Genomic DNA, 115,343 nt, shown 5'->3' with positions numbered 1-115,343 from the left:
ATCTTTCTGCGACTGGAAAACGTCGTCCAGCCTCCCAATCATTGTGTTAAAAGATTTTGCCAGAACATCAATTTCGTCATTAGAATTACGAACCGGAATCTGTGTTGTTAATTTATGTGCCGTAACTTCAGAAATTTCCTGATTAAGATCTTCCAGAGGTTTTAGAAACTGCCCCATGAAATAATAACTGAAAAAACCGATGAGAAGCGCACTCATCACATAAGCTGTTATTAAAAGATATTTAAGATACGCCAGTTTTGATTTTCCGTTGGTGTCGAAAGCACTTGTTAAAATATAATAGTTTTCTCCGTTGATGGTTCTTAATGCCGCATAAATTTCAGGAACCGTCTTTTCGGAATAGATTACTTTTTTTTCGTCGAGTTCTTTCAGAAGTTCATTATCCCAGGTTACATTGCGGTCTTTAATGGTGCTGTAGATCAATTCTTTTTGTCCGTTGAAAATTAATATGGTTTCATTTAAAAGAATGTTATCTGAATTTTCATTAAAAAAGACAGGTGCTTCTTCTTCAAAATCTTTAGACTTGGCAATGAAATGGGAAGTGAACTCCAGTCTCTGTCTGAATCTTTCTTTGAATTCTTCTCTGCGGAAATCATTAAAAGACATATAAATAACTACCATTACAATAGCAAAAAGCAATGAAAAAGCAATACTGAGATTGAGCGCGATCTTCCTTTTTAAAGACATTCTATAACGGGCTTAGATAATATCCGAAACCGGAACGGGTGTGGATAAGTTTTACTTTAAAATCTTTATCGATCTTCTTTCGTAAAAAATTGATGTAGACTTCAACGGTATTGGTGTTCGTATTAAAATTATGTTCCCAAACGTGTTCCGTGATCTGCTGCTTGGAAACCGTTCTTCCCTGCGCTTCGGCAAGATAAACCAACAACTGAAATTCTTTCAGGGTAAGATTGATTTCATTTCCGCCACGATAGACTTTCTGTTCGGTTTTATTTACTATCAGATCATCGATTCTTATAATTTCCTGATCCATATTCTCAGAAGGCGCTTTTCTTCTCAGCAAAGAATTGATGCGTAATAATAATTCTTCAAACTGAAATGGTTTTACCAGATAATCATCCGCCAAACGTGTAAAGGCATCTTTCTTATCGGAAAGATCTCCATAAGCCGAAATAATGATGATGGGCGTATTTTTATCGAAAGAACGGATGGTCTGACAAACGTCTAGTCCGTTAATTTTCGGAACATTGATGTCCAGAAGATATAAATCGTAGGAACTGTTCCTAATCTGGCGAAGAAATGTTTCCCCATCATAAATCTTGTCGCATGTAAAGTTATTTGACTCCAGAAATTTGCAAAGTTCCGCTGAAAGAATTAAATCGTCTTCCAATAAAAGAATGTTCATCGAAAATTATTTTATACGAATGTAACGAAATTTTTGATGATGGTAAAGGAATTCAAAAGTGCAGGAATTACTTTTAATTGAATTTTAAGATTTGTACTGAATGCTTCTGAAAATTTTAATCCTGAAAAATCCAATGAATTCAAATTGTTTTTATGGAGAGTGTTTAACAGAATCGGTAAGGTAGGCCTCGCTATTTTTAGGTTTTATGAAAGTTTTTAAATATTTCAGACAAAATTCATACATAAAAATAAAGGCAAAAAAATATCCCGAAAAAATCGGGATATGATGAGAGCCAACTACGGGACTTGAACCCGTGACCTCTTCCTTACCAAGGAAGCAAACTTTTTAACAAAAATAGATTAACGTTGAAAATCAATCATTTACGTTTTATTAATTTTAATTATCTATTATCTTATTTAGCTTAATGTTACCGTTGATGTTACCCTTCTTTTTTAATTTTCTAAAGGGTTGATCGGCTAAACCAAAGAAAAAATTTGAATCTGCATTAAAAACCTCACATATCAACCTTATATGCTCAGCTGTGAAATGCCAGGATTGTCTATCAGGATATTTATCTTGATTCTTAATATTAGAAAATACAAATTTGGTCATACCAATCGGAGTATAGAAATCCCGATCAAATCTTATCTCATTTAGATTTTTAAGGATTTGTACAAATTCTAATATTTTTTGATCTGAAGTAGTCATTTTAATTATAGTCTTTTAAAACATTACCCTCATTATCAATTTCAGCCATCGAACTTGAATCCTTTTTAGCTCCATAATCATTCTCCCCAGAAAAGAAAACATTTGTATACCAATAATCTTTATTGATAGGTCTTATCACTATTGAATACGGTCTAAAAGTTGAGGGACTTTTAAGTTTATATTTTGCGTTTTCAGCAGCTGATAAAATAATTTTATCTACTTTTTTTAAATCAAAATTTAAAACTGTTTCATCACCAAAAAAATCAAGTTTCACAGGGATGCTTTCATTCTTTCCATTTTCCAAAAAAATCTTTTTTTCTATATGTAGTTTACCATCTTTAAAAATCAATTCTTTTTTCTCGATAAAATTAGAATTTGGAATTACCTCAGTTGTTTGCGCAAAACCTAAAGTTGAGATAAGTAAAAAGATGAACAATATTTTTCTCATGATCTTTTATTTTTTACATTGATATTCTTTCAAATTGAGCCCAAGCTATTAGTTGATAAAATCTTGATACAAATTCTATCGGAACCTCTTCAGGCTCATATTGGGTTTGATTAAATTCAGGAAGCGGATCCGGAATTAAAGTTAAATACCCTTCCTTTTCCTTACTTCTTTTCACAATTTTCACTGTTCGAAGTTCATTTTTCATAACTATTCCATATAATTCATTTGTTGGAAAATATGTTTGCCAATCTTCAATTAATCTTAATCCTATGATTGAACGATGAGGGATTCTACGTGAAATGGAATGACCAATCAAATTACAAGCAAACTCGGCTTTATCGAATTCTGGATTATTAATATAAAAATCCGGCCTTACTTCTGAAAAAAGAACTTCACTACTCCATCCTCCGGCAAAATCAACGTTATAAAATGGAATGCCTAGTTTAACTCCGTCTTTAGGAAGTAACAAATTTTCCCTTTTAGTTACATTATCAAGACCATTCTCATTTCTTAACTCAAAAAAATTTCTGATAAGTAACCTTACGCTATCAGGAATATTACCCGATTTCTCATAATTATTTATGGTTTTTCGAGAAAGTTTTAATTCATCAGCTAATTCTTGCTGAGTTAATCCTAATTTCTTTCTTTGTTCAGATAAATTAAATTCGCTCATTATCAATAAGTTATACAATTAAAGAGAAAATTTGTTACATTTTATTTTTTTATATGTAACTTTTTGTTACTTTTGCTATATCAAATTGATATTACAAAAAGAAATTTCAAAATGAAAGAGCAAACAAATATAGTGAATAACAGAAAAATCAAAACTACGGTTTCCCGTAAAATTCAAGATGATTATGATTTAAGAGTAACTATTGCATCAGAAATAGGGATGAGAGAATCAGCGCTATATCTGGCTGCATACAGAAATTCAAAGACGCTTGAAAATTATTTTTTCATTGAGTCATTTAAAAAACACACTGAATGGAAAGATGAACAAATATTTGAATCAGAAATAATTACATGATATGATAGGAGAAATTAGCCCAGAAAGAGCGGTAGTCATTCTCTCCGCACTTGATAAAATAGAAACATTATCTGCCTTTGTTAAAGCTGAAATGAATACTTCTCGGGGTAGCGTAGGAACTACCCCAGGGAAGTTGAAAAAAACTAAAGCAGAACAAATAAAAGAGGAAGCCAGAAAAGCTTTCCACAAAAGAAAATAAAAAAGCCATCTGCGGTAACAGACGGCGAAAGTTTAACCTAAAAAAGTCAAACAGTAATGGACACAAAAGTACAAAACAAAAAACAATTTACAAACTCTCCAACTGAAAAAGATTTCAGAAAAGCAGTTCAATTAGCAAACAACTTAGAATTCATCGATTTTGAAGTAGACGAAAATGTTAAAATAAATAATTGGTTCGGATTATTCTTGGATGATAGCAATGCATTTTGGACGATTAAAATGACAAATGTTGGTACATACTGCCTTTATCGTGAGGATGAAAAGATTTGTTCAGTTGGAAAGGATTTAGAGAGAGAACTTGACGCTTTCAGAGAAGATCAGCTCGGCGCTGAAGAGAGAAGTATTCAATCTCATAGAGAATACTTGGCAGAACAGAGTGAATTATGGGCTAATTACGGATATGGTAGAATTTAAAATTATGAGTTACAAAGTAGAACAAACAGTTTATGATGTAGGAATTAATTTCTCTACTCAGGAAGCACAGGTTACTGAACAAAAAGTTTTATGTGTCGGCGAAAAAGCACTCTTTGTAAGTGGTATTGATGCAGTATGGGGAACTAAAACAGAAGGCACTTTATATCTAATAAATAAAGATCAGTTTATTCCTGAAAAGGTATTTTCCTCAAATACACATTCAGTCTGGACTGATGATAAAGATAAAGCTAAATACTACGCTAAACAGATGAATGACATTCTAAAATTAAGATCTCAATTTTCCAAAACAGCTTAATAATTATGAAAAGAATGATCGCAATGATATTCGGGGAAAAAGTAACATTTCTCAATGTCAACTCTCGAAGATATTTCAAACAATACTGGTATAAAGGAAAATTCTATTAAAATGAGCTACAATAAAAAATCTTTCATAGCACCAGACAGCATCGATTCCATGAGTGCTATTCATTGTAAAATTTACGAAGATGGAAAAGCCATCGCGAGACTTTCAGATTGTCACGGATCAATTAGATGGCATAATCAGATAAATAATCCTGAAGGCAAAAAGGAAATGATTGAAAAGCTTGGAAATGCTATCACAGAATTACAAAACTTCAAAACACACCTTGAAAATGTCAATCTATAAAAAACTCCATCAAATTCAATGTAAAATCAATGGATTTGGTAAAGATAAAAGATCAGGCTCCGACTCTTTTGGTTATGAATATGTATCTGGTGCCAAAGTTTTAGAATTTATCCGTCCCTTAATGAACGAATTGGGCTTAATTCTTAAACAAGAAATATTATCCATCGAAAATGATCGACAGGATTACACTACAAAGGCCACTAAATGGGAAAATATAAATGGTCAAAATACTAAAGTAGAATATCAAAAACCTAAAGCTGAAATTCTTTCTAAAGTAATGATGCGCTTCACGTGGGTTGATGTAGAAACTGGCGAGAAAGACGAAAATTTATTCGGCGCAAATGGCCAGAATGAATGGGAGAAAGGTCTTGGTTCCGCTCTTACCTACGCTGAAAGATATTTCTTCTTAAAGTTCTTCCATATTCCAACAGACGAAGATGATATTGATAATGAGTTGAGAAAAAAAGTTGATGATGAAAAACCTCAAAATACTTCTCCAGCTCAAACTCCAGAAAATAAACCTGCCAATACTCCTGCTCAACAAAATAAAACTCTGCCATATCTAAATGAGAATGATGAGAACTGGAAAAATATGGAAGCAGCCATAAAAGCCGGAGAGAAAAAACCATCATTGGCAGCAATTCAGAAAAAATACAGGTTAGCAAACAAAACCGTAGAACTTCTTAAAACCAAATTTCAAATTCAATAGTTATGGGAGCAATGAAAAATTCAGCAATAGAAGCTCAAGAACAGGAAGCAGTAAATATCGCTCCTATTGAGCAACCGGATAATAGATCTGAGCGAGAGATTTTAATAGAAAGATTAATTACGAGAGACATTTCAATGTCTTACTCCAAATTAAAAAATCTTGATAGTCCTATAAATTTTATGAGTGCTTTACTTAAACCGAAAAGTAAAAATGCAGGAATGAATTTCGGAAGCTTGGTTGACTGCCTTGTTTTGGAAGATCACAAATTCCATGAAAAATTTGCAATCCTTTCAAAGGGACCATCAAAAGGAAATCAGGAAGAAATGGTAAATGATATTATGAACGCTCACCCATTAGATCTTGCAACTGATTTTGATAAAGTTTTTGAGCAGGCATTTAAAGACAATTATAAATCCGGAAAGATTGAAAATGTTTTACATCTGAAGGCATACTGCAGAGCGCTTCTAAGTGGAAAGGATTGCGTTACTCAGGAGGAATATGATAAAGCTGTAAAAATTTCTGATCATCTAAAAAATGCTCCAGACGTTGCAGATGAGTTATGTGTTTGCGAAGAATTTCAAAAGAAGATCAGGTTTGAATATATGGGTTGGAAATTCGTTGCGATTCTTGACACTTGGTCGCCTACTCTTTTTCATGATTTCAAATTCGTATCGCAACTAAACCCTGATAAATTCAAATGGGAGATTGAAAAATACGACTATGAAATGCAGATCGGAGTTTACGCAACAGGTTTGGAAATTCTGGGACTTTCCACAAATCCAAAATTTAAGTATGTACTGTACGATGATAAATTCAACTATTCGGTTCCGGAGGTTGAGGTAGGTTATATAGATTACTGTAAACGAAAATTCGAGTACTATATGATGCGTCTGAATAAAATGGTAAATGAAAGAGCCTTTGACAGATCGTACGATTATTTCAAGAGCAAAAACATCCTTTATAAACCACAATGGGCTGCAGGATTTGATATGACAATTTTTCAAGACGAATAATTATGAAATCTATTGAAATCGAAACTCTCATTCGTGATGGAAAGTTCCGGCAGAATAATGATTTCATAAAGAAGGCGGTACAACAATTCGAAGGCAAAGAAATCACTCTCATATTTAAAAGGAAATATAAAAAACGTTCCAACGGACAAAATAGTTTTTACTGGAAAGTATGGATTCCTATTCTGCAGAGAGGTGTACTTGATACATGGGGAGAGATAATGTCAGCTGAAGATGTCCATGATCTTATTAAGATGAACTGCAACTACGAAGAAAAGATAAATGAAGATACTGGACTTTTTGTGAGAGTTCCTCAATCATCTACAAAGCTCAATACTTACGAATGGGAGTTCGAATTCAAACAAAAAATTAGACAATTCGCAAAGGACTTTTTCAACATCGTCCTTCCTGAACCAAACGAACAATTAAAAATTGAAATGTGAAAGAAGGTGACATAAAAACTCTCAACAAAGATGCAAAATTCGCCAAGAGCTTCTGGGCCAAAAAAGGTGAAAAAATAAAGATCATCGGGATTAGCGGAAATGCGGTGATCTGTGAGAGAGAAAATGGTTACCGATTTCCATGCAATATTAAAGACCTTGATTAGATGGATTTAGATATACAAAAATTCAGAAAATGGTTAGAGCAAGGTGGTTGCGACATTCTACCAACTACCAACGAATATGAAGCCCTAAAATTTAAAGGCAGAATCATAGGAATAGTTTACAAAAGTGGTAAAACATCAAATAAATATACAGCGAGAGCAATCCGGTTTTTTAAAGAAAATAAAAAATGGGATGGCTATCCTCCAAATGTCGGAAGAAAGTCGAGCTACAAAAAGGAAAAAGCCCAGATTTTAGAACGTGACGGTGATCTGTGTTTCTTCTGTAATAAAAAACTTGGCGACGACATTACGCTGGAACATTTATTAGCTCTTTCCAGAGGTGGAAGAAATGCTCTTCCGAATATGGTTCTCATGCATGAAAAATGCAATAATGAACTTTCAAACCTACCATTAATAGATAAAATAATAAAAATTAAAGAACAGTATGGCAAGACATGAAATTTATTTAAAAGCTATCGAAAAGTGGGGCGTAAGAGCTCAATATGAGATGGCACAGGAAGAAGCCACAGAATTGGCTTTAGCAGTTCGCAAACATATCAGAAATAATAATGAGGAAAGTTTCAAAAACCTTGTGGAAGAAGTAGCTGATGTGAAGATCATGATTGAACAAATGGAAATGATTAATCCCCTTTTGGGATTAAAAGTTGAGGAAATGATCGCTAAAAAAGTTAACCGCTTAGAAAAGCGTGTTGAATTAAATGATTTTGAAGCAAAATAAATATTTATGAAAGTAATTGAAGTTAACTCTGATCAGCTTGAAAAATTAGTTGATTTCGCAAACCAAGAAGAAAAGCAGATTGAAATCAAATCTGCATCGCTAAAAGATCACTTCCTAACGTACTCTTATGAGTTATTAGTCGGCCTTATGAAAGGTGATGAATTGTCCCGAAAAGGAGTTCATATCGTACACGATGATATGTTAGAAGCTTTTAAAAAGTTAGATGTTTTTCTGGCTCATATTGATGGACTCTTCCACTGGTCCAATAATCAAACTCCTCTTTCAGAACTTGAAGCTCATGAGAGTTTAGAAAATTATGGTGTTACAGCTTTTAAAATTACTGGAAGTGATGAAAACAGATCTGTAATTCTTACCGGATCCAAAACTGTTACCTACGGAGTAATTGGATTTACTACTCCAAAAATAAAGCTTGACAATAGTAATTATCTCTACATAGAAGAACTTAATAATTACTTGAAAATTGTGATAGAGCAAGTCGAAGCTTACATGAACGGAAAAACGGCTCCGCAATACGAGCAGCTGTCAATGGAATTTCCTTCAGAAGATGATGGTGATGAAGATTTTGAAAATGCAAAAATAGATTAGTATGTCTAAAGAAACTTTAATACAATACGAATATGGAGCAATGTCTTCAAAATATTCATTACAGGCAAAAAACAAACTTACAGCTTATGCTGCAATGTGTGTCCATTTTCAATCTTCTGCACATTTGATTGCAATTTATTCACCTATTGAATGTAAAGAAGATAGTTGGTTAAATCCATCAGGTCAAATTTCAGAAAGATTAGATGAGATTTTCGGGGGCAAAGATTCCTTTGATAAATATTTCGAAGAAAACATTCAAGAAATCAAAAAATCTTACAACTCAATAAAACAAATAGTTTAAAATGTCAATAGCTGAAATCGTTAAAGAAAACGCGCCAAATTTATTTACAATCGCTGAAAAGCCAAAGTTCACATTGAGGCCATATCAAAAAGAAGCGGTTGAAGCTGGCATAAAATATTTTCAGGGAAACTCAAAAAAGAATGTTCTTCTTATCCTTACAACCGGAGCAGGTAAATCTGTGGTCATAGCAAATATGCTTGCTCCTTTGACCGGAAAGACGGTGATCCTACAGCCTTCTAAGGAAATCCTGGAACAGAATTTCGCAAAGTATATCAGTCAAGGTTTTAAGGCTTCCATTTATTCTGCTTCTGCAGGACAAAAAAAAGTAGATAATATTACTTTCTGTACAATCGGCAGCATCATTAATAAAAAGCATCTTTTTGAGGGACTGGAACACATTATCATTGATGAATGCCACTTAGTAAATCCAAAGGGAGGAATGTATGAGGAATTTATTTCAGCTTTTCCGAAGGCAAAAGTATTAGGACTTACAGCAACTCCTTACAGGTTGCATAACACAATGGAAGGTGCTCAATTGAAGTTCCTGACCAGAACAAAGCCAAAAGTATTTGATGAGGTTCTTTATTATATCCAAAATAGTGAGCTTTTCGATAATGGTTACCTGGCCAAACTTGAATATTTCTCCTTTGATGTTGTCGACAGAAAAATGCTTCAGCTAAACAGTACAGGAACAGACTTTACAGAACAATCTTTGAGAAGATATTACAAGGTTATTGATATGCCTTCTAAGATTGTGCAATACGCACATAGACTGTTAGCAAAAAGACCAAATCTGTTAATATTCTGCTCTCTTATTGAAGAGGCTGAGAATGTAACCAGAAGAATTCCCGGAGCCGTACTTCTTACCGGATCAACAAAAAAAGATGAGCGGGAAAAAATTCTTACTCAATTCAAATCAGGAAAAATAAGATGTGTTGTAAATGTGGGAGTTCTTACCACAGGTTTCGATTATCCGGAACTGGAGTGTGTACTGATTGCCCGAAGTACCATGTCATTAGCTCTTTATTATCAGATTGTAGGGCGAGTAATGAGAATAGCTCCAACAAAAAAAAGCGCATGGGTTGTGGATCTGGGAGGAAATGTAAAATTCTTCGGAAAGATTGAAACCATGAAAATAGAGCAAACCCCAACAGGATTATTTTTTATATCCAATAACGGAAGACAGCTCACGAATGTACCATTTCAAAAATAACTGAAATTAAAAAATGAACTACTTAAAGCTAATAAACAATTTCTGGACTATGAATGAAGTGTATTCATTCCGATCAACCGAGATTGCTCTTTACTTCTACCTATTGAAAGTAAACAATCTGTGTTCTTGGAGAGAATCCTTCGATCATAACAATCAGAAGGTTTTATCAAGTATCGGCTTGACAGATGTTCGTACTCTTAATTCAGCGAGAAATAGATTGAAGCAAGCAGGCTTAATAGACTTTAAAACGAAATCCGGAAGTGCTTCCGCTCAATATTCTTTAAAAACCTATGCAAAAAATGTAGAGGATTATGCAGAGGTTAGTGCTGAGGTTCATGTCGAGGATGTGTCGAGCTTAGTGTCTACTAAAGATAAACTAAACAAAACTAAAAATAATAAAGAAAGTAAAAAAGAAAATCCACCCACTAAAGTTCCTCCAAAAGAAAAACAGGAAGTTGGTAATTCCGAATCTGAAAAATCATTTAAGCAATTAACACAAATAGAATTTTATAATTCCTTAAAACCTTTTGTAAAAGAATTCGGTAAACAAACCGTAAGAGATTTTTACGATTACTGGATTGAGCCAAGCGCTTCCGGAGTAATGAAATTTCAACTGGAAAAAACTTGGAGTACAAAAGGCAGGTTGGGTACTTGGAAAAGAAATGAAGGAAAATTCGGAGTAAAAACTCAAACAGTGACAAAAGCCGATAATTTACAACCAGAAATTCTTGGACCATGGGCTTCGTAGATTTATTAGGCAGAACTCAGCAAAGAATGAGATTCATCCGTGAAAACGGAGAGCTTGATCCGATACACTTTGGATTTACAACCTGGAATAAATTCGATGAGGGTAAGTATTTGATGGGATCCAGAAAAACTACAATTCTGATCGGAGGTGAACCCAATCATGGTAAATCTCAATTTACAAATGAATTGGTTATGCAGCTTATCGAGAAATACAATTTCAAGGTTGCAATTTTTACCACAGAGAGCGGAGATGTCGAGAAAGTTTTTTCTCATTTCTGTGGACTATACCAAGGTAAGCCATATTCTAAAATTAAACCTGATGGATCAAAGAATCCTTATGCAATGACAGATGCAGAAGCCGATGAGGCGGAGCACTTTCTTCTGGATAAGCTTTATGTTTTCAAACAGGATCGAAAAAATTCCGCTTATCAATCCCTTGAAAATATTTACAAGGAATTGGCTAAAGCTGAGCAGCATTACGGAATTAAATTCGATAGTCTGGTGATTGATCCGATCTACGATATTGAAGACTTTGAACCAAAAGCTAATGAGGTTTTAAGATGTCTTAACCGCATTAATCTGGAAGCTGAAGAAAACAATCGATATGACATTATAGTCAATCATGTGGCGGAAACTCAGAAAACTTTAGATCATAAAACAGGTAAGAGAAAAAAATTATTAGCACTGGCGGATGAATTCTATGGGGGAAAGAACAATAACAGGAAGGCTATGCTGCAGGTTTTAGTTCATCGTCCGGAACCGAATAATGATCCTGAAAAAGGACCAATCATCAAAGAGAATCAGACGAATGTTCACATTCTCAAAGTTAAGCCAGAAGGAATTGCAAAATGGGGCATTTATGACATTTACTTCGACTGGAAAAGCCGGAGATATTACGAGTATTATGTAGAAAATGAAACGACAAAGTTCGCATTCGCCAACTGTACAAAGTTTTATGACCGTAGTCCAGTAAGTAATTTGAATATACACAATTTAAGATTTACACCAGAACAGGCATTTGGAAATGGACCAGTACAACCAACACAAACAGAAGACGACGATGAAGACGATTTCCCATTCTGAAGCAGTTGAAGCTTTTCGACAGTTTTGTCAGGGATGGGACGATAGAGTTCACACTCAGGATGATAGAGAAACTCAATTAATGGTCAGAAATAAGCTGATGAAAGCAATAGGCAGGATCGAATATTTTCTCGGTAAAAGTGACGAAAAAGCAATGTTGAAAGCCAGAGGAAATTTAATTCCTGGATCTAATGAAGCCAACGAAAAAGAAGTATTGGCCATGTTTGAAAATCAGAAAAAAGACTGGTACAAAGACTTTAAAGAGATAAGTCATGACATTAACTACATCATGTGTATTATGGAGAATGTGTATGAGTTAAAAAACAGACGGAGCTATGAATCCTTCCAGTTAAGAGCAGAAAATCACAAACTCAGAGCAGAAATAGAAAGATTAAGAAATGAAAAACAATAAACCACACTGGCTAAAGCCTTTCCAAGAGCTTTACGTCCAAAACAGACGAGAAAAAAGTAATTACAATAACTACAAAATTGAAGTAAATGAATCTGAAATTAAAAATCTTAGGAACTCCACAGCCAAAACAGTCGGTAAGATCAAGAGTAGCGAGAACAAAAAACAATAAGGTCTACGTTCAGCATTACCAAACTGCTGAGGTTAAGCGAAATGAAAAAAATATTGCTTACGATGTAAAATCACAACTTCCAGCAGGTTTTGCACCTTATTCCGGAGCAATCCATGTGAAAAAACTTCTTTATGTTTTTGCTCCACAAAAAAACTGGCCGAAATATAAGCTGAAGGAACTGGAGCAAGGCAAAGTTTTCTACAAAGATGTAAAGCCTGATCTGACAGACAACCTAAATAAGCCATTATTTGATGCGCTGCAGGGAATTGTTTTTCTGAATGATTCTCAGATATGTAAAATTTCCAATGTTGAAAAAATCTACGGATTAGTCCCAAGAATAGAGATAGAGTTTGAAACTCTCAATTAAAAAAAAACGATGTTTGAAGGTAAGTACACACAATTATCATTTGATTTTGAGGCGACACAAAATGTTTCTTCAATAATTCTGGGTGATCCTGGAAATATTAAAAACATGATGCCTTTTCTTTTCGATACACAGGCAGAAGATATAAGTTTCGCAGAAAACAGGTTTAAAATTGGTAAAGGATATTTATTCACCAACGGAACCGGAACAGGAAAAACTTTTGTTGGCCTTGGTATTGCGAAACGATTCTTTGCTCAGGACAAAAGAAATATTTTAATAATTGTTCCTACCGAAAAAAAATGTACTGACTGGAAAAAAGAAGCTGAGGTCTTTGATTTAAACGTTCATCATCTTTCCGGAGTTCACGATCCCGGATTTGAAATAAGTGTGACAACCTATGCAAATTTCTACCAGAATCAGGCGCTGTTAACTAGAGAATTTGATTTGGTTATTTATGATGAAAGCCATTATTTGAACCAAAACGCACAGGGGATTTCCACTTCGTACTATATGCAGCATCAGGAAATTGTAAAAGTTCCATCTGTTGTAAAAACCAAAATCAGAAAATCATCTGCTCTCTACTCTACAGATGAATATGGTAGAGAAGTTTTCAACAAAGAGCTTTTCAAGAAAATTGTTACTGAAATAGTTGATAGAACAAAAGTTGTTTTTCTTTCAGCAACTCCTTTCGCCTACCATAAATCAATAAAATATGCAGACGGTTGTTTGTTTGAGATCAATGAAACGATAGAAGATCCAAGCTATGAAGATGGATATAATGTGCCGACAGGCTGGAGCAAATTCATGGTTGAGAATTTCGGATATCGGATGAGGTACAACAAATGCACCATTCCGGAAAGTGGTGTCGATCAAAACCTGATGGAGAGAAATTTTTTCGAGAGACAGAGAGAGCTCGGTGTAATGTCTACCCGACAGATTAATTTAGATTATGATTATTCGCGTGAATTTATTACGCTGGATTCTGAGATCGGAAAAGAAATTGAATCGGGATTTGAGCTGTTCTGGGATCAGACGTTCTGTGATAAATATCCGATCCTTAGTGACAGAATTCATAAAAAACATAATCACCTGTACATTACCCAGCTGTTGGAATGTATAAAAGCCAGAGAGATCCCGAAAAGAATTTATCAGCATTTGAAAATGGGAAGAAAGGTAGTTGTTTTTCACAATTACAATAATTCTCTACCCTCTCACCCTTTTCAGTTTCACAGTGACGAGTTCCTGGATAAAGATGAAGATTACAACCCTGAACTTGATATTGAAATTTCAAACTTCAGAGACGAATACTCTCACTTTTGGAATTTAAACCTTAATGATCTGATCAATGTTAGGGAAACTTTAAAAAGATATTTTCCGGAGGCGAAAGAGTTCAACGGAACTATTAATAAAAAACTCCGCAGCAGATACATAGATGAGTTTAACGAGGACGATTCGGACACCAATTTAATTATTGTTCAAATCAAGGCAGGACAGGAAGGGATTTCACTTCACGATAGGTCAGGAAAACACCAAAGAGTATTAATCAACTTAGGACTTCCTACAGCTCCTACTCAGGCGATCCAAACCGAAGGCAGGATATACAGAGAAGGTTTAAGAAGTAATGCGATTTACGAGTATGCTACGATCCAAACCACTACGGAAAGATATGCATTTGCGACTAAGATTGCGCAGAGATCAAAAACGGCTGAAAATCTTGCGATGGGAAATCTCGCCCGTGATCTGGAAACGGCATTCAAAGAAGGATATAAAAACGCCCACACCGACGAGCCAAATACAAATCAGGGAACAGGAGGAAAAGAAGCTGACAGATTTTTATTCACGATATCGGAATTTGATAAGGCTAAAACATTCTATTTCGCACGTGGTAAGAAAACCTCATCCAATAAAGCCAGAGAAGGTGTCGATTATTTTGCTACTCCGGAACCGCTGGGAATGAAGATGGTTGAGTGGTTGAATCCAGAAGCAAATGAAAATTTACTGGAGCCGTCTGCCGGACATGGAGCGATCGGAAGATTTTTCCCGGGAAATACAAATAATCATTTTATTGAGCCGAGCCATTATCTGGCTTCTGAGTTATCAATAAATGCTACAGGGAAGGTTCACAATATTGCATTTGAAAATTATCACATCAGTAATAAGTTCAATAAGATCGCAATGAATCCTCCTTTTGGAGCTTCCGGAAAAACAGCAATGGAACACATCATAAAAGCCTGTAAGCATTTAGAATATTGGGGCGGTGAAATTTTAGCAATTGTACCGAATGGTCCAGCAATGCAGAAAAGACTTGACGATTTCTTTTACAACAGAAATAGTAAATACAAATTGACTGGAGAGATCATTTTACCTGGATGCACATTTGAGAGAGCCGGCACAAAAGTCTGGTGTAAGATCATAAGAATTCAGGACGGTTATCATCGTGGAAACTATAAAGATTTCCGAAGAATTGATCTCAGCTATATAAACGATATCACTGAATTTTTTGATTCAATAGAACACTTAGAATTTTAACATAAAACCACTATATGAAAGCAAGTAATCCATTTGAAACAGCTATTAAAACGTATTTAGATGCTGAAATCAATAACGATCCAGAATTGGCCACAGCAGTTCAGAATAAAGATAAAAATCTTACAGACTGCTGCGCATACATCATGGGAGAGGTAAAAAAATTAGGAGTTCATGCCATGACAAATGATGAGGTATTTACATTGGCTAAAACATATTATTTGACCAAAGATTTGAAAAAAATTGCCAAGGTATCTGGACATGTCGTTGTTGGTGGAACCGCAGAGCAAGTTGCTGAGATTAACAAAAATAATCCGCCACGAAAAACTCCAGAGCGTGCAAATGTTGCAGCAAATCCCAAACAGGAAGCTAAACCTAAAAAACCTAAAAAGGAAGAAAAACCTGCCGATGGAACTCAGTTATCACTTTTTGAATTAATGTCTTAGTTATGAAACCAAAAACCAAAATAGAAATAGCCGTAAAGGAGTTAGAAAATAAACTACCAAGATTAACAGCAGAACAGATTTCTTATGCCGTTGATCGACTATATCCTAAATTATGCTATGCAACAAAACATAAAGCATTTTGTCTGGAATGTGGTTCAAATGTAGATATGAAACTTATTTCCAATGAAAAAGTAACCTGCCCTACCTGTCAATCAAAACTAAAAGTAAAAAATACAAGGCAAATAAAAGATCATACAGAGTTAAGAATATTTGCATTGGCTTCTGTAATAAAAGAAGGAATTTACGATTTTCAAGTGACCAGATGTTTTTACACCAGAGTGAGATACAGAAAAGGAGAGCCAAAAGATATTGTTTGCTGGGAAATTAATCAACGTTGGTATGATGGAAATAGTAAGAAGGTTGTTATCAATTCTATGATAGAAAGCGGATATACTGGGGGATATTGTGGCTCATTAGAAATTCGTAAAGTTGGATTTAGTATTACTTACTATACGAATAAAAATTATGATCCTTTTCCTTGGTTTTTTCTGCCAGAATCAAAATTCCGTTCTGATCTTCTAAAGAGAGGAATTACTGCAAAACGATTAGAAGATATCCAATTTTCAACTTTAATAAATAAGCTGGAGAAATGCCCTAAAACAGAAACATTGTTGAAATTAGGCTATATCAATATCATTGAGCAATGGACGAATGAAGACATTGAAGAGTACTGGCCAGCGCTCAGAATATGTTTTAGAAATAAGTACAAAATAAAAAAAGAGCATACGGAATCATATAGGGATTACATTGAAGCCTTAGCTTTTTTAGATAAAGATCTTCATAACAAATATTACGTTTGTCCGGAAGATTTTGTAAAAGCTCATGATTATTATATCAATCTGAAAATTAAGAAAGAACTGGAAGTTACCGGAATTAGTGATAAAAAAAGAATTGATACTGCACAACCGCAATACCAAAGAGAAAAAGGAAAATTTTTAGGACTTGAATTTACTTCAGGAAAATTAAGCGTTCGACCATTACAGAATGTACAGGAGTTTTACGAAGAGGGAAAATTGTTTCACCATTGCGTTTATGCCAATAGCTATTATAATAAAAAAAACAGTCTCATATTTTCAGCAAGATATGAGGGTGTAAAAATAGAAACTATTGAATTTGATTTAAGAACATTTATAATTCGTCAAAGTCATGGCTTAAAGCATAAAAAAAGCAAACACAGTAAAAAGATCGAAGACTTAATACTTAAAAATGTTCCAAAAATTAAGCAGATAATAAATAAAAGAAATCCTAAAAGAAAACAATTAATCAGCGCATAATGAAGAAAAAAGGACTTATATCATTTTCTGGTGGTGAATCCTCAGCTTTCATGCTTTGGTGGTTGCTGCAGAATAAAAGTGACGAATATGATTTCACTGTTATTTTCGCCAATACTGGTAGAGAGAATGATGAAACCCTTGAATTTGTCAGAAAAATTGGAGAGCACTTCGGTTGTGAAATTATTTGGGTTGAAGCCGAAATTCATTTAAATCAAAGAAAAGGAACAACTCACAGGATCGTTACTTTTGAAACTGCTACACGCAATCAGGACTGGAAACTAAGAGACAATACTCCTTACGAAATGATGGTGAAAAAATATGGTTTACCGAACATTTCTTCAAAGTTTTCAACCAGAGAATTGAAAGAGAGACCGATTCATTCTTACATGAAAAGTATCGGATTTAAAAAGAAAGATTACGACACTTTCATCGGGATCCGAGTTGATGAGTTTGATCGTATGAGTTCAGGAAAAAGCGAGTATAATTTAAAATATCCGCTTGTATCTTGGAAACCATTTACAAAAAAGCATGTTAATTTTTGGTTTGCTCAGCAACCGTTCAGATTAAATCTAAAAGGATGGGAAGGCAATTGCTGTGATTGCTACAAACGAAACTTAGATAAACAAGCTCAAATAATGATCGATGATCCTTGGAAGTTTGAATTTGCCGAATACCTTCAGAATAAATATGGCTACTACATTCCGGAAAGTAAAAAAAGAAAACTGAAAAAAGAAGGAAAGCCACTACCGGAATTACCAATCAAAATTTTCAGAGAAAATTCCACAGTTGAAGATATCAGAAAAAGGGCAGAACAATTAAAAAAGAAAATCAAAGATGACAGTTCCTCAGAGGATTTACAATTATCATTCTTTGATGATGAGGAAAGCTGTGAAGTATTTTCCCAGTGTGGGATCGATAATTAAAACAATTTTAAATTAAAATAATATGGAAGAATTAACCATCGAATTGTCTCAATATGGAGACGTACTGGCAATCAAAAACGATTATGTTTTCACATTGTTAATGAAAATTACCGATTGTCAAGCTAAAAAAGTTTACAAAATCATAGATATAGCTGCTTCAAAAGTTCCGGATAAGGAAAAAATTGAACTCATGAAAAACGACGATGAATTTTTACTGTTAATACTAAAACCTTAAAATATGAAAGCCTTATCAATTAAACAGCCTTGGGCATCACTCATAGCTAATGGAATTAAGGATATCGAAAACAGAACTTGGAAAACAAATTTCCGTGGCCGGATATATATTCATGCATCATCTAAACCTGCAAGCTGGAATGATCTTAATTCGCAGCAAAGAAAATTAGTTGGAATCAGTGATTGTCGTCAATGGGATTTATACTCCGCAATCATCGGCGAGGTTGATGTTATCGATTGCGTAATCAATCATGAGAGTATTTGGGCGGAGAAAATAAGCGAATCTGATTTTCAATTATCTGTAATTTTAAATGTAAAACCGAAACCAATTTATAACTGGGTTTTGGCAAACGCAGTGTTTTACGATAAGCCAATTTTTAATGTAAAAGGAAAATTATCTTTTTGGGAATTTGAAAAATAAAAATATATGAAAACAAAATTTATCAAAGTAAAATACAAAGATTTAATACCTGGTAAAGAATATATTCAAATGCATCCTATAATGCTTAAAAATAAGCATGTAGCACGAACAGATTTTCCAGAACCCGAATGGGTCGAAGAAGTTCCCGATCGTGAGGATGAAATGACAGAGCTATTAACCGATGCGATAGATTTGATTCAAAATCTACCATATGATGAGAAATTACAAGAGACCAGAGGTAATTTAATTATGAATTGCGAAAGTATAATTTATGAAATTAAAAATAATGCTCCAAATATTTTGGATTAACAAACTAAAACAAACAACATGACAGAATCAGACTTGATAAAACAATTTTACGGAGAAGATTTTGAAAGAATCAACCGTAGCGATTATGGTATAGATAGTGATGGATTTTCTAATTTCTATGATCACGGAAATGAAACTTTCCTGCATGGTTATGAAATATTCTCATTTAGAACTACGAGAAATGATTTAGTTCCTGTTAGACCATTAGGTTTAGGAAAAGCTCTTGAGGACTTAAAAAATAATAATGGGTGGTATTTAATTACCGAAAAAAATAGGATGCCTGAAAATGATGTTTGGGTTTGCGATTTCAAAGGTAAAAAGATAGCGTTCCTGCATGAAGCTTTTAAACCAATTCCTAAAAAGTATACACATTATAAAACTGTAGAAAAACCTAAACTTCCACTGTTCTAAACAATAATAAAAGCAAAATTTCAAAATCCTAAAGTATTCTAATAGAATACTTTTTTTGTATATTTGTGTAATAATTGTTGATAAAATGGGAATTAAGAAAGACAAACGAAATTACCGTAAGCACTCAGAAGAAAATCAGGAGCTGATAAAAAAATCTCTCATGGAATTGGGTGCAGGTCGTTCTATCCTTCTCGATAATGAAGATGAGATTATTGCCGGAAATGAGACATTTACTCAGGCAGAAAAGCTCGGAATTCCGATAAAAGTTATTGAGACAGACGGAAAGACTTTGATAGCTGTTAAAAGGACGGATTTAGCCACTGAGGACGATGCAAGAAAACAATTAGCCATTGTAGATAATCTTGCTACGGATAAGTCCGAATTTGACTTTGAACTTCTTTCAGATGATTTTGAGATTGACTTCCTTGAGGATATCGGATTTGATAAGGTTGATCTTATACCAAAAGGAATTGGAGAAAATGATCCTACAGCTGAGTGGACTGATATGCCGGAGTTTGAACAGGAGGATTTATTGGCAAAAAACAGAGTGATTGTTTCTTTTGAGAATGACGAAGACAGATTCGCATTTGCAAAGCTGATAGGCATTAAAATGACGAGAGATACAAAATCGATTTGGTTCCCAGAAAAGAAACCGGAAATCGTAAAAGATTTGAGATACAAAGATGAAGAATAAATTTCCTATTTACATTGTTTCAAAAGGTCGTTACGAGATACGATTAACAAGTGAATCACTTTCCCGAATGAAGGTAGATCATTATATCGTTGTAGAGGAACAGGAATACGAGCTGTATAGAAAACATACAAAAGGAAATCCGTACGTTACAATTCTTATCTTAGATAAAACCTTTCAGGACAATTACCAAACCCTCGACGATCTTGGAAGTACAAAAAGTAAAGGTCCGGGACCAGCAAGAAACTTTGTTTGGGATCACTCAATCAAAAACGGTTTTGCCTGGCATTGGGTAATGGATGATAATATTCAGAGCTTCTACCGTTGGAACCGAAACAAACAGATCAGAGTTGAAACCGGAGCGATCTTCGCAGCAATGGAAGATTTTTGCATGAGATACGAAAACGTTGTGATGGCTGGTCCGAATTATTTCATGTTTGCATGTTCCAAGCAAAAGACACCTCCCTTCATAGCCAATACAAGAATTTATAGTTGTAACCTGATCAGAAACGATATCCCCTTCAGGTGGAGAGGGCGTTATAATGAAGACACAATTTTATCACTTGATATTCTCACTGCCGGACTTTGTACTGTGCAATTTTATGCTTTCTTACAAGAGAAGCTGAGAACACAAGTTTTGAAAGGTGGAAACACAGGTGAATTCTATGCGAAAGAGGGAACATATCCGAAATCTAAAATGCTCGTTGATGTCTACCCTCAATACGCTAAAATAGTCTATAAATTCAAGCGTGTACATCATCATGTTGATTATACACCTTTTAAGCGAAATAAATTCATTAAAAAGCCCATAGAGATTCCCACAGGTATCAATAACTATGGAATGGAGATTAAAAATATTACTACCTTAGATAAAAAATCTTAGGTATGAAACCCGAAAATAAAAAACTCATGGACTTACAAAAAGTTTTAAAAAGCAAGGTGAAAAGAGCCAAAGAAAAAAAGAAAGATCTGGAAGTTCTTATCGATGGTGGAACAGCAACTTCAAGACACAAACAGGAATATGTTGAGGTGAAAGCCCAGATCGAAGCGTGGGAAGACATTATTGATTTAATCGAAGGAATGACCGATGAATAATTTATACCGATGGAAAAACAACGGAATAACAACGGACAATTTGTCAAAGGGAATACTGAAGGGAATAGATTCTCTAAAGAAAACCAACCCGAAAATAATGGCAGAAAGCCTAAGAATGTTTCAGACTTCCTAAAGGAGTACGGAGATAGCAATGAGGTTGAATTTGAGATCACACTCGTTAAAGATGGAAAGAAGAAAGTACAGAAAGGCTCAATCAAAAGTAAAGCGTCAATAAATCAGCTTATAGCCATTACGATCACTAAAAATGCAATTCAGGGGGATAACAAGGCAATAACCACGTTCCTCGACAGAACAGAGGGAAAAGTACCTCAGAAACATAATCACGGTGGTCAGGAAGATAACCCAATTGAAATAAAGAATCAGGTTACAGTTTTTGAGTTACCGAATAACAACAGAGATTAAATTTGTCAACTATAAATGTCATAAAACCACAGGAGGGCTATCAAATGAAAGCCCTTTCTTCATCTGCGGACATCGTTATCGGTGGAGGTGCTGCGGGTGCTGGTAAGACATTCTCTCTCCTACTCGAACCGTTAAGACACATTCATGTTAAGGGATTCGGGGCGGTTTGTTTCCGTAGAACCTCTCCAATGATCCGTGCGGAGGGAGGTTTGTGGGATGCTTCGGAAAAACTTTACAGAAAGGTAAGCGGTGCGGAATCTCGAAACTCTATTTTAGAATGGAAGTTTGAAGCCGGAACAAAACTGAAATTCTCACACATGCAGTACGAAGAAAATAAATTCGACTGGCAGGGTGCGGAGATTCCTTTGATTATGTTTGATGAGCTTACTCACTTTAGTAAATCGATGTTCCTGTATATGCTTTCTCGTAACCGTTCTACGTGTGGGATCAAACCATACATAAGAGCTACCTGCAATCCGGATCCGGACAGTTGGGTTGCAGATTTCATTGAATGGTATATCGACCAAGATCCAAACTCACCAAATTACGGTTATCCTATTCCAGAACGTCAAGGAGTTGTAAGATACTTCACAAATGAAAATGATAACATTGTTTGGGGTGATTCCTTTGATGAGGTTTACCATAAGTGCAAGGAATTTCTTGATAGCGAGATTGAGAAGTCCGGAGGCTTGGTTTCTCCAGCTGACTTCATCAAGTCTTTTACATTTATCGGCGGTTCCATTTATGAGAACAAAGAACTTTTAAAAATCAATCCTGGATATTTAGGAAACCTCAACGCACAAAGTCAGGAAGAAAAACTCCGTTTACTTGGTGGTAACTGGAAAATTTCTCTTAAAGGAAATGATATTTATGACTTCCATAAATTCAACGATATATTTACAAACTCTTTTGTTCCGGAAGGTGAAAAATATTTAACAACCGATATAGCCATGAAAGGCTCTGATAAATTCATTATTTATGTTTGGTCGGGTAAAATTATGATTGACTTTCATGTAATGGAAAAATCAAAAGGAAATCAGGTCATTGATTTATTAAAGTCGAATCTATTCGCCTACTCTGTCCCAAATTCAAATATGGTTTTCGATAATGACGGTGTCGGTCAGTTCGTTGATGGATTTATTGAAGGAGCTAAAGAATTTAATAATGGAGCAAGACCTCTCCCAAATAATGAAACTGGAATCATTGAAAACTACAATCACTTAAAATCTCAGTGTTTCTATAAATCTGGAGAAGCTGTTAATCGAGGCGAATATTACATCCCTCCGCACGTAGCAAATAAAAAGTATGATGAGAAAATGACTTTAAAGGAACGAATGCTCTACGAAAGAAAAGCTATCAAAAGAGATAAGGTCGATAAGGATGGAAAGCTATGCGTGATTAAGAAAGAGGAAATGAAAAACTATCTGAGTGGTCAATCTCCCGATGTTTTGGATGCATTTATGATGAGGGAGTTTTTTGAATATGAAGTGAACAAAACCTCCACAGGCGGTCTTTCAGTTTCAAACGGTGGAAATTACGATGATTACTCTGATGATAATGATTATTATTCATCGTATCTAAATTTCTAATCAAAATGTTTTCTAATAGAATACTTTTTTCACTAACTTTACGCTTTAGAAATATTTAAAACAAACTAAATCAATTTATTATGTCACAAGAGGATAAAATTTTAGCTGCAATTCATATCCTTACCCAAGCTAAGGAAGAAACTGCGGAATTATTGAAAGACACGCCAATGCTTTCTATCAGAGTAGAGAACACAATGGGATTACTTATCAGAGGAATAAACCACGCCAACGGTTTTAATGTTGCTGCATCGGAAGAAAAGAAGGAATCAAAACAACTTTCTAATTTCTTCGGCTTAGATGTTCAGGATATTGAAAAGCAAGATCTCCCAGCTGTGGTTGAGGTTTCCAAATCTGAAAAAGATTTATTCATGGAAAGAATTCAGATTTTATATGATGGATTTTTAGATAGAGAGGATAAGGAGATTGTAGAATCAGTTCCAAAATTAGACGTTTTAGGCGTGGCAAAATTAGCTGGAATTACTGTTGAGAATCCTGCATCACAGAATATCACCCAAACGTTTGTAAAATCCATTAAAAAAGCTATCAAGGATAAAAACGAGGTTGAAGCAAACAGACAAAAAGAATTGACTAACCTCAACAAATTGCAAAATGCATTAAATCCTGAGACTGATAAAAGCATAGATCTTCAAAAAGAAATAAATGAAGATGTTAATACTGAAGATCAACAATAATGGATTTCTTTCACGACGGTAAAAAATGTTGGATTCCTGAATCTCTGTCTCAAATCACATTAAAGCAGAGACAGGATTTTGAATTGACTTTCGGAAAAGAATTGAATGAATCATTTAAAGATGTTTTGAATCCCGATCCAGATGCTGAGAACGACGAAATGAGAATATTGGAATACAGGATTGATTTAGCTTGTAAATCCGTGAGTTTCTTCTCCGGAATTCCTTTGGATCAAATAAGAAATACAAGGCTTGATAAGGTTCTTTCAATCTATGAAGCATGTTTAGCTCCTATTTTTTTAAAAGAGGACGAAATAGAACTCCAGGAAAAATATTATTTCGAGGATGATCTTTGGGTAATTCAAGCGCCTGATTTAACATACGACAGCAGTATTACATTTAACGAGGTTATTCTCGGCAAACAGATCGTTACTGAGATCAAAAACTTTGCTTCTGGTTATTGGGATGCACTACAAAGGTTAGCTGTAATTTATTTTAGAAAGATCGATGCGGATGGTAATGTTGAGAAGTTCGACGAGAAATGGATGAGTGAAGGCTCTGAAAGATTAGAGCTTATGAGTAAACTTCCAATGGACTGCGCTTTGCACGTCGCTTTTTTTTTGACCAGTTCGATGAATTCCTTTCTAAAACTTTCTCCGTATTTGGAAAGTCTCGAAAGAGTAAGGGACCGAATCTCGCAGGACACTTTGAAAAATGGGGATGGATGAGTTTCTTAATCTATGTTGCTGAGAATGGAACTCCTTTCCATATCCAAAACGGAAAAAGCAACCTGGATAATATCAAAGAAACAAGCGCTTATAATATTCTGGTCTGGGCGAGTGAGAAAAAAGATTTTGATGAAACTCTAATGCAGTACTACGAATCATTAACATAAAAATACTGAAACAATGATCTTAGAATTTTTATTTGGAATTGTGTCTGTGATCCTCACTCATAATTTCATCAAGCATAACAAAGCAACTTAGTTTTTATATAGTGTTAATTTCCCGACTGGCGTTTTGTCGGTCGGGTTTTTTCAAAAAAATAATTTAAAAATAAATATATGAGCCAGTATGGAAATTACCCACCACCACCTCCAAAGCCACAGAAACCAAAAAAAGTTAAGCAAGGTGAATCACAACCACGACAGGTGAATGAAACACAAATCGGCATCGGGTGTATAGCAATCATCCTTTTTGGGATTGTCTGTATAGGAGTAGGAATTTTAATAGATAAATTTTTGTTATGAGTTGCAAAGAAATATACGGTTTATCTGAGGTTGAATGTTCATTCACCAACGAAGAAAAAGAAAAGATTAATGAAGCAATTTACATCCTTCAATTAGAATGTAATATAAGCTTCGAATATGCCAAATCCATGATTGAAAGTATTGCTAAAGAGATGAAGAATAGTGCTGAAGACATTAAAAAACTTGGAGAGCACTTACGTGGATTAGAACAAATTCCATCATATAAGAATTTCAGAATTATTCCTTCAAAAAACTCTGTAAATCCTTATGATAGAAGATATAAAGCAAAAAGAAAATGGTAAATCCTTTACACATAGCAACTGGTTGGTTCCGCTCTCAGGTATATGCTCCGGAGAGGATTAAAAAATTATCTGAAGAAAGATTGAAAGTGTGCATTGTTTGTCCGTATGCCGTTGAAAAATCCTTTTTAAAGATTAGAGAAGATGGAGAACATCAGGAAAAGACAAAAGCATGTGATTTGTGTGGCTGTCCGATACAGGAAAAAACTCTCGTTGAATCTGAAAAATGTCCGGAAAACTTATGGGAGAAGTAAAATGTAATGGAAAGACCGGCTACAAGTCTCAAAAACTTGCAAATACAGCTAAAAATCAGATTAAAAGGCTTAGCCATAGAAATAATATTCCAAAGCGATCATATTACTGTAAAAAGTGTGGTCATTGGCATTTAACAAGTATGAAAAACGAATTAAGATCAGAAGACTATGAATGAATTAAATATTTACATGACCTTTCAAAATATTTTGAGTAAATCATCAATTATTGATGGCAATTTTTCCATTGTTCCAGGCTATGGTGCTGATCTTAATTTTGAACAGGCAGGAGAAACAATCATAAACGTTGTAAAGCCTAAAAAATACCCTTTAGTTGCTTTATTTCCTCCGGTAGAAGTTCTGCGAGATAACATCATTCAGTATAAATTAAAGTTCATTTTCTGTGTACAGACAGGCAATGGCAGCTTAGGAATAAAAGACATCAAAAGTAATAATACAAGCGGTCACCCTATCATTTATGATTGGAAAGATATGAGAGAATGTGCCGTGAACTTCTTTCAAGTTGTTTCTGATCTGGGGAAAACAAATCCAAAACCATTTAACCTTACTAAAGATGGAAATTATATTGAGCGTTTTAGCGAGATGGGGACTGCCAAATTATCTGGAGTAGTTCTCTCTTTTGATTTTACGATTCTAAACAACACAAAATGCGAAAATTCAGAGTACAGCATTTCAGATTTAAAGGATCTGCTAAGCCTGAATAATATTCACCCTCAACACAAACATTAAAAACATGAGTTTTAGTTCAGCATCAAAAATACCTGATAAAATTAGAAGTGAAAGGCTTTTAATCGAAGCCGATCCGATTGCGAATGCACAGGCGAATCAGTTTGATAAACACATGCAGGTTTTATCTAAAATTTGGTACGCTTACGTTGAGCCAGACAAAGAATATACAAACTGTCCGATCTGTCTCAACAATATTTTACAAAGTTTCAGAGCCTTAAAGCCTAAACTTATTGAATTAGAAAGAGACTATCAAACATTGAAATCTTTAAATGAGAACCCCGACAATCCTTAGACGTGCGAGTAAAGCCATAGACGATGCTGTTATTGATGAATTTAAAAGTCAAGGCCACTCATTAACTGGAGCGACAGAAAAGTCAATCCAAGGAAAAGTCTTGGGAGATCGTGTCGAGGGAGAAATGGCCGATCATGGATTTATTTTGAATGCTGGAACTAAAGCAAGTAGAATCCCATACAAAAGAGGTAGTGGCGGTGGAACCAGTAAATATATCGAAGGGCTTAAAACTTTCTTCAGATTGAGGGGATTATCAGAACAGGAAGCCGAGAGAGCTGCATTTGCAACTGCCAATGTTCAAAAGAAAGAAGGAATGAGCACCGGAGGATCAAAACAATATTCAAAAACAGGAGAAAGACAAAAGTTTGTCGAAATAGCTTCAGGCAAAGTAGAAAAAGAAGTGGATAGTATCTTGTTTTCAGGGATGGATGAAATCTTCAATACCGAATTTGAGAAACAAAAATCAGAAAGAATATAATGCCAATTACAGAAATTACATATCAGCCACAATTTAATTCTTTAAATGCTGCATTTAGACCGATTGTGTTTAGATGTAAGGCTAAAATTCCGAATCCTACTCCAGATAACTACGCTCCGACGGTAGTTTATTGTGATATTTATTTGAATGGAACTTATTATAAAACTCTTAACAGAACTGCATTTATAAGCGATGATGGAATTGCTCCGGAATATGAGTTCGACATTCAGGATGCTGTTCAGGAGGTTATGAGCTATTCTTTACCAACAATGGATGGAAACCAGATTGAAGATCATACAGACAACCTGAAAACTGTCTTTGTGAAATTCCGTAATGCCTACTTAGATGCAAATGGTTTTAATGTCTCTGAACAAACCGCTCCGGTTCAGGGAACCTCATCGAGTGCTCCAGTTCCAGGAGCTGGTACTCAATCAAACTCGCTTTTTGTTCTTTATGCAGTTATACAGCATGAGGAAAATCAAGATTTTAAAACACTTCTCAATAGCTACAAAACCGGTTCATGGGATGAGAATACTTTCCCACTTACCAAAAGACCGGAAGATTTTAAAATGTGTAAAAAAGATAGCTCGCACTTCCCTATTCTAACAGATAAGACAGCGAACAAACTCTGTATAAAATTAAAAACTTTCTTTGGTGAGGAAATCGAACTATGTTCTGTTTTAAATCATATATGTCCTTTAATTACTAACATTTCTTACTCAGTTGTAGATAACAGTAACGGAACTCAAACCTTTACATTTAACTGGCTAAATCCTGCCGATATGTCGATGATATCATCACTTGATATATATTATCAGGAAGTTGGGCAATCAATCTGGCAGACAGATTCCGGAAGCTACACACCTACAAGATCTGTAACCGTTCCATTAGGAAAGTACAATTTTAGATTTGGATTTGTCGGCAGCTGTGATATGGGTGATATTTTGAACCTTCCAGGTATTAGTGATATTGGTATTGTGAGCAATCAAGGCGGAGATAAGCATATTTTCTGGAAGAATGCAACTATCGGAGACAATCACCTATATACAACTCAGGTAAAATTTAAAATAGTAATTAACGGCGTTACAATTATTGATACAACAGCTAATGATCCTTCAGGATTTACTTATATAGATCCAATAGAAAACTGGGATAAAATTCCAATCAATGCCGGAGACAATGTTGAATTCACTACGGTTATCCAAAACGGAACAAACCTAACAATTGGTGTTATGCAGACATATAGTACTACTGGAGATACAGGAATTATAAATGCTACGCCGCCAACTGCTCAAAATATTGTGATGCTTAACAGTCAGCAGATCGGACCTAACAATGGAACAATGAGAACATTCAATTTCACCGTCGCTCAAGGATTAAACTACGCTTTAGTAACGAATTGGTTTCAATAAAATTTAGAAAGATGGCTAATACAAACAAAATATTATATATCCCTGAAGGAATTCCGAACATTAAAGATTATTTTCCTCTGGTAGATTTCTCCGAAGTTGTGGAATGGAGTGTTTATGTAAAGGATGCTAACGATAACATCATTGCTACCACCAGAAACAATAAAGTTGGATGTTGCTGCGGTGATGATAAGATCAGAATTCATTTTCTTAACAGCTGTGGAAATATTGATTCAATAAATTTTCTTCTCAATACTGAAGAAAGCGAAACAAAATCTGATACATGGGAAAAGTCTCAGAAGTTCCCGCTTGACAGAACTAAAGGCGGTATTTACAGGAAAAATATTGAATCCAATGAGACATACGAAGTTGAGACCAAGTGTTATGGTGAAAAGGATCAGTACTGGATCAAAGAATTAACCGATACTCCTTTAGCCTGGATTGAAACGTATTTGCCAAATGGATTCCAAGATCCGGTGCAAAAAGAATTTATCCCGATCACAATTTTAGATACAAAATTGCCAACAAAGGATGTCGATGCTTTTGAATATTTAGTGAAAATAAAATTCTCAATGGCAAACAGTAACACAAATTTAAGATAATGTCTCAGAACAATTTAAAAATATTGCTGGATAATGTAGAATTGGATATCGATGCTAATTCCGATTTCCCTATTTCCTTTGATTATTCTCTGGAAGACGTGGAGAATTTTCAGAGTAAAAAAGGAAGCGAAGCAATCGGGATCAAAATTCCTGCTACTTTACACAATCAAAAGCAACTAAATACTTTAAATAATACCTCAGTTGAAGACACTACACAAAGTCAATTTTTCAGAGGGATCAGAAAATTTGTAGCTCAGACTAACGGAGAAGAAATTTTCATAGGAAAAGCAATTCCTAAAAAAGCATATCGTAAATCTGGAGTGCCTACATCTTTTGAGTTGAATGCGTTCGGTAATAATGGCGACTGGATCATTGAAATGAAAGAGCTTACACTGTTTGAGGTTTTAAAAAGAATTGAGTTAACCTTTGATAAAAATACGATCATTAATTCTTGGGGCTTTGACGGAACCAACGAGAATATGCCTTTTGTATTTGCTCCAGTAAAATATGCTGATCCTCTTGATCTGGATGCTGGTGATGATAAAAATTATCATATTAAGAATTTCAGACCTGCGATATCTAAATTCTTTACACTTTACTGGGCATTTCAGATGTTCGGGTATAAAGTACAAAGTAGTTTTCTGGATTCTCAATTTTATAGAAGACAAGTTATGCCATGGACTTTTGGAAACTTTCTATCATCCGAAGGAACAAAATACGATATTCACCGATTTCTGGCAAAAAGTGATGTTGATAGAAGATTTGAGGATATTGATGATTTTGTAGACCTGAATGTTCTTGATACTCCGACACCTCCTTGTTTTGATAATAATAACACTGTTCCAAACGGTGACTATACCTATCAAAATAAAGAAATGAAGTGGAAATACAACACTCCACATTATGGACCGTTGGAAGTAACATTTTCTCACATGCTCTATTATGATTATAAAATTGATCTTTCCTCGATTGTAGAGCTGAATGTATTTTGGTATAAAAACGGTATTCAGATGCAACAAAACCAAATATTCGACCACCAAGCTCCGACATTTGGCTCAACCGAAGGAAGTGATATGGTAACCATTTTCTTTTCTACTTTGGTTAATCCAAATGATGAAATAAGCTGTAAAGTTAAGTTAAGAGTTTATGAAAGTAAAACAGCAACTGTAGCAAGATGTTATTTGAGAGTAGAACAACATCAAATTGATTATTTTAAAATACCAATCGGAGGTCAAGTATCTTTCGATTCCTATTTGCCACTTCAGAAATTCAAATTTTTGGATTTTCTGAGAGGCGAAGTTGATTTATTCAATCTTTCTTTTCAGACCGATCCAGTTAATAAAGTAGTTTTGATTGAGCCAACTCACGAATATGCTACCGGTCACAATTTATCATTGAAAAACAAAGGATATTTTAACGGAAATGTTTTAGACTGGACGTTGAAAGAAGATATTTCCAAAGAAAGTTATATTGAAATGTATGATGGAAATGCCAGAGAATTTGTTTTTAAATTTAAGGATGATTCAAATGATGGAGCGTTAAAAATCGTTCAGGATAGATATAAAATCACCTTGGCCAGTGGAAAATATATCTTCTCAGAAAGATTCAAGGCAGAAAAAAAAGAGTTTGAAAATCGGTTCTACTCTCCTACGATGCATTATAACGTAGACGAATTTGCAGATGTCACCGGAGAAGCTCCGCAAATGATCTGTTTAGTTCCGGAGAATATCTCAAACACCTCCAGCTCAGAATCTCAAAACACTTTCTCTCCAAAGTCTGCATATTACAAAGGTAGAGTTTCAGGTGTAGGTGGTTGGAGAATGAAAGATCAAAACGGGCAAATAACATCATACAATGATTTTCCCTATTTGTTTGCAGTCAATTACAAAGAAGGGGGCCAGAATGATCCAATTCTTTCTTATAGTGATGAAAAAATCGGAAACTCAGGAAACTATGTAGTGGGTAGAGGTCTAATAAAAAGATTTTTCTGGCAAAGATTAGCAATCATGAATGACGGACGTTGGCTGAATACAAATTTTATGCTCAATAATAAGGATATTTCAAATTGGTTTCACCAGGAAAGAATCGTCATAAATGGTGAAAAATTCGAGTTAATTAAAATCGATGGGTATAAATCCTTAAAAGGCGAATCAACGCCCTGTATTTTGAGAAAATGGGTTCCTATTACCGAAAGAGAGAGTTTAAACACATATCCAAGTGAGCAAAGCATTCTTACCAATGCTGTAATTGTATTAACTGAGCCTATCAGTAATGCAGATAATACAGTAATCGATAAAGTTTTTGATACACAGTATAATCGCTTAATGTGTCTTTATACTGATATACCGCGTTAAGTTTTTAAATATAAAGTTTTCTAATAGAATACCAATGGCACAGAAAATTAATAAAATATATGATATCCAGCTTCAGGGTGAAAAAGATCTCCTGAAAAAAATGCAGGTTGTTAATGCAGCATTTGATACTGCAAAAGCAAAATTTCAATCATTAAAAAGTATTGCCGGAAATACTAAAATTGTCAATGATGCGGAATTACAAAAGGAAAAACAGGCATTATTAGAGGTCGAGAAAGCTCTAATAAAAGAAACTATCGCGAAAAAAGAAGCTCAGGCAGCATCCGTCGCCTTACAGACCGCTCGAATCAATGAGAGAAATGAAACTGCAAAACTTAGTAGCGAACTTCATTCATCTGTGGGTGCATATAAAGAGCTAAACAATGAATATAAGGTTGCTAAACAAAGAGCAATGGACATTGGAGCTGCTAAAGGTATAGAAAGTGAGCAATTTAAAAGAGCATCGGCAGAAGCCTTGACTTATTATAACAGACTAAAAGCAATTGATGCCGGGGTTGGTGTATTCAGTCGAAATGTGGGTAATTATCCTAAAACGACCAATCTCTCAAACCTTGATTCAGCAGCTATACAAAATCTAAAAAATTCGGGATTTGGGCAAGTGATTGCCGGACAGATTAATCAGGCTAAAAATTCAGCAAAACAGTTGGATGCAGAACTTATTGTTCTAAAAAGTAGATTAGATCAGTTGAGAGAAGCAGGAGTAACTGATTTAGATACTGTTGAAAGACAAATAATTGAAAACCGTCAAGCAGCTGAGAAATTTAGACAGGAAATACAACGTGTTCAAAATGAATTACGAGGTTTAGGAAATACCGGAGGTAAATCTATCACTAACCTAAACAATCATTTTAATAGTCTTAAAAATCAGATTTCTTCGGTTGCTGTAACCTATCTATCTTTTCAGGCTGCATTTGCAAAGACACAAGAACTTGTAACCAATACTGCCGAATTATCAGATCAGGTTACGAATTTAGAGATAGAACTCGGTAAAGCTGCCGGAGGTGCACAGAAATTGGTGGATCAGTTGGCCCAGATCAATACAAGAACACCTCTCGTAGAGCTTGTAAACATGGCGAATATCGCTGTGAAAGCTGGTGTCGAAGAATCAGACCTTGTAGGAGTTGTTAAAGCCGTTGATCAGATTAAAACAGCATTCGGAAAAGATTTCGGAGACGTTGAAGAGGGCACAGAAAGCCTTGTAAAATTAATTAACGTATTCGAGGGAGAAGGTAATGTCACCGAAGAGAAATTATTGAAAATGGGTAATGCTATCAGGGTTCTGGCAAATGAATCGGTAGCTTCCGTTCCATTCTTGAATGATTTCTCAAAAAGAATGGCCGGTTTGAAGGGTATTTCCGAAATTTCTCTTCCTGCCGTTTTAGGTTTAGCTTCCGGATTTGAGCAATTCGGACAAAGCGCGGAAACCTCATCTACGGCATTGGTTCGTATCATTCCTAAATTAGCGAGCGATACTGAAAAATTTGCAAAGATTGCAGGAATGAGCAGAAAAGAATTTTCAGCACTTATCAACAATAATCCTGCTGAAGCACTTATCAAAGTTGCAGAAGGAATTGCAAAAAATAAAGGAAGCATTGAAGAGCTTATCCAATCTTTAGGTGATTCGGAATTGGCTAAAAAAGGCGGAGCTGGTATTGTTAGCGCTCTTGGAGTTTTAGGTAAAAATGCAGAAACTTTCAGAGCTACCATAAAAAGTGCGGGAGAAGCATACGAAGATACAAGCGATATCACAGAAGCATTTGAGAAAAAAAATCAAAATTTTGCAGCTTCTATGGATATGATTAAAAAGCGTTTCGCAGATCTTGCCAATAATCAGAGATTATTAAAAGCGTTTAGCGCGTTTGCAACAGCCATATTATTTATAGGTCAGGCAGTGGCGAAAATTCCTTTCGGCTGGTGGATTGCAATGCTTACATTTTTAACTTTGGCATACTGGGAAAATATCAAAGCTCTGGCGGTAAATATTTATCAGCAAACGATTTTTATTGCGAGACAGGCTATTGGTAACGCTTTAATCGCAGTTGGAAACATTATTTTGAGAGCACAGGCTATTGCATTAGGAATTGCCAATGCTGCATGGACAATTCTTAATGCTACAATGTTATTTTTCGGAAGTATTATTCCCGGAATTAGAGCTGCTTGGATCTCGCTTAATATTACTTTAGCCTTAACACCAGTAGGATTTATTTTGGCAGGAATAGTTGCAATTGGAGCAGGTCTTGTTTTATTGTCAGAGAGAAGCGAAACTGCTGCAAACAGTATTAAGAAACAAGGTGCTGCTGTAAAACAAACAGCCACTGAAATGAAACTTAATGCAGAGATCACGAAACGAGCTTCCGAAGCAACGTCTGATACAATTGCAAAAGTTGATACACTTACCAAGGTAGTAAAAGACAACAGTATTTCCTTAGATACCCGTAAAAAAGCCCTTCAGGAATTAATTAATATTAACCCTAAATATCTTAGTGCCCTTACTTTAGAAAATATTAAAACAGCTGAAGGTGTTAAGATTCTCGAAGCATATAAAAATAAAATTATTGAGGTCGCCAAAGCAAAAGCTGCTCAACAATTATTAGAGGAAAAATCTAAAAGATTATTCGAACTTGAAATGCAAGCTGCCGATGATGCAGGAAAAGCTCTTGAAAGAAAACGTACCAAAGGAGAGATATTTAATGCTCAAGCTTGGAAACAAGATTTGAAAGAGGTTGGCGGATTGCTTGGTATGGGTGAAGGAGACGACGAGACTAAATTTAACAATCGTCTGAAAGAAAGAATTGAACTTCAGAAAGAAATTAATGTTCTTACTGGAAAAGTTGTAGATAACCTGAAAAAAGGAAATATTAAAAATGTTTTTGGGGGTACAACTGATGATGATGAAGAAAAGAAAGAGAAAAAATATACCGGATCCAAACTTAACGGATATCAGAAAGATTATCTCAAAGATTTAGAAGCTACAAGAAATCAACAGCTGGCGATCCTGGAGAAAAGTTTCCTTAAAGGTCTAATTTCGGAAGAGGAATATATCAAAGGTAGTCTCAAGATCAATTCAAACTATTACGACAAAAAAATTGCTTATCTGAAAGGTGGTAATGCTGAGGAAAGAAAACAGGTTGCACAGGCTACGTTAGATAAAGTAAAAGCCGAAAGAGACTCTAATGATAAATTATTCAATATTTTCAAGAAAAGGAATGATGATGAGCTAAAAGTTGCAGAACAAACTGCCAAGGACAAACTTGAGCAAGTACAGAAAAATCCATACTCCACTGAAATGGAAAAACTGGATGCTGAGAAAACCTATTATCAGGAAAGTACAGACGCTCAGATTGCTTATAATCAGAAAATGCTTGATCTTAATGAGGAATATTCTAAAATGTCACTTTCTGAGCTTGATGAAATGTATCGTCAGTTAAATAAGAAGGTTCAGGAAGAAAATCAGAATAATCTGCAGACGAGAATTCGTTCTGTACAAATTACTTTTACTGTTATTGATCAAACCAGTCAGAATCTAAACAATCAAAATTCAATTAATGCTGCAATTCAAAGGAAAAATATTTTAAATGACAAATCAATTTCTCTGGAGAAGAAAAAAATTGAACTTCAAAAAATTTCTGAACAACTTGAATTACAAAACATCAATACAGAACTCGGAAATACAAATGCAAGAATAGCAACCTATGAATTAGAGCTTAATACACGAAAACTAACAAATGATGAAATGCGAGAGTATAATAAATTACTTTTGCAAAGATCACAATTAGAGGCTGATAAAGCTCAAGCTGAGCAAAATTTGAGGATAACAAATGCTACTCTTCCAAATAGTGGCCTTCCAGGTTCTGGAGCTTCAGGACTTGCTTCGAGCATTACTAATTCATTGAAAAATAAGAGTACCGGACAAATTGTACTTGGAAAGGATGGTGATGGTTTATTTGGTGGTAAGGATTACTCTGAACAACTGGGTTTTGTCATAGCACAGGCTTTTGATACTGCTACTTTAGCAATGAATAGTTATTTCGATGCAGAAAGAGCAAGAATTGAGCAAAGTAAACAGTTAGCTTATGATAGGATTGATCTTGAAAAACAGCAGTTATTAAGATTTGCACAATCATCCGCCGAACGTGAAAGTATCGAAAAACAAGCAGCTGAGAAAAAGAAAAAAGCCGATAAAGAAGCTGGAGAAAAACTTAAAAAATCTAAAAAAGCCGAAGCAAAAATTGCTTTTCTTATGCAACTCGCAAATATTTGGTCAACTGTTTGGCAGTTAGGACCGATTGCAGGAGCTATTATGGGAGGGGTACTAACGATTTTGGCAGGTGTGCAGTATGCATCTACAATTAAAGGGATTGACAGCGCACAATATAAAAGAGGTGGTCAATTTTTAGGAAAAGGCGGAAATTTAAGAGGTCCGTCTCATTCAAACGGAGGAATGCCTGTATATAATCCGGTAACTGGTGAAAAAGTTGCAGAAATGGAAGGAAACGAAGGTATTATTAATGCTAATTCTATGAAGGATAAAAATACTTACACCGTGACAGGAAATCCTTCACAGATAGCCAGTAAAATAAACGCTCTCGGAGGCGGTGTTGACTGGTATGGAGGTGCTACAATTAAAAAGTATGAATCCGGAGGTGTATTTAACTGGAATAGAACTCAACCTCCAGTATTTAGCAGTTATACTGATCAGATTGTTTCATCATCTGTAAATATGACAGAAGTTAATGAGAGAATGGATCGGGTTGAGAAAATGCTCAGCAGTACTGCTGAATCTTTAAACAAAGAGGTTAATCGAAAAACGGTGTTGAATCCTAACGACGTGACCAATTACCAAAATGAAAAAAGAAAACAATCAGAAATAGCAACATTATGACACTGACATTCGAAGAATTAAAATTTTTAATATTAGACAAACAGAGAAAGGCTGAGATCAATCAGCTTTTCCATCTGTATGTTAAAGCCGAAAGTTATGGGGATATTCTAAGGATTGTAAAGTCTGAAGGTAATTTTAAATGGATTTTTAAAAATGGCTTTCGTGAAATGCTTCAATATTTTCCGGTTGAAGAATTAGAAAATGAGGGCTTTTACGACAGAGAAGTTACTATCAGAGATTCATCAACTGATATAATAATTTTATCAAACGGTACACTTAATTTAACTCAAACCGGAAACAAAAGATGCAAAGTAATTTGTGATGCTGCAAGACTAAATATTGAACTTAATGACAATTCAATGGCAGAGATAGAATCTTTTGAAAGATCAGTTGTATTACTCACAACAAATTCGTATTCTTACGGATATATTACCGCCAGAGATCAGTCTCAGATTACAATTACAGGGAACGAAAGATCAACAATATTTTTAAACGGTTTGGGTTATTCAGTAACAAATGCTGATTTGCAACCTGAATCTTTTATAAATTCTGTTCTTAGCGGTGATGCAGTTTTAAATATAAATTCTGAGAACTATTTTGCTAAACAAAATGACAAATCAAAAATCAATGCTTAATCCTGAAGACAAAAATACAGCTTTGGAAATGGCCATAGCTGATTTTCAACAGTTTTGTATGTATGCTGGAGTAAATGAAACCCAGCTTAAAGTATGTATCGAAAGAAATAAAGGGCTTTCTTTAGGACAAATTTCTCAAAAACTCAATATTTCCAGAAATACCGTGAAGGGAATTACTGATCGTTGTTTCTCAAAATCCGATAAAGAATCCACAGAGGAAAAAACAAAATCATAAAAATCAGATTGGTTCCGGAGCTGAACGCTCCCCGAAATCTCGGATAATATATACTCAATATAAAGTCCTCAAACAAATTCCATAATTTCTTTTTCATAATCAAATATATAAAATAGTGTTTGTATTTCACAAACACTATTTAGTTTTCTATTAGAATACTATTTTATTATTGAAATACCTTTGCTACGTAATAACAGAGGTATGAAAAAACTTCCAATTTTTAATTATCACATAACCAATCAAGGCGGAGATAGACTTGATGTTTTTATCGATGGGACTATTGTCGATGCTGAAACTCAGGAAATCTTAAAAAACTGGTGGGGAGATGAAAGTTCAGTTTCTTTTAAATCCTTTAGAACAGAAGTTCTTGATTCTGGTTTAAAGAATATTCGTATTACCATCAACTCTTTTGGAGGTCAGATTGGCGATGCAATGGCAATGCATGATTTTATTCAGCAATTAGAAAATGATGGATATGATATTGAAACAATAGGTATCGGAATGGTATGTTCTGCTGCAACCTATATTCTTTCTGCATCCAAAAATTCAAAGATTTCTAAGAATGCCTACTACATGATTCATAATGTTTCTGGCGGTGTTTGGGGAGATGTTAATGAGATCGAGAATTATGCAAAGCAAATGCGAAATTTCAACAATAATATTCGTGATTTCTATGCAAATCTTACCGGAAAAACTTCTACCCAAGTTGAAAAATGGATGAACGAAACCACATGGTTTTATGGTGAAGATGTTCAAAAAAATGGCTTTGTTAAAGAAGTAATTAATACTCAAAATCCAACCTCAGCAATTAATAAAGCTGACTGGCCGTTCAAGAATTTCGAACCTATGAATGTTTATAATTCTTTAGTAAACAAGCCTTCTACAGAAGAGAAACCAGACGAAAATTTAATTCAAAACAATTTAGATATGAATTTAGCAACACTTATCGGAAATGCTATTAACTCTGCTTTAGCAAATTTTAATATCATTCCAAAAGAAGGTGAAGGAGAGCAAAACAAATTCACTCCCGAAACCATTACAAATGCTGTGGCTACAGCTCTTGAGGGATACGAACCTCCTGCTCCAACTAATGAGCAGATTCAGAACGCTATTTCCAATTTCTTTACAAACGGACTGCCTGAGAATATGATCACGCAGATTGCCGAAGCCGTGAAACCTGTTGACTTTAAGGAATCAGAAGATTGGAAAAAATTAGGTGAATGGAAAACAGAAATTGAAAATAAAATTTCAAACAAACAAACTCCTGCTCCTACACCTGAAAACAATGAAGCTAAAAAATTTGAAGGTGTATCATTCGAATAATTAACGACTATGAATCCATTTGAAAATAAAGCATTAAGAACATTCTGCGGTTGTGAAACAACAGATTTCAACGCAGCATTTGAATATACTTTCAATCCTAGTACTAAGGTTTTGTCAGTATTAGACACTTCAACTTTTCCCGCTGGTCAGACATTCCAAGCAATGAATATCTGGGTGATTGACAGTGACGGAAATGAGCAATCAAAAAAGATTGCAACAAGTGACGGAAATACAACTTTCGATTTGTCGGAGAACTTCAATACAAACGAAGGTTTTACGATTACGGCAAATGTAGTATCATCTACAAGAAAGACAATAACTCTGACTGTAAGAAGAGTTGGTTTGGCGTTAAACTCTGGTGAAGGATCAATAAATCAAGAAAATTAAACGATGAAAAAATTTACATTAACCCCACAGGCATTATTTTTACTACTTATCCACACACATTTTCAGGATGTTTTACCTGAGTTTAACGGTGCTTATGCCGGCACTTTGCAAGAGTTTACCCTTGTAGATAATGTGTCAATGATGAAAGGAACTCCTATCCTGGATATTTTCAAAAAAGCGAATATTTTAAGGAGAGCAGATCAGAATTGCGAAGTTGACTGGAGTAAAATTGCACGTTCCGGAAATAGAAAGATTACTGTTGACGAAATGTACGGAGCAACCAAAATCTGTGAAAGAGAATTCTATCAGGGATGTTTAAAAGATTTTACCGACGGAAATCCAAAATTCAGAGATTTTATTCTTACTTTCTTTAAAGGTGCTTTCGGTCAGGACATTGCAACAAACGCTTATTTTGGTGATGTTACAAGAGCTTCGGACTCTGAAATCTCTTGGAATATTGTTGATGGTATTTTCATTAAGTTGAGAAACTATATCGCTTTAAACAATCCTGATTATAAGCCAACTTTAGGGCCGGCAATTCCTTCAGGAGATCTAACTCCAGCACAATGCTATGGTGTTTTCAAAGACATGATTGATGCTCAGACTACAAATCTTGAAAACGCTACCGGAATGCAAAAGTATTTTACATGTGACTATGATATGGCCAAAGGACTTTGGAGATACTATCAGTCGATCGGTGAAAATGCAGGTAACCTGAACCTTTACCAGCAAGGACAGCCTTCATTAAAAATTGATGATGTTCCTGTTATGGTAGAGCCAACATTCAAACCATTACTAAAAAAATTAAATGGTGGTGAACAGGCTCACTCATGTGTACTTACACTAAGAAAAAATTTCATCTGGGGAACCAACAAGGACTACAATCACGGATTGCTTGAAGGGAAGGCTATGAAGGTTTGGTATGACGAAGATGAATTCTCTTGGAAGTATCTGGCAGAAGCTGTCGGAGGTACTGAGATCGTTTCACCTAAAGATGTCGTAATCGCTCAGACAAACGGTGTAGGATAATCAATTTATAACTTTAAAAATCATAAACATGTTAAGTTTTCAAGGACAATCTTATAAAACCCCATGTGGACCTATTTCGGGAGGTATTTCTGAATTATTCTGGTTTGATCCGGAAGATTACGGTTTCACACAAGCTGCTCCAACTGCAGCATTAATTTTACCTCCATACACAGCAATTGAATTGAGAGACGGAGCCGTTGTAGCTGATGGAGCGAAACTCTTCCCAATTGATTTGGAGGATGAGACAGGAAAGTTTACTGCAAAGCAAACTTTGAATGGTAGATCCGAAAAATGGGATTATGAAATTACCGGAGAATTAGGAAAAATGGGCAATAGCTTAACCAATTTCTTCGCAAGACTTTCAGCAGCTTCTATATGTTCAAATATTGGTTTGGTGATTGTCGATAATACAGGAAGTATTCACGTTCTCGCAGAAAAATGGGTAAATGACAAAGTGATTCCGAAATTCAAAATGAAGAATGACGGTTCTGAAATCCATTTGGAAGAGAAATTCGACGGTAAAAACGGAGGTACACTTTCATTAAAAGGAGTTTACTCTCGTGGACCATTGGAGTACACAGGCGGAAGAGATTCCTTAGAAGCATTTATTGATAAACCATAATCAAAATTATTATGGAACTTAAAATAAAGGATGAGTTTTTAAATACCGTGGTAGGGTTTAATAACTCATCCCTTCCATTAGGACAGAGAAAAGACCTACATGTATTGTTTGATTTAGCTAATAAAAGCAATAATAAAAGGCTCTTAAATTATTTCGAAGAAATCCCATCACAAAAGGAATTTGAAAAAATCAAAGAAGATCAAATTTTAGAAGATACAAAACCTGAAGGGTATGAACTCACCAAAGAAGCCGACAGCAAGACACCTCCAAAAAAACAACGAAAAGCAAACTCCAACACTGACAGCCAGTAATGAAGTAAAATTGGATGTGGTTAATCCTATTCCTTTCGAACCTTCTGGCAGTTCAGCTGCTTTTCTTTTGCCTGAAAAATCAAAACCATATATTCCCTTTCTAAATCCGAAAGACAACTTTTTTCAGGTACTATTTGAAGCAAGTTTAGGCAGTCCCACTACAAATGCTTGTATTAACTCCAAGGTGTTTTTTTGTGCCGGTAATGGCTTAACCATTAAAGATGCTACAGAATCTGAATTGAAAGAATTTAAACAGTTACAAAAGCGTATAAACAATAAGCGCCAAAGTATGGGAAAAGTTCTTGATGGTCTATTCAATAAATATTTCAGAGTTGGAAATGACTTCATTGAGATCATCAGATCAAAAGTCGGAGAAACAAAAAAGGTAATGGCTTTCCCTCGAAAATTTCTTGAATGCAGATTATCTGAAGCTGACGAAAATGATGTTCCGCAAAGTGTTTATATCTCAAAAAAATTCAGAAATATTAAAGATGATTGGTCTATTGACGTCGAGAAGGATGCTGTTGAGCTTCCAATTTATGATGGTGAAAACACTCAGTGGTGGACACATCCAACACAAGGCACTCAACATTGTCTCATTCATGTAAAAAATGAAATGCCAGGCTATGACTATTATGGGATGCCTGAGAATGTTGCTTCATTACCTCAGCAAATTCTGGAATACAAAGCTGCAAGATATAATATTGACAATTTTGAGAATAATCTTGTAATCGGAGGTTTGGTAGTTCTTGAAGGAAATCATACAGATGCAGAATTAGATAAGGTAGCTAAGAAAATTGCAGCACAGCATACCGGAGACGGAAAAAGAGGGCGATATGCATTCATTTCTAATAAGCAGGGAACCGGAGCCGTTCACGATATGAAAAAGCAGACAGATGGAGATTATCTGAAGCTCAGTGAAAATGTTGAACAAAAGATCATCGATGCGAACAACTGGGATTCTGCTCTATTTGGGCAAAATATGAGTAAGGGGATTGGAAATGGTGGAAACTCTTATGTAAGAACAATTTTCGATATAAAAAACAAAACTGTTATTGAGCCTACCCGTCAGGTAATCATCGAAGATTTTATCACTCCCTTCTTTGAAATTTATGACGAATGGATGGGTACAAACTGGAGTGAAAAGGAATTCGAATTTATTCCTGTGGTTCCGGAAAGTTTCGCGGGAGATATTGATGCCAATGCAATTCTTACCGTGGATGAGGGACGTCAAATTTTTGGAAAAGAACCTCTCCCAAATAATGAAGGTTCAGTAATTATTTCAACAAACCAAAAAAAGCAAAAAGATGTATCGGCTAAATAACACAGGTAGAAATACGCTGATAACTCCGGACGAAGTCAAGTTCCACTCTCCTACCGATGGAACTGAAGGAGAAAGAATGATCCTCCAAAATATTATCGTAGCTGAAGAAAGGTGGATTAAATCTGAGTTAGGTTACGAATTCTACGAGGATTTCATAGAAAAGAAAAACATTGAGGTAACAGCATCAAATAAATCTGATCTTCTTCAAAAAGTCAAAACTGATTATGCTAAAGATCAGATCGAGTTTACAGATAATTTACTTCAGGAAGGTAAAATTGTAAATGCAATCGAATTTGTTACCAATGATTGGTATAAAAAACTTTGGAAGCAGTATCTGTGGAAAATTACTGCCGAATGTGTTGAAGCAATGACCATTGTACCGAGCTGGCTTGAAACGACAGAATCAGGCCAACAGTTGAAAAACCCGAATACAATTGGAAGCACCGCAAGTACAGCAAGTGGAAGTGCGAAAGATGTAAAATTCAAAATGGATAATGCTGTATTGGAAAGAATTAATCCCCTTTTAATTTCAATGCATGAATGGCTTTGCAGACACAAAAGTCATTTCCCATTATACAAAAGAGAATGCTTCGAATGTGGAAATACAGAAGTAAAAACCTCAACTGTAAATGTTGGATGGGGTTTGAACGTTTACGACGATTAATTATGGCTTTTTTTGATTTTTTTAAACTGGTATGTAGATGCGTCATTGAAAACGTTTTACGTGGCGGATTTTCAGATGATTTTTCAGACGACTTTGATATTTAATTATTATGACAATTGCAGAAATTTTAGCGTTAATCGGAATTAAGATTCCTGATAACAACCAAAAAAAAATAAAAGCGAAAGATGTTCGCGATTCTTTTCAGCTTATGGGAGAAGAGGTTGATACAAAGGCTGATGCTGATGCCGAAAATATTACTCCTCAACTTGCTCAGAATTGGAAAGCAAAGATTGAAACCTTAACTTCCATTCAACAACCTCAGCTGAATGGAAATATTCTTTCAGTTTATTATACTGGAGAAAATGGAGTACAGCAAACCCAGAATGTTGATCTGAGCGGATTAGCAACAAATGATATCAGTATTGAAAATGCTGAGTATGATGCTGCACAAAATATTATTACTATCACACAAAACGACGGATCCTCTTTCCAGATAAATTTATCTGAGTTCAGCATTATTCCAACTACAAATCCTGATGGAAGTGTTTCATTGGTACAGGAAGCCGTTGAAAAAGTAAAAATACATAAGGTTGGTATCTCTGGCAATTATAATGATTTGATTAATAAACCAACTTTTGCCGAAACCGACACTTTACAATCGGTCATTGATCGGGGAAATGGAACAACAAAGCCAATTATATTTCAACCGAGTCAAGGAAGAGCTGGAGAACTATATTTTAATCCAACAACTTATTCATGTTATTTTGGAAACTTAAACGCTTCGCATACCGGTACATATAATCATGGATGGGGATTTAATTCTTTAGCAAAAGTTACAACCGGTACAGCGAATGTGGCTTTCGGTGCATACTCTGGTTCTGAATTAACAACTGGTAATTATTGTGTATTTTTTGGGATCAACGCAGGAAGTAAGTCGACTACCGGAGCAGCAAACACTTATGTTGGAAATGAGAGCGGTTCCAGCGGAACAACATCATATAAAAATACCTTTGTCGGAGCTTATTCTGGATTTACCAATACAACAGGAATTGGTAATACATTGATAGGCTACAAGGCAATGAATACTTCAAATCTTGGAGATTTCAATACCGCAATAGGTTGGGCTGCAGGGCAAGGTGTTACGGGGCGTAATAATATGATGATTGGCGTTGGTGCAGGATACAATGATGGAGCAATAAGTAATAAATTAATTATTCATTCAAACAACACTCTTTCTGGGGTAACAAATACTTCAGAAGGCGTATATGGGAGTCCACAGCAAGGGCAGTTAAGCAGAGCGTTAATAACTGGAGATTTTCTTGATCGATGGGTGAGAATGAATGCATCTTATTTACAGGTAGGAAATCCAGGTACAAACGCAAATGATATTACAATAAATCCATCAACCGGAATTACGGCTGCTCAATTATACACACCTTCAAGTAACAATGATTATGTTCAAAGAGGTTGGATTTTTGCAAATTACTATAACCAATCTCAAATTAACTCTTTATTGAGTAGAACATATCGTGTAATGGGTTCGGTTGCTAATTTTGGAGCTTTACCTACTTCTGGTCAAACCGTTGGGGATGTATGGAATTTACTTGACACAGGAGAAAACTATGTTTGGGTTGATAATTTGAATAATACCGGTATTCCAGGCTGGGATAAGCTCTCCGGAATAGTTGATGTTTCTGGATATATTCCGATTACTGGAACCGAAATTAATAATCCTGTTTCTGGAAATATCCAATTTGAAAACGGTGATGGTCCCGAATATGAAAGTTATCTTTATAAAGTAAATAATGTTGATGGATTACAAAACTCATTAGTATTTTTCCCTTCATCGGTACAATTAAAATCTTCTGCTTTAGACGATTCTGTTGCTTCAACATTTGATGTTTCAACAGATGGAATCTTAGCATATTCCTATACTTCCAGATTAAGTGTCAATCAAACTGGACTCTCATTAAGAAATATTGATGGCAATGATAAAGTAAAAGGAATTCTTATAAGCAGTTCTACTGATGAACCTATTTTAATTGAGCATCAAGCGGTCAATCCAAGAGGATTAAGCTCAGGAACTTATTTTGGAGATAATGCTCAAGATAATGACTACATCCAAAAGAAAAAGGCACAGGAAATGATTACGGCATCAAGACCATATAAAGTATATACCTGTTTACTGGCTGCCAGCGGTTCTCCCGCGCTTCCAAATCCAATTGTCCTTGAAAATACTATTGGTAATATCGTTTGGAGCAGAAATAATGTAGGTGAGTTTTTCGGAACCCTTAACGGTGCTTTTCCTATCAATAAGGTTTGGACGGTTTGCTCTCTAAGTCAATCAAATGGTGGAGTTGGTTCTGATAAACATATTATTTCTGCAAGACTTGACAATGATAGAATTTTCTTTAAACTAACCAATGCAAATGATGGTTCGGCTATTGACCTCATCGGTCAGTTTGGTTCATTAGAAATCAGAGTATATAATTAAAACTCAAGAAATGAAACTAATAAACTATATACTTGAATTAGCAGGATTTAATAGTGTTAATGATTTTTTAGGCACTTATCATGTTTTGTTTCCATCAATATTGGGAATATCATTATCATTTGGAGCTGGAGTAGGTTTTTTAGAAACTTACTCTGGGGTATCGTTTCTGCTTTGGGTTTTTATGATCGTCGGTACTATTGCAGATTTAGTTTTCGGAGTTGTCGCTAACCTGTATTACCTCAACCATGAATTTGAAACAAAAAAATTTATGAGAGGTGTTTTTAAAGCGTTCGTATTATTTGCTGTGATCTTCATTACAAATATTTTCAAAATGGGTATTGAAAACTCAGCTATAAAACCAGAATTCCTTAAAGATCCATTCATATACCTGACAGCCACGATACACTATTCTTTCGTGCTTTTGATTGGTATATACATTTTACTGAGTATTGCTGAAAATCTGGCTAAAATGGAAATCCCAGTGGCGATATCGCTCACTAAGATTTTAAAAGTAAAAATTAAAAAAATTGAAAATTTAGAAAAAGATGAAGAAAATAATACTTCTGACAATTAGTTTTCTGACTTTCTCATGCGCTTCGGTTGAAAAAAACAAAATTGATGAGCTTCAGAAAATTACTACTCAGTCAAAGCAAAAAGGTAAAGATTTAACAGAATCAAGGTCAGGATCAGAAGTAAATTCTGAAGTAATTTCAAAAAATGAAAATGTAAATTTTTCTATTGTTCCGGAGCCTGGAAAATTTGCTGAGTTTTCATTCAATTATGGCGGTAAGTTAATCACCGGCAGCACAACCGGAGCAATTAATTTTTCAAATCATAAAACGGAAACAAAAACAAAAACCATTACTAAAACATACACAATTGAAAAACGGTTCCGGTACTGGTTAAACATTACAAAAACACAGATCATTTACAGGATAAAAACCAAAACTAAAATTATTACAGTTGACTATCCTTGGTATTTCTGGGCGATCCTCATTCCTTTTATAATTATTGCCTGGGAAATTTTAAAAAGATACCTGCCAATAAATTTATTAAAATTTTTAAAACCTAAAACCGATGATTAATAGAAAAAAATTCTTTGATGAATACAGACAGAATCTTGATCCAAATAGAAAATTAGATCAACCTGAAGTAAATGCTTTAAATATATTCTTAGATTTTGCAGATGCAGCTTGGAAAATGTTTACAGTTCAACAATGGTCTTACATTTTTGCAACCACCTTTCATGAAACTAATGCAACGTTTCTACCAATAAAAGAAGCATATTGGTTATCTGAAGACTGGCGAAAAAAAAATCTTCGTTATTTTCCATACTATGGGCGTGGTTACGTTCAAATCACATGGAAAGATAACTACAATAAATTCTCTCAGGAGATTGGAGAAGACTTTGTAAAAAATCCGGATCTGGTTATGCTTCCCAAATATGCTTTTAAAATCTTAATTGACGGATTTAAAACAGGTGCTTTTACTGGAAAGAAAATCTCGGATTATATCAATGATAAATCTAAAGATTACATCGGAGCAAGACGTTGTATTAACGGAACAGATAAGAGTGATCTTATTGCAACTTATGCTGCAACATTTGAGCGAATACTAACTAAATAAAATGAGATGTTATTTATCTACTCCCGGACGTGTTCCGGGAGTTTTTACTTTGATGTAAAATGTAAAAGCAGAGCGACCATTCCAAACAAACTGATCCATGATAATATTCCAATGATTATTGTTTCATTGTCTTTGGATTGAAATAACATACAGTCCTTAATAAAATCTCTAATAAAATTCATACTCTTTTTTGCAAAAATATACATATAAAATTCCTTTGGAGTATGGGTTTCCGTAAGGTTATAATTTTTGCTGACAGTAAATTTACTCTATGGAATTTATAGAAAAATTGATTGTTAATTATATTATAATTGGATACCTGAAGGAAGGATTAAATCAGCATGAGATTGCAGAAAAACTAAAAAAAGAAAATATTAAGCCGAATAGTTTGAGTTCTATTGAGAAAAGATTGAACCAAATTCGTCACTATTATGATGCAAAAACTATGTTTCATCTTGCTTGTATTTTACATAATAAAATAATTTAAAAAATTACGGTTTCCCGTACGAGTGAATAAAAATATTATTGTAATATTGTGTCATTAAAATTGGAAATTAATGAAATTTAAGTTTTTGCTATTATTAAGTATATTTAGCTTTATTATTAGTAAAGCTCAAAAAAATGATGCAGATTTAGAAGTTGTATATTACTTTAAAATCATTCCAGATTCTTTAAATAGATCAAATTTTACAGAGTCAAATATGATTCTGCGCTGTAATAAAAATAAGTCTGTGTACTTCAGTCCAGCTATGGCAAGTTATTATGAATACTTAAAAGATTATGCACAGAAAATTGATCCTAAAAATATTGACGTTAATTCACTGAGACCTTCAATTCCAAAAGTAAGACATAATGTTTGGAAAGAGGATAATAATGTTATTGCTACAGTTCCGTTGGGAATGTATTTTTATTCTTTTAAGGAGCCAGAATTAAAATGGGAACTATTAAATGAAATAAAGGATATTCAAGGTATGAAATGTCAACTAGCAAAAGTTAATACTGAAAATGATACTTTCTATGCATGGTATACTTCAGAAATTCCTTTCTCTGACGGTCCATTTAGATTTAAGGGTTTGCCCGGTTTGATTTTGGAAGTTTATAATAAGAATAAAACAATTGAATTTTCTTTAGCGAGTATAAAAAAATCAGATAAACCAATTGAAAAAATGGAAAGAGTTTCCACAATCGATTTACAAGCAAAAAAAGATTTTTTTAGACTTAGAGAAAAATGGTTACAATATCCTTTTAACAATATTGTAAATAAAGACATTGAAAAACGTGGTTTAGAAGAAGTGAAAAAACTAAATGTTTTTTTAGATTAATATATTAACTTATTAAATTAAAAATTTATGAAAAAAATTTTTGTTATCGGTGCATTAGCAATGTCAGCATTATCATTTGCTAAGCCAAATGTTGAATCTTCGATTGTTAAAAAAGAAACAAAAGAAGCAAAATTTAGAGGTGTATACACTGTTACATTTACGTTACCTTGTACAGGACAAACAATAACAGCTTGGTACTACACAACAACAACAGAAGGAACAGCAGCATTTAACGCTGACTTAGCATGGGCTGTAAATGTTACTGTTGATGAAAACTGTGGAGCTGGAACATCCGGTGTTAATACAGGATTCTAAAAAGAGCTTAAATAATTATAAGCCTGTCTAATTTAAGACAGGCTTTTTTAATGTATTAAGTTATTTAATTGATATCTTCTTTAGATACTCTTTATTCCTATCAGACTTTCCGACAGTATATTTTTTTGTCGTTTCCGGAGATAAATGACTTGCCATGCCTTGAGCCAAATTAATTGGAATTATTGGTGCTTCCTGTGAGTTTTGAAGTTGATCCAGTTTATCCAAGAATAAATGTTTCCAAGAATAAAAATTCTCAGTTACTTTTATTGGCTTTTTAGAAATTGGATCTATGATTTTATCCGACTCTTTTACATTCCTTCTCCATCGTTTCTCAATTTGACTAGAATTTATTTTAGTTGGTCCCGGACGTAAACCTTTTGAAAATACATAATCATCTTCCGAATTGCATTCGAGTAAAATTTGACGCCAATATGGAATTGCTGCAGGAATAATGACCTTTGTTTCCCATTCAAATTTTCTTCTTTTTTTTATTAAAACTTTATATTCCTGATTTTCTATATCAACATATTTAGCCTGAAGCCTAAATAATTCGGTAGATCTCGCTCCGGAATAATGGAAAATATTTGCATATCTATAAAACTCAGGAAAATTATCATGTAAATATTGTAGAACGATTGCTTTCTTCCGATCTGTAAGTAATTCTCTAATCGCGGGTGTTTCTGCTTTTTTAGATAGAGAGCCGACTGGATTAAATTCGACACAACCGTATTCTAACAATTCATTAAACAAAGTTTTTAAACAGCTTCTATGCTTATTGAAAACTGAATTTGTAGTATAGATAGCTTCAAGAATATTTTTAACATGCCAAATTTTAGTATCAATTATTCTAAGATCTCCATAGCCAAGCTCCGGAATAACTTTCTCAATAAGATTTAATAGCTGTCTTGATAAGCCGATGTAATCTTCAGAGAAAGGAATTTTATCTCTCACCTTCCAAAGAGCTGTCATAAAATTCAAATCAGGATTTAATTCTCCAAGAGAATTATTCATGTAAGTTTTTGAAATTGGATTAAACTTTAATTCGTCAAGTTTATGCTCCATTTCTTCTTTGAAAATCTCGGCAAAGATTTTTAGTTCTCGGAGAGAATCTTTTGAAAATTTTTTTCTGTATTGAAATCCATTAGGGTATTGATCTTTAAACTTAGGATCATAGAATCTACATTCCACAAACCATACTTTGGAAAACTTCGATTTTGAAGTAAAATCCATACACCCTTTTGGTGAAAAATAAACTCCGGTTCGTTCGCAACCATTAGTGAGCTTTATTAGCTCTGTGTTTCGTTTTCTCATTTTGGTAGATTTAATGTTGACGTTAATGTTGACATCGAACATTTTCTACCTTTGTTAAAGCTGATATAAAAAGCGGGAAACCCAGTGTAGGAAAGGTTTCCCTTTTGAGCCAACTACGGGACTTGAACCCGTGACCTCTTCCTTACCAAGGAAGCACTCTACCGCTGAGCTAAGTCGGCCTAAACTAAAAAATCACACCAAAAAGCGTGATTTTTATTGAGCGGAAGACGGGGGTCGAACCCGCGACATTCAGCTTGGAAGGCTGACGCTCTACCAACTGAGCTACTTCCGCAATTTTGTTTCCAAAATTATTGGTAACGCTGTGCAAACTTAAGGAAAATCCTTTATTTATGCAACTTTTTTCTAATATAAAATGTGGGGAGAGCAGGATTCGAACCTACGAAGCCGAAGCAACTGAGTTACAGTCAGTCCCATTTAGCCACTCTGGAATCTCCCCAGATATTTTATATTAAATTGAGCTTCCAGAGGGATTCGAACCCACGACCCCGAGATTACAAATCACGTGCTCTGGCCAACTGAGCTATGGAAGCATTTTAATAAATGGACTGAACGCTGTGAGAAACTCTACTCTACATCATTTCAGTAGTAAAAAAAATCACGCTTTTTAAGAGTGTGATATTTGAGCGGAAGACGGGGGTCGAACCCGCGACATTCAGCTTGGAAGGCTGACGCTCTACCAACTGAGCTACTTCCGCAATTTTGTTTCCAAAATTATTGGTAACGCTGTGCAAACTTAAGGAAAATCCTTTATTTATGCAACTTTTTTCTAATATAAAATGTGGGGAGAGCAGGATTCGAACCTACGAAGCCGAAGCAACTGAGTTACAGTCAGTCCCATTTAGCCACTCTGGAATCTCCCCAGATATTTTATATTAAATTGAGCTTCCAGAGGGATTCGAACCCACGACCCCGAGATTACAAATCACGTGCTCTGGCCAACTGAGCTATGGAAGCATTATTAAAAAAGAATTCAAAAGATCGCTGTTCCCTTTTTGCGAGTGCAAATATAGAACGGATTTTTTGAATTCTCAAATTTTTTAATAACTTTTTTTAACTTTTTTTTCTAAGCCATTTCTTTTTTCTTGATTAATAGCTTTTTAGCAGTATCAACGCATAGGTCTAAACTTTCCTCAAAACTTGCAGAGGTCTTCTTTACTACAATATCGTCTCCCGGAACCGCCAGAATAATCTCGGCAGTTTTGTTTGCTTTATCCGAGTTGTTTTCTACTTTTAAAAATATTTTACACTCCTGAATTTTGTCATAAAAAGTATCCAGTTTGCTTACTTTTTTTTCAATGTGTGATTCTAGTGGTTCGTGTGGAGTTAAACCAATTGATTGTACTGTGATCTTCATAATTCGTCATTTTTTGAGGCTCTTGGATGAGCCCGATTAAACACTTTTTTCAATTGTTCAATATTGGCATTCGTATAGACTTGAGTACTTGCAAGGCTGGAATGTCCTAATATTTTTTTTACTTTAGAGATCTCTGCCCCATTATCCAAAACGTGCGTAGCAAAGCTATGGCGAAGGATGTGAGGACTTCTTTTTTCTTTTGTTGTTATAAGACTAAGGTACTTATTAACGACCACATAAACAAATTTTTCAGTGAGTTTTTTGCCTTTCTTATTGACAAAAAAATACAAATCGTATTCAGACAGTGGTTTCCTTATTTTCAAATAACTTTTAAGCAGATCCGAAAGTTCTCCGGAGATGGGGATGTATCTTTCTTTGTTTCCCTTTCCTATTATTTTCAGTTCGTTTCCGCTAAGGTTTACATTTTCAAAAGTCATACCACAAAGCTCTGCTTTCCGGATTCCTGTCTGATAAAGCACCTCAACGATACATTTATCCAGAATATCGTTAATTTCTTCAAAAACCTGATCATTAAGTGTTTGCATTTCTTCTTTTGATATCGGGATCTGCTTTTCGGGATAAAATTTTAATGAAGAAATACTTTCTGTGGGAGAAATTTTTATTTCACCGATTTTTAAAAGAAAAAGGTAAAAGCTGCGAAGCGAAGACAGTTTCCTGTTAATACTTCGTTTGGAAATATCATTTTCGCTCAGCTCTACGATAAAATTTCTGATAATTTTTTTGTCCGCTTTGGAAATATCTTCTGAAGCTTCTGTCTTCAGGCAGAAATGGGAAAAATCTTCAAGGTCTTTTCTGTAGCTTGTAATGGTGTGAGGAGAATATCTCTTCTCGAACTGTAAATATTCCAGGAATTTGTCCAGCATCATTTAGTATATAAAAACAAAAATTCACTCTTCAAATATAAACATTTAAAGAGTGAATTTAGTATGTGTGTAAGAAAATTCTTAAGCCTGTTCTTCTTTGCTAAGATTTCTTTGCTTGTGAGCAGCCTTTAATCTAGCTTGTCTTAAAGTTACAGAAGGCTTGATAAATTGTTGTCTAGCTCTTAACTGACGAACTGTACCCGTTTTATCAAATTTTCTTTTATATTTTTTTAATGCTCTGTCGATAGACTCTCCGTCTTTTACTGGAATTATTAACATATATTACATCTCATTTTGGATTGCAAAAGTAAACATTATTTATGAAACCGCAAAACTTTATTCAATAAAAATCTTTAAAATCATGTAACTTAAATTTTCAAAATAATTCATTAAGAAAAGCATTTAACATTTTATTCGTAATAATTTAAGTGTATTTATAAAAAATTATTCAACAAATTATATGGTTTTGCATTCTTTATTTATTTAGATTTGCAGATTATATTAAACTGCTTAAAACCAAACAGCTATGATCCTATTCCATCACTCCTTTTTTATAAGGACTTTTCTGCTTTCACAGCCTACAGAATCTAAGTTTTGATTTATTTCGAGTAAAACCATATTCCCTTCAACATGCTTAAAAAATTACTCTTTTCTACCGTAATGCTCTTTTCTGTTTTTGTGTTTTCACAGGAAGATTGCGTTTCCGCCATTACCGTCTGCGGAAATTCGGGCATTAATTATACTCCTGTAGGAATCGGCAACACCAATGAAACTCTGGGAGGATGCCTTTCTTACGAAAATCACTCGGTTTGGTATAAATTTACGATTGCCACCAGCGGAACACTTACTTTTGACCTCGCTCCTACCGGACCGGTGGATTATGACTGGGCGATTTACGGACCGAATGTAACCTGCTCCAACAGAGGAACTCCGGTAAGATGTAACGCTTCCGGATATTATACCAATACAGGGATGAACATGACGAATACCAATACCTCATCCGGCGCAGGAAATACAGATCCTTACTGTAAATATATGGATGTCGTGGCGGGTCAGACGTATTATTTATATATAGACAACTGGTCTACAACAGTTTACACCTTTAATCTAACATGGGGAGGAACGGCAACTTTTGTATCTCCTTTTACCAATTCCACGATAGCTCCCAATCCTTTTGTACCGCCGGGAAATCCGGGACCAACCGCAAGTTCTCCGAGAGAAATAAATATTTGCGGAAGTTCTGCAACTTTCAACTTCAGCTCATTATCTGCGGGAATATTGAATGGAAATCCTAATTTTTATGTTTCCTATTACAGTACAGCGAACAATGCAGCTACGGGAACTAACCCGATTACAGCACCTATTACTGTCAATACGAGCAATACCTATTATTATAACATCAGTTATCAGGATCCTAACAATCCCAATAATTCTATTAATTCCTGTAAACAAACGAATGCTATCGTTTTTAAAGACAAAAGTATAACGGCATCTATAACTGCATCCTCCACAAAGTTATGCCCTAACGGAAATGTTACTTTAACATCGAACAATGCGACAGGAAACACATGGTCTACAGGAGCGACAACTCAGTCTATCACTGTAACGACTCCCGGAACCTATACTTTAACGAGCAGCAACGGAATCTGTACGAGTCCACAAGCTTCCGTTACCATCACCCAGGACACAGATCCAAATGCGCAGATCAGCGGAAATCTGACATTGTGTGAAAATACTTCCACGATCCTTACTGCAACTTCAACAGGAACAGGAAACACCTATTCATGGTCTACCGGAGCTACAACTCCTTCAATTACCGTAACTGCTCCCGGAACGTATATAGTAACCGTAAAAACTCCGGCGAACTGTCAATACACAAAATCCGTAACGGTTGTACAGGGTGCGGTTCCTGTTGCTCAAAATGCGACTTTAACCAATTGTTCCAGTACAAGTACAGCAATTTTTAATTTAACAACAGCACAGACCAACATAAGCACGACTTCAGGAGTTACTTTTGATTATTATGTGAATCAGGCAGATGCCATTGCCGGGAATACAAATACTATTGCAACGCCGACCGCTTATACATCGGGAAACGCAACCATTTACGTAAGAGTAAAAACGGCAACATGCTCAAAGGTAGTTTCCCTTCAGCTCAATGTAACCCAGCTTGCCTCTCCTACAATTACCAGTTCATCTTTGACGATCTGTTTTGGCGGAAATGTAACGCTTACTTCAAGTGTTCCGACAGGAAATACATGGTCTACCGGAGCAACAACACAATCCATCACGGTTACATCCGGAGGAACTTATTCTTTAACCAACACCAACGGAATATGTACGAGTGCGCCCGTTTCAGTAACATTAACCGCAGAAAGCGATCCGAATCCTCAGATTACGGGAAATTTAATCGTCTGCGGGTCTCCGACAACCTTAACAGCAACATCTAACGGAACTGGAAATACATATTCATGGTCTACAGGTGCCATAGGAAATTCAATTTCAGTTTCAACGCCGGGAACTTATACGGTGACTGTAAAAACTCCTGCCAACTGCCAGTACACAAAATCTGTGACAGTAGTTCAGGGAGCAGTGCCTGTTGTACAAAATTCATCTTTAAGCGTCTGTTCAAATAACAATACCGGAACATTTAATTTAACATCAACACAACCGAACATCAGTACAACAACAGGAGTAACATTCAGTTATTATCTGAATCAGGCGGATGCATTGGCCGGAAACAGCAATACGATTGCAAATCCTTCGGCTTATATTTCAGGAAATGCTACGATTTATGTTTTGGTAAAATCAGGCTCATGTTCGAAAATTGCTGAATTACAGTTAATTGTTAATGTAAAACCAATTCCGACAATTACTGCTTCATCGAATGTCATCTGCAACAACAATCCTGTTACCCTTACTTCGGGTTCAGCAACAGGAAACATATGGTCAAACGGCGCAACGACACAGTCGATCACCGTATCTGCTCCGGGAACTTATACTTTAACCTACAATAACGGAACCTGTACAAGCGATCCTGTTTCCGTTACGATCACTCAGGGAACAGATCCGAATGTTCAGATTTCCGGAAACTTAAATTTCTGCGAAGGCGCTTCAACCGTTTTAACGGCTAGTGCAAACGGAACTGGAAATAATTTTTCATGGTCAAACGGAGCCACAACTGCCACAACCACAGTAAATGCTTCCGGAATTTATACGGTAACGGTAACTACGCCGGACGGTTGTCAATATACAAAATCTGCAACCGTGACAATGGATCCGGCCATCGTCATTAATATTAATCCTCCGGCAGAAATTAACTGTACAAATGCTCAGGTTACTTTAAATGCAACGACTTCTGTTTATCAACCCGGATCTACTTTCTTATGGACCGCTACAGGTGGGGGAAATATTGTTTCCGGAGCCAATACGTTAACACCGGTTGTTAATAATTCAGGAACTTATACTTTAACGATTACAAGCCCGACTTCCAACGGATGCGTAAAACAAGGTTCTGTAACGGTTATTAAGAACATCACACCGCCGATCATCAGTGTTTCGGCACCAAAAATATCAATCTGTAAAGGTGAATCTATTGCTCTTACAGCAATGGGCGCTGCAACATACACATGGACGGGATTAACAGGAAACGGCAACACACAGATTGTTTCCCCGACAATCACCACAACTTATACGGTAACAGGAATCGGAACAAACGGCTGTTCTGCGACGACTCCTGCTACAATTACCATCACGGTTGTTCCTGAAATTGTTTCTACGCTAAAAAATATTGAGATCTGTAAGGGTGACAAAGGTATTCTGGATGCAGGAAGCGGTCCGAATTACTCTTATTCATGGAATACCGGAGCAACTTCTCAAACCATCAATGTAGACACAGCGGGAACCTATTCGGTAACCATCAGTAACGGAGTCTGTTCTAAAACGTTTACTGCAACGGTAGGATATATTGTAACTCCTCAAATTAAAGAAATCACTTACAAAGATCCATTCTTAACGATTATTGTACAAAATAACGGAAATGTACCTATAGAGTATTCCATAGACGGAGGCGTAACATGGCAGGCTTCCAACACTTTCCAAGTACTAAAAAACACGAAATATTCGATAAGGGTAAGAAACAGAGGAGCAACCTGCGATACCACGGCAGAATATTATACGTTCTTTATGGCAAACGTAATTACTCCGAATAGTGACGGAAGCAATGATGTGATTGATTTCAGCGAGATCAGCAAATACGGAAATTTTGAAGGGGGCATTTTCGACCGATACGAAAAAGAAGTTTTCCGACCGACTACCAAAACGCCGATCTGGGACGGAAAATACATCGGAAGACCTCTTCCTACAGGAACGTACTGGTATAAATTACAGTGGGAAGATAAAATCATAAAAAAACCTGTTCAGCTTTCGGGATGGATTTTACTGAAGAACAGGGATTGATGAAGTTGAAGTTAAGACTGAGATTAAGATTGAGATTGAGATTGAGATTAAAATTGAGGAAAGGAATTAGATGAATTATATAAGTGTCGGCTATTTTCCGGCACTTTTTGTTTTTTGAGGGTTATTTTTTTGCTGTTCAGGCTTTTGTTCTTTGCTTAAAAGTTTTTTTTCGTCTATCATTTATGCTTCCGGCTTCCACCCTAGCCCTGATTGTAGAGAAAATCCCGGAATGGAGCGGCGGAGCGAAGCGGAGCCGCGTAATGAGGAATTGCAACGGAAAGCAGGATAAGCTTCAAATAAAATACATGAAATCCCATTATTAAAATGACTGAAAGAATATGAACTGAATTTGAATAAAAGTGTTATCTTTGCATTCACTTTATTCATGGGGTTGACTGGTTTCGACAGCAAGGTCAATGGGTAAGTAAGCATGCAGAGAACCGTAGCGCGATCTCTATAATCCCTTGCTACAAAATTTTAACTGGCAACGAAGAGTTCGCTCTTGCAGCTTAATATCGAAGTATAGTAGATCAAGCGTTTCCCCGAAGATTTTAGTAAGGGAGCAAGATATTCCACAAATGCTCTGTTCTGCGGCGTTTGATTCTGGGATATAGGAATGCGGAAATAAGGCTTTAGACGCTTCGGCTAAAGCTCGAAAACCTCAGAAGATAAGCTGGAAGTTGGGTGTCTGCTCTCTGCTTCCCGTCGAAAACCAATAGCAGAATAAGCATGTAGAAAGCTTATGTATTGCTTGTTTGGACGAGGGTTCGAATCCCTCCAACTCCACAAAAGAGATTGTTTTAAGCAGTCTCTTTTTTATTTTTCAAATATTAAAGAGCTTTACTTTTATTGTCCGCGTTTTTCTTCCTCCTGCTCTTTCGGTATTCCCAAGGCGAAACCGCATTCTTATCCATCCACAAACCAAGCTTTTTTGCTTTGGCGGTATCCTGTAACTTTTGCAGATCAATATTCTTAGAGGCTTTAAAATACCACCATCCGAAACCTGCCTTTATGATTTCTTCGGAAAGATATTTATTATGATCGTAAAAAATTTTGGCAACGGTTCTTTTGTACCTGTCTTTTCCCGTCCTGTAGAATGCCACCGTTTTCCCAAATACAGCTTCACTGGTAAATTGCTTGGCATTTTTTCCAAAAGCCTGACCTTTTTCAGGACAATCTACTTCCGCAAGCCTTAACGTTTCCTGAATATTGTCGGATAATAAAACGACAACAGTATCACCATCTTTCACCTTAATTACTTTTCCTTCCGTCTGTGAAAAAATAAATGCTGAAAATAAAAGAAACTGGATAAAAAGGATTTTTCTCATGAAAACAAAGAATATATAAAATAAAAAGAAGCTGCAAAAGTATAAATAATAAAGCTCTGATATAAAAAATACCATTTAAAATGCTCAATCAGAAGGATTCTGTATTCAGGATAAAAAATAGTGAATGATAAAGTTAAATAAGACAATGAAACGTTAAAATATAAACCCCTGAAAACTAAAACACTAAACCCACAATTTACAAAATACTCTCCTGCAAACCACAAAAAAGACTAAAAAAATGTTTTATCGTAAAGAATTTTATATATTTGCACCATCTAACAATTAAAAAAAAATTTACTATGTCAGACATTGCATCAAGAGTAAAAGCTATCATCGCTGATAAGCTTGACGTTGAAGAAACAGAAGTAACTCCAGAAGCTAGCTTCACAAACGATTTAGGAGCTGATTCTTTGGATACAGTTGAACTTATCATGGAATTTGAAAAAGAATTCAATATTCAAATCCCTGATGATCAAGCAGAAAAAATTACTACTGTAGGACACGCTATCGCTTATATCGAAGAAGTAGTAAATAAATAATATTCTTCAACAAATAAGAAAATTAAACAAAGTTTATGGAATTAAAAAGAGTAGTTGTAACCGGTTTTGGAGCAATAACACCAATTGGAAATAATGCAAAAGAATACTGGGAAAATCTTGTGAAAGGTGAGAGCGGTGCTGCTCCTATTACTCTTTTTGATGCCACAAACTTTAAAACTAAGTTCGCTTGCGAAGTTAAAAATTTCAATCCATTAGACCATTTCGACAAGAAAGAGGCTAAAAAAATGGATAGAAATACACAACTTGGGCTTGTTGCTGCAAGAGAAGCAGTAACCCACTCAAGAATTATTGAAGATAACGTAGACAAAAACAGAGTCGGAGTAATCTGGGGTTCAGGAATCGGAGGTTTAGAGACTTTTGAGACTGAAGTTTTAGGATGGGCAAATACGGAAATTCCGAGATTCAATCCATTCTTTATTCCTAAAATGATTGCAGACATCACTCCGGGACATATATCTATAGAGTATGGTTTCCATGGTCCGAATTACACTACTGTTTCTGCATGTGCGTCTTCAGCAAACGCTTTAATTGATTCCAAAATGCTGATCCAGCTTGGAAAAGCAGACGTTATTGTGTGTGGAGGCTCAGAAGCAGCCGTTACAGCAAGTGGTGTCGGTGGTTTCAATGCAATGATGGCACTTTCTACAAGAAATGATGATCCTAAAACCGCTTCAAGACCTTTCGACAAAGACAGAGATGGATTTGTTCTTGGGGAAGGAGCAGGATGTATCATTCTTGAAGAATATGAGCACGCCGTAAAACGTGGTGCTACAATTTACGCAGAATTAAAAGGCGGCGGTCTGAGTGCAGATGCACATCACATGACAGCACCTCATCCTGAAGGTTTAGGCGCTTATCTCGTAATGAAGAACTGTCTGGAAGATGCAGGATTAACTGCTGATGAAGTAGATCACATCAATATGCATGGTACATCTACTCCATTAGGAGACATTGCAGAATCTAATGCCATTTCAAAATTATTGGGAGAACACGCTTTCGATATTCAGATTAATTCTACAAAATCAATGACCGGCCACCTTTTGGGTGCTGCAGGAGTTATTGAAGCTATTGCTGCGTTGGGAACTATTATTCATGGTATTGTTCCTCCTACCATCAACCATTTTACTGATGATGAAAATATCGATAGCAGACTGAATTTCACATTCAACGAAGCTGCTAAGAAAGATGTAAAAGTAGCCATGAGTAATACTTTTGGGTTTGGTGGGCACAATGCATGCGTTCTATTTAAGAAAATCTAAATCTACTGAATGGAGTTACAGAAATACTTTTCTAAATTCCTTCTCAAAAAAAGAAAAAGACAACTAACGGAGAGAGATTATTTTCTCATTACTGAACTCAGCAAAATGCTTGGAACTGAGGTACAAAATGTTGCCCTCTACCGCGAAGCTTTTTCTTTAAAAAATTCTTCTAAAAACAAAGACAGCAACTACGAAAGGCTGGAATTTTTAGGAGATTCTGTTTTGGGTACAATTATTTCTTGTCATTTGTTTCATACCTATCCTCAAGCCAATGAAGGATATCTGACGCAGATGAAATCTAAGATTGTTAATAGGAAAAATCTTAATAAATTAGGAGAAGACTTAAAACTTACCAATCTTCTGCAGAAACAAAATTCTGTTGTTGCTTTAGGTGAAAACATCTCCGGAAATTTATTTGAAGCTTTAATTGGTGCTGTTTATTTAGATTTCCAGTATGAAACCTGTAAAAAGATCATTCTGGAAAGATTACTTACGCCTACAGAAATTAACAAACTAGAAAATAAAATTGTAAGCTACAAAGGTCTTCTGCTGGAATGGAGCCAGAAGAAGAAACTGAATATAAAGTACGAAACTTGCGAAGAAATTCAGGTAAATAAATCGATTGTTTTCCGATGTCATGTTTGGCTGGGAGAAGAAAAAATCGCGAATGCCACAGAAACTTCCAAGAAGAAAGCCGAAGAAAAGGCAGCACAAAGAGCATTTTATATTTTAAACAAAAAAGAAAATATACTTGGAAATCCAAAGACTTTATGATATAGATGATATTGAATTTGAAGATATTACCATCGGATTGGTAAGATTAGCAAAGAATATACCCGATCATGAGTTTTTCTATAAAGTAAATCAAAACAACGATCTTACATTCAAAAGAATTGAAGATGTTATTCTTCACGGATCTTATTATGATTACTTTTTTCCAAGATTTGAAGCTTACCACAAATTTACAAAGACTTGTTTTACCTTCATTTCGAACAGATCTGCAGAAAGTAAACAAAAAAAATTACAGACTGAACTCTTCTCGGAAGAAGAAAACATTAAATTTTTATTAAATAATCAGGTAGAAGTGCAATATATTTTGCACAGTTCGGAACAGTTTCCTGATTTTTCCGTAATTTTGCTCCCTGAAAATCTTGTGTTTCCGATTCAAGATTATACATTAGGTTCTGAGGAAGAACTTTATCAAATTATCCAGTATTATGAATAAGTATTTAAAGAAGACAAAAATTATTGCAACGCTTGGTCCGGCTTCATCGTCGAAGGAAGTAATGTTAGGGTTAATGAAAGCAGGTGTTGATATTTTCAGAATCAATTTTTCACACGCTGATTACGACTTAGTTCGTTCAAATATCGAGATCATCAGAGAACTTAATAAAGAATATGGCTTCTCGGTTGGTATTTTAGGAGATTTACAGGGTCCTAAACTAAGAGTAGGAGTTGTAAAAGAAGGTTCTTACCTTAATCCGGGAGACATCCTTACTTTTACCAACGAAAAAATTGAAGGAGATTCTACAAAAGTGTACATGACGTACCAACAGTTTCCACAGGATGTGAAGGTTGGAGAAAGAATCCTTATTGATGATGGTAAACTCGTTTTGGAAGTTACCGAAACCAATGAATTAGACACTGTAAAAGCGAAAACCATTCAGGGAGGACCGTTGAGTTCTAAAAAAGGGGTAAACCTTCCCAATACGAATGTTTCTCTTCCTGCTTTAACGGAAAAGGACATTCAGGATGCCAATTTCATGCTGGATCAGGAAGTAGACTGGATCGCTCTTTCATTCGTTCGTCATGCACAGGATATTATTGATCTTAAAGAATTAATTTCAAAACATCCGAACGGAAAATTCAAAACGCCGATCATCGCGAAAATTGAAAAACCGGAAGGGGTAAAAAATATCGACGAAATCTTATTGGAATGCGACGGTTTGATGGTTGCACGTGGAGATTTGGGAGTTGAAGTTCCGATGGAAGAAGTTCCTGCTATCCAGAAGACTCTGGTAGAAAAAGCAAGATTCTATTCTAAGCCGGTAATTATCGCTACGCAAATGATGGAAACAATGATCAACAGTTTAACGCCAACAAGAGCGGAAGTAAATGACGTTGCAAATTCTGTATTGGACGGAGCAGATGCCGTAATGCTTTCAGGAGAAACTTCTGTAGGAAGATATCCGGTTCAGGTAGTGGAAAATATGGCTAAAATTGTGAAGAACATTGAAACTACTCATTTTTACCAGCACAAAAACGAGCCTATCGAAAAAGATTTCAACTGTATTGATGATCGATTTATCACCAACAGAGTTTGTCTTGCAGCCGTAAGAATTGCGAAAACCACTAACGTTTCTGCGATTGTTACTTTAACGAGTTCAGGATATACAGCATTCCAGCTTTCTGCACACAGACCCAATTCCCACATCATCGTATATAGTGGAAACAAGAGAGTTATTACCATGCTGAATTTACTTTGGGGAGTTCACGCATATTATTACGATATGAAGAAATCTACTGATGAAACGATTATCCAGGTAAATATGCTGACACATAACTACGGTTATATCGAGGCTGGAGACTTTGTAATCAACATCAATGCTACTCCATCTTACGAAGGCGGAAAAACAAATACCTTAAGATTAACGACAGTTTAATTTAGACAAAGTCATTATAAACAAAAAACTCACGAAAGATCTTCGTGAGTTTTTATTTTTTTTGAGCTAAAAGCGGAAAGAATAAATATTGAAAGTTAATTAAGCAACACTTTTATAAACTTCCATCTTCCATCTCCCCTCTTCCAACTTCCTTATTTACTCATAATTTCCTACAACAGTTCTTGCCGTTACAAATTCGCGTAAAGCCAATAAAGAAAGTTCTGTTCCATATCCTGAAGCTTTTGATCCACCGAATGGAAAACGCGGATCAGAACTTGTCATTCTGTTAATATTAACGGTTCCCGATTCAAGATTTTCTATGAAGAATAGTTGTCGTGAATGATCTTTTGTCCATACGGAATTTGAAAGTCCAAAAGGAATATCATTCGCCATTTTCAAAGCTTCTTCGTCACTTTTAGCAATCATCACCATTCCCAAAGGTCCGAAAAGCTCTTCCTGTAGAATAGGATTTCCTTCCTGCACACGAATTAAACCGGGTCTGAATTCATTTTCAGAAATTCTTTCCAGAGGAAGAATGATTTCAGCACCATGTTCAAGTGCTTTCTGAAACTGTTTTTCCAGTTCATCTGCCAGATCCGGTCTTGCCATTCCGGCAATTTTAGTTTCTTTATCCATCGGATCTCCAACCTCATATTTTTTATATTCTTCAATAAATATAGGAAGAAAGGCATCTTCAATTTTTTCATCAATGATGAATCTTTTCGCCGCGGTACAGGTTTGTCCGCAATTCTGAAGTCTTGATTTTACCCCCGCTTTTGCCGCTTCATCCAGATCTCCGTCTTCCATTACAATAAAAGCATCACTTCCGCCAAGTTCAAGCAGAGATTTTTTGATATTTAATCCTGCAATCGAAGCTACTTCTCCTCCTGCTTTTCCGCTTCCTGTCAGACTGACTCCTTTTACCGCATCATGTTCGAGAATTCCTTTTACTGCTTTATGGCTTACCTCAAGATTCTGGAAAATTCCTTTCGGAAATCCGGCTTCCAAAAGTACTTTTTCGATTGCATTTCCACTTCCGAAACAAATCGACGCATGTTTTAGAACAACGGTATTTCCGGCTAAAATGGCAGGAACGGCAAATCTCAAGACCTGCCAGAAAGGGAAATTCCATGGCATTACTCCTAAAATTACCCCTTTTGGAACATAATGAACTTCAGAATAAGAAAATTCGGACTCGATTTTCTCTGGTTTTAAAATATTTTCAGCATCTGCATAATAATTCATCATTAAAGCACATTTTTCAACCTCAGCAACAGATTCTGAAATAGGTTTGTTCATTTCCTGAGTAATGATCGTTCCAAATTTTTCAGAATTGTTTTTTAAGATTTCCGCTGCTTTAGCAATGAGTTTCTGTCTGTCTTCGAATGGTACTTTTCTCCATTCTGAAAATGCCTTATCTGCTTTGATAAGTTTATTTTCAATTAATTGTTCCATACTATAATTTCTGTTTTAAATTCAGTCTTTGCCGAATTTAATTAATGCTTTTCTTCAAGCATCTTGGAAGCAACAAATCCTGTTCCTTCGGGTTATATAAAATAATGATTTTTTCTATCGGAATATTGTTAATTTTTATGTTAAATCATAAACCACTCATTCATAAGTGTTGCGGCTAATCTTGCAGTTCTGTCCTGTATGTCAAACTGAGGATTTACCTCTGCGACGTCGAGTGCCAAAAGTTTTTCACTTTTCAGAATATGTCTGTAAAAATGCATGAATGTGGCATCAGCAAAAATTCCGTTATAGGCGGAAGCGGAAACTCCGGGAGCAATGGAAGCGTTGAAAACATCCATACAAATCGTAAGATACAGATAATCTACACTGTCGAGCAGATCATTAATTCTTTGGTAAACGGAAGGTAAGTTTTCAAAGAAAAGTTCATCGGCAAGAATATATTTCATTCCGTACTGATGGGCGGTATCAAATAATTTCAAAGTATTTGAATTTCTCTGAATTCCGATATGCAGCGAATGAATTTCGCCTTCCTGAGCAATTTGCCAGAATCCGGTTCCGGAACTCGCTCCTACTCCATTTTCAGGCTGTCTGTTATCAAAATGAGCATCAATATTAATGATTCCTATCTTCTGTTCAGGAAAAGCTGTTTTCAAGCCTAAATAATGTGCATAAGTGACTTCATGACCTCCGCCTAAAACTACAGATCTCCCTCCTTTCAACAACACTTTGGAAACATTTTTAGCAAGACTGTTTTGGGTATTCTCTAAATTTCCGTCTTCACAGGTAATATTTCCAAAATCCAGCAAAGAAAAATCAGGACGGATTACAGGAAAATTCGACATATTTTTACGGATAATATCCGGAGCATCTTTTGCGCCCTGTCTTCCCTTATTCCGTCTAACGCCTTCATCTACAGTAAATCCATGTAAAATGAAATCTTTAGGTGAAACAAGATCGTAGTTATTTTCTTCTTTTACCCTCTGAAATATTCTGTGGAAAAGAAGTTCTTCTCCGTCTAATCTTCCCTGCCAAATCGTGTTCATCATTAATAAGTTTAATTTGTGTGTGGTTTTAATTGTTATGCCAGAAGCATCTCTGCAATTTATTCAAAAAGATAATTAAGAAATTCTAAATTGGGATTTATTGCTCTTATTAATTCAAGTTTTTTGTCTCTTTTTAATAATTTTATTTCTTTTTCTCTTTCTATCGCCTGATGTATCCAGCCAAAGCTTTGATAGTAAATCAGAAAACAGACATTATATTTTGCAGTAAAACTATCAGGATTTAATTTATTTATATGTTGAGATAATCTCTGATGCAAGTTTCCGGTAACTCCCGTATATAAAACTGTTCTGTTTTTATTAGTTAAGATGTAAACATAAAATTTATAAATTCCTTCATTTAATTCGAACATTTTTTATCGTTTGTGTTAAAGTATATTTAGATGCTTTCAGCATGACAATTCGAACGTCTTAATATAGCGTAATATTTGTCATGCTGAAAGCATCTAAATTAATCTGTAATATAAAACATTATGTTTTTTTAAATTTTAATTCCATCAATATAAACATTCTCCGCTTTTAAGCTTCCCTGATTATAAAGGACATTCTGGAAATTATTGGTTTTAAAAGTCACAAAATCTGCTTTCAATCCACCTTCCAGTCTTCCTCTGTCTTCCAGACCAAGCGCAAAAGCTGATCGGAAAGTCATTCCTGCTAAAACTTCTGCTGTCGTCAACTTTTCAAATGTTGCCAGAATGGAAGCTTGAGTAATTAAATTTCCCATAGGCGCAGAACCGGGATTCCAGTCACTTGCGATCGCTACAATCGCTCCTGCGTCCAATAATTTTCTCGCCGGCGTAAATTTTTCTCCCAATCCTAAACTTGCCCCGGGTAAAGCCGTGGCTACCGTATCAGATTTTGCTATAAATTCAATATCGTCATCAATGGTGGCTTCCAGATGATCGGCAGATTTTGCCCCCACTTCAACTGCAATTCTTGAACTTCCCGGAGTAAACTGATCTGCATGAACAGTAATTTCAAAACCTAATTCTTTAGCTTTTAACAAAAAGTTTTTGCTTTCTTCGGGCTGAAATGCCGACTTTTCAATAAAAATATCAACCCGCTTTGCCAAATCCTCTTCTTTTACTTTCGGTAAAATTTCCGTTACAATATAGTGCAAGTACTCTTCATTGCTTCCTTCAAAATCTCTTGGCTTCAGATGTGCGGAAAGACAGGTTGGAACCAGAGTTGCTTTCGTCTGTTCCTGCGCTTTTTTAATGATGCGAAGCATTTTCAGTTCGTTTTCAGCGTCTAAACCATAACCGCTTTTTACTTCAATGGTTGTAATTCCAAGAGAAATTAAAAAATCAATTCTTTCGAGCAAAGTTTTTAACAATTCTTCCTCCGATGCATTTCTTGTATGCTGCACCGAGCTCCAGATTCCTCCCCCGCTTTCGGCAATTTCGAGGTACGTTTTTCCTGCGTTACGCATGGCAAAATCATTCGCCCGGTTTCCGCCAAAGCAAATATGCGTGTGGGAATCTACGAAAGCCGGAAGAACAATCTGCTCTCCTTCTACCGTTTCAATTTCTATATTGTGGTTTTCGGATTTTAGAATCTCAAAGTTTCCGACTTTCTCAATTTTATTATTATCGATTAAAATTCCTCCATCGGGAATGATTTCAAGCTGTTCGTCTGAAAGTTTTCCTCTTAAAGGAAGGTTTGCAAGTGTTACAACCTGCTTGAAAGGACCAATTAGTTTCATTTATTTAGTTTAAAGCTAAAGTTTAGATCAATAGTTTGATTACTTTACTTAGATGCTTTCAGCATGACAAAAAATCTGCATAAAGTTTGTCATTCCGTAGGAATCTCAGCTTAGAATAGTTAAAAAAAATTTTAACTTGTTTTTTCTCTCTCAAAAATACTTAAAATATCTGTTGTTCTCAAATCTTAATTTTTAATGAAATCAACCTTACTCTTAATCTCAATTTTCCTATCTTTACGGTAAATGAAATTGAATTAATGCCCGATTTTTTACATCCCGATAAAGAAAATTATTCCCGCGAAGAACTTGCGCAGGAAGAGCAGATTCGTCCCCAGAGTTTTAAAGATTTTGCCGGACAGAGAAAAACATTGGAAAATCTTGAAGTTTTCGTGACGGCTGCAAAAAGGCGTGGCGGAGCGCTGGATCATGTTCTTTTGCACGGTCCTCCCGGTTTGGGAAAGACCACTTTGGCCAATATCATCGCGAATGAACTTGGGGTAAATTGCAAGATAACTTCGGGACCTGTTTTGGATAAACCCGGAAGTTTAGCCGGTTTATTAACCAATCTGGAAGAAAATGATGTGCTTTTCATTGATGAAATCCACCGTCTTTCTCCTGTTGTGGAAGAATATCTGTATTCTGCAATGGAAGATTATAAAATTGATATCATGCTGGAAACCGGTCCGAATGCGAGAAGTGTACAGATCGGGCTGAATCCTTTTACTTTGGTGGGAGCTACAACCCGAAGCGGAATGCTTACAAAACCGATGTTGGCAAGATTCGGAATCCAAAGCAGACTGGAATATTATACGATTGAACTTTTGTCGATGATTATTATCCGAAGTGCAAGAGTTCTGGGCGTAAAAATTTATGAAGATGCGGCCATTGAAATTGCCAGAAGAAGCCGAGGAACACCGAGAATTGCCAATGCTCTTTTGAGAAGAGTAAGGGATTTTGCAGAAATAAAAGGCAATGGAGAAATTGAAATTAATATTACAAAATATGCTTTAAATTCATTAAACGTTGATGAATTTGGTCTGGATGAGATGGATAACAAAATCATGCGTGTCATGATCGAAAATTTTAAAGGAAAACCTGTCGGAATCTCTGCTCTGGCAACATCTATTGCAGAAAATCCTGAAACTCTGGAAGAAGTTTATGAACCTTTTTTAATTCAGGAAGGATTTATCATCAGAACTCCAAGAGGAAGAGAGGTTACCGAAAAAGCATACAAACATCTGAATATTGCGATACCGAGAAATCCGGGTGAATTGTTTTAAGTTTAACTTGATTTCGAAGTAAAATTTAGATTTTAATTCAAATAAAAAATAAACAACATTATAAAAAACTCAATATTATATGAAGCTATATCCAATACAATGCGGAAAATTTAAGCTCGACGGCGGAGCGATGTTCGGAGTCGTCCCAAAGAGTCTGTGGGAAAAAACAAATCCTGCAGACGAAAGAAACCTGATTGAACTGGGAACCCGTTCTCTTCTTGTGGAAGACGGAAAAAAATTAATCTTAATTGACTGTGGTCTTGGAAATAAGCAGGACGACAAATTTTTCGGTCATTATTCGCTTTGGGGAGACGATAATTTAGACAAAAACTTAAAGAAATATGGTTTTGTAAGAGAGGATATCACCGATGTTTTCCTTACTCACCTTCACTTTGATCACTGCGGTGGCGCGATTGAATGGAATGATGATAAAACAGGTTACAGACCTGCTTTCAAAAATGCACAGTTCTGGACGAATGAAAATCACTGGAAATGGGCAACGGAACCTAATGCAAGAGAAAAAGCGAGTTTTCTGAAGGAGAACATTATTCCGATTCAGGAAAGCGGACAATTAAACTTTTTACCCCTTCCTGCAACCGGAAATTATGGTTTTGCACCGGATTTAAAAATGGATGTGATTTTTGTTGACGGTCATACGGAAAAGCAAATGCTTCCTGTGATTCAATATCAGGAAAAAACAATTGTTTTCGCGGCAGATTTAATTCCGACTGCGGGACATATTCCTCAGGTTTATGTGATGGGTTACGATACGCGTCCTCTTTTAACTTTAGAAGAAAAGGGTAAATTTCTTAAGCAGTGTGTGGATAATGAATATTTACTATTCTTTGAGCATGACGCACATAACGAACTGGCAAGTCTGAAAATGACTGAAAAAGGGGTAAGATTAGACGAGACGTTTAGTTTTAATGATGTTTTTGGATATTAATTTTTGATTATGGAGGAATTACATTCAGAAACTCAGAAAGCAGAACCTGATCCCTTATCTGCACCCAAAATTATTGGTTTAACAGGCGGAATTGGTTCCGGAAAAACTACGGTTGCCAAATTCATTGAAGAGTTCGGATTTCCGGTTTATTATTCGGATGACAGGGCGAAAGATATCGTAAACGACAATGATGATTTAAGACTGAAAATCAAGGAACTTTTAGGAGATGAAGCCTATGACGAAAACGGATTTTATAATCGGAAATTTGTTGCTGAAAAGGTTTTTAATGATAAAGATCTTCTTCACAGCTTAAATGAAATTGTTCATCCTGCTGTAAGAACAGATTTTGAAGAGTGGGTGAAAAAACAGACAAAGTATCTGGTTTTTAAAGAAACAGCTTTATTGTTTGAATTAAAATTAAACCAGCAATGTTATAAGTCTTTACTTGTTACCGCTGAAGATAATATCAGAATAAAAAGAGTAATGGACCGGGACGGAAAAACCTACCGCGAAGTTCAGGCAGTGATGGAAAAACAGATGCCGGAAAAAGACAAAATAAAACTTGCAGACTGCATTATTTATAACAATACCAATCTTGAAGATCTCAAGGAACAAACCGAAAAGATCGTCTTCGATATCGAATAAAATTAAGCTCGTTGGATTATTTCTAACGAGTTTTTTCATGCTTCTGTTCTTCAGGTAAAAAAAGCAGGCTCTCATTTCTGAGAGCCTGCTTAAGTTGATTAATGATTAAATATATTATTCTTTAATAAATTTCTTCTGAACAGAAATGGTGTCTCCATCCAAAATGTCTATTACATAAAGTCCATTTATCAGGTTATGAACGTCAATCTTGTTGTTTAAGATAATACCGCTTGACAATAATTGTCCTGCTGAATTATAGATCTTATAATTCGCTTTTTTGCTGATATTTTTCACATACAATACTGAGCTCACCGGATTCGGATAAATCATAACATCTGTCTGATTGATCGAATTAGCAACCGGAAGTTTAGAAATTCTTACCGTGTAATCTTCTACTTCTCCATCAGGGAAGCTGTTACAGTTTACCGGAATGATATCTTTGCCCATTGCTACTCTCATCACTACATATTTGTAGTCTACCAGACTGATGAACGCATCTGCAGGTACTGTAAACGTCGTACTTGCTGTAGGATTCGTATTTGGTCCGTCCGCAAGGATTCTTTCGTTGATATCGAAGTATCCGTTTCTGTTGAAATCGATCCAGACTGCAACTCCTGCTTTATTGTTTCCTGCTAATTTTTTATCGATCACGATCTTGTTATCCGTAGATCCCTGGATCAGTTCAATAAATTTAGCCGGAACACCTGTATAATCTGAATAATTAGATCCTACAGAAATATTCGTCATCTGAGGTTTACCGTTTGGCGTTACTGTAACTTTAGAAATATATTCTGAAGTTATAGCCCCTGTAGATGCCATCTGACAGTACACAATAGTTGGTGTAGTGAAGTAATAAGGCAGTGTATACGTTCCCGGAGTTCCGCTACAAACGTTTGCTACCTGCATTTCATACTGTGTCAATTCAGATAAACCTGTAAGGGTAATCGTATTGGTATTAGACGGCACCATTGTCCAGCTCGGAATTCCTACCTTTCTGTATCTCAAGATATAAGTAGCACCCGGGAAAGGATCCCATGTTACTGTTGCAGTAGTCGGAGTAATTGCTGTAATGGTAAGTCCCGGAGGAGGTAACTGACAAGTTCTTTCCGTAGTAAATACTTTAGGATTAGACCAAGGATTAACAGTCGTTTCTCCGTTACAGATATTTGCCACCTGTACTTCGTAAGTTGTATAAGGGCTTAAACCTGTAAGAGTATACGTATTTAATGGTGCTGCAGTAACGTTCACTGTTGCCCATGTTGCTGTACCTACGACTCTGTATCTGATTACATAAGTAGCACTTGGTACAACTGGAGCCCATGTTACTACTGCTGAATTTGTGGTAACCGTTCCGATTGTTACATTCGGAGGGGTTGGATCACATCTTGTTGTGAATGTCTGAGTTGGTGTAAATGTTCCAGGAGTTGTTCCACAGCTTCCAGCTATCTGTACTTCATACGTTGTAGCCGGCGTTAAACCTGTTAAAGCCAATGGAGGATTACCTGTTAATGTTGATACAACCACCTGAGTCCATGTAGCAGTTCCCGCTACTCTGTATCTTACGATAAATGTAAGACCCCCGGTTGGTACTGTCCATGTAACATTCGCAGAAGTATGAGTAATGGTATTGAAGGCTAAGTTAGTTGGTGTTGTAGTAGAACAAGGTCTCAATTTCACCGCATAATCTTCTACTTCTCCATTTACTGCATTCTGACACATAACAGGAGCACTTGTACGTTTAAGAACAACTCTCATTGTCGTTGTTAAAGGTCCGTTATATGCTGTTGCAGGAACGTTGAACAATGCTGTAACAGGAGTTGTTGTACTTGCTGCAGAAGCCATAATTTGCTCTGTTGTTTCAAATACGCCATTTCTGTTAAAGTCGATCCAAGCCGAAACAGCATCATTTTGTGCTCCGCCTTTAGCTACTGATATCTGGTTTCCTGTAGAACCTATTTCTAAGTTCACTAATGTAGCCGGAGTAGTATAGCTGATATAATTTGTCTGTACAGAAGTATTACTCATTGGAGGAATACCCGGATTCACTGAAGTTATTGTAACGTTTGAAATAAAGTCGGTAGTTCCTGTACCCGTCATATTACAATAAGTAATTGGCGTAGTCGTAAACAGTACAGAACTAGACCAAGGTCCCTGAACTCCACCACAAATTGTAGCTACCTGTACTTCATAAGCAGTCTGTTCAGTAAGTCCTGTAATATTATACGTATTTCCTGTAACGACCAGAGAAGTATTCCAAGTTCCAACCGGGTTAGTAGTTCTCCATCTTACTAAATAAGTTGCCCCTGTAGAAGAGATCCAGGATACAGTAGCAGTAGTCGCACCAATGTTAGTCATTGTAATACCTGTAGGAGCAGCCGTAGTACAAGGCTGAATATCTACAAATTTAACCTGATAGTCTTCTACCTCACCATTACTTGTAAGTGGTGAACAAGCATCTGTAGGGGTTAAATAATAAACAATCACACGCATTTTCACTTTATTCGTACCAGAGTAAGCTCCGGCAGGAACAGGGAAAGTAGCGGTAACCGGCGTAGTGGTAGAATACCCTAAGTTCATGATTCTTTCTCCACCGGCAACAGTTGTCGGGTTATTATTAAATATTCCGTCACCGTTAAAATCTATCCATGCATAGGTAGAATATGTATTTGTTGATAACATCGTTCTACCCACGGAAAGTACATTGCCTGTAGAATTACGAGCTAATGTAATAATCTTTGTTACATCATTAGAATAATCTGTATAGGTACTCGCTCCGGAGTTGTTAGACATCATCGGTGTATTCGTACCTGTAACCGTAATATTATTGATGTATCCATCAGTTACAGTTGCAGTACCTGAATTACAATACGAAATTGCAGGGGTTGTAAAGTTGGTAGACGCAGACCAAGCTCCTGTAACACCACCACAAATAGTTGCAACCTGTACTTCATAAGTAGTAGCTGCATTTAGGTTTATAATAGTATATGGGTTGGTTACCGGCGCAGCAATTACCGTCCAAGCACCAGTACCTGTTCTGTATCTTAATGTATAAGTTGCCCCTGTTGCATTGATCCAAGAAACCAAAGCCGTAGAAGCAGTAACGTTTGAAACAACAACAGGAGTTGGAGGAGCTGTAGTACAAGCTGCAAGATCAATGATCTTAACTGCATAATCCTCAATTTCTCCGTTTGCAACCGTTGCACAAGGATCTGTAATTGTAGAAGTAGAGAAAATAACTCTCATTCTAAGTGTTAACGGACCATTATAAGCAGTTGTAGGAACTATAAATGTAGCAGTAATTGGAGTCGTTGTACTTGCTGTAGTATTAATTACTCTTTCTCCTGTTTCAAAAATACCGTTTCTGTTAAAGTCAATCCACGCACCAACAGCTAATGAAGATGTTGTGGTTGTTAGCCAAGATTTAGAAACAGAAATTGTATTGTTCGTAGAGTTACGAACCAATGTTACCAATTTGGTAGGATCCGGAGAATAGTTCGTATATGAATTGGCTCCTGAATTATTACTCATTACGTAAGAATTCGTTGGAGCAACTGTCACGTTAGAAATATAACCGTTCGTATTATTTGTAGAAGTAATATTACAATAGGTTACCGCCGGCGTTGTAAACTGATAAGGAGCAGTAAACGTACCTGTAGTTCCGGAACAAACATACGCTACCTGAACTTCATATTGAGTTTGCTCAACAAGGTTGTTTATGGTGTAAGCATTCGTAGTTAAAGGAACTGTAATCCAGGTTGAAGAACCTACCTGTCTGTATTGTAATATATATGTTGCTCCTATCGCAGGATCCCACATTACATAAGCTGAAGTTGCTGTAATATTTGTTACAGATAAATTTAGCGGCGCATTACTTGTACAAGCAATTGGCTGAATTAATTTAACTGCATAGTCCTCAACCTCTCCATCACCAAAACTTTGACACATTACAGGAGATGTGATATATCTCATAGCCACTCTCATCCTTGTAGTTGCAGGTCCATTATAAGCTGTTGCAGGAACGTTGAAAGTTGCTGAAACTGGAGTTGTAGTGCTTGAAGGTGAATTCATTACCTGCTCAGTCGCTTCAAAAACTCCGTTTCTGTTGAAGTCTATCCATACACCTACTGCTTCGCTCCATACTGTACCAGGGAAGAATTTTGTAACAGAAACAGTATTTCCTGTAGAACCGATTACTAAGTTTACCAAAGCACTTGGAGTAGCAGAATAATCAGTATAAGTAGATCCCGCAGAGTTATTACTCATTACAGCAGCACCTACAGGAGTTACCGTTACATTAGAGATATACTCTGAAGCAAAGTTACTGGATGTCATTGTACAGTAAGTAAGACCTAAAGTCGTAAAGTTTGTAGAAGCAGAGAATGGTCCCTGTACTCCATTACAAACTGTAGAAACCTGAACTTCATATTGAATACCATCAGTAAGACCTGTAAGGTTTACTGAGTTTGTTGCAGCATTCACTGTGATCCAAGTTGTGCTTCCTACCGGACGGTAGCGAACTACATAAGTAGAGTTCGTCGTAGCTGCCCAGGTAACTGTAGCTGTAGTCTGGGTAATCGCAGAAACAACAATACCTGTAGGAGCTGCTCCGGTACAAGTAAGTAAAGAAGTTACTGTTGCACTTCCGATGGCATAGAATACATTTCCAATAGCACTTACTCTGATCTTAACTGTTCCTCCCGCAGTAAGTCCCGTTAAGTTAAGAGACTCACTTCCATCGTTAGGTGTAGAAGCAGAAGCTACTGTCCAGGTAACTCCGTTATCTGTTGTGTAATCAATTTTTACATTCGCCGCATTATATGGAGCAGCGGTAGTATTAACTACGTCCCAAGTTACGTTTGTTGCACCATTATTATAAGCATTGGTTGTCGTTACTTTAAACGGACCGTCATTTCCAACAATAATCTGCTGATTGGCAAACTCGGTTTGCTGTTGAGTAGGAACCGGATTATTATCTCTTACCGTAACTCTGAAATTCGTTGTTCTTGCAATAGTGGAAACAGATTCCCATCCATTGTTAGAGTTATTTAAAACTCCAGCCAATACAGAAGATAATTTAGGGAAATATCTTGTTGGACTTGTCGTTGGATTAAATGATCTGAACGTAGCACCACTTGCAGTAGTTCCTAAGTTATTCTTATTAATTGTTACACTGGCGTTATCTACTTGTTCCCAACAATATGTCATCGGATCATTTTCAGCATCTGTAGCAGAAGCTGTTAAAACAAACGCTGTTCCTTTAGGAATATTATAAGTAGGCAGTGGTGCAATTACAGGAGGGTTGTTTGTAATTGGAGTTTCAACATCACACGTTCTGCTGATTAATCTGTTCTGTACCTGAGTAATGCTTACTGCATGGAAGTAAGGATCAGAGTGAGCCTGAACATCAGTATTTGCTCCTGTGATTCCTGCATATCCCATAATTGTTGAACCGGATCCCGGCTCAACGTTTACTCCGGCTGTTTCCAAACCATGGGAGAATGTATGATTTGCACCCAATTGATGACCTATCTCGTGGGCTACATAATCTATATCAAAATTATCTCCCTGAGGAATACCATCCGCAGGAGAAGTATATCCTGATCCTTTCTGCTGAGAAGTGGGACCTGTAGGATCTACACAAATACATCCTATACATCCTGCATTACCTCCACCACCGGAAGCACCGAATAAGTGACCGATATCATAGTTGGCATTCCCGACGTTAGCAGTAAGTGTTTGCTGAAGTTCCAAATTCCAGTTATTCATCTGGGCTGCAGGCGAATAAGGATCTGTTGCAGCATTGGTATAAATTACATTTGGAAAATTCTGTAAATTAAGGTGTAATGCAAAATCTTTTTCAAATACCCCATTTACTCTAGTTAGTGTTGCATTGATTGCTGTTAAAGCATTAGCAACGGTACCGCCGAAGTACTGCGTGTATTCACCTGTTACAGACATTGCCAGTCTCATCGTTCTGTACTTTTTGTCAGATGACTTGGCAAAGTTTGTTGTCTGATTGGCAAATGATTTTCCTGCTGAATAAAGATTTGCTATCTCTTGCTTGGACAGCCTGTCTTCGTTCATTGAACAAAGGAACCCTTCGTTACTTTTATCAGTTTTTGGATGTACACCATAAACTGTCTTGTCTTTATCAGCAGGTTCTATAAATTCATATTTACCATCCTTGATGATCATCGACTGAAAATCATCCGGCGCTAAACTGAATCTCAGATATTTGCCGGGGTCATCTACCCCAACTCCTACATAAGAGCCTAGTTGATACTGATCTGCCAGTTCTTTCACTACCACAGGGAAGCTGTAAACGGCAAATTTTTCAATTTTCCCATCTAAAGTTGGCAAAGAAATCGTGACGGGTTTTGCATTTTTTCCCGTTTCCTGAGCTTTCGCCAATTGAGACTTTAGCAGAGAAATGTCCAAAGAGTAATAGTTCTTAATATCAGAACTAGCTCTGGCTTTTTCCCCTCGAAATGTCGTGGGACTCCATTGTGCACTGGTAATCGCAAACAAAAAGAGGAAAAAGAAAGAAGTAAAATTTTTCTTCATAACTTTCTCAATATATTAATTATACAAATCTAAACAAATTTAATTATTAAATTAAAAATATTTCTATTTTTTCCATACAAACTTTTCAACAATTCAATTCAAAGCATTGGGAATAACCAACCAAACCAGTAATATATATGAAATTGAAAAACTGAAGTTATCTTATCTTTACCTTATTTATACAATATATAATCCATCTGAAGCCCTACAATTTATTAAAAATCAATTACAAAAAAATCCTCAGGCAAACCTGAGGATTATATTTATTGAAAGTTACTTTAATTATTTTTTGATGAATTTAGAATTGAAAGATTCTTTTCCTTTTTCTTCAATAGTAATTACGTATCCCCCTTTAATTAATTCAGAAACATTAATCTGTCCGTTATTGATATTTCCCTGTTTTACCAATTGTCCAGTTGCTCCATAAATTTTATAAGTCGCTTTATCTGAAACTTTGGTAATATTTAAAATATCTGATACCGGGTTTGGATAAATCTGAATATCATTTTTAGGGTTTGCTACATCACTGGTTGCTAACTGAACCTCAGAAACAACAACATTATAATCTTCATATTCCCCATACGTATTAATAGTTCCACAAGAAGAATTATGAACATATCCAGAAGTACCATAATACAATAATCCGATTCTCATTCTTAATCCTAAACCAGATACTGCAGAAGCAGGAACTGTGAATGATGAAGTTACAGGATTAGCTGTTACTGTATTTGCACTTTGCATAATTCTTTCAGAATCTTCGAATGTACCATTTCTGTTGAAATCAATCCATGCAGTAATCATTTCCGGAACCGCAGAACTTGTCCAACCTTTTGTTACAGATAAAGTGTAAGTATTGCCTTTAATAAGATTTACCTGAAGAGCTGGATTTGACACATAACTTGTATACGTACTTGGTCCTGAAGTATTGGTCATCGTTCCTAAAGAAACCCCTGCAATATGATCATCTGTAGCATTGTTAGTAGCTACCGCACAATAAGTCCCCATCGTAATGGTAGTAAAATTCACAGAAGCAGAGTATGGACTCGGTGTACCAGAACAAACAGCAGCAATCTGAACTTCATAAGCAGTTCCGTCTGGCAAGTTTGATAAAGTAACACTTAAAGCACTTGTATTAATTATAGTCCAGGTTGTTTCTGAAACCTTCTTATATCTTACAATATAAGTAGCCCCTGAAATAGGAGCCCAGCTTATATCCGCCGAACTTACCGTAACATTATTTGCAGTAATAGAAGTCGGAGCATTACCGTTACAAGGCGCAAAAGCAGTTACAGAAACCGATTTTACAGCATAGAATACATTTCCAATAGCAGATACTCTTACTTTTATTGTCTGCCCATTAAGAGAAGATGGTAAACTTACGTTTTCAGAACCATCATTTGGAGTTGAAGCTAAAAGTACAGTCCAAGACGCTCCATTGTTTGTTGTATAATCAATTTTAACATTTGCTACATTGTAAGGAGCCGCATTTGTATTTACAACATCCCAAGTAATTGGTGAAGGAGCGGCACTGTTTGCAAACTGAGAATTTATTTTAAATGGTCCGTTATTTCCAACAATTATCTGTTGTGTTTTCGTACTTGTTTGCTGTTGATCTGCAAATGGGCTATTGTCTCTTACGGTAACCGCAAAATTTGTTGTTCTTGCAACTTGAGAAACAGCCTCCCAAGTATTATTGCTATTATCCAAGTATCCGTTAAGTACCGATTCTAATTTAGGGAAGTAACGAGTTGGATTAGATGTTGGGCTTACGGATCTAAATGTAGCTCCCGTAGTAGTTGTTCCTAAATTTGTTTTATTAATCACTACATTGGTATTATCAACTTCTTCCCAAGTATACGTCATTGGATTATTTTCAGGATCTGTTGCAGAAGCTGTTAATACAAACGCAGTACCTTTAGGAATGTTATAAGTTGGTAAATCATCAATCACCGGTGGAAAATTATTAGTAGAAGTTTCTACATCACAGGTTTTTGTAATTAAGTTAGCCTGAACCTGATCGATACTTCCTTTAAAGAAATAAGGATCTGAGTGCGGCTGAACATCTGTGGTTGTACCTGTAATACCTGCGTATCCCATAATCGTAGACCCTGAACCCGGTTCCATTTGCACAGGACTTCCCTGCATTGTATGAGCAAAAGTATGATTGGCTCCCAATTGATGGCCAATCTCGTGAGCTACATAATCAATATCGAAATTATCACCAGAAGGAGGGTTTGCAGCAGATGGCAAAGTACTTCCTGTAGCAGGAGAAGTAATACCTGATCCTTTACCATATCCTACAACAGAGTCATACCCTGTACCAACAGGACTCATACAAACACATCCGATACACCCTGCGTTACCTCCACCTCCGGAAGCACCAAATAAATGTCCGATATCGTAATTAGCCTGTCCTACATTATTTGCTAAAACATCTCTAAGAGAAGTATTCCATGTAGCAGGTGGAGATGAGGCACTTGTAACAGCATCATAAGGATCGGTAGCCGGATCTGGATAAATTAATGCAGGATAACTTAATAGATTTAAATGAACAGCAAAGTCTTTTTCAAATACTGCATTTACTCTTGTTATGGTAGCATTTATCTGAGCTAATGCTCCTGCAACACCTCCGAAAAACTGAGTATATTCTCCAGTAGTAGACATTACTAATCTTAATGTTCTGTACTTTTTATCAGAATTTTTAGAGAAATCTGTTGGCTGATTAGCAAATGAATGTCCCGCTTTTAGCATTTGATTTATTTGCTGTTGCGCAGCCGGGCCTTCTTCTGTAGAACATACAAAACCATTTTCATTCTTTTTAGATTTCGGATGAATAGCATAAATGGTCTTATCCGCTTTTGTAGGCTCAATAAATTCATATTGTCCGTTATTGATGACCATAGATTGGAAATCACCAGGAGCTACTGAAAATCTAAGGTATTTAGCCGGATCGTCTATTCCAACTCCAGCATAGGAGCCAAGCTGATACTGTTCAGCAAGATCTTTTGCCATAACAGGAAAACTGTATACGGCAAATTTTTCGATTTTTCCGCTTAACGTAGGCAAAGAAATAATTACAGGTTTTGCACTAGGACCCATTTCCTGAGCTCCTCTAAGTTGGGTTCTGATCTGATCGATATCCAGCTTATAATAATTCCGTTCAAGAGATAATTCCATTTTAGAACTTCTCTTTGGCGTAGTGGGAGACCACTGAGCCATAGCCGAACCGCCTATTAAACCGAGTAATAAAGCAGTAAAAAGTTTCTTCATAGCTTTTTAAATTAAATTTACCCGCCAAATATAGCTATTTTCAGATCATAAATATTGTATTGACACGCTTTTTAACCTAAAAAATATTTTTTAGCATCGTAATTTGATAAAAAATAAATAATCTCCAGAAATATCTGGAGATTATTTTATCATTAATAATTAGATTAATTTCTTATTATTTTTTAATGAATTTTGACGTAAATAATTCTTTACCTCTTTCTTCAACGGAAATTACATACCCACCTTTAATTAATTCAGAAACAAAAATTTGTCCATTCTTAATATTTCCTTGTTTTATCAACTGTCCGGTAGCTCCATAAATTTTGTAACTAGCCTTATCTGAAACTTTAGTTACGTTTAAAACATCTGATGTTGGGTTTGGATATATTTGAATATTACTTTCCGGATTACTAATATCGCTTGTTGATAAAATAGTAGATGTAACGAATACATTATAGTCTTCAACTTCACCAAATGTATAAGATGTACATGCTTCTGGTGATGTATTATAACGTAATGCAACTCTCATTTTAAGCATTTTATTTTGAACTGCTGTGGACGGCACTGTAAACGTAGCACTTACTGTTGGAGTTGAATTTGCTGCTGCATTCATTACCAGTTCACTTGTATCAAATGTTCCATCTCTATTAAAATCAATCCATACTCTTACTGCCTCAGAATATATATCAACCGGCCAAGTTTTGGTTACGGAAACTGTATTATTATTAGATCCGCTTAGCAGATTTATAATTTTTGTAGGGTCAGTTCCGTAATCCGTATAGGTACTTGCTCCTGAAGTGTTATTAAGATTTGCCAATGTAACATTAGAAATGTACTCCTCTGATGGATCAGCTGATGATATTGCACAATATGAAACTGATGATTGAGTAACGAATTGATTATTCGCAGAGAATGTACCTAAAGTTCCTGAGCAAACTGCTGCAACTTGTACATCATATTTAACTCCTTCTTCCAGACTATTTAAAGTAACAGTATTGGTAGAGGAAGTTGTTTGCTGCCATGCTGTTTCAGTAACTTTTTTATATCTTATCTGGTAAGTAGCATTTAAAATTGAGTTCCAACTTATCACAGCAGAAGAAGTTGTAACATTAGAAATTGCAATACCAGTAGGAGCACTTCCATTACATGTTGCAGCACTTGTTACCAACATTTGCTTAACTGCATAGAAAACATTTCCTATTGATGAAATTCTTAATTTAATATTCTGTCCATTTAATGCAGCCGGAAAAGTATAAGTTTCTGATCCATCATTAGGTGTAGAAGCAGAAAGAACAGTCCAAGTTGTCCCGTTATTTGTTGTATAATCAATTTTTACGTTTGCAGAATTATACGGAGCAGCAGCAGTATTTGCTACATCCCATGATACAATTGATGGAGCATTGTGATAAACCTGAGTCGTGTTGATTTTAAATGGTCCGTCATTACTTACTGTAACCGTTAAAATATCACTTTGTGTTTGCTGAGATGTTGTGTTTGGGTTATTATCTCTTACTGTTAATACAAAATTGGTAGGTCTTGCAACATTCGAAACAGTTTCCCAGTCTGCAGGAACTGTAAGGTTTCCGGCTAATACTGAAGATAATTTTGGAAAATATCTTGTATTTCCTGTAGCTGTTGGAGACAAAGATCTAAACAATGCTCCTGTTGTGTTATTTCCTGTTACACTTGTTACCGGAATATCTGTATCATCAAATTGTTCCCAAGTATAAGTCATTGGATCATTTTCAGGATCTGTAGCTGTTCCCGTAAGAACAAATGCAGTTCCTTTCGGAATTGTATAATCTGAAAGGGCCCCTATTACCGGAGGATTATTTGTAACAGAAGTTTCAATATCACATGTGGTGGTAGTAAGATTATCTTCAACCTGTAAAATACTTGCAACATGGAAGTAAGGATCTGAGTGCGCCTGTACATCTGTAGCCCCAGTAATACCAGCGTATCCCATAATAGTAGAACCTGATCCTGGTTCCATATTAACCCCTGTTCCTTCTACATCCATAGAAAATGTGTGATTAGCTCCTAATTGATGCCCCATCTCGTGAGCTACATAATCTATATCAAAATTGTCTCCCTGAGGAATTCCGTCTGCAGGAGAGGTGAATCCGGATCCTTTACCTTCTGGTTCAGCAGTAGTAGGATCTGTACATACACAACCAATACATCCTGCATTTCCCCCACCTCCGGAAGCACCGAATAAATGACCAATGTCATAGTTCGCATTTCCTACATTTGCTGTTAAGGTATTTTGTAATTCAAGATTCCAAGCACCTCCTGCACCGGCAGACGCAGCAGAATATGGATCTGTGGCAGCATTAGTGTAAATAACTCCCGGGAAATTCTGTAGAATTAAGTGCAATGCAAAATCTTTTTCAAAAACACCATTTACCCTAGTCATTGTGGCATTAATCGCAGTAAGAGCTCCAGCTACCGTTCCACCAAAAAACTGCGTATACTCACCTGTTACAGACATTGCTAATCTCATGGTTCTGTATTTCTGATCAGAAGATTTAGCAAAGTTAGTAGGGTTTTTATCAAATGTTTTTCCTCTTGAATATAAAGCGTCTATTTGCTTTTTCGATAATACACTTTCATTCATACTACAAACAAAACCTCCTTGAGCCTTATTAGTTTTAGGATGTACCCCGTAAATTGTTTTATCAGCATTTTGAGGTTCAATAAATTCGTAAACTCCATCTTTAATAACCATTGACTGGAAATCATTTGGAGCGACGGAAAATCTCAAATATTTAGAAGGATCATCAATTCCTACACCAACATATGATCCCAATTGATACTGATCTGCTAATTCTTTTACTACGACCGGAAAGCTATACACTAAAAATCTTTCGATCTTACCATCCATCGTTGGCAATGAAATTTCTACGGGTTTAGCATTTTTTCCTGATTCTTGTGCATCTTTAAGTTGACTTCTTATTTTTATAAGATCTAACTTATAGTAACTTCTAACATTAGAAGATTTTTCCGATCTACCTGCGAATGTAGTTGGAGTCCATTGTGCAATAGCTGTACCTCCTATTAAACTACATAAAAAAGTAGTAATGAGTTTTTTCATATTAAGAATATTTTTAATATTTCAAAAATACTCATAGATTACTTAAAAATCAAAGAAAAAATATCAAAAAAATCAACTTTAATTAAAAAAACAACATAAAAATCATATTTATATATTAATTTTAACAATTAACATGTAATAGATTAAAAATTTTATTTAAAATATAACCCTTTAAAAATTCAAAAGGATTACTTTGCTTAATGTGCTGATTTAAAATTTATACGCCAGATTCCACGCGAAGCCCATTCCGAATTTAGAAGAGCTTCTTCCGAATCCCGGAACGATCATGGGCTGGATTTCGTCCTGTTTTGTGGTATACACCAGATATCGCGGCTGAAGATTGACATCAATGTAGAAATTAGTTTCAAAAAGCTGTACTCTTCCTCCCAATGTTCCTTCCAGCCAATAGGACGACTGTGTAGAGGAAGGAAAGGAAATTGCAGAACTGCTTCCACCGTAGCCACGAACGGGAACCGCCATATATTCCTGTTTATAAAAGGAACCCGCTATTTTTCCACCCGCATAGAAACCATTGAATTCATTTTCAAGATCTTTTGCCAACATATAGAATGCCCCGATTTTTACGAAAGGGCCATTTGCCTTTCCGTCATAACCGTTTTTCTGGTAAATATTAGACTCAAAACCGGCTTCTGCTATGGCATGAAGATTATCTTTCAGTTTTGAAGATACAAAACCCTGATACAACTTTCTGTCTGAAAAGAAAGAAACCCCTGTATTCAGAACATCAAAACCGATCATGAAATTGGGTTCATATTTCCATTTTTCCTTTGCAGTTTCCTTATCTTTCTTCTCCTGAGCAAAGCCCAAAAGACTGATTACACTAAAAAAGAAGGAAAAGATTAGTCTTGTCTTCATTCTCTATAAAATTTTGTCCGGCCTGGATTTCCTTTACCGGAGTCGTTGTGTTTGGATCTAATACTGAATTTAAATTTTCGTAGGTAAGCTTTATTCCGCAACCCGGAGAAACATAAGCAGATTTTGTGGTATAATTTATCCTTACTTTAGATTCAGAACCTTTGTTGGTAATTCTGAAATAAACATCCGTATAAGTTGAATTGTCCACTCTTAAAGGAATAACCCTTGAAGTAATTTTAGCCTGTCCTCCCAACTGTACTTTTCCGGAACCGTAATCTACCGCTACATACAGAGAATCCAGCGTTCTTTCCTTATCGGTTGCCTGCGTTTTGAAAGAAACTCTCATTCTCGGAGTTCCTTCCCCGCTTTCACAGATATCATTATCGCCGCCACATGAAAAAAGCAGACTGATAAAAGAAATGGCGATTAAAAATTTAAAATATTTCATCTGAACATTTTGTTTTACTTTACCGGACAAATCCGGCATTTCATCTTAAGATTTGATTCCTTCAAAAGTAATTAAATTATTTCTTAATCAGCAAAGCAATATTTTCTACGTGATGCGTCTGCGGGAACATATCCACCGGTAAAATCTTTACCACATCATACTGTTCTTTCATTAAGGCTAAATCTCTTGCCTGGGTAGCAGAATTACAGCTTACGTAAACTACTTTTTCAGGAGAAAGTTTTAAAATCTGCTCAACCACTTTCTGGTGCATTCCGTCTCTTGGAGGATCTGTGATCAGGACATCTGCTTTCGGATGATTCGCCAGAAAGTCGTCATTGAAAATATCTTTCATATCTCCGCAATAGAACGTTGTATTCGTAAGACCGTTCAGTTCTGCGTGTTCAATGGCTGCATCTATGGCTTCCTGTACAGATTCTATTCCGATTACCTGCTTTGCATTTCTTGCGACATACTGAGCAATTGTTCCTGTACCTGTATAAAGATCATACACTACTTCATTTCCTTTTAAATCTGCAAATTCAAGCGTTTTTCTGTATAATTCCAACGCTTGTTTATAGTTGGTCTGAAAGAATGATTTTGGACCGATTTTAAACTTTAAACCATCCATTTCCTCCATTAAATAGCCTTCCCCAAAATACACATTGATATCCAGATCATAGATAGAATCGTTGGCTTTCGGATTAATCGCGTAGACCAAAGTCTTGATTTGCGGGAATTTTTCAAGCAAAAATCCGAATAGTTTTTCTCTGTTTTCTTTTTCTTCTCTGAAAAGCTGGAAAAGAACCATCCATTCGCCTTTCGAGTTTTGTCTCATCATTAAAGTTCTTAAAAAACCTTCGTGATTGCGGACATCAAAAAAGTCTAAGCCTTCATTTACAACATACTGTTTCACTGCCAATCGGATCGCGTTTGAAGGATCTTCCTGAAGAAAACATTCTTTAAGATCTAGAATTTTGCTCCACATCCCCGGAATATGAAACCCTAAAGCATCTCTGCTGCCGAAATTTTCTTCGGAACTGATCTCGTATTGGGTAAGCCAACGGGAATTGGAGAAAGAAAACTCCATTTTATTTCGGTAAAAATACTGCTCTTCCGAACCTAAAATCGGAACGGTATCAAAATTTTCAATGCCTCCGATTCGTTTAATATTATTGTACACTTCTTCCTGTTTGAAAGCAAGCTGCTTTTCATAGCTCATGTTCTGCCATTTGCAGCCTCCGCAAACTCCGAAGTGAACACATTTCGGCTCTACTCTGTAAGGCGATTTTTCCAGAACTTCCAAAGCTTCACCTTCAAAGTATTTGGACTTTGCTTTTTTCACTCTTACATTCACCACATCTCCTGGAATTGCTCCGGAAACCATAACGGTTTTCCCTTCTTCCGTTCTTCCTATTGCCACTCCTTTAGCTCCTGCATTTAAGAGTTTTATATTTTCAAGAATTAAATTTTTCTTATTCTTTCTGCTCATTGTACAATTTTCTATTTTCCTAATGAAACTTTTACGTTTCAGTCTGCAAAAATACAATAAAAAAAACCTTATCCGAAGATAAGGTTTATATCTGTACTCAATTTAAATTATTTTGTCTGAGCCGGCTGAGGATTTGCCTGTTGCTGAGGAGCCTGTTGTCCTGCTGCCTGTTGCTGCTGAGCGGCTACCACTGCAGGATCCATTCCTAATCCCGGTTGTAACTGAACATTAGGATTTACCTTTGGAGCGGAAAGACCTGTCTGCTTGTCTAAAACGGTCACCAATTCCGGATCTCCTAAGTTGAAGAACGGCTTGCTTGCAATTTTACCGTCTTTATCTACCACGATAAAGCAAGGTAACTTAAATCCGTAAACTCCGTATTTTTTAGCAATATCAGAATTTAATCCGTTTTCACCGTAAACATTAGTTCCGGTAATTCCTTTTAGTAAAGAGCTGCTTGTTTTCACAAACTGGTCTTTTGTATCGTCAACATTTACAAAAACAAAATTCATTTTAGATTTGTAAAAATTCACTACTTCTTTCAATACAGGAATGGTAGCTTCTCCTATATAAGGATTCCAAGAAGCATAAAACGCTAATAAATATGGCTTTCCTTTATTTTCAGAAAGATTGTACGATTTTCCGTCTGCTTTTACTAAAGAAGCTTCAGGAGCCTGTTCTCCAATTTTGAATCCGTTGATGGCAAACTGAATTTTCTTTAGATCTTCTTTAATGGTAGCATCTTTAATATCTTCGTCGATAATTTTTTTGATCTTCTCAACTGTTTTTTCAGGTGAACCCGGATGAATATCCGACTGCGCCATTACAAATGCCAATAAATAGTCTTTAGCTGTCTGTGAAAGATCTTTTTGGTTTTTCTTTAAATATTCTGTGAATAATTCTGAAGTGGTAACATCCTTTTTCCCTGCAGTTTTTGCCTGAGCATATTTCTGAAAATCAGGACTCATTTTTGTTAAAAGATATTCTCTGTATAAAGGATGTTCTTTTACCAATACATCTTTGTTCTCTTCCAGTTTATTAGTGAAATCTGTAAAAGCTTTCGTTACTTTAAATGAAGGATTCCCCATTTGCTTATGTCCCATTTCATACTGGTTCAGGATGGTAAGCAACGTAGTTGAAAGATCATTTTTCTTCCAGGTAACCACTTCATTATCCGGACTAAACTTCTTAACATTTTCATCGATGTTTTTATTAACATCTGCCTGAACTTTTTCTATTCCTTTAAGGAAGGTTTTTTCATCTTTCGTCATCAGCTCATTCATATTAACTGTCTGAGCATACGTTGCAAGATATTTCTGGGTAGCCATGAAGAAATCGTTGTTATTCTTCGCATCTCCCGTGATCACATATTCAGTCGGGAAAGTCATTGCATTACCAGAAATTTCAAGTTTCTGACCGCCTTTAAGGTAGATTAAATTTCTTTTTCCTCCGTAAGAAAGCAGATACATTCCGCTTTTCGGAGCATCGAAATTTCCAGTGAAAGTTCCGTCTTTATTTACCCCGATATTCATTAATGGTAAAGTTGCTACTCCCGAAGCTTCTATTAATTCTATTCTCTCCAATGGAGAACCTCCCGTGATTTTTCCTTTTACTTCTACTTTTTTAGAGCAAGACATCGCAAAAACCGCGATGATAAACAATAAAAGATATTTTTTCATTTTGAATTTTATAATTACGCAAAAATAGTTTTTTCATTAAACTAAAAGCAATTAAATATTACTTTTATGAAAGATTTAACTAAAAAAAATCGCCATCCGGTGAGGAGACGATTTTTTATGTTATCTCGATAGATTTTATCCTCTGTCAGCAAAAGCTGTGATAAATTCTCTGTTCATTCGGGCAATGTTTTCAAGAGAAATTCCTTTCGGACATTCCACTTCACAAGCTCCTGTGTTTGAACAGTTTCCGAATCCTTCTTCGTCCATGGCTTTTACCATGTTCAGTACTCTTCTCTTCGCTTCTACTCTACCCTGCGGTAAAAGTGCGTACTGAGAAACTTTAGCCCCAACGAATAGCATTGCAGATCCGTTTTTACAGGTAGCCACACAAGCTCCGCATCCGATACAGGCAGCAGCGTCCATTGCTTTGTCTGCATCTTCTTTAGGAACCGGAATTGCATTGGCGTCCAAAGTATTTCCTGAAGTGTTCACTGAAATGAAACCACCAGCAGCCATTACTCTGTCGAATGCGCTTCTGTCTACCATTAAGTCTTTAATAACCGGGAAAGCCGCACTTCTCCATGGTTCGATAACGATGGTTTCACCGTCTTTGAACATTCTCATGTGAAGCTGACAGGTTGTAATTCCTGTATCCGGACCGTGTGCTCTACCGTTGATGTAAAGAGAACACATTCCGCAGATTCCTTCACGACAGTCGTGATCGAAAGCTACCGGCTCTTTTCCTTCGTTAATTAAACTCTCGTTAAGGATGTCCAACATCTCCAAAAATGAAGAATCTGTAGAAACATCCGATATTTTATAAGTCTCAAACTGACCTTTAGATTTATTATTTTTTTGTCTCCAAATTTTCAGCGTAAGATGTAAGCCTTTTTTTGCACTCATAATGTTATATTTATAGGTTGGAGATTATTTTGTTGGTTTATCTGCATTTTCAAATTTCATATCTGAAGTTAGAACTGCAATTTTATTTGAATTTTTACTTTTCAACTCCTGATATTTCTCCATTGCTTTTGCAATATTTTCAGATTTATCTTCGTCGGATTTAGTATAAAGTTGTTTTGTATCATTTTTTACAACCTGATAAAAAACTTTTTTATCTCTAAACTCATTGGGGTTCATTGGTCTAAGATTTACACCTGCAACAAAAGCTCCCATTTGTCCTTCAGCGTTAATTACGTACACTGAATTCGGTTCAAGATTTGCCTCCACGTAGTCTCTGTTTTCTGCACCAGCCCAAAACAAATGCTGTCCCGGTTCACATTCATAAGCTAAATATTTTCCACTTGGAAGTGCCCCTAAGAATATATCTTTATCATAAATTCTAAAGTTGATCAAAGCTCCCGCTCCTGTTTTTAGAATATAAACCAGAGATTTTCCTTCCGAAGGTTTATCAATTTCCTGAGTCGTAATTTTCTGAGCAAAAACAGTAGAAATTCCGAAGAGAACTACAAAAAATAATAATACTTTTTTTAAACTCTTCATCTTATTTGTAACTTCTTGTTTTAACTTCGATGTTGTCGTAGATCAGTTCTTCTTTATGCAACACTTCCGCGTTGATATCGCTTCCCTGATATTCCCAAGCTCCTACATATTTGTAATTTTCGTCATCTCTTTCTGCCTCTCCGTCCGGAGTTGAGTGATCTTCACGGAAATGTCCTCCACAAGATTCGTTTCTGTGCAATGCATCGATAGCCATTAACTGTCCAAGCTCTAAGAAATCGGCAACTCTGAATGCTTTTTCAAGCTCTGTATTCATTCCGTCGTTATCTCCCGGAACTTTTACGTCTTTCCAGAAATTGTTTCTTACTTCTTCAATTTCTCTGATGGCTTCTCTTAAACCTTCAGGCGTTCTTCCCATTCCTACCTTATTCCACATAATGTTTCCTAACTGCTTGTGGAAATAATCTACCGAATGGGTTCCATTATTATTTAAGAAGAAATCAATTTTTTCTTTAATTCCTTTTTCAGCTTCGTCAAATGCGGAAGAAGCCGTAGGAATGGCTCCCGTTCTGATATCTGCTGAAAGATAATCTGCAATGGTGTAAGGAAGTACGAAGTATCCGTCTGCAAGTCCCTGCATCAAAGCAGAAGCTCCCAATCTGTTTGCTCCGTGATCTGAGAAGTTCGCTTCCCCGATAACAAAACATCCCGGAATAGTAGACTGTAAGTTGTAATCTACCCAAACTCCACCCATGGTATAGTGAACCGCAGGATAAATCTTCATCGGAGTTTTGTAAGGATCGTCTGCTGTAATTTTTTCGTACATTACGAAAAGGTTACCGTATTTCTCCTCAACCCATTTTTTACCCAAATCATAAATCTGCTGATCCGTAGGATTGCTGATGTGTTTCTCAATAGCGGCTTCTCTACCTTTTTTCATGATCTCTGTAGAGAAATCAAGGTAAACACCTTCCTGAGTATCGTTATTTTCGATTCCGTATCCGGCATCACATCTTTCCTTAGCCGCTCTTGAAGCAACGTCTCTAGGAACAAGGTTACCGAATGCAGGATATCTTCTTTCCAGATAATAATCTCTGTCTTCTTCTTTGATGTTTTCAGGTCTTAATTTCCCTGCTCTGATCGCTTGTGCATCTTCAATCTTTTTAGGAACCCAGATTCTTCCGGAGTTTCTTAAAGATTCAGACATCAAAGTAAGCTTAGACTGCTGTGTTCCGTGAACCGGAATACACGTTGGGTGAATCTGTACATAACAAGGATTTGCGAAATACGCTCCTTTTTTGTGAATCTTCCATGCTGCAGAAACGTTAGAACCCATTGCGTTTGTAGAAAGGAAATATACGTTTCCGTATCCTCCTGAAGCAATAACCACTGCGTGTGCAGAGTGTCTTTCGATTTCACCTGTCACAAGATTTCTTGCGATGATTCCTCTTGCTTTTCCGTCTACGATCACAAGATCCATCATTTCATGACGGTTGTACATTTTAATTCTGCCTTTACCGATCTGACGGCTCATTGCAGAATAAGCACCTAATAATAACTGCTGACCTGTCTGTCCTTTTGCGTAGAAGGTTCTTTTTACCTGAACCCCACCAAATGAACGGTTATCTAACTGACCTCCGTACTCACGCCCGAAAGGAACTCCCTGAGCAACGCACTGGTCGATGATATTTGCAGAAACTTCAGCCAATCTGTAAACGTTTGCCTCTCTTGCTCTGTAGTCTCCACCTTTAATGGTATCATAGAACAATCTGTACGTAGAGTCACCGTCTCCCTGATAGTTTTTAGCTGCGTTGATACCTCCCTGAGCTGCGATAGAGTGCGCTCTTCTTGGAGAATCCTGATAGCAGAATGCTTTTACGTTATATCCTTGCTCAGCCAGAGTAGCTGCCGCAGAACCACCTGCCAAACCTGTACCTACAACAATAATATCAATCTTGTCTCTGTTGTTTGGTGCAACAAGGTTCATATGGTCTTTATGATTTTTCCATTTATCCTTAAGAGGACCCGCTGGAATTTTTGAATCTAATTTACTCATATTAGTATATTGATATTATTGAGTTACAAAGTGAAAAATTGCGATAATGATAAAACCTGCAGGAATAAGGATAGAATACCATTTTCCGAAAGCCTTAATTACCGGCGTATATTTTGGATGTCTTGCCCCGATTGACTGGAATGAAGACTGGAAACCGTGAGCCAAGTGTAATCCTAACAAAACGAAAGAAATTACATACAAAGCCACCCTCCAGATATCTGCAAACTTCTCGTGAAGTTCCGGCCAGAAACGTTCAGAATCAGGAGCAATTCCCTGAACATACTTGTAGTTGATCTCATGCCACCAGAAATCATAGAAGTGAAGCGCCAGGAAAGCCAACACTACAGATCCGGAAATAATCATATTTCTGGACATCCATGAAGAATTTGCAGAAGCGTTGTTTGCTGCATACTTCACAGGACGTGCTTTGTTATTCTTAATTTCAAGAACAAATCCCATAATGAAATGGAAAAGAACTGCAAAACCAAGAATAGGCTGCATTAAGAACTGCACAAAAGGATTATAGCCCATAAATTCTGACGCTTTATTGAATACATCATGATCATTAAGGACTGATAACAAATTGGTCGTCAAATGCAGTATAAGAAAAATCAGCAAAAACAGAGCTGATAATGCCATAGCATATTTTCTACCTATCGTAGAACTCGTTAAACCTGCCATATAAGTTTAAATTTGATTTTCCACAAAATTAAGAAATGTTAACAACATCAAAAAGTGAGAAATCTCACAAAAACCCAGTTTGTAATCTTTCTAAATAAGAGTTAAAATATTATAAATAAAGGAAAAACAGAAAATGTAATGATTAATTAAAGTTATAAATTTTGCCATTATAAACTACTTTTGTTACATCTTTCGGGAAGGTTTTAATCTGATAATTACTAATTCTTCTTGAAGAACAATATGGATTAATTATAAACCGAATCATTTTTCTATGATCTGAATTTTCCTCAATCCAGAAACAGGCATTGTTTCCTTTTTTTACAGACAAAACTTGGGTTTTAGAAAAATCATGAAACAGAATTTCGTCACGCTGATTTTCATAGAAATTAAACCCTGTTCTTAAAACGTAAAAAATAAAAACTGTCATCAATACTATTGTCAGGTTTTTCAGTTTTGGTTTTAAAATGAAAAATCTCAGAAAATAAATGATCAGAAATAAAGCAAAAACCTCGATCAGATTCATGGGAATATTTTCGATGAATAAATGACCAAAATCTGCAAACCAATGAATGATTGTAAGTAAAATCTTAATAACAAAATCATAGGCGACATTCATCAAATGAAAATCAAGATGAAAAGCAATTAAAGTGGTCATTAAAAATGAAAAAACAATGATTGCTTCAGAAAAAGGAACAATGAAAAAGTTGGCAATAATTGAAATAAATGAAAACTGATGAAAATAGTACAGAACCAGAGGAAGCGTTGCTAACTGAGCAGAAACAGAAATCGAAATTGTATTAAAGATCAGTTTTTTAAACCGGTTATCCTGTATCGGAAAATAATTTAAAACCGGTTGATTCAGCCAGTAAATTCCGAGAACCGCACAAAAGCTCAACTGAAAACCGACATCAAAAAGCTGTTGAGTATCAAATATTAAAATAATGAAAGCAGACAGAGAAAGTGAATGCAGCAGATCGGATTTCCTTTGCAGCAAATTGTAAATAAAATAAATACTCAGCATTAAACCTGAACGTACGACAGAACTTCCAAATCCGATAAAAATTATAAACAACCAGATAAAAATTAAACTGAAAATAACCGCATATTTTCTAAAACTTAAAGGTAAAATTTTAATCAGCAAAAAATAGAACAATCCGAAGATGACAACAATATGTGTTCCCGAAATCGCAAGAAAATGCACCAATCCAGAACGGTTAAAATCCTGAACCGTCTGCGCATCCATTTCCGTTCGGTCGGCAAGAATAATTCCTTTTAAAAATTCTTTTGACTTTGAAGACATTCCGGTTTCATCAATTCTTTGCAAAACTTCCAGTCTTTTCTGGGAAAACTTCTCTGTGAAGCTTAGATCTTTCCTTTCTGCTTCCTTAATTTCATTATTGATATAACACTGGTATTCAATATTTCTCCTTAAAAGATATTTCGAATAATCAAACTGAAAATCATATTGTGGCGGCTTCGGTTTTGAAACGTAAGCCTGAGCCTGATAATAATGTAAGAAATCAAGTTCCTTTTCGCTTTTCGGAATATAAATAACAGCATTGAAAGTTTGGTTTCCGGCTTGTATCACACCTTCATACTTCCGATTTCCCTCACTGGAATTCAGTTTTTTAGCTATTTTAAAAACAATGGTTTCATTTTTAGAAATCGAAACATTTCCGGATGCAAAAGAATTGAAAAAATGCAGGATAATTCCGACCCCGAAAAACATAAAGCCGAGTAAATAAGGTTTCGCTTTATGGAGGTAGTAATTTTTAAGAAAAGTAATGGCTAAAATGAAAGCACAAATGATGACAACGGAATACACAAAACTTTCATTCAGAGAAAAAAAATCCTGAACAAAAATTCCCGAAATAAAAGAGATGGCAAGAATTAAAATCGGCTGTTTATTCAATTTCAAAATTTGTGCATCTCAAAAATATTTAATTGAATAACAATCGGCAAATCAAAATTTTAAAATCTTAAATTTTGACTTAAATTCATGATATAAAAGAAAAATCGCAGAAAAATTTTCTACGATTTTTTATAGTTTATTTGATTTTTTAAACCTTTAAAATGACATCAGCCGCATTTTCACTGGCTCCTTTTCCGCCTAATTTTTCTCTCAACAAATCGTAATCTCTTAAAAGCGGTGTTCTTTTATCGGTTTCTAAAATCTTTTTCAGTTCTTCCACCAGATTATTCGTATTAAGATCATTCTGAATCAGTTCTTTAACGACTTCACGATCCATAATTAAATTCACCAGAGAAATATATTTGATGTTTTTAACGAGTCTTTTCGCAATCGCATAAGAAATTTTGCTTCCACGGTAGCAAACTACTTCCGGAACATTCAGTAAAGCAGTTTCTAACGTGGCAGTTCCCGATGTTACCAAAGCTACTTTCGAGCACCTCAGCAAATCATACGTTTTATTGGAAACAAAATGCACATTTTCGTCTACGTAACTCTGATAAAATTCTTTCGGCAAACTCGGCGCTCCTGCGATAACGAACTGATATTCTTCAAAGTAAGGTCTTACGGAAAGCATCATTTCCAGCATTTTTTCCACTTCCTGTTTTCTGGAACCCGGCAAAAGCGCAATAATTTCTTTCTCGTTTAAGTTATTTTCCTTTTTAAATACTTCAACATCAATATTTTGCAGCGTTGAAATCGCATCCAACAACGGATGACCTACAAAATGCGAATGTACCCCATGTTTTTTGTAGAAATCTTCCTCAAACGGAAGGATCACCATCATTTCATCAACATATTTTTTAATGATCTCTACTCTCCCCTCTTTCCATGCCCAAAGCTGTGGAGAAATATAGTAAACGACTTTAATGCCTAATTCTTTGGCAAATTTTGCAATCCTTAAATTGAATCCGGGATAATCTACCAAAATTAAAACATCCGGTCTGTTGTTTTTAATATCTTCTTTGCAGAATTTAATATTATTCAGAATGGTCCGCAGATTCATAGCTACTTCCAGAAATCCCATGAAAGCAAGATCGCGGTAATGTTTCACCAAAGTTCCGCCCTGTTGCGCCATTAAATCGCCACCCCAGAATCTGAATTCGGCAGTGGTATCTTTCTGCTTCAAAGCTTTCATTAAATTGCTTCCGTGCAAATCTCCGGAAGCCTCTCCTGCGATAATGTAATATTTCATTTCTATAATCAGAATAGAGAACAAGTAAGACGTTGTACGATCTTAATTTGTAAATTTGTTCAAAGATAATGATAAAAAATGTCAGAAGAATTTGAAATACGGAATAAAATTGCGGAAAGCGGTTTAATCAATTTTGATCTTACGGATCTTGTTCCGAAGGGAGCCAGAAAGGGAATTGATCTTAAAGATTTTCTTTTCATGGAAATGGTCTTAAAGGAAAAAGATTTCCGCGAAAAAGTGGCAGCCATTGATGTTGAAGAATATCGTGATGCTTATGTGTACGTCTACAATTCTGCGGATGCGATCGTTCCGCTTTGGGCATATTTCCTGATTACGGCAAGACTTACCGAAGTAACCAAAAAAATAGTTTTCGGAAACCGTGAAGATCTGGAAGTTATTTTAATGCACAACGCCATTCAAAGCCATGATTTTGATGAAATGCGCGGAAAAAGAGTGTTGGTAAAAGGCTGCTCAGACAAAGAGATTCCTGAAAACGCGTACATCGAACTGGTTGAACAGCTTCAGCCGATCGTGAAATCGCTGATGTTTGGTGAAGCATGTTCCAATGTTCCGATCTTAAAAAATTAATTATTGATAATCAATAACTTATGGGTAATTTCAAAAATAAATCTCAAATTTTGATTAAAAAAAATCTTTGGGGAATATTTTTTGATAACTTTGGTTGACTTAACAATAAAATAAACACAAACTATGAGTTTAATCGACCTACTTACAGGGAACACCGGCAACCAGGTTGCTGAACAGGCTGAAAACAAATTCGGGATCAGCAAAACGCAGGTAATTGCTTTACTGGCAGTTGCGGCACCGCTTATCATTTCTTACCTTAGAAACAAATCTCAGGACGCGAATGAAGCTGAAGCTTTAAATAACGCTTTGGATAAAGATCACGACGGAAGTATTCTGGACGACGTTTCTCAGGCAGATGCGAGACAGGCAGAAGGAGGTTCTATATTAAGCCATATTTTTGGTGGAGATAAATCGAATGTAGAAAATCAGCTTTCACAAAATACAGGAATTTCCATTGATAAAGTGGGACCTATTTTAGCGATGCTGGCTCCTGTAATTATGGGCTACATCGGAAAAGAAAAGCAACAGAACAATGTAGGAGCAGGAGGTTTAGGCGATCTTTTGGGAGGAATTCTTGGGAATGCATCCAATCAGGCTCAGCAACAGCAGTCTAACCCTTTAAATGATATTTTAGGAAGCGTTTTGGGCGGAGGAAATTCTCAGTCCGGAAATCCTTTGAATGACATTCTCGGAAGCGTTCTTGGAGGAGGCAATCAGCAGAAGCAGCAAGGCGGAGGCGGATTGGGAGATATCCTTGGCGGATTTTTCGGAAAATAATTTAATTTTGTTACATAAAAAAGACCGGAGAAAAAATAATCTCCGGTCTTTTTATTTTAATTTTTAGTTTTTTCTTCTGAAGCAGCAACTGTTTTCGAAGCTTTTCTCGGTCTTCTTTTTCCATAGCTTCCATTGTTGATCTTACCTCTTCTAGATTTTTTGTCTCCTTTTCCCATAGAAATAAATTTTAGTTGATTAACTACGAAATTAAAAAATACCCTGTAAAAATCAAAGATTGGAGCTGTTAAAATTTTTATAATTCTGTAGCGGGAAGTTGAGAGACAGAGGCTGGAAGTTTATTACTGAAGCGTAAATCGACCTTTGTTAAAAAAAACCTAGCATCCATACTTTTTACACTTTTACCGTTTTCCATTTTCCTTTTTTAAACAAAATAAATGCAACAATAGTAATTAAAGTTTCGGTTACGGGAATCGATATAAAGACACCTTTCGGTCCCATTCCGAAATATTTGGACAAAAAATACGCTAAAGGAATCTGGAACAGCCAGAATCCGCACAAATTCACCCAAGTCGGAGTCCAGGTATCTCCTGCTCCGTTAAAAGCATTAATCATCACCATTCCTATTCCGTAGAAAATAAATCCTACCGCCATAATATATAAAGCATTGGTAGCAATAGTTTTAATTTCAGATTCGTTGGTGAAAAATCCGACTAAAAAATCTCCCATAAAAAAGAAAATAGTACTTACGGTTACCATAAAGATCATATTATACTTTACAGTTTTCATAACGGACTGTTCTGCTCTCAACATTTCGTTGGCTCCCATGTTTTGTCCGACTAACGTTGATGCGGCGTTGCTTAATCCCCAAGCCTGAAGCAAAAAGAACATCATTAAACGCAGAGCGGTCTGATATCCTGCAGAAGCATTTTCACCGCCGGTTGTTGCGACCAGTTGAGCCAGAAAAATCCAACTGCAGGAAGCAATTACAAACTGAAAAATTCCGGGAGTTGCAATTTTGATAACCGATTTAATGATTTCAAAGTCGGGTTTAAAATATTTCGACTGAATTCTGATCTGCGTATCTGCAATCAGAAGATGATATAATTGATAGATCACTCCAATACTTCTTCCGATGGTGGTTGCCAAAGCCGCTCCCGTTAATCCCATGGCGGGAACCGGACCAAAACCTTTGATTAAAACCGGACATAAAATTATATTCGCAATATTAGCGATCCAGAGAGATTTCATCGCTATCGCGGCATTTCCTGCTCCTCGAAAAATTCCGTTGATTAAGAATAAAAGCATAATGATGACACTGCTTCCCATCATAATTCTCGTGAATTCTTTTCCGTATGCTGCTGCTTCGGGCTTTGAACCCATCAGAATTAAAATTTCCTCAGCGTAGATCACTCCAAGCAGACTCAATAGAAAAGTAATGGCAAAAGAGACCAGCAAAACCTGCGCTGCACTTCTGGAAGCCTGTTCGGGATTTTTCTCCCCCACTCTTCTTGCTACCACTGCTGTTGCCGCCATACTCATCCCGATTGCGATGGAATACATCACGGAAAGTACAGATTCTGTTAATCCCACTGTCTGTATTGCAAATCCGCTTTCTTTAAGATGTCCTACGAAATAGAGATCCACCAATGCAAATACAGATTCCATTGCCATTTCCAGCATCATAGGAATGGCGAGAAGAAGAACCGCACTTCTTATCGTTGCTTTGGTGTAATCTACTTCTTCACCGCTTAGCGCTTTTTTAAGAAAATTGAAATATTTTGACATTGTTGATTCGGTTTTATATTCCGCAAAAATATAGATTCAAAAATGATTATAACTTGGCTTATGGAAAGTTTATGAAAAAGATTCTGAACAGATCAGTCGAAGTGCGTTTATCAACTCAGAAAAATCAAAAATAAAAATTTCAATAATTTTTATCGTAAAACAATAAATAATTATATATTTGCAATAAAAAAAATACTATGAAAAATTATTCATCCGCGATTTTGAGCATTCTCACTACTCTTTTATGGCTTTATTTAATCCTCTCCTATATAACCATATTTCTTCTTGCTATTTTACTGATTACAAAAATAGTCGGTATTGATGTTGGTGTTTTAAGCAAAATAAAAATAGATAGTAAAAGATTACACATACAGGATATTCAGTCTTTAAAAAAAGAAGTTTCCATAGTGATCCTTTTTATGACAATCATATTAGGAATATTACAAACTATACTTTTTTCAAATGTTTTAAAACTGGCGAATAAAATTCAGATGAAGAGTCCGTTTTCATTAGAAATTTACAAGATTATTTCAAAAATTGCTAATTACACCTTAGCTTTAGGATGTTTTTCAGTTATAAGTGATACAATTACAGAAGCTTTGCTAAATAAAGTTACTTTTAATTTTAGCATTGACAATCAAAATTTTCAGCTATTTTTGGTATCCGCAATTATATACATCGTTTCTCAGGTTTATAAGCAAGCTGTTGATCTTAAAACTGAAAATGATTTAACAATTTAAGTTATGCCAATAATCATCAACGTAGACGTCATGTTGGCGAAAAGAAAAATGCAGTCTCAGGAACTTGCCGAAAAAATTGGCATTACTCAGGCTAATCTTTCTATTCTTAAGACCGGAAAAGCCAAAGCTGTAAAGCTTTCAACACTGGAAGCGATCTGCAAAGCACTCGATTGCCAACCCGGAGACATCCTTGAATATGTAAAAGATTAATATTCTTTAAGATTTTAAAACTAAAAAATTCGTTAAAAACATTCTCAAACCTCACAAACTTCCTTAAAACCATTATTCACAAACAATAATATCAGATCTTACTTTTTAGATTTGACAAAAAAATTTAATCACTATGAAAAAATATTTCATCGTCCCATTTCTTCTATGGGGAATGACTTCTTTTGCCCAGCAAAAAATTGAAAATCTCGATTTTGAAACCTCGGAAAACAATTCTCCTGCCTTATGGAAATTAATGGGAAATAATTCTGCAAAAGTATTTTCCGATTTTAATGAAAAACAGCAGGGAAAGGCATCTGCCGTGATAGAATCTGAAGGCACAGAAGGCTTCAGAGCAATCATGTACACACTTCCCAATAATTATGCAGGAAGAAAAATTACGCTTTCCGGATATCTCAAAACAGAAAATGTAACGGATGGATTTGCAGGATTATGGATGAGAATTGATCCTGAAGTTGCTTTTAACAATATGCAAAACGTTGGTCTGAAAGGCACAAACGACTGGAAAAAATATGAGGTTACCCTCAATATGTCTCCGGAAAACACACAACAGATCGTTATCGGAGCATTGCTTTCCGGAAAAGGAAAAATCTGGGTAGACGACTTAAAAGTTTCCATTGACGGAAAAGACATTGAAAATGCTAAAATTTTCGAAAAAAAATTAACGAAAGTTGAGCTTGATAAAGAATTTGATAAAGGCTCTAAAATATCCAACATCAACCTCGATCAGAATAATATTGAAAACCTTAAAAAACTGGGATTAATCTGGGGGTATCTGAAATATTATCATCCAAGCGTAGCCGAAGGAAACTACAACTGGGATTACGAACTTTTCAGAATTTATAAAAAAACTGAAAATGCTTCTGCTGAACAGAGAGATCAGATTTTAACAGACTGGATCAAAGGTTTAGGGAAATTTCAGACAGCAAAAAATTCTGAGCCTAAAAATGTGAAGATCAAGCCGGATCTCGACTGGATTACCAATTCCGGCTTCTCGAAAGAACTTACAGAGCTGCTTTTACAACTGAAAGATGCTAAAAGACCAAAAGTCAATTATTACGTCGATTTCTTTCCGAATGTAGACAATCCTGATTTCAGACATGAAAATCCTTACAGAGAGATGAAGTATCCCGATGAAGGTTTCAGACTGCTTTCTCTTTACAGATACTGGAACATGATTCAGTATTATTTTCCTTACAAAAACCTCATCGAGGAAGACTGGAAAGGCGTACTCAAAGAATTTATCCCAAAATTCATCAACGCAAAAGACGAAACGGAATACAATCTCGCTTCTCTGGAACTGATCGGAAGAATTCACGACACTCATGCCAACATTTGGGGAAACAGCAAATCGCTTGAAAAATATTTTGGCGAAAGGTATTCTCCGGTAAAATTAACTTTTGCAGAAAATAAACCTGTGGTTGAAGGCTTTTATGACGAAAATTTAGGAACACAGACCGGATTGAAAAAAGGAGATGTCATCACGGAAATTAATGGTGAAAATATGGAAAACATCATTAAAAATATGCTGAAATATCTTCCTGCTTCCAATTATCCTACTCAACTTCGGGACATTTCGAGAAAATTGTTGCGAAGCAATGCAGAAACCATCAATCTTACCATTTTAAGAGATGGAAAAACAGAAGAAAAAACTATAAAAACCTATGCTTATTCAGATATTAAAATAAAAAAAGAGCCAAAAGAGTTTTTTAAAATGCTCGATGGCAACATTGCTTATGTTTATATGGGAAGTGTAAATGCCGATCTTCTTCCTGAAGTTTTTGAAAAAATTAAAAACACAAAAGGTTTGGTTATCGATTTCAGAAGCTATCCTTCAGATTTTGTGGTTTTTAAAATGGGAAAACTGCTAAAACCTGAATCCTCGGATTTCGTAAAATTCACGAATACAAGCAACAGTCAGCCGGGACTTTTCACTTTTACACCAAGTTTAAAAACACAGGGAACCGGAAAAAAATCTTATGAGGGCAAAATTGCCATCTTAATTAATGAAACCACACAAAGCAGTGCAGAATATCACACTATGGCTTTCAGAACAGCACCGAATGCAAAAGTTTTCGGTTCTACAACGGCAGGAGCTGATGGAAATGTTTCTGATATAAAACTTCCGGGTAATATTTCCACCATGATCAGCGGAATCGGCATTTATTATCCCGACGGAAAAGAAACCCAGAGAATAGGAATTGTTCCCGATGTAGAAGTAAAACCTACAATAGACGGAATTAAAAACAATAAGGACGAAGTTTTGGAAAAATCTATTGAATGGATTAAAAACTGACTTTAATAACTTGTCAATCGTAAATCTTGAATTGATTTTAAAAATTCAAACAATCAGCTCTATTTCTACTTAGATAAAACTCAACATCCATAATAGATACCACAAAATTTAAGATTAATAGAGTTTACAATACATTAATTTTTTTCGTGAAAAAAATTAATGTAGTTTTGCTACCTAATTTCAAAAATAGACAAAAACCATGAAAACAAAGCACCTCTTTTGTGCATTACTATGCATAATAAGTCTTGGAACAATTAAAGCAGCCGACCTTTATGTCCGTGATCTAGGAGCCGGAGGATCTTATCCTACAATCTCTTCAGCTATAACCGCAGCTAATGATGGTGACAGTATTATCATTAGACCCAAAACAAATAACGTTCCTTACTTGGAAAACCTTACCATTAACAAATCGCTTACTTTTGCTTCCGAAATTAATTTCAGCAATTACTATGTACAAGGTACTACTTCTATAGTTCCTGTAATTACTAATCAAAAACGTTCAATTTTATAAAAAAACAAATGAAAAAACAATTATTTTTTGCTTTACTGATTCTTTCGAGATTTGTATCTGCACAAGACGGACAAGTAGATTTAACTTTTGGCAACAACGGAGTACGCTTCGACGCACCTGGTACTCCATATATACAAACTACAAACGATGGTAAAGTTTTTTTGATGATTAATAACCAAATAAAAAAACTAACAAACAACGGTGCATTAGATACTACTTTTGGTAATATGGGAGTTTTTTCAAATCCAAACACCTATAGGAGCATAAGTCTTTATCCTAATGGAAAATTGTTAACACAAGAAGCACTTAACTTATACCAATCAAGAGTTGTAAGATTGAATTCTGATGGCAGTATAGACACTACTTTTGGTACTTCAGCAAATAATAGTGTTGACTTTAGTAATTCAGGTTGCTCTCCTTGTATATATAACCCAACAGTTACACTTTCTAATAATAATAGCAACGATACTTTTTTTATTGTGGCGAATGATGACTATTATATGGGAAGTCGTGGTGTGGTGATCTTAAAAAGTGAAACTGGAACTACAAATTTTATTATTTCGCCAGTATATACTCCAGCAGTAACGGGAGGTACAGGAATTCATATCACCACAAGTGCGAGAAAAATTTTGAAATCTTCTGATGGAAATTACTTTGTAGGAGGTGAGGCAGTAAGAATTAATAATAATTCAGGTGTTAGTCATAGGGAGGGTTCAAAGGCATTTGTAACAAAGTACTATTCTCAAGGTAGCCTAATTAATAGTTTTATATTTACTGCTTCTCAAGGTTCGAGTAGTGGCAGCAATGGTGGTGTAGATTATTATCTAGATGCACAAGATAATGTTTACACATTAGCAGTAGATAATAAATATAATAATGGACAATCATTATACTACTACCGAATCTACAAAACAGATAAGTTTGGCAATTTAGACTACAATTTTGGCAGTAGTAATTTTTCAGGGTATTTGAATGTTTCTACAGCTTTTTCATCTATAACCGCATATAAAACTAATTTTCAAAGAATGTTGGTACAACCAGATGGTAAAATTTTATTGATAGGAAACACCACCTATGTAGATTCTAGTACTACCCAGAATAAAGAAATAATGTTAGCCCGTTTCAACACCAATGGCACATTAGACAACACATTCGGAACAAATGGCTTTGTTATATATGATATTGATCCAACAGCTAATGAATATTTAACAAATGTTGGAACAAATTCTAATATGACAGAAATCTATATAAGTGCTGTTATTAATGCAACTACTACTTCACCTAGTAAAACAGCTATAGTAAAGTTTAAAAACAATTCTGTTTTATCTGCTGAAGAAGTTATTACTCAACAAGATTTATTATGCTATCCTAATCCAGTAAAGGATATTTTGAATCTTTCTTACAATAAAAAAATTATTTCTGTAACCATTTATAATGCAGTAGGACAAAAATTATTTACTGAAGAAATTAATGCTAAAGATGCCAAAATAGACACTTCAAATTTAGCGAGAGGAACCTATTGGGTAAAAGCAATTTGCGATAATGAAGTGAAAACAACAAAAATTATTAAAAAGTAATACCAATTAATAATTAAAAAAAGTATCATGTTTTTTGAAAGTAGATTTTTTTTCAAAAAATAAATGTTGATAATAAAAATCGAAGATTATTTCTAATAATCTCATTTTTGTACTCTTACAAAAACGATAATACAACTCATTAAAATCCCTATTGCTCGAGAAAGTGTTGGCATTTGCAATACCTCAAGTTTTAGGGGTTTTTTGCTTTTTATTTTGAAATTTACGGAGGTTACAATTAAATTCAAATACTTAAGCTGTTATTCGGCTAGTCAGCTTGAGAACTGGAAAACACATAATTTTCTATCAAGTTATTTCAAAACACAGGATTGAAGTTGTCAGAATTTCACACGAAAGCATGGACTTGAAAAATAACTTGATGAATAAGAACTGACCGATAGCATGGATTTGTAACCATGTTTTTACACGAGTTGTTTCCAAACATTTAATTTCAAGATATATGTCATTTTTTAGCGCGCACTCTTTTTATTTTTTTATTCAACATCAACCGATTTATGAACTCTGGTTTGAGTAAATTCAATAGACGGAATTAAAAACAATAAGGACGAAGTTTTGGAAAAAGCAACGAAATGGATTAATAATTAGCAACATTGATCGAAAAATTTTATTTAGCTTTGTATATTCTTTAGATAAATCAAGTTTTATGAAAAAAATAATTACAGCAACTTTGCTATTCGGACTTTCTGTTTTTGCCAACGGATTATTTGCACAGGAGTTATCAGCAGAACAATTGAATACGTTCCGTACCGATAATCTGGAAAGTTTTCAGAAAGCTTTCGGTCAGGAAGATTTTTCAAAATGCTACACAGTAAATGGTACAAAGACAGATCTACTTTCTTTGAGTGTAAAAGAAAACAAAAAAAATGTTTTCAATTATCTGGTGAGTAAAACTGATGTTAACAAGTCTTGCAGCGATGTTACTCCTCTAATGAACGCAGCAGCTTCCGGAAACATGGATGCCGCAAAAATGCTGATGAAATTCGGGGCTAAAAAAGAGGCAAAAGACAGCAAAGGCAAAACGACAAAAGACTACGCTGTTAAAAATAAACAGTCTGCAATGGCAATGGTTCTTTAATTTTTTTAGAGATAAATAATTTAAAACTTCCTTCGGGAAGTTTTTTTGTTTTTAAAACCTGCAAAAATCTTATCTTTGCCAACGGAAAATTCAAGGTTCGGATCAGAGCCTTATACATTGAACTTTAAACAAATAATTATGTTTCGATCGCACACAAACGGAGAATTATCTCTTAAAAATCTTAATGAAGAAGTTACACTTTCAGGATGGGTACAGACTATCCGTGATAAAGGATTTATGATTTGGATAGATCTTCGGGATCGTTACGGAATTACACAGCTTGTTTTCGACCAGGATCGTTCTACAGCGGAACTGATGGAAAATGCTAAAAAACTGGGACGTGAATTTGTGATTCAGGTTACCGGAAAAGTTATCGAAAGAGTAAGCAAAAACCCCAATATTCCGACAGGAGAAATTGAGATTTTAGTGGAGAATTTAACAGTTCTTAATGAATCTCAGCTTCCGCCTTTCACCATTGAGGACGAAACAGATGGTGGTGAAGAATTGAGAATGAAATACCGTTATCTGGATATCAGAAGAAATCCTGTAAAAGATAAATTGATTTTCCGTCATAAAATGGCACAGAAAGTGAGAAACTATCTTTCAGACAACGGATTTATCGAAGTTGAAACTCCGGTTTTAATTAAATCCACTCCGGAAGGAGCAAGAGATTTCGTGGTTCCGAGCAGAATGAATCCGGGACAGTTTTATGCTTTGCCGCAATCTCCGCAGACTTTCAAGCAATTATTGATGGTTGGCGGAATGGATAAATATTTCCAGATCGTAAAATGTTTCCGTGACGAGGATTTAAGAGCCGACAGACAGCCGGAATTTACACAAATCGACTGCGAAATGGCTTTTGTAGAGCAGGAAGATGTGATGAATGTTTTTGAAGGAATGACGAAAACTTTATTGAAAGATATCACTGGTCAGGAATTCGGAGATTTCCCAAGAATGACTTTCGCTGATGCGATGCAGAAATACGGAAACGACAAACCGGACATCCGTTTCGGAATGGAATTCGTGGAACTGAATGAACTGATAAAAGGTAAAGATTTCAAAATATTTGATGAAGCAGAACTGGTTGTGGGAATCAATGTTGAAGGATGTGCAGATTATACAAGAAAACAGATCGACGAGCTTGTGGATTGGGTAAAAAGACCACAAATCGGCGCTTCGGGAATGGTTTGGGTGAAATTCCAGAATGACGGGGTAAAAACGTCTTCGGTAAATAAATTCTACAGCGAGGAAGATTTAGCAAAAATTATTGAGAAATTCGGAGCTAAAGAAGGCGATTTAATGTTGATTCTTTCCGGAAACGAAAATAAAGTAAGAACGCAGCTTTCGGCTTTAAGAATGGAGCTTGGAAACCGTTTAGGATTAAGAAAAGGAAACGAATTCGCGCCACTTTGGGTAGTTGATTTCCCATTATTGGAATTTGATGAAGAAAGCGGACGTTATCACGCGATGCACCACCCTTTCACGTCTCCAAAACCGGAAGATATTCATTTACTGGAAACAGATCCGGGAAAAGCAAGAGCAAACGCTTACGATATGGTGTTGAACGGAAATGAAATCGGCGGAGGTTCTATCAGAATTTTCGATAAAGATCTTCAGTCTAAAATGTTCGACCTTTTAGGATTCTCCAAAGAAGAAGCAGAAGCACAGTTTGGTTTCTTAATGAACGCCTTCAAATACGGAGCGCCGCCACACGGTGGATTAGCTTTCGGATTTGACCGTTTGGTAGCAATTCTGGACGGAAACGAAGTGATCAGAGATTATATCGCTTTCCCTAAAAATAACTCAGGGCGTGATGTGATGATCGATGCGCCTTCTTCGATTGCTGAGGAACAGCTCGATGAACTGGAACTGAAATTAAATTTAAAAGCATAAATTAGAAGCGGGGATTTTTTCTCCGCTTTTTTTATGAAAACACTAATTTCTCTAATAGCCACTTTAGGATATATTTCTGCAATAGCCTGTGCAGTTTATTTCATAATCATATTTATAAAGAAAATACTTTATTACCCTCCGAACGTAAAAGAAAAAGTTTATGAAGAAATAATGAAGCTCTCTTACATTTCAGGATTATTGCTTGTATTTAGCTCAACCTGCTTTTGGGTAGCTAAAGAAATTGTAGAATATGATTTTAAAAGAACGTTGAGAAAACACACTATTGTTTCAGCAGATATTGAAAACATATTTTTCAGTAAAGAGGATATGAAAGGTATTTTTGATCATTTCGAAAATGATGAAGGACGTTACAGGTGCGAAAGCTTTAGCGGAATTATTAATCTGGATAACAACGAATCGATTTCTGTTGAAATTATAAAGCATTGCTATGAAAAGAACAGATATATTATTGTTTCTAAACAATACAGCGTAGAATCTACCATTGGAGACATCAACACGGATAAGTTTGATTATTTAAAAAAGAATATTGATAGTATTCAATAATTTTTAAACATACATCTCGTTAATAAAAGAACCATTTCTTTTTGTCATGAAAAAACTAATACCACTATTCTTTTTATTTTTTATCCATTTATTCAATTGTCAATATGCAGAAGGACAATATTATGAAAGTGAAATTTATAAACTAAAATTAAGAATTGAGAAAGGTGACAAAAAAGCTCTCTATGAACTAACGCCTTATTTTGACAGCTCAAAAAAACTGGCAGAATATCTTGGACATCATTATCATGAAACTGAAGAATTCTATCTTGCAAAAAGAGTTATTGAAGAAAATTTCATTTTTCCTGAGCAGGCAATTAATCTTGAAGAAATAAAAAATTCTGAAACTTATTCTGATTTCTTTAAAAAGAACGAAAACAAAATTAAGTATTCTCCAGAATTAAAAACATTTTATATTACCCCTCTCAAAGACAGAAAAGATTTCATAGAATTTCGGGAGCTGCCAATTGCAAAACTACAGAAACTTATTAAAAGACGCTCTGAAATCATCACTAAAGATTGGATAAAAGCAAGAGGAATTGATGTTTTAATACGCCAGAACAATCCCGAATCTCTTGTAAAAATTTGTGAAGAATTTTATCGTTTAAGAGATAAATTTAACTTTTTCAATCGAGATCAGGAAGATTTTCCGGAGCTTTTAAAATTGCTGATTCACAAAGATATTGGTTCTGTCGGAAGAAATGATTACAGAGTATGGGAGACTGATGATTCTAATTTTGATAACAAAGCAATCCTTAACCTGCTTATTTATTTTACAAAAAATTACAAAAACTTTGTTTGGGACAATTCATCCCATTGTTTCATCAATAAGTCTTTGAAATCTAAACAGATAGACGATATCACGAATCTTTTTGAAGAACTCTACAATGATAATGACTCCATTGCTTTAAATACATTCATTAAGCTTTCGCAAAGCGACACTAAAAGAGTAAACGAAATTAGTGCAGAAAAAGAAAGAAACATTCTTAGCAGTACTAATCCTATTATTCCAATGTTTCCCTATAGATTTCTTAGCCAGCTATCCCTTCTTACATTGTATTATAGACAAAAAAATATCGATTTTCAGGGAACAAAAGACCTTCATACGCACATTGAAAAATTAAGTTCGAAGATTTCTTTTAAAGAAAGAAGGGAGTACGAAAACTATTTAATAGACCATCTTAATTTACAGGATATCCCTCCATTAGAATATTGGTCCTTGATTTATGAAAAAAGACCCAAATTATCAGAATCTGTTTCACGAATTTTAGACATTTATTATACTAAAAACTGGGATACAATTCTCAATGATGAAAAGCAGTTAGAATTGTACCTAAAAAAATCTTTATTATACGGAAGAATTGGCATTAACGGAAATGTTAATTATTATCTTTTTAAATTCACAGGAAACGGAAATGATGTGATAAAACTTTTAGATAAAATTAAATCAGAAGATCCCGATATTGTTTTTCAAATAGAAAATGCGAAAAAAATGTGTCTGAAAAGTTTTGACTATCCCATTTCGCCTCAAAAAATATCCGGTGGAAACTTTAACAGTGAAAAAGTTGATCTGAAAGATGAGACTGAAAAAATAAAGGTTACAGCAAAAGACAGTGATGATTTTGAATATAAAATCTTAAAACTTTTTTCAAAAGTGGGGTATTCACAGATTCCTGAAGCATTACAGATTTTAGAAAAATTAAATTTCAAAGAAAATAGCTACAATAACAAATATTCAATGTTTGAAAGAGATTTCGGCTTTTTTGTAATTGAAAACTGGAAAGATAAAAAAGTAAGAGACCAATTTTTATCCGTCTATCAATCACATACGGAAAAAGAGCTTTATAAATATTATCTTGATCTTGCAGGAATTGATTATAAAAACCAGGATGAAAGTTTAGATTACGATAAAATTTATGAAATTCTGAAATTCGATATTGTGACACCTTTCACTGGCAGTCAGGAACTTGAAAATGAAGTTGGCGCTATTGTTAAACTTTTAGAATCAGATCAAAATACAACATTAGGTTATCCGGATAAAATTTGTAATTCTGCAGGAATGTACATTTGTCCACCTTCCGACCGGGCTTGGGAATGGAGAAAATATTTAAAAGATAAAAAATTACTTAGAAAAGAACACTCCAAGATCGTTTCATTCAATTATGGCTACTACATCGATAAAGTTCTTGTTTACAGAGAAATAAATTCAAAATAAACCATCAAATATTCATCAAACAATACAACCCTTACAGACAACAAAAATCAATATAAAAAGGAACAATTTAAATCCTTCAACATTACTGCTGATCCATAAAAATAAAAAGGTCTGAATTTCTTCTGACCTCTATTGGTTTTTTCTCCGCTTGTTTATGAGGATGATTATTATGTTGATGTAATAGGTGTATTTTAAACAGCTATAAGAAAGCTTTTGCAAAAACTGAAAATCTTTTTATAGAGAATAAAAAGATTTTTCAGTCTTTGTGAAGAAATGAATTTTTAATTGATAAAAGAAAATTTATTTACAAACATATTACCGATAAGCGGTAATGGCGTTTCTTTTTCATTTGCGGCATTTATTATTCCCAAAATCATTAAAATAAAGAATAAATAGCCAATGTAACCTAAAAAGTGCAATGACGGAACAATAGCAGCAACTATCGTCAGCGCAATATTAAATAACGTGGAAACAATTGCCAATCCCAAACTCTGGCTGAGATGAAAATTAACCAGCCTGTCTTTTTGCGATTTGTCTCTTAAAAAAAATGCGATAAGCCATCCGACAAGGGTGATATACGAAATAATTGCTAAAACTTTGTTGTTCATGTTTTGAGTTTTTAAATTTCTGAATAAAATTATTTTCAACCCGGCAAAGATATTATCGGCAAATCAACAACAGCAATTTTGAGTGTCTATAAAGTGTCTATGAGGAAATTAAAAACGTCTACAAAGCGTCTACAATAAATTTAACACGTTTATTTTAAACCAATTACAATTAAGAAAGCTGCTGTATAAACTGATCCAGATCTTCGTCTTTCCCCAGATTAAGCTTCTGCTTTATTCTGTAACGCGCCATTCTTATACTTTTGGGCTCAACATTCATCTGGGATGCAATTTCTTTGGTGGAAAGTTTCATCAAAATAAAACCACAATATTTTAAATCCAGTTGAGTAAGATTCTGGTTGGCTTTATCCAATAATTTATTGAAAAATTCAGGATAAATGGTATTGAAATTAGATCTGAACTTTTCAAAATCATCATCTACCAAAATCCCTTCGTCTATCGCTTTAAAAATCTGATGATCTATGACAGAAGGCGCGGCAGATTTTTTTTCCATCAGTTTTTCTTTAAGATTATTCAAAATTTCATTTTTCTTTTCAAGATGAAGCACACTGCCGATTAATTCTTTACGAACCTGATTTCTCTCAATCTCTAATTGCTTATTTTTCTCCGAAATAAGATGCATTTTCAGCTTATTATTCTTCTGATACTGAAACCAGATGATCAGCATTAATACCATCACAACAATCATGATCAGGATGTAGATTCTCTGGTTGAAATTTTTAGAAGTCAGAGTTTCTATTTTCTCTTCCTTTTCTTTCATTTCATATTTTATAATGCTGTTTTGTATCGCTTTGTTTACATTTTCATCGTTTGCTTTCTTACTTGCAGCCTGAAAAAGCTGGTCGATCCTGTAGAATTCTTCCCAATCTTTTTGCGTCGCTGCGATTTTCTTCAGATCATCATAAAATAAAAGCTCTGTAACAGCATCCGGATAAGGCATTTCCTGTGCTTCCTTCAATCCCCTATAAAAAAAAGCTTTAGCTTCATCTATTCTATTCTCTTCCAGAAGAATATCTCCTTTTGCGCCGTAATAATTCCTGTATATGGACAGATAGTTATACTTTTTAGCAAGCTTTAATGCTTTATTAAGATAAACATCGCCTTCCGGATTTTTCTTATAAAAAAGCAAATTATATCCGTAATTAAAATATAATGATGCTAAAGCAAATTTCTGGGTGGTTTCATTTTCATTCTGTATCAGATCTGCCGTTTCCTGTAGATATTTTAAAAGCTGATCCGAATTGTATTTTGAAGCCCGGTTAGTATTAAAATCATTCTTCATATAATTGGCAAATCCGCATCTGGCATTAATAATTGCTCCCACATCTTTGCTTCGATCCGCCAGTTCAAGAGATTCGTTCAAAATTTTCACATCCTTATAATTGGAAATATAGAAAACAGAGACTCCTGCATCACTTGCCATTGCAAAATTTTCATTCAGCTTGAAAAGCCTGAAACTCTTTAAAAAATAATTAATTGACTTGTCATTAATCTCCAGGATCATGTACAGCTTTCCTGTCGCAAAATTGTAATAGGCTTCTCCTGAAGAACTCCCATTTGTATTAGAAAATTTTTCAGCTTCGGTAATATACTTTTTCGCAGATTCGTAATCTTTTTTGGTAATGTAGGTTAATGCCAGTAAAGAATTCAGAAGCAGTTGGCTCTCATTAGATTTCGCAGATTTTTTTAATACAGATAACTCTTTTACTGCTTGGTTTAAATCTTCGTTTCTGTTGTTAAAAATATCAATAGCTTTTTCGTTCTGTGCTAAAAGCAACGTCTGAAATAAGAATAAAAAAAATACTGTGATTAGTTTAAATTTCATGGAATTTTACAGATATATCTTGCTGTGATTAAATAAATGTTACAGTAAAGGTAATATTATACTTCCGGATTCTAACGGAGTATTTCTTACATAACCTGCTCCTAAAAAAACATAAATAACTCAATTGTAATTATTTAAAATATCAAACGACAGTTACACGGCACAATCATTGTACTTTTTACCGAAAAAAAAGTACAATGAAGGCAATCTGGAACGGCGCCATTGGCTTTGGATTAGTCAATATTCCTGTCAAAATATATTCTGCTACCGAAACCACAAAACTTGATTTGGATATGCTTGATAAGTCTGATTTTTCGAATATCAGATTTAAAAGAGTGAACGAAAATACAGGCAAAGAAGTGAAATGGGAAAATATTGTAAAAGGATATCTTATGGACGACAAATACATTATTCTGGATGAAGAAGATTATGAAGCCGCAAGTCCTGAAAAATCCAAAATCCTTTCCATCGATCAGTTTGTAAAAGAAAGTGAAGTAGATTCTGTTTATTTTGAAAATCCGTACTATCTCGAACCTCAGAAAAATGGGGAAAATGCCTATCGACTTTTGCTGAAAGCTTTAGCAAAAACAGAAATGGTGGGAGTAGGAACATTTGTTCTGCGCGAAAGTGAAGCCATCGGAATGATCCGCCCTTATAACAATGAAGTGTTGGTTTTAAACCGATTGAGATTCGCACAAGAAATCAGAGATTACGGAGATCTTAAAATTCCGGCGGCGAAAGCTCCGAAACCTGCTGAATTAAAAATGGCGGTGAACCTCATCGAACAGCTTTCGCAGGAATTTGATCCTGAAATGTACAAAGACACGTATTCTGAAGCTTTAATGAAGATCATCAAACAGAAAGCGAAAGGTAAGAACACCAAAACGAAAAAAGCCGAACCTGCAAAAGAAGGAAAAGTAATTGATCTGATGGCGCAGCTAAAAGCCAGTTTACAGAATACTAAATCTAAAAACGCATCATAATGGCTCTAAAAGATTACAACCAAAAGCGGAAATTCGACGAAACCAGCGAACCGAAAGGAAAAACCAAAAAGAGCAAAGATCAGCTTATTTTTGTGATTCAGCGACACGCTGCATCACGACTGCATTATGATTTCCGTCTTGAAATGGATGGCGTTCTGAAAAGCTGGGCAGTTCCGAAAGGTCCTTCACTGGATCCTAAAGACAAACGTCTTGCCATGATGGTGGAAGATCATCCCTACGATTACAAAGACTTTGAAGGAAATATTCCGGAAGGAAATTACGGAGCCGGACAGGTGGAAATCTGGGACAGCGGAACGTATGAAGCTCTTGACAACCATTCCAAACTTTCTGACGAAAAAGAACTGCTAAAAGAGCTTCACGCCGGATCGTTAAAATTTATCCTTCACGGAAAAAAGCTGAAAGGCGAATTTGCTTTGGTAAAAATGAAAAATACGGAAGAAAATTCATGGCTGTTAATCAAACATAAAGATGACTTCGCCGAAAGTGATTATGATGCAGAGGAAAATACCGCAAAAAATTCTCAGGTCACAAAATTTTTAGAGGAAAAAAAAAGCCTCAAAAGCAGCAAAAAAAAGTCATAACCTCAGAAACAAAGCCCAAATTCAAACTGTACAATTCGTTAGTTGACGAAAAAAGGCTTGAAAATTTCATCAAACCCATGTTGGCAAAACCGCATGAAGGGGCTTTTGATGATGAAGATTGGCTATTTGAAATCAAGTGGGACGGTTATCGTGCTGTTGCCGATTTAAGCACCGATCAAACTCTCTTCTACTCCCGAAATGGGATCTCTTTCTTTTCAAAATTTGAAAAAATATCACGGGATTTTGAAAATCAGATTCATCATATGATTCTTGACGGTGAAATTGTTGCCTACGATGAAAACGGAAAACCTAATTTCCAATGGCTTCAGCAGATCGGTGACAATCCAAATCTGGCTCTCACCTATCAGGTTTTTGATATTTTATGGCTGAATGGTCACTCTACCGAAGAACTGCCGTTGATTCAGCGGAAAGAACTTTTAAAAGAAGCTTTAGTGGAAACCGATGTCATCAGATATTGTGATCACGTTCCGGAAAAAGGGATCGAATTTTTTAATCAAATGAAAAAAATGAAGCTTGAAGGGATGATTGCTAAAAAAGCCAACAGCATTTATGTAGAAAATCACCGAAGTTCAGACTGGCTGAAAATAAAATTTACCAATACTGAAGAAGCCATTATTTGTGGATTTACAGAACCACGAGGTTCGAGAGAAGGTTTCGGAGCATTGATTTTAGGAAAATATATTGACGGAAAGCTTACGTACAGCGGACATACAGGAACAGGATTTAACCGCGAATTAATCCATGAAATACTTCAGAAATTAGAAAAGATTACCGTTACAACTTCCCCATTCGAGATCAAACCCAAAACCAATATGCCGGTGACGTGGACAAAACCTGAACTGGTCTGCGAAATAAAATATTCTGAAATTACCAAAGACGGAATTTTCAGACATCCTGTTTTTATCGCGCTCAGAGAAGACAAAAACCCTGAAGACGTTAAAAATACTTCCGAAGAAACAGAAACTATTTCCCAAGCAAAAACAACGACAATGGCAATTCAAAAAAAAGTAAAATCGTCTGAAAACGAACAAGAAATAACGCTAAACCGGCACAAAGTAAAACTGACCAATCAGGACAAAATATATTTCCCAAAAGATGGCATTACAAAAGGAGATGTCATTGAATATTACCAGTCGGTTGCAGCGTATATTTTACCTCATCTTAAAAACCGTCCGCTTTCGCTAAACCGCTTTCCGAACGGAATCGAAGAGCAGAATTTTTATCAGAAAGATGCAGGTGACAGTATTCCGGACTGGGTTAAAACAACGAAGGTTTACTCGGAATCGAATGACAAAGACATCGATTATATTTATTGTAACGACAAAGCTACTTTGGCTTATTTAAACAATTTAGGCTGTATTGATATGAATCCGTGGAATTCTTCACTTCCCGATCTCGATCACCCTGACTTTTTGGTTTTAGACCTCGATCCTTCGAAAAAAAATACGTTTGATGAGGTTATTGAAACCGCTTTGCAGGTAAATGAAGTTTTAGAATCTGTAAAAATCGACGGATACTGCAAAACTTCCGGAAGCACGGGAATTCACATTTATATTCCGATGGGCGGAAAATACGATTTTGACCAGGTGAAAGATTTTGCGCACCTTTTAATGAAACAAGTCAATGAAAAATTGCCAAAACTCACGACACTGGAAAGAAGCTTACAAAAGCGTGACAACAAGAAAATCTACCTCGATTATCTTCAAAACAGAACCGGACAGACTTTAGCAAGTGCTTACAGTTTGCGTCCAAAAGAAGGAGCATCTGTCTCGATGCCTCTGGAATGGGAAGAACTGAAAAAAGGCTTACAACCTACAGATTTCAACATTCACAATGCTTTAGACAGAATTAAAGAAAAGGGAGATTTGTTTAAACCTGTTCTGGGAAAGGGAATTGATATGATGAAGGCGCTGGAATTGTTGGGGGATGTTGAGTAATTTCCATACTTTTGCGCTAATAATACTAATAATCGATGAATCAGAATAATATTATTGAGTTTATTTTTAATGAAAAATTAGAAAGAGAAAATCAGAATTTTTATTTTAAATATGTTTGGAAAAAAAACTTTAGAGAACTAAAAAAAGCTATAATTTATGCTATCATTTTTTTAACTATTGGTTTTTTACCTCTACAAAATTTCGACAAAAGTGCTTTTCCTTATATTTTTAAATATTTTGGATTTCTTTATATAGGATATATATTCTTATTGATTTATCAATACTTTACATTCAAGAAAAGATTTCAGATAGAGGTTGATAAAATAATCAAAAAATATAAGCAAAAAAATGAATCACATTTTATAATTTTAAATAGCGAATATATAGAATTTAAAAATCCATTTACCACAATAATGTCTGTTTGGGAAAATACTTCCTATATAATATTAGATGATTACATTTTAATTTCTCCAATTAATAATTTATATTATATCACACATAAATCTGAAATCACTATAGATCAATTTAAAATTATAATTGATTATCTTCAAAAATATTCTAATTTAAAGAAGTAGTTAAGGAAGTTTCGCTACCAAACTTTCAGGCAG

At 35.5% G+C, this 115,343-nt stretch carries 116 protein-coding genes, 7 tRNA genes and 1 other RNA gene (2 of these 124 running past the window's edge); 85 read left to right on the top strand and 39 right to left on the bottom strand.

The genetic code is table 11. The annotated features are described in order from the left end of the window. The 5 genes from BW951_RS04600 to BW951_RS04580 form a co-directional block, all read right to left on the bottom strand. Positions 1-705, bottom strand: partial view of an ATP-binding protein gene (locus BW951_RS04600; RefSeq protein ID WP_076390700.1) — the 5' portion only. Its footprint begins 660 nt before the window's first position; 705 of the gene's 1,365 nt are visible here — the first part of the coding sequence; it begins with the start codon at positions 703-705; its stop codon lies off the left edge, out of view. Between the two features lies 1 nt (position 706). Then, on the bottom strand, positions 707-1,387 hold the full coding sequence (locus BW951_RS04595) for a response regulator transcription factor (RefSeq protein ID WP_076390699.1): 681 nt from the start codon (positions 1,385-1,387) through the stop codon (positions 707-709). A 396-nt stretch (positions 1,388-1,783) separates the two neighbouring features. Further along, the gene (locus tag BW951_RS04590) at positions 1,784-2,095 is read right to left on the bottom strand and encodes a hypothetical protein (RefSeq protein ID WP_027380903.1); all 312 of its coding nucleotides are present in this window, start codon (positions 2,093-2,095) and stop codon (positions 1,784-1,786) included. 1 nt (position 2,096) lies between these two features. After that, positions 2,097-2,543: a hypothetical protein gene (locus BW951_RS04585; protein WP_027380902.1), complete on the bottom strand. Its 447-nt coding sequence runs from the start codon at positions 2,541-2,543 to the stop codon at positions 2,097-2,099. A 13-nt stretch (positions 2,544-2,556) separates the two neighbouring features. Beyond that, positions 2,557-3,216 (bottom strand): helix-turn-helix domain-containing protein, encoded by a 660-nt coding sequence (locus BW951_RS04580; protein WP_051289362.1) that lies wholly within the window; start codon positions 3,214-3,216, stop codon positions 2,557-2,559. A gap of 111 nt (positions 3,217-3,327) precedes the next feature. Between BW951_RS04580 and BW951_RS04575 the strand changes: the two genes are divergently transcribed. From BW951_RS04575 to BW951_RS04285, 59 genes are all read left to right on the top strand, one after another. Further along, on the top strand, positions 3,328-3,570 hold the full coding sequence (locus BW951_RS04575) for a hypothetical protein (RefSeq protein WP_027380901.1): 243 nt from the start codon (positions 3,328-3,330) through the stop codon (positions 3,568-3,570). A gap of 1 nt (position 3,571) precedes the next feature. Further along, entirely contained in the window at positions 3,572-3,769 is a 198-nt protein-coding gene (locus tag BW951_RS04570) for a hypothetical protein (protein ID WP_027380900.1), read from the top strand. Between the two features lie 56 nt (positions 3,770-3,825). Next, positions 3,826-4,203, top strand: coding sequence for a hypothetical protein (locus BW951_RS04565; protein WP_027380899.1), 378 nt, complete (start codon positions 3,826-3,828; stop codon positions 4,201-4,203). Between the two features lie 4 nt (positions 4,204-4,207). Further along, a complete protein-coding gene (locus BW951_RS04560) occupies positions 4,208-4,519 on the top strand; it encodes a hypothetical protein (protein ID WP_139326100.1) in 312 nt (103 codons plus the stop codon). A 54-nt stretch (positions 4,520-4,573) separates the two neighbouring features. Then, positions 4,574-4,870 (top strand): hypothetical protein, encoded by a 297-nt coding sequence (locus BW951_RS04555; protein WP_027380897.1) that lies wholly within the window; start codon positions 4,574-4,576, stop codon positions 4,868-4,870. Continuing rightward, entirely contained in the window at positions 4,857-5,579 is a 723-nt protein-coding gene (locus BW951_RS04550; RefSeq protein ID WP_027380896.1) for an ERF family protein, read from the top strand. The genes BW951_RS04555 and BW951_RS04550 overlap by 14 nt, the downstream gene beginning before the upstream one ends. An 11-nt stretch (positions 5,580-5,590) precedes the next feature. Then, positions 5,591-6,592, top strand: coding sequence for a PD-(D/E)XK nuclease-like domain-containing protein (locus BW951_RS04545; protein WP_175608784.1), 1,002 nt, complete (start codon positions 5,591-5,593; stop codon positions 6,590-6,592). Positions 6,593-6,594: 2 nt separating this feature from the next. After that, on the top strand, positions 6,595-7,032 hold the full coding sequence (locus BW951_RS04540) for a hypothetical protein (protein WP_027380894.1): 438 nt from the start codon (positions 6,595-6,597) through the stop codon (positions 7,030-7,032). Then, positions 7,029-7,196 (top strand): hypothetical protein, encoded by a 168-nt coding sequence (locus tag BW951_RS22645; RefSeq protein ID WP_155845030.1) that lies wholly within the window; start codon positions 7,029-7,031, stop codon positions 7,194-7,196. Before BW951_RS04540 ends, BW951_RS22645 begins: the two co-directional genes overlap by 4 nt. Beyond that, positions 7,197-7,652 carry an HNH endonuclease gene (locus BW951_RS04535; RefSeq protein WP_034753003.1) on the top strand — a complete coding sequence of 152 codons (456 nt, stop codon included), beginning with the start codon at positions 7,197-7,199 and terminating at the stop codon, positions 7,650-7,652. Continuing rightward, complete coding sequence (locus tag BW951_RS04530; RefSeq protein WP_027380893.1) at positions 7,639-7,932, top strand: nucleoside triphosphate pyrophosphohydrolase family protein; 294 nt, start codon at positions 7,639-7,641, stop codon at positions 7,930-7,932. The genes BW951_RS04535 and BW951_RS04530 overlap by 14 nt, the downstream gene beginning before the upstream one ends. 6 nt (positions 7,933-7,938) lie before the next feature. Next, positions 7,939-8,538 (top strand): hypothetical protein, encoded by a 600-nt coding sequence (locus tag BW951_RS04525; RefSeq protein ID WP_027380892.1) that lies wholly within the window; start codon positions 7,939-7,941, stop codon positions 8,536-8,538. A gap of 1 nt (position 8,539) precedes the next feature. Further along, positions 8,540-8,839 carry a hypothetical protein gene (locus BW951_RS04520; protein WP_027380891.1) on the top strand — a complete coding sequence of 100 codons (300 nt, stop codon included), beginning with the start codon at positions 8,540-8,542 and terminating at the stop codon, positions 8,837-8,839. A 1-nt stretch (position 8,840) separates the two neighbouring features. Beyond that, positions 8,841-10,052, top strand: a complete 1,212-nt coding sequence (locus BW951_RS04515; RefSeq protein WP_081413992.1) for a DEAD/DEAH box helicase — start codon at positions 8,841-8,843, stop codon at positions 10,050-10,052. A gap of 13 nt (positions 10,053-10,065) precedes the next feature. Then, on the top strand, positions 10,066-10,800 hold the full coding sequence (locus tag BW951_RS04510; protein WP_076390698.1) for a hypothetical protein: 735 nt from the start codon (positions 10,066-10,068) through the stop codon (positions 10,798-10,800). Further along, the gene (locus BW951_RS04505; protein ID WP_076390697.1) at positions 10,788-11,882 is read left to right on the top strand and encodes a P-loop NTPase family protein; all 1,095 of its coding nucleotides are present in this window, start codon (positions 10,788-10,790) and stop codon (positions 11,880-11,882) included. Before BW951_RS04510 ends, BW951_RS04505 begins: the two co-directional genes overlap by 13 nt. After that, complete coding sequence (locus BW951_RS04500) at positions 11,860-12,291, top strand: hypothetical protein (protein ID WP_139326099.1); 432 nt, start codon at positions 11,860-11,862, stop codon at positions 12,289-12,291. The genes BW951_RS04505 and BW951_RS04500 overlap by 23 nt, the downstream gene beginning before the upstream one ends. Before the next feature lie 86 nt (positions 12,292-12,377). Continuing rightward, the gene (locus BW951_RS04495; RefSeq protein WP_027380888.1) at positions 12,378-12,827 is read left to right on the top strand and encodes a RusA family crossover junction endodeoxyribonuclease; all 450 of its coding nucleotides are present in this window, start codon (positions 12,378-12,380) and stop codon (positions 12,825-12,827) included. A 9-nt stretch (positions 12,828-12,836) separates the two neighbouring features. Then, positions 12,837-15,353, top strand: a complete 2,517-nt coding sequence (locus BW951_RS04490) for a DEAD/DEAH box helicase family protein (protein ID WP_051289360.1) — start codon at positions 12,837-12,839, stop codon at positions 15,351-15,353. Positions 15,354-15,367: 14 nt separating this feature from the next. Then, on the top strand, positions 15,368-15,796 hold the full coding sequence (locus BW951_RS04485) for a Cas9 inhibitor AcrIIA9 family protein (protein ID WP_051289359.1): 429 nt from the start codon (positions 15,368-15,370) through the stop codon (positions 15,794-15,796). A gap of 2 nt (positions 15,797-15,798) precedes the next feature. Further along, a complete protein-coding gene (locus tag BW951_RS04480; RefSeq protein WP_027380887.1) occupies positions 15,799-17,130 on the top strand; it encodes a PcfJ domain-containing protein in 1,332 nt (443 codons plus the stop codon). Next, on the top strand, positions 17,130-18,053 hold the full coding sequence (locus BW951_RS04475) for a phosphoadenosine phosphosulfate reductase domain-containing protein (RefSeq protein WP_051289358.1): 924 nt from the start codon (positions 17,130-17,132) through the stop codon (positions 18,051-18,053). Before BW951_RS04480 ends, BW951_RS04475 begins: the two co-directional genes overlap by 1 nt. A 22-nt stretch (positions 18,054-18,075) precedes the next feature. Next, on the top strand, positions 18,076-18,288 hold the full coding sequence (locus BW951_RS04470; RefSeq protein WP_027380886.1) for a hypothetical protein: 213 nt from the start codon (positions 18,076-18,078) through the stop codon (positions 18,286-18,288). Between the two features lie 3 nt (positions 18,289-18,291). After that, complete coding sequence (locus BW951_RS04465) at positions 18,292-18,708, top strand: ASCH domain-containing protein (protein WP_027380885.1); 417 nt, start codon at positions 18,292-18,294, stop codon at positions 18,706-18,708. 6 nt (positions 18,709-18,714) lie between these two features. Beyond that, the gene (locus BW951_RS04460; protein ID WP_027380884.1) at positions 18,715-19,017 is read left to right on the top strand and encodes a hypothetical protein; all 303 of its coding nucleotides are present in this window, start codon (positions 18,715-18,717) and stop codon (positions 19,015-19,017) included. An 18-nt stretch (positions 19,018-19,035) separates the two neighbouring features. Further along, complete coding sequence (locus BW951_RS04455) at positions 19,036-19,428, top strand: hypothetical protein (protein ID WP_027380883.1); 393 nt, start codon at positions 19,036-19,038, stop codon at positions 19,426-19,428. 85 nt (positions 19,429-19,513) lie between these two features. Continuing rightward, the gene (locus BW951_RS04450) at positions 19,514-20,122 is read left to right on the top strand and encodes a ParB N-terminal domain-containing protein (RefSeq protein ID WP_051289357.1); all 609 of its coding nucleotides are present in this window, start codon (positions 19,514-19,516) and stop codon (positions 20,120-20,122) included. Then, positions 20,112-21,002, top strand: a complete 891-nt coding sequence (locus BW951_RS04445) for a GREB1-related protein (RefSeq protein ID WP_027380882.1) — start codon at positions 20,112-20,114, stop codon at positions 21,000-21,002. Before BW951_RS04450 ends, BW951_RS04445 begins: the two co-directional genes overlap by 11 nt. Positions 21,003-21,004: 2 nt before the next feature. After that, the gene (locus BW951_RS04440) at positions 21,005-21,214 is read left to right on the top strand and encodes a hypothetical protein (RefSeq protein WP_027380881.1); all 210 of its coding nucleotides are present in this window, start codon (positions 21,005-21,007) and stop codon (positions 21,212-21,214) included. Between the two features lie 9 nt (positions 21,215-21,223). Then, a complete protein-coding gene (locus tag BW951_RS04435) occupies positions 21,224-21,637 on the top strand; it encodes a hypothetical protein (protein WP_027380880.1) in 414 nt (137 codons plus the stop codon). Between the two features lie 2 nt (positions 21,638-21,639). Beyond that, complete coding sequence (locus BW951_RS04430; RefSeq protein ID WP_051289356.1) at positions 21,640-23,226, top strand: terminase large subunit domain-containing protein; 1,587 nt, start codon at positions 21,640-21,642, stop codon at positions 23,224-23,226. Positions 23,227-23,306: 80 nt separating this feature from the next. Further along, positions 23,307-23,918: a hypothetical protein gene (locus BW951_RS04425; protein ID WP_027380879.1), complete on the top strand. Its 612-nt coding sequence runs from the start codon at positions 23,307-23,309 to the stop codon at positions 23,916-23,918. Continuing rightward, complete coding sequence (locus tag BW951_RS04420) at positions 23,918-24,643, top strand: hypothetical protein (RefSeq protein ID WP_027380878.1); 726 nt, start codon at positions 23,918-23,920, stop codon at positions 24,641-24,643. The genes BW951_RS04425 and BW951_RS04420 overlap by 1 nt, the downstream gene beginning before the upstream one ends. Continuing rightward, a complete protein-coding gene (locus BW951_RS22640) occupies positions 24,640-24,810 on the top strand; it encodes a hypothetical protein (protein WP_155845029.1) in 171 nt (56 codons plus the stop codon). The genes BW951_RS04420 and BW951_RS22640 overlap by 4 nt, the downstream gene beginning before the upstream one ends. Before the next feature lie 350 nt (positions 24,811-25,160). Further along, positions 25,161-25,466: a hypothetical protein gene (locus tag BW951_RS04410; protein ID WP_027380876.1), complete on the top strand. Its 306-nt coding sequence runs from the start codon at positions 25,161-25,163 to the stop codon at positions 25,464-25,466. Beyond that, positions 25,460-25,717 carry a hypothetical protein gene (locus BW951_RS04405; RefSeq protein WP_027380875.1) on the top strand — a complete coding sequence of 86 codons (258 nt, stop codon included), beginning with the start codon at positions 25,460-25,462 and terminating at the stop codon, positions 25,715-25,717. The genes BW951_RS04410 and BW951_RS04405 overlap by 7 nt, the downstream gene beginning before the upstream one ends. Positions 25,718-25,885: 168 nt before the next feature. Next, positions 25,886-26,464 carry a hypothetical protein gene (locus tag BW951_RS04395; RefSeq protein WP_027380873.1) on the top strand — a complete coding sequence of 193 codons (579 nt, stop codon included), beginning with the start codon at positions 25,886-25,888 and terminating at the stop codon, positions 26,462-26,464. A gap of 4 nt (positions 26,465-26,468) precedes the next feature. After that, positions 26,469-26,756: a hypothetical protein gene (locus BW951_RS04390; RefSeq protein WP_027380872.1), complete on the top strand. Its 288-nt coding sequence runs from the start codon at positions 26,469-26,471 to the stop codon at positions 26,754-26,756. Next, on the top strand, positions 26,734-27,234 hold the full coding sequence (locus BW951_RS04385; protein WP_027380871.1) for a hypothetical protein: 501 nt from the start codon (positions 26,734-26,736) through the stop codon (positions 27,232-27,234). Before BW951_RS04390 ends, BW951_RS04385 begins: the two co-directional genes overlap by 23 nt. Before the next feature lie 65 nt (positions 27,235-27,299). Next, positions 27,300-28,646, top strand: coding sequence for a hypothetical protein (locus tag BW951_RS04380; RefSeq protein WP_139326098.1), 1,347 nt, complete (start codon positions 27,300-27,302; stop codon positions 28,644-28,646). 11 nt (positions 28,647-28,657) lie between these two features. Further along, positions 28,658-29,245: a hypothetical protein gene (locus BW951_RS04375; protein WP_027380869.1), complete on the top strand. Its 588-nt coding sequence runs from the start codon at positions 28,658-28,660 to the stop codon at positions 29,243-29,245. After that, positions 29,245-31,599 (top strand): hypothetical protein, encoded by a 2,355-nt coding sequence (locus BW951_RS04370; RefSeq protein WP_027380868.1) that lies wholly within the window; start codon positions 29,245-29,247, stop codon positions 31,597-31,599. Before BW951_RS04375 ends, BW951_RS04370 begins: the two co-directional genes overlap by 1 nt. Before the next feature lie 34 nt (positions 31,600-31,633). After that, positions 31,634-36,499: a phage tail tape measure protein gene (locus tag BW951_RS04365; protein ID WP_027380867.1), complete on the top strand. Its 4,866-nt coding sequence runs from the start codon at positions 31,634-31,636 to the stop codon at positions 36,497-36,499. Further along, positions 36,496-37,134 carry a hypothetical protein gene (locus BW951_RS04360; RefSeq protein WP_027380866.1) on the top strand — a complete coding sequence of 213 codons (639 nt, stop codon included), beginning with the start codon at positions 36,496-36,498 and terminating at the stop codon, positions 37,132-37,134. Before BW951_RS04365 ends, BW951_RS04360 begins: the two co-directional genes overlap by 4 nt. Next, on the top strand, positions 37,109-37,369 hold the full coding sequence (locus BW951_RS04355; protein ID WP_139326097.1) for a helix-turn-helix domain-containing protein: 261 nt from the start codon (positions 37,109-37,111) through the stop codon (positions 37,367-37,369). The genes BW951_RS04360 and BW951_RS04355 overlap by 26 nt, the downstream gene beginning before the upstream one ends. Positions 37,370-37,570: 201 nt before the next feature. Continuing rightward, entirely contained in the window at positions 37,571-38,692 is a 1,122-nt protein-coding gene (locus BW951_RS04350; RefSeq protein WP_027380864.1) for a Clp protease ClpP, read from the top strand. A gap of 9 nt (positions 38,693-38,701) precedes the next feature. Beyond that, positions 38,702-39,079: a hypothetical protein gene (locus BW951_RS04345; RefSeq protein WP_027380863.1), complete on the top strand. Its 378-nt coding sequence runs from the start codon at positions 38,702-38,704 to the stop codon at positions 39,077-39,079. Positions 39,080-39,082: 3 nt separating this feature from the next. Further along, positions 39,083-40,108, top strand: coding sequence for a hypothetical protein (locus BW951_RS04340; RefSeq protein WP_027380862.1), 1,026 nt, complete (start codon positions 39,083-39,085; stop codon positions 40,106-40,108). Positions 40,109-40,136: 28 nt separating this feature from the next. Continuing rightward, complete coding sequence (locus tag BW951_RS04335; RefSeq protein WP_027380861.1) at positions 40,137-40,730, top strand: hypothetical protein; 594 nt, start codon at positions 40,137-40,139, stop codon at positions 40,728-40,730. An 11-nt stretch (positions 40,731-40,741) separates the two neighbouring features. After that, positions 40,742-41,041 (top strand): hypothetical protein, encoded by a 300-nt coding sequence (locus tag BW951_RS04330; RefSeq protein WP_027380860.1) that lies wholly within the window; start codon positions 40,742-40,744, stop codon positions 41,039-41,041. Continuing rightward, a complete protein-coding gene (locus BW951_RS04325) occupies positions 40,962-42,365 on the top strand; it encodes a phage portal family protein (RefSeq protein ID WP_155845028.1) in 1,404 nt (467 codons plus the stop codon). The genes BW951_RS04330 and BW951_RS04325 overlap by 80 nt, the downstream gene beginning before the upstream one ends. Then, positions 42,349-43,029, top strand: a complete 681-nt coding sequence (locus BW951_RS04320) for a hypothetical protein (protein ID WP_027380858.1) — start codon at positions 42,349-42,351, stop codon at positions 43,027-43,029. Before BW951_RS04325 ends, BW951_RS04320 begins: the two co-directional genes overlap by 17 nt. A gap of 109 nt (positions 43,030-43,138) precedes the next feature. After that, positions 43,139-45,523 carry an autotransporter outer membrane beta-barrel domain-containing protein gene (locus tag BW951_RS04315; protein ID WP_027380857.1) on the top strand — a complete coding sequence of 795 codons (2,385 nt, stop codon included), beginning with the start codon at positions 43,139-43,141 and terminating at the stop codon, positions 45,521-45,523. 10 nt (positions 45,524-45,533) lie between these two features. Further along, the gene (locus BW951_RS04310) at positions 45,534-46,097 is read left to right on the top strand and encodes a phage holin family protein (protein ID WP_034752999.1); all 564 of its coding nucleotides are present in this window, start codon (positions 45,534-45,536) and stop codon (positions 46,095-46,097) included. Then, complete coding sequence (locus BW951_RS04305) at positions 46,069-46,608, top strand: hypothetical protein (protein WP_027380855.1); 540 nt, start codon at positions 46,069-46,071, stop codon at positions 46,606-46,608. Before BW951_RS04310 ends, BW951_RS04305 begins: the two co-directional genes overlap by 29 nt. Next, a complete protein-coding gene (locus BW951_RS04300; protein WP_027380854.1) occupies positions 46,601-47,149 on the top strand; it encodes a glycoside hydrolase family 19 protein in 549 nt (182 codons plus the stop codon). The genes BW951_RS04305 and BW951_RS04300 overlap by 8 nt, the downstream gene beginning before the upstream one ends. A 271-nt stretch (positions 47,150-47,420) precedes the next feature. Further along, a complete protein-coding gene (locus BW951_RS04295; RefSeq protein ID WP_027380853.1) occupies positions 47,421-47,636 on the top strand; it encodes a hypothetical protein in 216 nt (71 codons plus the stop codon). Between the two features lie 70 nt (positions 47,637-47,706). Continuing rightward, the gene (locus tag BW951_RS04290; RefSeq protein ID WP_027380852.1) at positions 47,707-48,471 is read left to right on the top strand and encodes a GLPGLI family protein; all 765 of its coding nucleotides are present in this window, start codon (positions 47,707-47,709) and stop codon (positions 48,469-48,471) included. A gap of 27 nt (positions 48,472-48,498) precedes the next feature. Beyond that, positions 48,499-48,786: a hypothetical protein gene (locus BW951_RS04285; protein WP_027380851.1), complete on the top strand. Its 288-nt coding sequence runs from the start codon at positions 48,499-48,501 to the stop codon at positions 48,784-48,786. A 60-nt stretch (positions 48,787-48,846) separates the two neighbouring features. On the opposite strand, the gene BW951_RS04280 is transcribed toward BW951_RS04285, so the two are convergent. From BW951_RS04280 to rpsU, 11 genes are all read right to left on the bottom strand, one after another. After that, positions 48,847-50,097 carry a phage integrase family protein gene (locus BW951_RS04280; protein ID WP_139326095.1) on the bottom strand — a complete coding sequence of 417 codons (1,251 nt, stop codon included), beginning with the start codon at positions 50,095-50,097 and terminating at the stop codon, positions 48,847-48,849. Positions 50,098-50,204: 107 nt separating this feature from the next. Continuing rightward, positions 50,205-50,276: transfer RNA gene (locus tag BW951_RS04275), tRNA-Thr, on the bottom strand. A gap of 40 nt (positions 50,277-50,316) precedes the next feature. Next, a tRNA-Gly gene (locus tag BW951_RS04270) sits at positions 50,317-50,389 on the bottom strand. An 84-nt stretch (positions 50,390-50,473) separates the two neighbouring features. Continuing rightward, a tRNA-Tyr gene (locus BW951_RS04265) sits at positions 50,474-50,554 on the bottom strand. 20 nt (positions 50,555-50,574) lie between these two features. Then, positions 50,575-50,648: transfer RNA gene (locus BW951_RS04260), tRNA-Thr, on the bottom strand. A gap of 92 nt (positions 50,649-50,740) precedes the next feature. Further along, positions 50,741-50,813: transfer RNA gene (locus BW951_RS04255), tRNA-Gly, on the bottom strand. Positions 50,814-50,897: 84 nt separating this feature from the next. Then, positions 50,898-50,978: transfer RNA gene (locus BW951_RS04250), tRNA-Tyr, on the bottom strand. 20 nt (positions 50,979-50,998) lie between these two features. Beyond that, positions 50,999-51,072 (bottom strand) — tRNA-Thr (locus BW951_RS04245). A gap of 109 nt (positions 51,073-51,181) precedes the next feature. Next, positions 51,182-51,472 (bottom strand): HPF/RaiA family ribosome-associated protein, encoded by a 291-nt coding sequence (locus BW951_RS04240; protein ID WP_076390695.1) that lies wholly within the window; start codon positions 51,470-51,472, stop codon positions 51,182-51,184. After that, the gene (locus BW951_RS04235; RefSeq protein ID WP_076390996.1) at positions 51,469-52,356 is read right to left on the bottom strand and encodes a tyrosine-type recombinase/integrase; all 888 of its coding nucleotides are present in this window, start codon (positions 52,354-52,356) and stop codon (positions 51,469-51,471) included. The genes BW951_RS04240 and BW951_RS04235 overlap by 4 nt, the downstream gene beginning before the upstream one ends. Positions 52,357-52,437: 81 nt before the next feature. After that, positions 52,438-52,635: a 30S ribosomal protein S21 gene (rpsU, locus tag BW951_RS04230; protein ID WP_062697349.1), complete on the bottom strand. Its 198-nt coding sequence runs from the start codon at positions 52,633-52,635 to the stop codon at positions 52,438-52,440. Positions 52,636-52,986: 351 nt separating this feature from the next. Here rpsU and BW951_RS04225 point away from each other — a divergent pair, with 351 nt between their 5' ends. Both BW951_RS04225 and ssrA read left to right on the top strand, forming a co-directional pair. After that, the gene (locus tag BW951_RS04225) at positions 52,987-56,814 is read left to right on the top strand and encodes a T9SS type B sorting domain-containing protein (RefSeq protein ID WP_076390694.1); all 3,828 of its coding nucleotides are present in this window, start codon (positions 52,987-52,989) and stop codon (positions 56,812-56,814) included. A gap of 387 nt (positions 56,815-57,201) precedes the next feature. Next, positions 57,202-57,603: a transfer-messenger RNA gene (gene ssrA, locus BW951_RS04220) on the top strand. 41 nt (positions 57,604-57,644) lie between these two features. Here the strand turns inward: ssrA and BW951_RS04215 are convergent. Then, positions 57,645-58,142, bottom strand: coding sequence for a thermonuclease family protein (locus BW951_RS04215; protein WP_076390693.1), 498 nt, complete (start codon positions 58,140-58,142; stop codon positions 57,645-57,647). A 299-nt stretch (positions 58,143-58,441) separates the two neighbouring features. Between BW951_RS04215 and BW951_RS04210 the strand changes: the two genes are divergently transcribed. Genes BW951_RS04210 through pyk form a run of 5 tightly spaced genes read left to right on the top strand, consistent with a single transcriptional unit; the run spans position 58,442 to position 62,624 of the window. Continuing rightward, entirely contained in the window at positions 58,442-58,681 is a 240-nt protein-coding gene (locus BW951_RS04210; RefSeq protein ID WP_002976354.1) for an acyl carrier protein, read from the top strand. Positions 58,682-58,716: 35 nt separating this feature from the next. Next, entirely contained in the window at positions 58,717-59,961 is a 1,245-nt protein-coding gene (fabF, locus tag BW951_RS04205; protein ID WP_076390692.1) for a beta-ketoacyl-ACP synthase II, read from the top strand. 9 nt (positions 59,962-59,970) lie between these two features. Then, complete coding sequence (rnc, locus tag BW951_RS04200; RefSeq protein ID WP_076390691.1) at positions 59,971-60,735, top strand: ribonuclease III; 765 nt, start codon at positions 59,971-59,973, stop codon at positions 60,733-60,735. Further along, the gene (locus BW951_RS04195) at positions 60,713-61,186 is read left to right on the top strand and encodes an IPExxxVDY family protein (RefSeq protein ID WP_076390690.1); all 474 of its coding nucleotides are present in this window, start codon (positions 60,713-60,715) and stop codon (positions 61,184-61,186) included. The genes rnc and BW951_RS04195 overlap by 23 nt, the downstream gene beginning before the upstream one ends. Beyond that, positions 61,179-62,624 (top strand): pyruvate kinase, encoded by a 1,446-nt coding sequence (pyk, locus tag BW951_RS04190; RefSeq protein WP_076390689.1) that lies wholly within the window; start codon positions 61,179-61,181, stop codon positions 62,622-62,624. Before BW951_RS04195 ends, pyk begins: the two co-directional genes overlap by 8 nt. 156 nt (positions 62,625-62,780) lie before the next feature. On the opposite strand, the gene BW951_RS04185 is transcribed toward pyk, so the two are convergent. The 4 genes from BW951_RS04185 to hutI all read right to left on the bottom strand — a co-directional run bounded on the left by BW951_RS04185 (position 62,781) and on the right by hutI (position 66,863). Further along, positions 62,781-64,079, bottom strand: a complete 1,299-nt coding sequence (locus BW951_RS04185) for an aldehyde dehydrogenase family protein (RefSeq protein ID WP_076390688.1) — start codon at positions 64,077-64,079, stop codon at positions 62,781-62,783. Positions 64,080-64,219: 140 nt separating this feature from the next. Then, the gene (gene hutG / locus BW951_RS04180) at positions 64,220-65,140 is read right to left on the bottom strand and encodes a formimidoylglutamase (RefSeq protein ID WP_076390995.1); all 921 of its coding nucleotides are present in this window, start codon (positions 65,138-65,140) and stop codon (positions 64,220-64,222) included. Between the two features lie 59 nt (positions 65,141-65,199). Continuing rightward, positions 65,200-65,511, bottom strand: coding sequence for a GIY-YIG nuclease family protein (locus BW951_RS04175; RefSeq protein WP_076390687.1), 312 nt, complete (start codon positions 65,509-65,511; stop codon positions 65,200-65,202). 128 nt (positions 65,512-65,639) lie between these two features. After that, positions 65,640-66,863 carry an imidazolonepropionase gene (gene hutI / locus BW951_RS04170; RefSeq protein WP_076390686.1) on the bottom strand — a complete coding sequence of 408 codons (1,224 nt, stop codon included), beginning with the start codon at positions 66,861-66,863 and terminating at the stop codon, positions 65,640-65,642. A gap of 257 nt (positions 66,864-67,120) precedes the next feature. Between hutI and ruvB the strand changes: the two genes are divergently transcribed. From ruvB to coaE, 3 genes are all read left to right on the top strand, one after another. Beyond that, positions 67,121-68,143: a Holliday junction branch migration DNA helicase RuvB gene (ruvB, locus tag BW951_RS04165; RefSeq protein WP_076390685.1), complete on the top strand. Its 1,023-nt coding sequence runs from the start codon at positions 67,121-67,123 to the stop codon at positions 68,141-68,143. 79 nt (positions 68,144-68,222) lie between these two features. Continuing rightward, positions 68,223-69,089 carry an MBL fold metallo-hydrolase gene (locus BW951_RS04160; RefSeq protein ID WP_076390684.1) on the top strand — a complete coding sequence of 289 codons (867 nt, stop codon included), beginning with the start codon at positions 68,223-68,225 and terminating at the stop codon, positions 69,087-69,089. A gap of 9 nt (positions 69,090-69,098) precedes the next feature. Continuing rightward, positions 69,099-69,734 carry a dephospho-CoA kinase gene (gene coaE, locus BW951_RS04155; RefSeq protein WP_076390683.1) on the top strand — a complete coding sequence of 212 codons (636 nt, stop codon included), beginning with the start codon at positions 69,099-69,101 and terminating at the stop codon, positions 69,732-69,734. A gap of 114 nt (positions 69,735-69,848) precedes the next feature. Here coaE and BW951_RS23020 read toward each other — a convergent pair whose 3' ends face one another. From BW951_RS23020 to lpxB, 13 genes are all read right to left on the bottom strand, one after another. Beyond that, entirely contained in the window at positions 69,849-76,298 is a 6,450-nt protein-coding gene (locus tag BW951_RS23020; RefSeq protein ID WP_076390682.1) for a GEVED domain-containing protein, read from the bottom strand. 282 nt (positions 76,299-76,580) lie between these two features. After that, a complete protein-coding gene (locus BW951_RS04145) occupies positions 76,581-79,568 on the bottom strand; it encodes a reprolysin-like metallopeptidase (RefSeq protein ID WP_076390681.1) in 2,988 nt (995 codons plus the stop codon). Positions 79,569-79,743: 175 nt separating this feature from the next. Then, complete coding sequence (locus BW951_RS04140) at positions 79,744-82,452, bottom strand: reprolysin-like metallopeptidase (RefSeq protein ID WP_228427494.1); 2,709 nt, start codon at positions 82,450-82,452, stop codon at positions 79,744-79,746. Positions 82,453-82,872: 420 nt separating this feature from the next. After that, the gene (locus BW951_RS04135; protein WP_076390679.1) at positions 82,873-83,538 is read right to left on the bottom strand and encodes a DUF6048 family protein; all 666 of its coding nucleotides are present in this window, start codon (positions 83,536-83,538) and stop codon (positions 82,873-82,875) included. Further along, positions 83,504-83,986: a DUF6452 family protein gene (locus BW951_RS04130; RefSeq protein WP_076390994.1), complete on the bottom strand. Its 483-nt coding sequence runs from the start codon at positions 83,984-83,986 to the stop codon at positions 83,504-83,506. Before BW951_RS04130 ends, BW951_RS04135 begins: the two co-directional genes overlap by 35 nt. A gap of 76 nt (positions 83,987-84,062) precedes the next feature. Then, on the bottom strand, positions 84,063-85,475 hold the full coding sequence (gene rlmD / locus BW951_RS04125; RefSeq protein WP_076390678.1) for a 23S rRNA (uracil(1939)-C(5))-methyltransferase RlmD: 1,413 nt from the start codon (positions 85,473-85,475) through the stop codon (positions 84,063-84,065). Between the two features lie 107 nt (positions 85,476-85,582). Next, on the bottom strand, positions 85,583-87,154 hold the full coding sequence (locus BW951_RS04120) for a TlpA family protein disulfide reductase (RefSeq protein WP_076390677.1): 1,572 nt from the start codon (positions 87,152-87,154) through the stop codon (positions 85,583-85,585). A 135-nt stretch (positions 87,155-87,289) separates the two neighbouring features. Further along, on the bottom strand, positions 87,290-88,057 hold the full coding sequence (locus BW951_RS04115) for a succinate dehydrogenase/fumarate reductase iron-sulfur subunit (protein WP_076390676.1): 768 nt from the start codon (positions 88,055-88,057) through the stop codon (positions 87,290-87,292). Positions 88,058-88,081: 24 nt separating this feature from the next. After that, positions 88,082-88,657 carry a hypothetical protein gene (locus BW951_RS04110; RefSeq protein WP_076390675.1) on the bottom strand — a complete coding sequence of 192 codons (576 nt, stop codon included), beginning with the start codon at positions 88,655-88,657 and terminating at the stop codon, positions 88,082-88,084. A 1-nt stretch (position 88,658) separates the two neighbouring features. Continuing rightward, the gene (locus BW951_RS04105; RefSeq protein ID WP_076390674.1) at positions 88,659-90,671 is read right to left on the bottom strand and encodes a fumarate reductase/succinate dehydrogenase flavoprotein subunit; all 2,013 of its coding nucleotides are present in this window, start codon (positions 90,669-90,671) and stop codon (positions 88,659-88,661) included. Between the two features lie 15 nt (positions 90,672-90,686). Continuing rightward, on the bottom strand, positions 90,687-91,352 hold the full coding sequence (locus BW951_RS04100; protein ID WP_076390673.1) for a succinate dehydrogenase cytochrome b subunit: 666 nt from the start codon (positions 91,350-91,352) through the stop codon (positions 90,687-90,689). Between the two features lie 142 nt (positions 91,353-91,494). Then, on the bottom strand, positions 91,495-93,270 hold the full coding sequence (locus BW951_RS04095; protein WP_228427492.1) for a ComEC/Rec2 family competence protein: 1,776 nt from the start codon (positions 93,268-93,270) through the stop codon (positions 91,495-91,497). Positions 93,271-93,412: 142 nt separating this feature from the next. Beyond that, positions 93,413-94,516, bottom strand: coding sequence for a lipid-A-disaccharide synthase (lpxB, locus tag BW951_RS04090; protein ID WP_076390993.1), 1,104 nt, complete (start codon positions 94,514-94,516; stop codon positions 93,413-93,415). A 78-nt stretch (positions 94,517-94,594) separates the two neighbouring features. On the opposite strand from lpxB, the gene BW951_RS04085 reads away from it, so the two are divergent. Both BW951_RS04085 and BW951_RS04080 read left to right on the top strand, forming a co-directional pair. Beyond that, on the top strand, positions 94,595-95,104 hold the full coding sequence (locus BW951_RS04085; protein ID WP_076390671.1) for a DUF2480 family protein: 510 nt from the start codon (positions 94,595-94,597) through the stop codon (positions 95,102-95,104). 123 nt (positions 95,105-95,227) lie between these two features. Continuing rightward, positions 95,228-95,881, top strand: coding sequence for a DUF937 domain-containing protein (locus BW951_RS04080; protein WP_076390670.1), 654 nt, complete (start codon positions 95,228-95,230; stop codon positions 95,879-95,881). Positions 95,882-95,937: 56 nt separating this feature from the next. On the opposite strand, the gene BW951_RS04075 is transcribed toward BW951_RS04080, so the two are convergent. Together BW951_RS04075 and BW951_RS04070 are read right to left on the bottom strand one after the other, a co-directional pair. Next, a complete protein-coding gene (locus BW951_RS04075; protein WP_076390669.1) occupies positions 95,938-96,057 on the bottom strand; it encodes a 30S ribosomal protein THX in 120 nt (39 codons plus the stop codon). Positions 96,058-96,232: 175 nt separating this feature from the next. Then, positions 96,233-97,627 (bottom strand): MATE family efflux transporter, encoded by a 1,395-nt coding sequence (locus tag BW951_RS04070; protein ID WP_076390668.1) that lies wholly within the window; start codon positions 97,625-97,627, stop codon positions 96,233-96,235. 197 nt (positions 97,628-97,824) lie between these two features. On the opposite strand from BW951_RS04070, the gene BW951_RS04065 reads away from it, so the two are divergent. The 10 genes from BW951_RS04065 to BW951_RS04025 all read left to right on the top strand — a co-directional run bounded on the left by BW951_RS04065 (position 97,825) and on the right by BW951_RS04025 (position 108,741). Then, the gene (locus BW951_RS04065) at positions 97,825-98,367 is read left to right on the top strand and encodes a DUF2975 domain-containing protein (RefSeq protein WP_076390667.1); all 543 of its coding nucleotides are present in this window, start codon (positions 97,825-97,827) and stop codon (positions 98,365-98,367) included. A gap of 3 nt (positions 98,368-98,370) precedes the next feature. Beyond that, positions 98,371-98,577 (top strand): helix-turn-helix domain-containing protein, encoded by a 207-nt coding sequence (locus BW951_RS04060; RefSeq protein ID WP_039365153.1) that lies wholly within the window; start codon positions 98,371-98,373, stop codon positions 98,575-98,577. A gap of 133 nt (positions 98,578-98,710) precedes the next feature. Further along, entirely contained in the window at positions 98,711-100,891 is a 2,181-nt protein-coding gene (locus BW951_RS04055; protein ID WP_076390666.1) for a S41 family peptidase, read from the top strand. A 199-nt stretch (positions 100,892-101,090) separates the two neighbouring features. Further along, entirely contained in the window at positions 101,091-101,402 is a 312-nt protein-coding gene (locus BW951_RS04050) for a hypothetical protein (protein ID WP_076390665.1), read from the top strand. 8 nt (positions 101,403-101,410) lie between these two features. Beyond that, entirely contained in the window at positions 101,411-102,979 is a 1,569-nt protein-coding gene (locus BW951_RS04045; RefSeq protein WP_076390664.1) for a T9SS type A sorting domain-containing protein, read from the top strand. Between the two features lie 274 nt (positions 102,980-103,253). After that, entirely contained in the window at positions 103,254-103,370 is a 117-nt protein-coding gene (locus BW951_RS22500) for a hypothetical protein (RefSeq protein ID WP_228427490.1), read from the top strand. Positions 103,371-103,640: 270 nt separating this feature from the next. Next, positions 103,641-104,072, top strand: coding sequence for an ankyrin repeat domain-containing protein (locus tag BW951_RS04040; protein ID WP_076390663.1), 432 nt, complete (start codon positions 103,641-103,643; stop codon positions 104,070-104,072). 138 nt (positions 104,073-104,210) lie between these two features. After that, entirely contained in the window at positions 104,211-105,965 is a 1,755-nt protein-coding gene (gene aspS, locus BW951_RS04035; RefSeq protein WP_076390662.1) for an aspartate--tRNA ligase, read from the top strand. Positions 105,966-105,998: 33 nt separating this feature from the next. Then, the gene (locus tag BW951_RS04030) at positions 105,999-106,529 is read left to right on the top strand and encodes a hypothetical protein (RefSeq protein ID WP_076390661.1); all 531 of its coding nucleotides are present in this window, start codon (positions 105,999-106,001) and stop codon (positions 106,527-106,529) included. A gap of 46 nt (positions 106,530-106,575) precedes the next feature. Beyond that, positions 106,576-108,741, top strand: coding sequence for a hypothetical protein (locus BW951_RS04025; protein ID WP_076390660.1), 2,166 nt, complete (start codon positions 106,576-106,578; stop codon positions 108,739-108,741). 281 nt (positions 108,742-109,022) lie between these two features. Here the strand turns inward: BW951_RS04025 and BW951_RS04020 are convergent, their stop codons facing one another. Next, the gene (locus BW951_RS04020) at positions 109,023-109,349 is read right to left on the bottom strand and encodes a magnetosome magnetite crystal formation protein family (protein WP_076390992.1); all 327 of its coding nucleotides are present in this window, start codon (positions 109,347-109,349) and stop codon (positions 109,023-109,025) included. 169 nt (positions 109,350-109,518) lie between these two features. Then, positions 109,519-111,192, bottom strand: a complete 1,674-nt coding sequence (locus tag BW951_RS04015; RefSeq protein ID WP_076390659.1) for a helix-turn-helix transcriptional regulator — start codon at positions 111,190-111,192, stop codon at positions 109,519-109,521. 197 nt (positions 111,193-111,389) lie between these two features. Between BW951_RS04015 and ku the strand changes: the two genes are divergently transcribed. The 4 genes from ku to BW951_RS03995 all read left to right on the top strand — a co-directional run bounded on the left by ku (position 111,390) and on the right by BW951_RS03995 (position 115,310). Next, positions 111,390-112,175, top strand: coding sequence for a non-homologous end joining protein Ku (gene ku, locus BW951_RS04010; protein WP_076390658.1), 786 nt, complete (start codon positions 111,390-111,392; stop codon positions 112,173-112,175). Further along, complete coding sequence (locus BW951_RS04005; protein WP_076390657.1) at positions 112,175-112,777, top strand: DNA polymerase ligase N-terminal domain-containing protein; 603 nt, start codon at positions 112,175-112,177, stop codon at positions 112,775-112,777. The genes ku and BW951_RS04005 overlap by 1 nt, the downstream gene beginning before the upstream one ends. Positions 112,778-112,854: 77 nt before the next feature. Then, positions 112,855-114,735 (top strand): DNA ligase D, encoded by a 1,881-nt coding sequence (gene ligD / locus BW951_RS04000; RefSeq protein ID WP_076390656.1) that lies wholly within the window; start codon positions 112,855-112,857, stop codon positions 114,733-114,735. A 35-nt stretch (positions 114,736-114,770) separates the two neighbouring features. Continuing rightward, complete coding sequence (locus tag BW951_RS03995) at positions 114,771-115,310, top strand: hypothetical protein (RefSeq protein ID WP_076390655.1); 540 nt, start codon at positions 114,771-114,773, stop codon at positions 115,308-115,310. Here BW951_RS03995 and BW951_RS03990 read toward each other — a convergent pair whose 3' ends face one another. After that, on the bottom strand, positions 115,311-115,343 hold the 3' end of the coding sequence (locus tag BW951_RS03990; protein ID WP_076390654.1) for an SDR family NAD(P)-dependent oxidoreductase. Its footprint extends 699 nt past the window's final position; 33 of the gene's 732 nt are visible here — the last part of the coding sequence; its start codon lies beyond the right edge, outside the window; the stop codon is at positions 115,311-115,313. It abuts the gene before it with no gap.

Source organism: Chryseobacterium gambrini, assembly GCF_900156825.1.
Lineage (GTDB): Bacteria > Bacteroidota > Bacteroidia > Flavobacteriales > Weeksellaceae > Chryseobacterium > Chryseobacterium gambrini.
Note: the sequence above shows the minus strand (reverse complement) of the source record. Positions and strands in the feature narration are given on the sequence as shown.

What these genes read in the sequence shown, in the direction of transcription:
- BW951_RS04595 (WP_076390699.1), bottom strand. Translation starts at nt 1,387, where the DNA reads ATGAACATTCTTTTATTGGAAGACGATTTAATTCTTTCAGCGGAACTT.
- BW951_RS04590 (WP_027380903.1), bottom strand. Translation starts at nt 2,095, where the DNA reads ATGACTACTTCAGATCAAAAAATATTAGAATTTGTACAAATCCTTAAA.
- BW951_RS04585 (WP_027380902.1), bottom strand. Translation starts at nt 2,543, where the DNA reads ATGAGAAAAATATTGTTCATCTTTTTACTTATCTCAACTTTAGGTTTT.
- BW951_RS04580 (WP_051289362.1), bottom strand. Translation starts at nt 3,216, where the DNA reads ATGAGCGAATTTAATTTATCTGAACAAAGAAAGAAATTAGGATTAACT.
- BW951_RS04575 (WP_027380901.1), top strand. Translation starts at nt 3,328, where the DNA reads ATGAAAGAGCAAACAAATATAGTGAATAACAGAAAAATCAAAACTACG.
- BW951_RS04570 (WP_027380900.1), top strand. Translation starts at nt 3,572, where the DNA reads ATGATAGGAGAAATTAGCCCAGAAAGAGCGGTAGTCATTCTCTCCGCA.
- BW951_RS04565 (WP_027380899.1), top strand. Translation starts at nt 3,826, where the DNA reads ATGGACACAAAAGTACAAAACAAAAAACAATTTACAAACTCTCCAACT.
- BW951_RS04560 (WP_139326100.1), top strand. Translation starts at nt 4,208, where the DNA reads ATGAGTTACAAAGTAGAACAAACAGTTTATGATGTAGGAATTAATTTC.
- BW951_RS04555 (WP_027380897.1), top strand. Translation starts at nt 4,574, where the DNA reads ATGTCAACTCTCGAAGATATTTCAAACAATACTGGTATAAAGGAAAAT.
- BW951_RS04550 (WP_027380896.1), top strand. Translation starts at nt 4,857, where the DNA reads ATGTCAATCTATAAAAAACTCCATCAAATTCAATGTAAAATCAATGGA.
- BW951_RS04545 (WP_175608784.1), top strand. Translation starts at nt 5,591, where the DNA reads ATGAAAAATTCAGCAATAGAAGCTCAAGAACAGGAAGCAGTAAATATC.
- BW951_RS04540 (WP_027380894.1), top strand. Translation starts at nt 6,595, where the DNA reads ATGAAATCTATTGAAATCGAAACTCTCATTCGTGATGGAAAGTTCCGG.
- BW951_RS04535 (WP_034753003.1), top strand. Translation starts at nt 7,197, where the DNA reads ATGGATTTAGATATACAAAAATTCAGAAAATGGTTAGAGCAAGGTGGT.
- BW951_RS04530 (WP_027380893.1), top strand. Translation starts at nt 7,639, where the DNA reads ATGGCAAGACATGAAATTTATTTAAAAGCTATCGAAAAGTGGGGCGTA.
- BW951_RS04525 (WP_027380892.1), top strand. Translation starts at nt 7,939, where the DNA reads ATGAAAGTAATTGAAGTTAACTCTGATCAGCTTGAAAAATTAGTTGAT.
- BW951_RS04520 (WP_027380891.1), top strand. Translation starts at nt 8,540, where the DNA reads ATGTCTAAAGAAACTTTAATACAATACGAATATGGAGCAATGTCTTCA.
- BW951_RS04515 (WP_081413992.1), top strand. Translation starts at nt 8,841, where the DNA reads ATGTCAATAGCTGAAATCGTTAAAGAAAACGCGCCAAATTTATTTACA.
- BW951_RS04510 (WP_076390698.1), top strand. Translation starts at nt 10,066, where the DNA reads ATGAACTACTTAAAGCTAATAAACAATTTCTGGACTATGAATGAAGTG.
- BW951_RS04505 (WP_076390697.1), top strand. Translation starts at nt 10,788, where the DNA reads ATGGGCTTCGTAGATTTATTAGGCAGAACTCAGCAAAGAATGAGATTC.
- BW951_RS04500 (WP_139326099.1), top strand. Translation starts at nt 11,860, where the DNA reads ATGAAGACGATTTCCCATTCTGAAGCAGTTGAAGCTTTTCGACAGTTT.
- BW951_RS04495 (WP_027380888.1), top strand. Translation starts at nt 12,378, where the DNA reads ATGAATCTGAAATTAAAAATCTTAGGAACTCCACAGCCAAAACAGTCG.
- BW951_RS04490 (WP_051289360.1), top strand. Translation starts at nt 12,837, where the DNA reads ATGTTTGAAGGTAAGTACACACAATTATCATTTGATTTTGAGGCGACA.
- BW951_RS04485 (WP_051289359.1), top strand. Translation starts at nt 15,368, where the DNA reads ATGAAAGCAAGTAATCCATTTGAAACAGCTATTAAAACGTATTTAGAT.
- BW951_RS04480 (WP_027380887.1), top strand. Translation starts at nt 15,799, where the DNA reads ATGAAACCAAAAACCAAAATAGAAATAGCCGTAAAGGAGTTAGAAAAT.
- BW951_RS04475 (WP_051289358.1), top strand. Translation starts at nt 17,130, where the DNA reads ATGAAGAAAAAAGGACTTATATCATTTTCTGGTGGTGAATCCTCAGCT.
- BW951_RS04470 (WP_027380886.1), top strand. Translation starts at nt 18,076, where the DNA reads ATGGAAGAATTAACCATCGAATTGTCTCAATATGGAGACGTACTGGCA.
- BW951_RS04465 (WP_027380885.1), top strand. Translation starts at nt 18,292, where the DNA reads ATGAAAGCCTTATCAATTAAACAGCCTTGGGCATCACTCATAGCTAAT.
- BW951_RS04460 (WP_027380884.1), top strand. Translation starts at nt 18,715, where the DNA reads ATGAAAACAAAATTTATCAAAGTAAAATACAAAGATTTAATACCTGGT.
- BW951_RS04455 (WP_027380883.1), top strand. Translation starts at nt 19,036, where the DNA reads ATGACAGAATCAGACTTGATAAAACAATTTTACGGAGAAGATTTTGAA.
- BW951_RS04450 (WP_051289357.1), top strand. Translation starts at nt 19,514, where the DNA reads ATGGGAATTAAGAAAGACAAACGAAATTACCGTAAGCACTCAGAAGAA.
- BW951_RS04445 (WP_027380882.1), top strand. Translation starts at nt 20,112, where the DNA reads ATGAAGAATAAATTTCCTATTTACATTGTTTCAAAAGGTCGTTACGAG.
- BW951_RS04440 (WP_027380881.1), top strand. Translation starts at nt 21,005, where the DNA reads ATGAAACCCGAAAATAAAAAACTCATGGACTTACAAAAAGTTTTAAAA.
- BW951_RS04435 (WP_027380880.1), top strand. Translation starts at nt 21,224, where the DNA reads ATGGAAAAACAACGGAATAACAACGGACAATTTGTCAAAGGGAATACT.
- BW951_RS04425 (WP_027380879.1), top strand. Translation starts at nt 23,307, where the DNA reads ATGTCACAAGAGGATAAAATTTTAGCTGCAATTCATATCCTTACCCAA.
- BW951_RS04420 (WP_027380878.1), top strand. Translation starts at nt 23,918, where the DNA reads ATGGATTTCTTTCACGACGGTAAAAAATGTTGGATTCCTGAATCTCTG.
- BW951_RS22640 (WP_155845029.1), top strand. Translation starts at nt 24,640, where the DNA reads ATGAGTTTCTTAATCTATGTTGCTGAGAATGGAACTCCTTTCCATATC.
- BW951_RS04410 (WP_027380876.1), top strand. Translation starts at nt 25,161, where the DNA reads ATGAGTTGCAAAGAAATATACGGTTTATCTGAGGTTGAATGTTCATTC.
- BW951_RS04405 (WP_027380875.1), top strand. Translation starts at nt 25,460, where the DNA reads ATGGTAAATCCTTTACACATAGCAACTGGTTGGTTCCGCTCTCAGGTA.
- BW951_RS04395 (WP_027380873.1), top strand. Translation starts at nt 25,886, where the DNA reads ATGAATGAATTAAATATTTACATGACCTTTCAAAATATTTTGAGTAAA.
- BW951_RS04390 (WP_027380872.1), top strand. Translation starts at nt 26,469, where the DNA reads ATGAGTTTTAGTTCAGCATCAAAAATACCTGATAAAATTAGAAGTGAA.
- BW951_RS04385 (WP_027380871.1), top strand. Translation starts at nt 26,734, where the DNA reads ATGAGAACCCCGACAATCCTTAGACGTGCGAGTAAAGCCATAGACGAT.
- BW951_RS04375 (WP_027380869.1), top strand. Translation starts at nt 28,658, where the DNA reads ATGGCTAATACAAACAAAATATTATATATCCCTGAAGGAATTCCGAAC.
- BW951_RS04370 (WP_027380868.1), top strand. Translation starts at nt 29,245, where the DNA reads ATGTCTCAGAACAATTTAAAAATATTGCTGGATAATGTAGAATTGGAT.
- BW951_RS04365 (WP_027380867.1), top strand. Translation starts at nt 31,634, where the DNA reads ATGGCACAGAAAATTAATAAAATATATGATATCCAGCTTCAGGGTGAA.
- BW951_RS04360 (WP_027380866.1), top strand. Translation starts at nt 36,496, where the DNA reads ATGACACTGACATTCGAAGAATTAAAATTTTTAATATTAGACAAACAG.
- BW951_RS04355 (WP_139326097.1), top strand. Translation starts at nt 37,109, where the DNA reads ATGACAAATCAAAAATCAATGCTTAATCCTGAAGACAAAAATACAGCT.
- BW951_RS04350 (WP_027380864.1), top strand. Translation starts at nt 37,571, where the DNA reads ATGAAAAAACTTCCAATTTTTAATTATCACATAACCAATCAAGGCGGA.
- BW951_RS04345 (WP_027380863.1), top strand. Translation starts at nt 38,702, where the DNA reads ATGAATCCATTTGAAAATAAAGCATTAAGAACATTCTGCGGTTGTGAA.
- BW951_RS04340 (WP_027380862.1), top strand. Translation starts at nt 39,083, where the DNA reads ATGAAAAAATTTACATTAACCCCACAGGCATTATTTTTACTACTTATC.
- BW951_RS04335 (WP_027380861.1), top strand. Translation starts at nt 40,137, where the DNA reads ATGTTAAGTTTTCAAGGACAATCTTATAAAACCCCATGTGGACCTATT.
- BW951_RS04330 (WP_027380860.1), top strand. Translation starts at nt 40,742, where the DNA reads ATGGAACTTAAAATAAAGGATGAGTTTTTAAATACCGTGGTAGGGTTT.
- BW951_RS04325 (WP_155845028.1), top strand. Translation starts at nt 40,962, where the DNA reads ATGAACTCACCAAAGAAGCCGACAGCAAGACACCTCCAAAAAAACAAC.
- BW951_RS04320 (WP_027380858.1), top strand. Translation starts at nt 42,349, where the DNA reads ATGTATCGGCTAAATAACACAGGTAGAAATACGCTGATAACTCCGGAC.
- BW951_RS04315 (WP_027380857.1), top strand. Translation starts at nt 43,139, where the DNA reads ATGACAATTGCAGAAATTTTAGCGTTAATCGGAATTAAGATTCCTGAT.
- BW951_RS04310 (WP_034752999.1), top strand. Translation starts at nt 45,534, where the DNA reads ATGAAACTAATAAACTATATACTTGAATTAGCAGGATTTAATAGTGTT.
- BW951_RS04305 (WP_027380855.1), top strand. Translation starts at nt 46,069, where the DNA reads ATGAAGAAAATAATACTTCTGACAATTAGTTTTCTGACTTTCTCATGC.
- BW951_RS04300 (WP_027380854.1), top strand. Translation starts at nt 46,601, where the DNA reads ATGATTAATAGAAAAAAATTCTTTGATGAATACAGACAGAATCTTGAT.
- BW951_RS04295 (WP_027380853.1), top strand. Translation starts at nt 47,421, where the DNA reads ATGGAATTTATAGAAAAATTGATTGTTAATTATATTATAATTGGATAC.
- BW951_RS04290 (WP_027380852.1), top strand. Translation starts at nt 47,707, where the DNA reads ATGAAATTTAAGTTTTTGCTATTATTAAGTATATTTAGCTTTATTATT.
- BW951_RS04285 (WP_027380851.1), top strand. Translation starts at nt 48,499, where the DNA reads ATGAAAAAAATTTTTGTTATCGGTGCATTAGCAATGTCAGCATTATCA.
- BW951_RS04280 (WP_139326095.1), bottom strand. Translation starts at nt 50,097, where the DNA reads ATGAGAAAACGAAACACAGAGCTAATAAAGCTCACTAATGGTTGCGAA.
- BW951_RS04240 (WP_076390695.1), bottom strand. Translation starts at nt 51,472, where the DNA reads ATGAAGATCACAGTACAATCAATTGGTTTAACTCCACACGAACCACTA.
- BW951_RS04235 (WP_076390996.1), bottom strand. Translation starts at nt 52,356, where the DNA reads ATGCTGGACAAATTCCTGGAATATTTACAGTTCGAGAAGAGATATTCT.
- rpsU (WP_062697349.1), bottom strand. Translation starts at nt 52,635, where the DNA reads ATGTTAATAATTCCAGTAAAAGACGGAGAGTCTATCGACAGAGCATTA.
- BW951_RS04225 (WP_076390694.1), top strand. Translation starts at nt 52,987, where the DNA reads ATGCTTAAAAAATTACTCTTTTCTACCGTAATGCTCTTTTCTGTTTTT.
- BW951_RS04215 (WP_076390693.1), bottom strand. Translation starts at nt 58,142, where the DNA reads ATGAGAAAAATCCTTTTTATCCAGTTTCTTTTATTTTCAGCATTTATT.
- BW951_RS04210 (WP_002976354.1), top strand. Translation starts at nt 58,442, where the DNA reads ATGTCAGACATTGCATCAAGAGTAAAAGCTATCATCGCTGATAAGCTT.
- fabF (WP_076390692.1), top strand. Translation starts at nt 58,717, where the DNA reads ATGGAATTAAAAAGAGTAGTTGTAACCGGTTTTGGAGCAATAACACCA.
- rnc (WP_076390691.1), top strand. Translation starts at nt 59,971, where the DNA reads ATGGAGTTACAGAAATACTTTTCTAAATTCCTTCTCAAAAAAAGAAAA.
- pyk (WP_076390689.1), top strand. Translation starts at nt 61,179, where the DNA reads ATGAATAAGTATTTAAAGAAGACAAAAATTATTGCAACGCTTGGTCCG.
- BW951_RS04185 (WP_076390688.1), bottom strand. Translation starts at nt 64,079, where the DNA reads ATGGAACAATTAATTGAAAATAAACTTATCAAAGCAGATAAGGCATTT.
- hutG (WP_076390995.1), bottom strand. Translation starts at nt 65,140, where the DNA reads ATGAACACGATTTGGCAGGGAAGATTAGACGGAGAAGAACTTCTTTTC.
- BW951_RS04175 (WP_076390687.1), bottom strand. Translation starts at nt 65,511, where the DNA reads ATGTTCGAATTAAATGAAGGAATTTATAAATTTTATGTTTACATCTTA.
- hutI (WP_076390686.1), bottom strand. Translation starts at nt 66,863, where the DNA reads ATGAAACTAATTGGTCCTTTCAAGCAGGTTGTAACACTTGCAAACCTT.
- ruvB (WP_076390685.1), top strand. Translation starts at nt 67,121, where the DNA reads ATGCCCGATTTTTTACATCCCGATAAAGAAAATTATTCCCGCGAAGAA.
- BW951_RS04160 (WP_076390684.1), top strand. Translation starts at nt 68,223, where the DNA reads ATGAAGCTATATCCAATACAATGCGGAAAATTTAAGCTCGACGGCGGA.
- coaE (WP_076390683.1), top strand. Translation starts at nt 69,099, where the DNA reads ATGGAGGAATTACATTCAGAAACTCAGAAAGCAGAACCTGATCCCTTA.
- BW951_RS23020 (WP_076390682.1), bottom strand. Translation starts at nt 76,298, where the DNA reads ATGAAGAAAAATTTTACTTCTTTCTTTTTCCTCTTTTTGTTTGCGATT.
- BW951_RS04145 (WP_076390681.1), bottom strand. Translation starts at nt 79,568, where the DNA reads ATGAAGAAACTTTTTACTGCTTTATTACTCGGTTTAATAGGCGGTTCG.
- BW951_RS04140 (WP_228427494.1), bottom strand. Translation starts at nt 82,452, where the DNA reads ATGGATGGTAAGATCGAAAGATTTTTAGTGTATAGCTTTCCGGTCGTA.
- BW951_RS04135 (WP_076390679.1), bottom strand. Translation starts at nt 83,538, where the DNA reads ATGAAGACAAGACTAATCTTTTCCTTCTTTTTTAGTGTAATCAGTCTT.
- BW951_RS04130 (WP_076390994.1), bottom strand. Translation starts at nt 83,986, where the DNA reads ATGAAATATTTTAAATTTTTAATCGCCATTTCTTTTATCAGTCTGCTT.
- rlmD (WP_076390678.1), bottom strand. Translation starts at nt 85,475, where the DNA reads ATGAGCAGAAAGAATAAGAAAAATTTAATTCTTGAAAATATAAAACTC.
- BW951_RS04120 (WP_076390677.1), bottom strand. Translation starts at nt 87,154, where the DNA reads ATGAAAAAATATCTTTTATTGTTTATCATCGCGGTTTTTGCGATGTCT.
- BW951_RS04115 (WP_076390676.1), bottom strand. Translation starts at nt 88,057, where the DNA reads ATGAGTGCAAAAAAAGGCTTACATCTTACGCTGAAAATTTGGAGACAA.
- BW951_RS04110 (WP_076390675.1), bottom strand. Translation starts at nt 88,657, where the DNA reads ATGAAGAGTTTAAAAAAAGTATTATTATTTTTTGTAGTTCTCTTCGGA.
- BW951_RS04105 (WP_076390674.1), bottom strand. Translation starts at nt 90,671, where the DNA reads ATGAGTAAATTAGATTCAAAAATTCCAGCGGGTCCTCTTAAGGATAAA.
- BW951_RS04100 (WP_076390673.1), bottom strand. Translation starts at nt 91,352, where the DNA reads ATGGCAGGTTTAACGAGTTCTACGATAGGTAGAAAATATGCTATGGCA.
- lpxB (WP_076390993.1), bottom strand. Translation starts at nt 94,516, where the DNA reads ATGAAATATTACATTATCGCAGGAGAGGCTTCCGGAGATTTGCACGGA.
- BW951_RS04085 (WP_076390671.1), top strand. Translation starts at nt 94,595, where the DNA reads ATGTCAGAAGAATTTGAAATACGGAATAAAATTGCGGAAAGCGGTTTA.
- BW951_RS04080 (WP_076390670.1), top strand. Translation starts at nt 95,228, where the DNA reads ATGAGTTTAATCGACCTACTTACAGGGAACACCGGCAACCAGGTTGCT.
- BW951_RS04075 (WP_076390669.1), bottom strand. Translation starts at nt 96,057, where the DNA reads ATGGGAAAAGGAGACAAAAAATCTAGAAGAGGTAAGATCAACAATGGA.
- BW951_RS04070 (WP_076390668.1), bottom strand. Translation starts at nt 97,627, where the DNA reads ATGTCAAAATATTTCAATTTTCTTAAAAAAGCGCTAAGCGGTGAAGAA.
- BW951_RS04065 (WP_076390667.1), top strand. Translation starts at nt 97,825, where the DNA reads ATGAAAAATTATTCATCCGCGATTTTGAGCATTCTCACTACTCTTTTA.
- BW951_RS04060 (WP_039365153.1), top strand. Translation starts at nt 98,371, where the DNA reads ATGCCAATAATCATCAACGTAGACGTCATGTTGGCGAAAAGAAAAATG.
- BW951_RS04055 (WP_076390666.1), top strand. Translation starts at nt 98,711, where the DNA reads ATGAAAAAATATTTCATCGTCCCATTTCTTCTATGGGGAATGACTTCT.
- BW951_RS04050 (WP_076390665.1), top strand. Translation starts at nt 101,091, where the DNA reads ATGAAAACAAAGCACCTCTTTTGTGCATTACTATGCATAATAAGTCTT.
- BW951_RS04045 (WP_076390664.1), top strand. Translation starts at nt 101,411, where the DNA reads ATGAAAAAACAATTATTTTTTGCTTTACTGATTCTTTCGAGATTTGTA.
- BW951_RS04040 (WP_076390663.1), top strand. Translation starts at nt 103,641, where the DNA reads ATGAAAAAAATAATTACAGCAACTTTGCTATTCGGACTTTCTGTTTTT.
- aspS (WP_076390662.1), top strand. Translation starts at nt 104,211, where the DNA reads ATGTTTCGATCGCACACAAACGGAGAATTATCTCTTAAAAATCTTAAT.
- BW951_RS04030 (WP_076390661.1), top strand. Translation starts at nt 105,999, where the DNA reads ATGAAAACACTAATTTCTCTAATAGCCACTTTAGGATATATTTCTGCA.
- BW951_RS04025 (WP_076390660.1), top strand. Translation starts at nt 106,576, where the DNA reads ATGAAAAAACTAATACCACTATTCTTTTTATTTTTTATCCATTTATTC.
- BW951_RS04020 (WP_076390992.1), bottom strand. Translation starts at nt 109,349, where the DNA reads ATGAACAACAAAGTTTTAGCAATTATTTCGTATATCACCCTTGTCGGA.
- BW951_RS04015 (WP_076390659.1), bottom strand. Translation starts at nt 111,192, where the DNA reads ATGAAATTTAAACTAATCACAGTATTTTTTTTATTCTTATTTCAGACG.
- ku (WP_076390658.1), top strand. Translation starts at nt 111,390, where the DNA reads ATGAAGGCAATCTGGAACGGCGCCATTGGCTTTGGATTAGTCAATATT.
- BW951_RS04005 (WP_076390657.1), top strand. Translation starts at nt 112,175, where the DNA reads ATGGCTCTAAAAGATTACAACCAAAAGCGGAAATTCGACGAAACCAGC.
- ligD (WP_076390656.1), top strand. Translation starts at nt 112,855, where the DNA reads ATGTTGGCAAAACCGCATGAAGGGGCTTTTGATGATGAAGATTGGCTA.
- BW951_RS03995 (WP_076390655.1), top strand. Translation starts at nt 114,771, where the DNA reads ATGAATCAGAATAATATTATTGAGTTTATTTTTAATGAAAAATTAGAA.